At 73.9% G+C, this 90,374-nt stretch carries 83 protein-coding genes and 1 riboswitch (1 of these 84 cut by a window edge); of the genes, 47 read left to right on the top strand and 36 right to left on the bottom strand.

The window, feature by feature from the left end; all coding sequences use genetic code 11:
- The 6 genes from AB0O82_RS05725 to AB0O82_RS05750 all read right to left on the bottom strand — a co-directional run.
- Positions 1-268 carry the 5' portion of a multidrug efflux SMR transporter gene (locus tag AB0O82_RS05725; protein ID WP_363580527.1) on the bottom strand. 53 nt of this gene lie to the left of the window's left edge, so only the first 268 of its 321 coding nucleotides appear in the window; its start codon is at positions 266-268; the stop codon falls past the left edge of the window.
- A gap of 5 nt (positions 269-273) precedes the next feature.
- Positions 274-1,023: an HAD family phosphatase gene (locus AB0O82_RS05730; RefSeq protein WP_363580529.1), complete on the bottom strand. Its 750-nt coding sequence runs from the start codon at positions 1,021-1,023 to the stop codon at positions 274-276.
- Positions 1,024-1,078: 55 nt separating this feature from the next.
- On the bottom strand, positions 1,079-2,164 hold the full coding sequence (locus AB0O82_RS05735; RefSeq protein WP_363580531.1) for an ABC transporter ATP-binding protein: 1,086 nt from the start codon (positions 2,162-2,164) through the stop codon (positions 1,079-1,081).
- Between the two features lie 78 nt (positions 2,165-2,242).
- A complete protein-coding gene (locus AB0O82_RS05740; protein ID WP_363580533.1) occupies positions 2,243-3,064 on the bottom strand; it encodes an ABC transporter permease subunit in 822 nt (273 codons plus the stop codon).
- The gene (locus AB0O82_RS05745; RefSeq protein WP_350880479.1) at positions 3,052-3,876 is read right to left on the bottom strand and encodes an ABC transporter permease subunit; all 825 of its coding nucleotides are present in this window, start codon (positions 3,874-3,876) and stop codon (positions 3,052-3,054) included. The genes AB0O82_RS05740 and AB0O82_RS05745 overlap by 13 nt, the downstream gene beginning before the upstream one ends.
- Before the next feature lie 220 nt (positions 3,877-4,096).
- Positions 4,097-5,263, bottom strand: a complete 1,167-nt coding sequence (locus AB0O82_RS05750) for an ABC transporter substrate-binding protein (RefSeq protein ID WP_363580535.1) — start codon at positions 5,261-5,263, stop codon at positions 4,097-4,099.
- 369 nt (positions 5,264-5,632) lie between these two features.
- Here AB0O82_RS05750 and AB0O82_RS05755 point away from each other — a divergent pair, with 369 nt between their 5' ends.
- Positions 5,633-6,412 carry a GntR family transcriptional regulator gene (locus tag AB0O82_RS05755; RefSeq protein ID WP_363580537.1) on the top strand — a complete coding sequence of 260 codons (780 nt, stop codon included), beginning with the start codon at positions 5,633-5,635 and terminating at the stop codon, positions 6,410-6,412.
- A 48-nt stretch (positions 6,413-6,460) separates the two neighbouring features.
- Here AB0O82_RS05755 and AB0O82_RS05760 read toward each other — a convergent pair whose 3' ends face one another.
- Together AB0O82_RS05760 and AB0O82_RS05765 are read right to left on the bottom strand one after the other, a co-directional pair.
- On the bottom strand, positions 6,461-8,041 hold the full coding sequence (locus AB0O82_RS05760; RefSeq protein WP_363580539.1) for a phosphonate degradation HD-domain oxygenase: 1,581 nt from the start codon (positions 8,039-8,041) through the stop codon (positions 6,461-6,463).
- Between the two features lie 253 nt (positions 8,042-8,294).
- Entirely contained in the window at positions 8,295-9,380 is a 1,086-nt protein-coding gene (locus tag AB0O82_RS05765; RefSeq protein WP_363580541.1) for an aminotransferase class V-fold PLP-dependent enzyme, read from the bottom strand.
- A 97-nt stretch (positions 9,381-9,477) separates the two neighbouring features.
- On the opposite strand from AB0O82_RS05765, the gene AB0O82_RS05770 reads away from it, so the two are divergent.
- The 7 genes from AB0O82_RS05770 (at position 9,478) to AB0O82_RS05800 (ending at position 16,499) form a co-directional block, all read left to right on the top strand.
- Complete coding sequence (locus tag AB0O82_RS05770) at positions 9,478-10,569, top strand: amidohydrolase family protein (protein ID WP_363580543.1); 1,092 nt, start codon at positions 9,478-9,480, stop codon at positions 10,567-10,569.
- A gap of 104 nt (positions 10,570-10,673) precedes the next feature.
- Entirely contained in the window at positions 10,674-11,351 is a 678-nt protein-coding gene (locus AB0O82_RS05775) for a uracil-DNA glycosylase (protein ID WP_363580545.1), read from the top strand.
- Between the two features lie 184 nt (positions 11,352-11,535).
- Positions 11,536-12,573, top strand: coding sequence for an SCO1860 family LAETG-anchored protein (locus AB0O82_RS05780; protein WP_363580547.1), 1,038 nt, complete (start codon positions 11,536-11,538; stop codon positions 12,571-12,573).
- Between the two features lie 220 nt (positions 12,574-12,793).
- Positions 12,794-13,816 (top strand): glutamine synthetase, encoded by a 1,023-nt coding sequence (gene glnII, locus AB0O82_RS05785; protein ID WP_363580549.1) that lies wholly within the window; start codon positions 12,794-12,796, stop codon positions 13,814-13,816.
- A 217-nt stretch (positions 13,817-14,033) separates the two neighbouring features.
- Complete coding sequence (locus tag AB0O82_RS05790) at positions 14,034-15,131, top strand: LLM class flavin-dependent oxidoreductase (RefSeq protein ID WP_363580551.1); 1,098 nt, start codon at positions 14,034-14,036, stop codon at positions 15,129-15,131.
- A gap of 49 nt (positions 15,132-15,180) precedes the next feature.
- Positions 15,181-15,711: a hypothetical protein gene (locus AB0O82_RS05795; protein ID WP_363580553.1), complete on the top strand. Its 531-nt coding sequence runs from the start codon at positions 15,181-15,183 to the stop codon at positions 15,709-15,711.
- Positions 15,708-16,499, top strand: coding sequence for an MOSC N-terminal beta barrel domain-containing protein (locus AB0O82_RS05800; protein WP_363580555.1), 792 nt, complete (start codon positions 15,708-15,710; stop codon positions 16,497-16,499). Before AB0O82_RS05795 ends, AB0O82_RS05800 begins: the two co-directional genes overlap by 4 nt.
- Before the next feature lie 47 nt (positions 16,500-16,546).
- Here AB0O82_RS05800 and cobC read toward each other — a convergent pair whose 3' ends face one another.
- Positions 16,547-17,593, bottom strand: a complete 1,047-nt coding sequence (gene cobC / locus AB0O82_RS05805; RefSeq protein WP_363580557.1) for an Rv2231c family pyridoxal phosphate-dependent protein CobC — start codon at positions 17,591-17,593, stop codon at positions 16,547-16,549.
- Positions 17,590-18,966 carry a cobalamin biosynthesis protein gene (locus tag AB0O82_RS05810; protein WP_363580559.1) on the bottom strand — a complete coding sequence of 459 codons (1,377 nt, stop codon included), beginning with the start codon at positions 18,964-18,966 and terminating at the stop codon, positions 17,590-17,592. The genes cobC and AB0O82_RS05810 overlap by 4 nt, the downstream gene beginning before the upstream one ends.
- A gap of 243 nt (positions 18,967-19,209) precedes the next feature.
- Between AB0O82_RS05810 and AB0O82_RS05815 the strand changes: the two genes are divergently transcribed.
- The 5 genes from AB0O82_RS05815 to AB0O82_RS05835 all read left to right on the top strand — a co-directional run bounded on the left by AB0O82_RS05815 (position 19,210) and on the right by AB0O82_RS05835 (position 24,061).
- Entirely contained in the window at positions 19,210-20,145 is a 936-nt protein-coding gene (locus AB0O82_RS05815) for an alkaline phosphatase family protein (protein ID WP_363580561.1), read from the top strand.
- Positions 20,146-20,150: 5 nt separating this feature from the next.
- Positions 20,151-21,479, top strand: coding sequence for an MFS transporter (locus tag AB0O82_RS05820; RefSeq protein WP_363580563.1), 1,329 nt, complete (start codon positions 20,151-20,153; stop codon positions 21,477-21,479).
- Positions 21,476-22,510 carry a TolB-like translocation protein gene (locus AB0O82_RS05825; protein WP_363580565.1) on the top strand — a complete coding sequence of 345 codons (1,035 nt, stop codon included), beginning with the start codon at positions 21,476-21,478 and terminating at the stop codon, positions 22,508-22,510. Before AB0O82_RS05820 ends, AB0O82_RS05825 begins: the two co-directional genes overlap by 4 nt.
- 66 nt (positions 22,511-22,576) lie before the next feature.
- The gene (locus tag AB0O82_RS05830; protein ID WP_363580567.1) at positions 22,577-23,365 is read left to right on the top strand and encodes a hypothetical protein; all 789 of its coding nucleotides are present in this window, start codon (positions 22,577-22,579) and stop codon (positions 23,363-23,365) included.
- A gap of 204 nt (positions 23,366-23,569) precedes the next feature.
- The gene (locus AB0O82_RS05835) at positions 23,570-24,061 is read left to right on the top strand and encodes a hypothetical protein (protein ID WP_363580569.1); all 492 of its coding nucleotides are present in this window, start codon (positions 23,570-23,572) and stop codon (positions 24,059-24,061) included.
- A 22-nt stretch (positions 24,062-24,083) separates the two neighbouring features.
- Here AB0O82_RS05835 and AB0O82_RS05840 read toward each other — a convergent pair whose 3' ends face one another.
- From AB0O82_RS05840 to AB0O82_RS05860, 5 genes are read right to left on the bottom strand one after another with little or no spacing between them, the layout of a single operon-like run.
- On the bottom strand, positions 24,084-25,472 hold the full coding sequence (locus tag AB0O82_RS05840) for a cobyrinate a,c-diamide synthase (protein WP_363580681.1): 1,389 nt from the start codon (positions 25,470-25,472) through the stop codon (positions 24,084-24,086).
- Positions 25,473-25,497: 25 nt separating this feature from the next.
- Positions 25,498-26,103, bottom strand: a complete 606-nt coding sequence (gene cobO / locus AB0O82_RS05845; protein WP_363580571.1) for a cob(I)yrinic acid a,c-diamide adenosyltransferase — start codon at positions 26,101-26,103, stop codon at positions 25,498-25,500.
- A 6-nt stretch (positions 26,104-26,109) separates the two neighbouring features.
- Positions 26,110-28,278, bottom strand: a complete 2,169-nt coding sequence (locus AB0O82_RS05850) for a putative cobaltochelatase (RefSeq protein WP_363580573.1) — start codon at positions 28,276-28,278, stop codon at positions 26,110-26,112.
- A complete protein-coding gene (locus tag AB0O82_RS05855) occupies positions 28,275-29,813 on the bottom strand; it encodes a cobyric acid synthase (protein ID WP_363580575.1) in 1,539 nt (512 codons plus the stop codon). The genes AB0O82_RS05850 and AB0O82_RS05855 overlap by 4 nt, the downstream gene beginning before the upstream one ends.
- Positions 29,810-30,778: a cobalamin biosynthesis protein gene (locus AB0O82_RS05860; protein WP_363580577.1), complete on the bottom strand. Its 969-nt coding sequence runs from the start codon at positions 30,776-30,778 to the stop codon at positions 29,810-29,812. Before AB0O82_RS05860 ends, AB0O82_RS05855 begins: the two co-directional genes overlap by 4 nt.
- Positions 30,779-30,885: 107 nt before the next feature.
- Positions 30,886-31,018, bottom strand: a riboswitch (cobalamin riboswitch).
- Between the two features lie 263 nt (positions 31,019-31,281).
- Here AB0O82_RS05860 and AB0O82_RS05865 point away from each other — a divergent pair.
- Together AB0O82_RS05865 and AB0O82_RS05870 are read left to right on the top strand one after the other, a co-directional pair.
- The gene (locus tag AB0O82_RS05865) at positions 31,282-32,403 is read left to right on the top strand and encodes an alpha/beta hydrolase (RefSeq protein WP_363580579.1); all 1,122 of its coding nucleotides are present in this window, start codon (positions 31,282-31,284) and stop codon (positions 32,401-32,403) included.
- 345 nt (positions 32,404-32,748) lie between these two features.
- Complete coding sequence (locus AB0O82_RS05870) at positions 32,749-34,182, top strand: hypothetical protein (protein ID WP_363580581.1); 1,434 nt, start codon at positions 32,749-32,751, stop codon at positions 34,180-34,182.
- Between the two features lie 102 nt (positions 34,183-34,284).
- On the opposite strand, the gene AB0O82_RS05875 is transcribed toward AB0O82_RS05870, so the two are convergent.
- The 9 genes from AB0O82_RS05875 to AB0O82_RS05915 all read right to left on the bottom strand — a co-directional run bounded on the left by AB0O82_RS05875 (position 34,285) and on the right by AB0O82_RS05915 (position 45,883).
- Entirely contained in the window at positions 34,285-35,109 is an 825-nt protein-coding gene (locus tag AB0O82_RS05875; RefSeq protein WP_051710986.1) for a CDP-alcohol phosphatidyltransferase family protein, read from the bottom strand.
- A gap of 40 nt (positions 35,110-35,149) precedes the next feature.
- Entirely contained in the window at positions 35,150-35,842 is a 693-nt protein-coding gene (locus AB0O82_RS05880) for a phosphatidylserine decarboxylase (RefSeq protein WP_363580583.1), read from the bottom strand.
- Positions 35,843-36,375: 533 nt separating this feature from the next.
- The gene (locus AB0O82_RS05885) at positions 36,376-37,578 is read right to left on the bottom strand and encodes an acyl-CoA dehydrogenase family protein (protein ID WP_363580585.1); all 1,203 of its coding nucleotides are present in this window, start codon (positions 37,576-37,578) and stop codon (positions 36,376-36,378) included.
- 146 nt (positions 37,579-37,724) lie between these two features.
- Complete coding sequence (locus AB0O82_RS05890; protein ID WP_363580587.1) at positions 37,725-38,228, bottom strand: MaoC family dehydratase; 504 nt, start codon at positions 38,226-38,228, stop codon at positions 37,725-37,727.
- Between the two features lie 11 nt (positions 38,229-38,239).
- The gene (locus tag AB0O82_RS05895) at positions 38,240-39,223 is read right to left on the bottom strand and encodes a CoA ester lyase (protein ID WP_363580589.1); all 984 of its coding nucleotides are present in this window, start codon (positions 39,221-39,223) and stop codon (positions 38,240-38,242) included.
- Positions 39,224-39,250: 27 nt separating this feature from the next.
- Positions 39,251-41,278, bottom strand: coding sequence for a protein meaA (locus tag AB0O82_RS05900; protein WP_363580591.1), 2,028 nt, complete (start codon positions 41,276-41,278; stop codon positions 39,251-39,253).
- Between the two features lie 10 nt (positions 41,279-41,288).
- Positions 41,289-42,626 carry a crotonyl-CoA carboxylase/reductase gene (ccrA, locus tag AB0O82_RS05905; RefSeq protein WP_363580593.1) on the bottom strand — a complete coding sequence of 446 codons (1,338 nt, stop codon included), beginning with the start codon at positions 42,624-42,626 and terminating at the stop codon, positions 41,289-41,291.
- Between the two features lie 366 nt (positions 42,627-42,992).
- Entirely contained in the window at positions 42,993-43,913 is a 921-nt protein-coding gene (locus AB0O82_RS05910) for a TetR family transcriptional regulator (protein ID WP_363580595.1), read from the bottom strand.
- A gap of 194 nt (positions 43,914-44,107) precedes the next feature.
- Positions 44,108-45,883, bottom strand: a complete 1,776-nt coding sequence (locus tag AB0O82_RS05915; protein ID WP_363580597.1) for a 3-hydroxybutyryl-CoA dehydrogenase — start codon at positions 45,881-45,883, stop codon at positions 44,108-44,110.
- Positions 45,884-46,413: 530 nt separating this feature from the next.
- On the opposite strand from AB0O82_RS05915, the gene AB0O82_RS05920 reads away from it, so the two are divergent.
- The 3 genes from AB0O82_RS05920 (at position 46,414) to AB0O82_RS05930 (ending at position 50,704) form a co-directional block, all read left to right on the top strand.
- The gene (locus AB0O82_RS05920; RefSeq protein WP_363580599.1) at positions 46,414-47,868 is read left to right on the top strand and encodes a glutamine synthetase family protein; all 1,455 of its coding nucleotides are present in this window, start codon (positions 46,414-46,416) and stop codon (positions 47,866-47,868) included.
- Between the two features lie 3 nt (positions 47,869-47,871).
- Complete coding sequence (locus AB0O82_RS05925) at positions 47,872-49,008, top strand: amidohydrolase family protein (protein ID WP_363580601.1); 1,137 nt, start codon at positions 47,872-47,874, stop codon at positions 49,006-49,008.
- 208 nt (positions 49,009-49,216) lie between these two features.
- Positions 49,217-50,704, top strand: a complete 1,488-nt coding sequence (locus tag AB0O82_RS05930) for a S8 family serine peptidase (RefSeq protein WP_363580603.1) — start codon at positions 49,217-49,219, stop codon at positions 50,702-50,704.
- A 121-nt stretch (positions 50,705-50,825) separates the two neighbouring features.
- On the opposite strand, the gene AB0O82_RS05935 is transcribed toward AB0O82_RS05930, so the two are convergent.
- Positions 50,826-51,719: a HipA family kinase gene (locus tag AB0O82_RS05935; protein ID WP_363580605.1), complete on the bottom strand. Its 894-nt coding sequence runs from the start codon at positions 51,717-51,719 to the stop codon at positions 50,826-50,828.
- Between the two features lie 122 nt (positions 51,720-51,841).
- On the opposite strand from AB0O82_RS05935, the gene AB0O82_RS05940 reads away from it, so the two are divergent.
- The 9 genes from AB0O82_RS05940 to AB0O82_RS05980 all read left to right on the top strand — a co-directional run bounded on the left by AB0O82_RS05940 (position 51,842) and on the right by AB0O82_RS05980 (position 62,711).
- Entirely contained in the window at positions 51,842-52,282 is a 441-nt protein-coding gene (locus tag AB0O82_RS05940) for an SRPBCC family protein (RefSeq protein ID WP_363580607.1), read from the top strand.
- 219 nt (positions 52,283-52,501) lie between these two features.
- Positions 52,502-53,656: a glycosyltransferase gene (locus tag AB0O82_RS05945; protein WP_363580609.1), complete on the top strand. Its 1,155-nt coding sequence runs from the start codon at positions 52,502-52,504 to the stop codon at positions 53,654-53,656.
- A gap of 378 nt (positions 53,657-54,034) precedes the next feature.
- Positions 54,035-55,558: a sugar transferase gene (locus AB0O82_RS05950; RefSeq protein WP_363580611.1), complete on the top strand. Its 1,524-nt coding sequence runs from the start codon at positions 54,035-54,037 to the stop codon at positions 55,556-55,558.
- A gap of 5 nt (positions 55,559-55,563) precedes the next feature.
- Entirely contained in the window at positions 55,564-56,877 is a 1,314-nt protein-coding gene (locus AB0O82_RS05955; RefSeq protein WP_363580613.1) for an O-antigen ligase family protein, read from the top strand.
- On the top strand, positions 56,874-58,610 hold the full coding sequence (locus tag AB0O82_RS05960; RefSeq protein ID WP_363580615.1) for a lipid II flippase MurJ: 1,737 nt from the start codon (positions 56,874-56,876) through the stop codon (positions 58,608-58,610). Before AB0O82_RS05955 ends, AB0O82_RS05960 begins: the two co-directional genes overlap by 4 nt.
- A complete protein-coding gene (locus AB0O82_RS05965; protein ID WP_363580617.1) occupies positions 58,600-59,514 on the top strand; it encodes a polysaccharide deacetylase family protein in 915 nt (304 codons plus the stop codon). Before AB0O82_RS05960 ends, AB0O82_RS05965 begins: the two co-directional genes overlap by 11 nt.
- The gene (locus tag AB0O82_RS05970) at positions 59,511-60,626 is read left to right on the top strand and encodes a glycosyltransferase (RefSeq protein WP_363580619.1); all 1,116 of its coding nucleotides are present in this window, start codon (positions 59,511-59,513) and stop codon (positions 60,624-60,626) included. The genes AB0O82_RS05965 and AB0O82_RS05970 overlap by 4 nt, the downstream gene beginning before the upstream one ends.
- Positions 60,627-60,675: 49 nt before the next feature.
- Positions 60,676-61,554 carry a Wzz/FepE/Etk N-terminal domain-containing protein gene (locus AB0O82_RS05975; protein WP_363580621.1) on the top strand — a complete coding sequence of 293 codons (879 nt, stop codon included), beginning with the start codon at positions 60,676-60,678 and terminating at the stop codon, positions 61,552-61,554.
- Entirely contained in the window at positions 61,551-62,711 is a 1,161-nt protein-coding gene (locus tag AB0O82_RS05980; RefSeq protein WP_363580623.1) for a GNAT family N-acetyltransferase, read from the top strand. Before AB0O82_RS05975 ends, AB0O82_RS05980 begins: the two co-directional genes overlap by 4 nt.
- A 16-nt stretch (positions 62,712-62,727) precedes the next feature.
- Here AB0O82_RS05980 and AB0O82_RS05985 read toward each other — a convergent pair whose 3' ends face one another.
- On the bottom strand, positions 62,728-63,975 hold the full coding sequence (locus AB0O82_RS05985) for a glycosyl hydrolase (RefSeq protein ID WP_363580625.1): 1,248 nt from the start codon (positions 63,973-63,975) through the stop codon (positions 62,728-62,730).
- Between the two features lie 360 nt (positions 63,976-64,335).
- Here AB0O82_RS05985 and AB0O82_RS05990 point away from each other — a divergent pair, with 360 nt between their 5' ends.
- The 9 genes from AB0O82_RS05990 to AB0O82_RS06030 all read left to right on the top strand — a co-directional run bounded on the left by AB0O82_RS05990 (position 64,336) and on the right by AB0O82_RS06030 (position 71,292).
- The gene (locus tag AB0O82_RS05990) at positions 64,336-65,352 is read left to right on the top strand and encodes a hypothetical protein (protein ID WP_363580627.1); all 1,017 of its coding nucleotides are present in this window, start codon (positions 64,336-64,338) and stop codon (positions 65,350-65,352) included.
- 205 nt (positions 65,353-65,557) lie between these two features.
- Positions 65,558-67,156, top strand: a complete 1,599-nt coding sequence (abc-f, locus tag AB0O82_RS05995; protein WP_363580629.1) for a ribosomal protection-like ABC-F family protein — start codon at positions 65,558-65,560, stop codon at positions 67,154-67,156.
- Between the two features lie 327 nt (positions 67,157-67,483).
- The gene (locus tag AB0O82_RS06000) at positions 67,484-67,717 is read left to right on the top strand and encodes a helix-turn-helix domain-containing protein (RefSeq protein ID WP_030059940.1); all 234 of its coding nucleotides are present in this window, start codon (positions 67,484-67,486) and stop codon (positions 67,715-67,717) included.
- Positions 67,718-67,949: 232 nt separating this feature from the next.
- The gene (locus tag AB0O82_RS06005; protein WP_363580631.1) at positions 67,950-68,756 is read left to right on the top strand and encodes an enoyl-CoA hydratase/isomerase family protein; all 807 of its coding nucleotides are present in this window, start codon (positions 67,950-67,952) and stop codon (positions 68,754-68,756) included.
- A gap of 171 nt (positions 68,757-68,927) precedes the next feature.
- Positions 68,928-69,470: an Asp23/Gls24 family envelope stress response protein gene (locus tag AB0O82_RS06010; protein WP_363580633.1), complete on the top strand. Its 543-nt coding sequence runs from the start codon at positions 68,928-68,930 to the stop codon at positions 69,468-69,470.
- Positions 69,471-69,522: 52 nt separating this feature from the next.
- Positions 69,523-69,714, top strand: a complete 192-nt coding sequence (locus tag AB0O82_RS06015; RefSeq protein WP_063349611.1) for a hypothetical protein — start codon at positions 69,523-69,525, stop codon at positions 69,712-69,714.
- Positions 69,714-70,061 (top strand): Asp23/Gls24 family envelope stress response protein, encoded by a 348-nt coding sequence (locus AB0O82_RS06020; RefSeq protein WP_363580635.1) that lies wholly within the window; start codon positions 69,714-69,716, stop codon positions 70,059-70,061. The genes AB0O82_RS06015 and AB0O82_RS06020 overlap by 1 nt, the downstream gene beginning before the upstream one ends.
- On the top strand, positions 70,058-70,654 hold the full coding sequence (locus tag AB0O82_RS06025) for a DUF6286 domain-containing protein (protein ID WP_363580637.1): 597 nt from the start codon (positions 70,058-70,060) through the stop codon (positions 70,652-70,654). The genes AB0O82_RS06020 and AB0O82_RS06025 overlap by 4 nt, the downstream gene beginning before the upstream one ends.
- Positions 70,651-71,292: an alkaline shock response membrane anchor protein AmaP gene (locus AB0O82_RS06030; protein WP_363580639.1), complete on the top strand. Its 642-nt coding sequence runs from the start codon at positions 70,651-70,653 to the stop codon at positions 71,290-71,292. Before AB0O82_RS06025 ends, AB0O82_RS06030 begins: the two co-directional genes overlap by 4 nt.
- Positions 71,293-71,334: 42 nt before the next feature.
- Here the strand turns inward: AB0O82_RS06030 and AB0O82_RS06035 are convergent, their stop codons facing one another.
- On the bottom strand, positions 71,335-72,105 hold the full coding sequence (locus AB0O82_RS06035) for an SDR family oxidoreductase (RefSeq protein WP_363580641.1): 771 nt from the start codon (positions 72,103-72,105) through the stop codon (positions 71,335-71,337).
- Positions 72,106-72,296: 191 nt separating this feature from the next.
- Between AB0O82_RS06035 and AB0O82_RS06040 the strand changes: the two genes are divergently transcribed.
- Positions 72,297-72,722 (top strand): MerR family transcriptional regulator, encoded by a 426-nt coding sequence (locus tag AB0O82_RS06040; RefSeq protein WP_350880255.1) that lies wholly within the window; start codon positions 72,297-72,299, stop codon positions 72,720-72,722.
- Between the two features lie 3 nt (positions 72,723-72,725).
- Positions 72,726-73,058 carry a thioredoxin gene (gene trxA / locus AB0O82_RS06045; protein ID WP_063349617.1) on the top strand — a complete coding sequence of 111 codons (333 nt, stop codon included), beginning with the start codon at positions 72,726-72,728 and terminating at the stop codon, positions 73,056-73,058.
- 46 nt (positions 73,059-73,104) lie between these two features.
- Here the strand turns inward: trxA and AB0O82_RS06050 are convergent, their stop codons facing one another.
- Positions 73,105-73,911, bottom strand: a complete 807-nt coding sequence (locus AB0O82_RS06050) for an SURF1 family cytochrome oxidase biogenesis protein (protein WP_363580643.1) — start codon at positions 73,909-73,911, stop codon at positions 73,105-73,107.
- A 31-nt stretch (positions 73,912-73,942) separates the two neighbouring features.
- Positions 73,943-74,938, bottom strand: a complete 996-nt coding sequence (locus AB0O82_RS06055) for a DEDDh family exonuclease (protein WP_363580645.1) — start codon at positions 74,936-74,938, stop codon at positions 73,943-73,945.
- A 158-nt stretch (positions 74,939-75,096) separates the two neighbouring features.
- Here AB0O82_RS06055 and AB0O82_RS06060 point away from each other — a divergent pair, with 158 nt between their 5' ends.
- From AB0O82_RS06060 to moaA, 4 genes are all read left to right on the top strand, one after another.
- Entirely contained in the window at positions 75,097-76,140 is a 1,044-nt protein-coding gene (locus AB0O82_RS06060; RefSeq protein ID WP_363580647.1) for a zinc-dependent alcohol dehydrogenase family protein, read from the top strand.
- A 261-nt stretch (positions 76,141-76,401) separates the two neighbouring features.
- Positions 76,402-76,758: a DUF485 domain-containing protein gene (locus AB0O82_RS06065; RefSeq protein ID WP_063349620.1), complete on the top strand. Its 357-nt coding sequence runs from the start codon at positions 76,402-76,404 to the stop codon at positions 76,756-76,758.
- On the top strand, positions 76,755-78,365 hold the full coding sequence (locus AB0O82_RS06070; protein ID WP_350880245.1) for a cation acetate symporter: 1,611 nt from the start codon (positions 76,755-76,757) through the stop codon (positions 78,363-78,365). The genes AB0O82_RS06065 and AB0O82_RS06070 overlap by 4 nt, the downstream gene beginning before the upstream one ends.
- A gap of 92 nt (positions 78,366-78,457) precedes the next feature.
- Positions 78,458-79,447: a GTP 3',8-cyclase MoaA gene (gene moaA / locus AB0O82_RS06075; RefSeq protein WP_363580649.1), complete on the top strand. Its 990-nt coding sequence runs from the start codon at positions 78,458-78,460 to the stop codon at positions 79,445-79,447.
- Between the two features lie 50 nt (positions 79,448-79,497).
- Here moaA and AB0O82_RS06080 read toward each other — a convergent pair whose 3' ends face one another.
- From AB0O82_RS06080 to AB0O82_RS06105, 6 genes are all read right to left on the bottom strand, one after another.
- Positions 79,498-79,716, bottom strand: a complete 219-nt coding sequence (locus AB0O82_RS06080; RefSeq protein ID WP_363580651.1) for a hypothetical protein — start codon at positions 79,714-79,716, stop codon at positions 79,498-79,500.
- Positions 79,717-79,993: 277 nt separating this feature from the next.
- The gene (locus AB0O82_RS06085) at positions 79,994-80,386 is read right to left on the bottom strand and encodes a DUF3099 domain-containing protein (protein ID WP_363580653.1); all 393 of its coding nucleotides are present in this window, start codon (positions 80,384-80,386) and stop codon (positions 79,994-79,996) included.
- A 183-nt stretch (positions 80,387-80,569) separates the two neighbouring features.
- A complete protein-coding gene (locus AB0O82_RS06090; RefSeq protein ID WP_063351459.1) occupies positions 80,570-81,118 on the bottom strand; it encodes an RNA 2'-phosphotransferase in 549 nt (182 codons plus the stop codon).
- A 32-nt stretch (positions 81,119-81,150) separates the two neighbouring features.
- Positions 81,151-82,548 (bottom strand): metallopeptidase TldD-related protein, encoded by a 1,398-nt coding sequence (locus AB0O82_RS06095; protein ID WP_363580655.1) that lies wholly within the window; start codon positions 82,546-82,548, stop codon positions 81,151-81,153.
- Complete coding sequence (locus AB0O82_RS06100) at positions 82,548-84,149, bottom strand: TldD/PmbA family protein (protein WP_363580657.1); 1,602 nt, start codon at positions 84,147-84,149, stop codon at positions 82,548-82,550. Before AB0O82_RS06100 ends, AB0O82_RS06095 begins: the two co-directional genes overlap by 1 nt.
- A 127-nt stretch (positions 84,150-84,276) precedes the next feature.
- Positions 84,277-85,422, bottom strand: a complete 1,146-nt coding sequence (locus AB0O82_RS06105) for an MBL fold metallo-hydrolase (protein WP_363580659.1) — start codon at positions 85,420-85,422, stop codon at positions 84,277-84,279.
- Between the two features lie 314 nt (positions 85,423-85,736).
- Between AB0O82_RS06105 and fabG the strand changes: the two genes are divergently transcribed.
- Together fabG and fabI are read left to right on the top strand one after the other, a co-directional pair.
- Complete coding sequence (gene fabG / locus AB0O82_RS06110) at positions 85,737-86,456, top strand: 3-oxoacyl-[acyl-carrier-protein] reductase (protein WP_350887665.1); 720 nt, start codon at positions 85,737-85,739, stop codon at positions 86,454-86,456.
- Between the two features lie 2 nt (positions 86,457-86,458).
- Positions 86,459-87,226 (top strand): enoyl-ACP reductase FabI, encoded by a 768-nt coding sequence (gene fabI, locus AB0O82_RS06115; protein WP_063349628.1) that lies wholly within the window; start codon positions 86,459-86,461, stop codon positions 87,224-87,226.
- Positions 87,227-87,304: 78 nt separating this feature from the next.
- On the opposite strand, the gene AB0O82_RS06120 is transcribed toward fabI, so the two are convergent.
- Positions 87,305-87,979, bottom strand: coding sequence for a FadR/GntR family transcriptional regulator (locus AB0O82_RS06120; protein WP_350887659.1), 675 nt, complete (start codon positions 87,977-87,979; stop codon positions 87,305-87,307).
- Between the two features lie 135 nt (positions 87,980-88,114).
- Between AB0O82_RS06120 and AB0O82_RS06125 the strand changes: the two genes are divergently transcribed.
- The 3 genes from AB0O82_RS06125 (at position 88,115) to AB0O82_RS06135 (ending at position 90,279) form a co-directional block, all read left to right on the top strand.
- A complete protein-coding gene (locus tag AB0O82_RS06125; RefSeq protein ID WP_363580661.1) occupies positions 88,115-89,401 on the top strand; it encodes an MFS transporter in 1,287 nt (428 codons plus the stop codon).
- A gap of 67 nt (positions 89,402-89,468) precedes the next feature.
- Positions 89,469-89,591, top strand: a complete 123-nt coding sequence (locus tag AB0O82_RS06130) for an SGM_5486 family transporter-associated protein (RefSeq protein WP_279634939.1) — start codon at positions 89,469-89,471, stop codon at positions 89,589-89,591.
- Positions 89,592-89,751: 160 nt separating this feature from the next.
- Positions 89,752-90,279 carry a histidine phosphatase family protein gene (locus tag AB0O82_RS06135; RefSeq protein ID WP_063349631.1) on the top strand — a complete coding sequence of 176 codons (528 nt, stop codon included), beginning with the start codon at positions 89,752-89,754 and terminating at the stop codon, positions 90,277-90,279.
- Positions 90,280-90,374: the final 95 nt, after the last annotated feature.

Here is a 90,374-nt window from a genome sequence, read left to right on the forward strand (position 1 = left end):
TCCCCAGCCACTGGAGGCGTCCCAGCGATTCGCCGAAGGCGACCACGCCTATTCCGGCGACCGCCGCCGTCCCGGCCCCCGACCAGACGGCGTAGGCGACCGAGACCGGGATGTGCTTGAGCGCGCGCCCGAGCAGCACGAAGGACAGCACGTAGCCGACCGCCACCCCCACGCTCGGCCAGAGGCGGGTGAACCCCTCGGTGAGCTTGAGGCAACTGGTCGCGCAGACCTCGCTCAGGATGGCGAGGGAGAGCAGGAAATAGGGCATGCCGGTCAAACGGCCCGGGCGGCGCCGAGCTTCCCCAGCAGGGCGAGGTCGGCCTGTTCCAGGCTGGCGAGCAGGGTGATCCGGCCGCCGTCGGGCATCGGCGTCGCGGTGGACGGCACGGCGAGCACGGCGCAGCCGGCCGCGGCGGCGGAGGCGACTCCGGTCGGGGTGTCCTCGACGGCGACGCAGGTGGCCGGGTCCAGGCCGAGCCGTTCGGCGGCGGCGAGGTACGGGTCCGGTGCGGGCTTGGTGCGCGGGGTGTCCTCGGCGGCCAGGGTGACGGCGAACCAGTCCCGGCCGATGGCGGCGAGGACCAGGTCGACGACCTGGCGCGGGGAGGCGGAGACCAGCGCGGTGGGCACCCGCGCGTCCCGCAGGGAGGCCAGCAGGGCGAGCGCGCCGGGGCGCGGGACGGTCTCGGCGGCGACCTTGGCGGCGAAGGACTCGCCGAGCCGGGCGGCGAGTTCGGCCTCGGTGAGGGTGGTGCCGCTGACCCTGTGCAGGTGGGCGGCGGTGTGCTCGACGGCCTGGCCGAGCACTTCGGGGGCGTCCTGGTCGGTGAGCGCGTGGTGGAGCTCGTCGGCGAGTTCGGCGGCGGCCTGCCACCAGAGCTGCTCGGTGTCGACCAGGGTGCCGTCCATGTCGAACAGGACGGCGGCGGGGCGGGGAGCTTCGGTCGTCGAGGGGCCGGGCGTCGGGGCGCCGGGCGTCGGGGAGGATGGCGTCGGGGAGGAGGGCGTCAGGGCTTCAGGCATGGCGGTACCTTCGGTGGTTCATCAGATGGTGCTACGCAGATGGGGTTCGAGGCTCTCAGACGGTGCGGCGGTCCACCAGCACCGGACGCTCCGGCAGCAGGAGCTCGGCGCGCGAGCCGGCCGGCAGCGCGGCGGCGGCCTCGGTCGGCAGGTCGGCCTTGACCTCGGTGCCGTCGTCGAGGCGGACGGTGAGCCGGGTGACGGCGCCCAGGAAGGACGCGGTGATCACCAGGGCCGGGCCGGCCTCGGACGGGGTCAGGGTGACGTTCTCCGGGCGGACCAGCACCTGGAGTTCGCCGTCGGCGGGCAGGTCGCCGTCCACCGCGTGCCGGCGGCCGAGCACCTCGACGCCGTCGGACGTGCGGGTGCACGGGATGCGGCTCATGGTGCCGACGAACTCGGCGACGAACGCGGTGGCCGGGCGGCCGTACAGCTCGGACGGGGTGGCGCACTGCTCCAGCCGGCCCGCGCGCAGCACCGCGACCCGGTCGGCCATCGACAGCGCCTCCTCCTGGTCGTGGGTGACGAACAGGGTGGTGATCCCCAGTTCCTGCTGGAGCCGGCGGATCTCCTCGCGCAGCTGGAGGCGGACCTTGGCGTCCAGCGCGGACAGCGGCTCGTCGAGCAGCAGCACGCGCGGCTGCAGGGCGAGCGCCCGGGCGAGCGCGATGCGCTGTTGCTGGCCGCCGGACATCTGGTGCGGGTAGTGCTCGGCGCGGTGCGGCAGCCCGACCAGCTCCAGCAGCTCCTGGGCGCGCTTGCGGCGCTCGGCCTTGCCGGCGCCGCGCATCCGCAGCCCGAAGGCGACGTTGTCCAGCGCGGTCAGGTGCGGGAAGAGGCTGTACGACTGGAACACCATGCCCGCGTCGCGCTTGTGGGCGGGGATCGCGGTGATGTCCTGCCCGTCGACCAGGACCTCGCCGGAGTCGTGCTGCTCGAAGCCGGCCAGGATGCGCAGCGCGGTGGTCTTGCCGCAGCCGGACGGGCCGAGCAGGGCGAGCAGTTCGCCCGGGTGGACGGTCAGGTCCAGGCCGTCGAGGGCGGTGGTGGCGCCGAACGAGCGGCGCAGCGAGCGGAACTCGACGGTGGCGCCGCCGGGGGCGAGCGCGACACCGGTGACGGGGGCGGAAACCGTGGTCATGGCTGGTAACTCCTGGAAAGCGTGGGGTGGTTCAGGACCGTGCGGCCGGAGCGCGGGATGGCCGTGCGGCGGGGCGCCTCAGGCCCGCGCGCCCTTGCGGCCGCGGCCGGCGGCGGACATCAGCAGCAGGACGAGCCAGACGATCAGCAGGCTGAGCATCGAGACGGCGACGGACATCTGGCCGTCGCTCTTGCCGTTGGAGTTGATCCACACCGAGAAGGGGGCGAAGCCGAGGATGGAGGCGGTGGTGAACTCGCCGAGCACCAGGGCGACGGTGAGGACGGCCGCGTTCAGCAGCGCGCTGCGCAGGTTCGGCAGGACGACGGTGAACACCGCGCGCAGCCAGCCGGCCCCGCAGTTGCGGGCGGCCTCGACCAGGGTGGCGACGTCCACGCCGCGCAGCCCGGCGTCCAGCGCCCGGTAGGCGAACGGCAGCGCCATCAGCACGTAGGCGATGACCAGGACGATCGGGAACTTCGGGTCCTGGATGGCCACGATGGTCTGGAACAGCGGGGTGTCCTGGAGGTAGTCCGGGCCCCAGCGCAGCACGCCGATGATGCCGGTGGTGAGCGCGACCACGGGGACGACCAGCGGCATCGAGCACATCACCTCGATCACCGGGCGCAGCTTCGGCGCACCGAGCCGGGCGGCGAGCATCGCCGGGACCAGCAGGAGCAGCAGCACCGCCACCGTGACGCCGGCCAGCTCCAGGCTCAGCACCAGGCTGTCCAGGAAGCCGGGCGCGTTCAGCAGTTCGGTGTAGGCCCGGAAGGTGGTGCCGCCCTTGTTGTCGTCGACGCTGAAGATCACCGAGGAGGCCAGCGGTACGGCGAAGTAGACGCCGCAGAGCAGCAGGACGAGGCCGCGGCCGAAACGGATGCGATTGATCAGGCGAGCCACTTGGCACTCCGGCGCTGAAGGGGCAGGTACACGGCCATCACCAGGCAGGCGACCACGATCATGTCGAGGCCGAGGGCGAGGGCGAGGTTGCCCTGGCCGACCAGGACGTTGCCGGACAGCGCGTCGCCGATCTGCATCGAGATGAGCGGCACCGAACTGCCCACCATGGCCTCGGCGGTGGCGTACGCGGCGAAGGAGGCGCCGAACAGCAGCACGAAGCCGCCGAGCAGCGAGGGCACCAGGACCGGCAGGGCCACGTGCCGCCAGTACTGCACGACGGTGGCGCCGTTGTTGTACGCGGCCTCGCGCCACTGGGTGCGCAGGCCCTCCAGGGCCGGGGTGATGGTGATGACCATCAGCGGCACCAGGAAGTACAGGTAGACCACGGAGAGGCCGGTGAAGGTGTAGAGGTTCCAGCCGTGGCTGGTGAGGCCGAACTTCTTGGTGACCTCGCCGGCGTTGCCGAGGGTGGCGACGAACATGAAGGCGAGCGGCACGCCGCCGAAGTTGGCGAGCACGCCGGAGGCGGAGAGCACCGCCTCGCGGAACACCCGGAACCGTGAGGTGGCCACGGCCTGGGCCAGCGGCAGGCCGACCACGGCGGCGATCAGCGCGGTCAGCAGGGAGAGCTTGACGCTGCCCCACAGGGCGGTCCAGTAGGCGCCCTGCAGCGAGCCGGTGAGGTTGTCGGTGGTGAAGGTGCCGCCGCCGTCGGGGGCGTCGGGCGAGGTGGTGAACGCGCCGATGGCGATCGCGACGGCGGGCAGGCCGAAGCCGACCAGGAAGAACAGGAGCAGGGGGAGGGCGGCCATCCAGGCGCGGCCGCGGCCGGCCCGGGGCTTGCCGGGGCGGGGGGCCCTGGCGGTCTCGGTGCTCTTGGCCGCGGCGGTCTCGGCCGCGGTGTCGGTGGCCTCGGCCGTGGTGGCGTCGGCGGTGGCGGGGGTGGTTGCTGCGGGGCCGGGGGCGCCCCCGCCGCTCTGGGCGGCGGAGGCGGGGGCCGGCACCGGGGTGGGAGCCGTGGTCATCGTCAGGTCAGCCCGCGATCGCCTTGGCCCAGTTCTCGGTCACGGTCTTCTTGGCCGTGTCCGTCTGCTCCTGGGTCGGGAAGGTGGTGAAGGGCTTCTCGACCGGCGGGAGCTTCGCGGCGCCCGCGGCGTCCAGGGTGCCGGCCGTCTTCATGGCGTCGAACAGGGCCGGGGTGGCGTAGCCGCCCAGGAAGCCGTTCTGGCCCTCGGCGCTGTACAGGTACTCCTCCCACAGGCGGGCGGCGGCCGGGTGCGGCGCGTCCTTGTTGATCGCCTGGTTGTAGTACTGCGCGTAGGAGCCGTCCGAGGGGATGGCCACCTGCCAGTCGATGCCCTTGCTCCTGAACTTGTCGGCGTAGCCGGCGTTCAGGTACGACCAGTCGATGCTGATCGGGGTCTCGCCCTTCTCGATGGTCGCCGGGGTGACCTCGACCGGGTTGAAGTTGCCGGCCTGCTTGACCTTGGCGAAGAAGTCGATGCCGGGCTGGATGTTGTCCAGCGAGCCGCCGTTGGCGAGCGCGGCCGCGTAGACGGCGCCGAACGCGGCACCGGCCTTGGTCGGGTTGCCGTTCAGGGCGACCATGCCCTTGTACTCGGGCTTCAGCAGGTCGGCGAAGGTCTTCGGGCAGGCGGACACCTTCTTGGCGTCGCACGCGATCGACATGTAGCCGCCGTAGTCGTTGTAGTGCAGGCCGTCGGCGTTCTTCATGGTGGCCGGGATCTTGTCGAAGTCGGTGACCTTGTACGGGGCCAGCAGGCCCTGCTTGGCGGCGCTGAGCGCGAAGGCCGAGCCGAGGTCGACGACGTCGGGGGCGCGGTCCTGGCCCTTGCGGGAGGTGATCGCGTTGATCTCGTCCTGGCTGGCGCCGTCGGGGTTCTCGTCCTCGATCTCGATGCCGTACTTCGCCTTGAAGTCGTCCATCAGCTTGCCGTAGTTCGCCCAGTCGCGAGGCAGCGTGATGACGTGCAGCTTCCCCTCCTTCTTGGCGGCGGCGATCAGGCCGTCCATCCCGCCGAAGTCGGCGACCGAGGTGGCGGTCTTGGCGCTCTTGCCGCCCGCGGCGTCGCCGGACTTCGCGGTGGAGGAGTCGGCGGAGCCGCAGGCGGTGAGGGACAGCGCGGCGGCGGTCAGGACCGCTGCGAAGGCGGCGGAACGGGCGCGGTGCACGGACACGGGTCAGTCTCCTGATCGGGTGTACTGCAAGGGGGTGAGCTGCGGTGGGGTTGTCTGATCGGGGGATCGTGCGAGTGGCCGTTCGGAGCCGTTCTGAGGTGTCCGGTGCCGTTCGGAGCCGCCCGGAGCCGTTCGAGGCCGTCCGAGTTGACTAGCCAACTTCGCTGACGGAGGTAAGTACGCCGGAGTCCGATGACGGGAAGGTGAACGGACGGCCCAGAACCGGGGTCGGCTGCGGGAACGGTCGAATCCGGCCATCTGAGCGTGATCCGTTCGGTGCGATGCTTCAAAGGCGCAGCGGGATAAGGTCGGGCTGTCCGTGCCGGTACGGCTGCGCAGGACACCGCCCCAGGAGGGACATTGACTGACGTGGCACTTGAGCCCGGGCGCCCCGCCGAGCGCGCTCCCGGCGCCCTGTACCGGAAGGTCGCCGCCGACCTGCGCGAGGCCATCACCACCGGCGCGTACGGCGAGGCCGGCCGGCTGCCCGCCGAGGGCGCGCTCGCCGAGCAGTACGGCGTCTCCCGGGGCACCGTCCGCCAGGCGCTCGCCGTCCTCCGCTCCGACGGGCTGGTCACCTCCCGCCGCGGCACCCGGCGCGTCGTGCTCGGGGGCGCCCGGGTGCAGAGCTTCTCCGAACTGCTCAGCTTCACGCACTGGGCGTACTCGATGGGCGAGGAGCCCGGCGGCATCCTGGACTCGCTGGTCCGCCGCCCCGCCGACACCGCCGAACGCGAGCAACTGCGCCTGGAGCCGGGCGCCGAGGTGTACGTGACCGTCCGGCTGCGCACCCTCTCCGGCGCGCCCGTGATGGTCGAGCGGACCGTCTACCCGCCGCGGGTCGGCGAGATCGTCGCCGAGCTGCCGGCGGACGTCGTCTCGCACACCGAAGTCCTGCGCGAGCACGGCATCCTGTTCACCGACGCCGACCACACCATTGACATCGTGGCCGCCAACGCCGAGGACGCCCGGCTCCTCGGCTGCCGCCGCGGCGGCCCGCTGCTGCGCGAACGGCGGCGCACGACGGACCCGACCGGCACTCCGGTGGAGTGGTCCCAGGACCGCTACCTGCCCGGGACGGTGGCCTTCAGCATCCACAACTCGCTGGCCGCGTCGGCGCTTTCGCGGCACGCCCGGGAGGGCGACTGAGTCCGGGGCCGAGCCCGGCCATCCTCCCGGGCGTGCCGGCCGGTGCCGTCAGTGCATGAGCGCGGCGAGCAGCGGGCGGTAGTGCTCGAAGCCGGGTGTCGGCGCCCCGGCCGTCTTCGCCTGCTCGTCCCAGCGGCGGACGGCCACCGCGTCGGCGGCGCCCGGGAGTTCGGCGAACGCGGCGGCCTGCCGCTCGTCCATCGGGCCGCCCTGGACGGTGAGGGTGTACTCCGAGGCCTCGGACAGCCGCTGCCGGTAGTCCGGCTCCACCGCGCACAGGTAGCGCTTGGCGGCCACGTGCAGCCGGACCGGCTCGGTCACCTCCGGGCCGAACCACCGTGCCAGCCAGTCGGCGCCGGTGTCGCTGTGCCGGTTGTCCTGACCCTCCATCAAGTCCCTTCCGTGCAGCGCTCCCTGGAAGTGGCCGACGTCGTGCAGCAGCGCGGCGGCGACGAGGTGGTCCGGCGCCCCGGCCGCCTCGGCGGCAGCGGCGGCCTGGAGCATGTGCTCGGCCATGGTGACCTCCTCGCCCAGGTACTCCCCGGCGCCCTCGCCCGCGAACAGCCCGGCGATCGCGTCCAGCGCGGCGGCGCGCCGGTGCAGCACGGCGAGGGTGCTGCCCAGCGTGTCCAGGTCGGCGTAGCAGCCCTGGAGGTGGCGGTGGCCGTCCTGCTGGAAGGCCGTACGGGCGTGCAGCAGCCGGGTGTTGTCGAAGATCAGGCAGTCGCCGCGGTCGAGGCGGAAGGTGAGCTGGAGCTCGGGGCGCAGGGTGATCGCGGCGAAGCGGCGGTACGCGGCGTAGAAGGCCGTCAGTTCGGCGGAACTCCCGCGCAGGGTGCCGATCGAGCGGTTGTTGAACCGCACCTCGCGGATCCGGCCCAGGGCGTCCACCTCGATCAGCGGGCGGTCGGCGCGCAGTTCGGTGCGGCGGTCGCGGAAGACGAACGGGACGGGCGTGCGGGTGAGCGTCTCGAAGTCCGCCGGCGCCTCCTCCCGGAGGACCGCCGCCGCCCGGAACCCGTCCACCAGGCCGGAGTCGCCGCCGGTCGCGGAGTTCTCCAGGCAGTGCAGGAGCTGGAGCGTCGGCACCGGGTCCCGGTACGGGTTGTCGGTGTGCGGCGCGATCGCGACGCTGGTGAACGCCAGGTTGTTCGGATCCGGCTCGACCCGGACGTCGAACAGCTCCCCGTAGTTGGTGACCCGGACGTAGCCGAAGCTCTCGGCCACCGCGAGGACCTGCCGCTCCACCGCCGGCACCCCGCGCAGCACCGCGAAGCCGCTGCTGCGCACGGCGGTGAGGACGGCGGCCTGCTCGGCGGGGTCGGACAGGTACGCCTCCCACCGCGCCTCGGGGATCCCGCGCGCGAAGTCCGCCGCCACCCAGAGCCGCTTGCCCTCCTCCGTCCGCCCGTCGCCGTCCCGCTCGGCGTCCAGCCACTCCAGCGGGTACCGCGAGCGGTGCCCGTCCGACCAGAGCACCTCCAGGCCCCCGTCGGTCTCGGTGCTCGCGGCGACCGCCAGGTCCTGCGGCAGGTCGTCGATCTGGAACAGTTTCTGCCCGTTCCGGGGGTCCCGGCACTCGGCGCACGGGCAGTTGTCGCGCAGCCAGTACGGCGGCAGCTCGGTCACGGTGGTCTCCTCCTCGGCGGCGTCTCGGGTGAAGTTGTATAGCCAACTTCACCCCTGGCCGGAGCCTGCCGGTCCCCGGTGAGATCGGCGTGCCGCGCAGATGAACGCTGCGGGAACTGTGCCGGGAGCCCGTGGCCGAAACCCGCCGTGCCGTGCGCGGCCAGGCCCTGTCCGGGGGAGGGACGGAGCGGCCCCCGGGACCGAGTGTCCCGGGGGCCGCTCCGCGTGCTCGGGCCTTGACGGCGCCGTGGTGTCAGCCCTGGACGGCTGCCGTCCAGGCCGCCTCCGCGGCGGCCAGGGCCGGGGCCGGGTCCGCGTCCGTCGCGGTGGCGAGGGCGGTGAGGCAGGCGTGGACGGTGGGCAGGGCGGCGGCGGGGCCGTAGTGGTTGACGCGGAGCATCGAGGCGGCGAGGGGGCCGCCGCCGGGCTGGACGGGGAGGGCGGGGTCGAGGCGGGCGGCGAGCTCGGCCGCGTGCACGCCGGCCGGGGTGCGCAGGGTGGTGGCGACGGGGGCCGCGTGGGCGTCCTCGGTGACGAACGGGGCGAGGGTGCCGAGCGCGCGGGCGCCCGCGCGGGTGGCGGCGGAGGCGGCGCGGTGGCGGGCGATGACGGCGGGCAGGCCGTCGGCGGCGATCCGGTCGAGGCAGGCGCCGAGGGCCAGCATCTCCAACTGGGCGGGGGCGTGCGGGAGCACGGTGCGCCCGGCGTCCGTCCAGCGCTCCTTCCAGTCGAGCAGGGACAGGTAGGAGCGGCGCGGGGCGGCCGGGTTGGCGGCGATCCGTTCCCAGGCGCGCTGGGAGACGGAGACGGCGGAGACCCCGGCAGGGCCGCCCATGGCCTTCTGGCCCCCGATGACGCACAGGTCGACGCCCCACTCGTCGGTGAGCAGCGGCTCGGCGGCGACGGAGGCGACCGCGTCGAGCATCAGCAGGGCGCCGTGCTCGCGGACGGCGGCGGCGATCCCGGCGACGGGGTTGGTGTTGCCGGTGGCGGCCTCGGCGTGGACGAGGGAGACGAAGTCGACGGCCGGACGGGCGGCGAGGGCGTCGGCGACCTGCTGCGCGCTGACCGCGCTGTCGAAGGGGACGGCCAGGTCCACGACCTCGACCCCGCAGGAGCGCAGCCAGTTGCCGAAGGTCTGCCCGTACGGGCCGGTGACGATGTTGAGCGCGGTGGAGCCGGGGTGCGCGGCGCCGCGGATCGCGGCCTCCAGCGGCAGCAGCGCCTCACCCTGGGTGACGATGACGTCCGCGGTGGTGTGCAGCAGTGCGGCCACCTGGTCCTCGATCGCCGCGAACTCGGCGGCGCTGAGCGGGGGGAGGTCGAGGAAGGGGCTCACGGTAGCGGCCTTTCGGGCGTGGGGTGGTGGGTGCCGGAACGAGTCTGCCGCATCTTTGCTGCTTACAGGGAACACCCCCGTCGGTAGAGTGCGGGCCATGAGCGATGGCGCGGTGCTGCACGTCCGGGGTCGGGTGCTGGTCGGTCCGGAGGACGTCCGGGACGAACTCTGGGTCGTGGACGGCCGGGTGAGCTTCACCTGCCCGCCCGGCGCCGAGGACGTCCGGACGGTGACCGGCTGGGTGCTGCCCGGCCTGGTGGACGCGCACTGCCACGTCGGCCTGGACGCGCACGGCGCCGTCGACGCGGAGACCAGCGAGAAGCAGGCGCTCACCGACCGTGACGCCGGCACCCTGCTGATCCGCGACGCCGGCTCGGCCGCCGACACCCGGTGGATCGACGAGCGCGAGGACCTGCCCCGGATCATCCGCGCCGGGCGGCACATCGCCCGCACCCGCCGCTACATCCGCAACTACGCGCACGAGATCGAGCCCGGCGACCTCGCCGCGTACGTCCGCGCGGAGGCCCGGCGCGGCGACGGCTGGGTGAAGCTGGTCGGCGACTGGATCGACCGCGAGCGCGGCGACCTCGCCGCCTGCTGGCCCGGCGACGCGCTGGCCGAGGCGATCGCGGCGGCGCACGAGGAAGGCGCGCGGGTCACCGCGCACTGCTTCGCCGCCGAGTCGCTGCCGGACCTGCTGGCGGCCGGCATCGACTGCATCGAGCACGCCACCGGACTGACCGAGGAGCTGATCCCGGCCTTCGCCGAGCGCGGCGTGGCGATCGTCCCGACGCTGGTCAACATCGCCACCTTCCCGGGCCTGGCGGCCGGCGGCGAGGGCAGGTTCCCGGCCTGGGCGGCCCACATGCGGCGGTTGCACGAGCGCCGCTACGCCACCGTCGGCGCCGCGCACGACGCCGGCATCCCGGTGTTCGTCGGCACGGACGCGGGCGGCTCGCTGGCGCACGGGCTGGTCGCGGAGGAGGTGGCGGAACTGGTGAAGGCGGGGCTGAGCCCGGCGCAGGCACTGTCGGCGGCCAGTTGGGGTGCGCGGGAGTGGCTGGGGCGGCCGGGGCTGGAGGAGGGGGAGTCGGCCGACTTCGTGGTGTACGGGGAGGACCCGCGGGCGGACGTCCGGGTGCTCGCCGACCCCCGGCTGGTGGTGCTGCGCGGCCGGCCGGTGGGGTGAGCGGGTGGCCCGTCATGGCCGGCCGCCGGGCCGGACGGCTCCGGGCTCGTGTGCATGATCATCCGCTGAACGCGCTGTCGGTGTAGGCCGATAGGGTGGCCACCATGGCACCGCGTCCACTGAACGAGATCGTCGAGCCCGGTTGGGCCACCGCCCTGGAGCCCGTCGGCGGGCGGGTCGCCGCCATGGGCGACTTCCTGCGCGCCGAACTGGCCGCCGGCCGTACCTACCTGCCGTCCGGGCCGAACGTGCTGCGGGCCTTCCAACAGCCCTTCGCCGACGTGCGGGTGCTGATCGTCGGACAGGACCCGTACCCGACCCCGGGCCACGCCGTCGGGCTCAGCTTCTCGGTGGCGCCGGAGACCCGGCCGATCCCGGCCAGCCTGATCAACATCTTCCAGGAGTACGGCAGCGACCTCGGCCTGCCCCAGCCGTCCAACGGCGACCTCACCCCGTGGACGCGGCAGGGCGTCCTGCTGCTCAACCGCGCGCTGACCACCGCGCCGCGCAAGCCCGCCGCGCACCGGGGCAAGGGCTGGGAGGAGGTCACCGAGCAGGCGATCCGGGCTCTTGTGGCGCGCGGCGGCCCGCTGGTGGCGATCCTGTGGGGGCGCGACGCCCGCAACCTGCGGCCGCTGCTCGGAGACGTCCCGGCGATCGAGTCGGCGCACCCGAGCCCGTACTCGGCGAGCGGCGGCTTCTTCGGCTCGCGGCCGTTCAGCCGGGCGAACGAGCTGCTGGCGCGGCAGGGGGCGCAGCCGGTGGACTGGCGACTGCCGTAGCAGACCGGAGTCAGTAGCAGACGTCAATCTCACTCCAACGAGTGAAATGACGTTCTGTGTGGCTCCTGTGACGGACTGTTCGAGAAGACTGGCGGCTCACCGTTCGGAACGCCGGCCCCTCCCCGCCTGTCGCGGGTGACGTCTGGGCGCGCTCCGGATCAACAGCACCTGTGGGGGTACCGCCATGTCTTCTCGTTCCACCAGCTCCGCCCGTTCCGTCCGCCGAACCGCTTCCGCCGCCGCCGTGGTCGCGGCCTGCACGCTGCTCACCGTCCCGCCTGCGTGCGCCGCCCCGGCGGCCACTGCGTCGTCCTCTCCGTCGTCCGCCGCCTCGCCCGGCAAGGCGCGCGCCGTCACCGCCGAACTCGCCCTGGACGTCAGCCTGTTGAACAAGACGGTCGACGTCCCGGTGGACCTCGCGCTCAACAAGGTGGAGACGCCGGCCCAGCGCGAGGGCTCGCTCCTCACCGCCAAGGTCGACGGCGTCGACCAGCAGGGCCCGGTCACCCTGGTCAAGGCCGACATCGGCACGGCCGTGACCCGCATCGACGCCAAGGGCGCCGCCGCCTCCGTCAAGCTGGTCAACGCCGACGTGCACGCCCCCGGCCTGCCCGCCACCACGCTGATCGGCCTGGAGGCGATGAGCGCCGAGGCGACCTGCCCCGTCGACGGGCAGCCGACCGCCGACGTCGTCGCGCCCGCCAAGCTGACGGTGCTCGGCAAGCCCGTCACCATCGGCCTGTACGGGCCGACCAAGGTGGACGTGCCGCTGATCGGCAGCGTGTCGGTGGAGCTCTCCAAGAAGAGCACCACCTCGGCCACCGCCGCCGCCTCCGCCCTGGAGGTCCAGGTGGAGGTGAACCCGCTGAACCTGAACGTCGCCAAGGTCACCGGCAGGATCACCGTGGCCTCGGTGAGCTGCGAGAAGCCCTCCGCGCCGGCTGTCGGCGCGACCCCGACCCAGGCCCCGACGTCGCCCGCGCCGACCGGCACCGCCGCCACCGCCCAGCCGGTCGCCGACACCACCACCCGCGCCGTCGTCCCGCAGGCCGCCACCGAGAAGCCCGGCCCGTCGGAGAAGCCGGCCGCCGGCCTCGCCGCGACCGGCGGCAGCAGCGCCACCGGCCCGCTGGCCGCCGGGGCCGCCGCCCTCGTCGCCGGCGGGGCCGGCGCCCTGTGGGCCACCCGGCGCCGCCGGGCCGCGCACGCCCGCCGGCACTGAGCCCCGGCCCCTCGCGGTGCGGGAGCGCCACCCGGGGTGCCACCTCGGCACCCCGGGTGCCACCCCGCCACTCCGGATGTCGCCCTGGCACTCCCGCACCGTGACCGTGCCATCACGGAGGGTTGGTTCACATCCGCGTTACACGAGAGGAACAACCGGGAAACGGCGGCTTGCGACGCTACGCGGGCACCCACCACCCAGCAATGCGAGGTACACCGCCGTGGCAATCAAGGCCGAGTACATCTGGATCGACGGCACCAAGCCGACCGCGAAGCTCCGTTCCAAGACTCGGGTCCTGCCCAACGCGGACAAGATCCCGACCTGGGGTTTCGACGGCTCCTCGACCAACCAGGCGGAGGGCCACGCCTCGGACCGCGTGCTGGACCCGGTGAAGGTCGTGCCGGACCCGATCCGCGGCGGTGACAACATCCTCGTCCTGTGCGAGGTGCTGGAGACCGACGGCACCCCGCACAAGTCCAACACCCGCGCCCTGCTGCGCGAGGTCGACGAGAAGTACGCGGCCCAGGAGTCGATCTTCGGCATCGAGCAGGAGTACACCTTCTTCAAGGGCTCCCGCCCGCTCGGCTTCCCGGAGGGCGGCTTCCCGGCCCCGCAGGGCGGCTACTACTGCGGCATCGGCGCCGAGGAGGTCTTCGGCCGCGAGATCGTCGAGCTGCACCTGGACCGCTGCATCGACGCCGGCCTGGCGATCTGCGGCATCAACGCCGAGGTCATGCCCGGCCAGTGGGAGTTCCAGATCGGCCCGGTCTCCTCGCTGACCGTCTCGGACGACCTGTGGATCGCCCGCTACCTGCTGTACCGCACCGCCGAGGAGTTCGGCATCGACGCCACCCTGGACGCCAAGCCGGTCAGGGGCGACTGGAACGGCGCGGGTGCGCACACCAACTTCTCCACCAGGGCGATGCGCGAGGGCTACGACGCCATCATCACCGCCTGCGAGTCCCTCGGCGCCTCCCAGGACAAGGTGTTGGAGCACGTCAGCCAGTACGGCGACGACATCCAGTCCCGCCTGACCGGCAAGCACGAGACCGCCCCGTGGAACGTCTACAGCTACGGCGTCTCCAACCGCGGCGCCTCGGTCCGCATCCCGTGGCAGGTCGAGGTGGAGCAGAAGGGCTACATCGAGGACCGTCGCCCGAACGCCAACATCGACCCGTACGTCGTCACCCGCCTCATGATCAACACCTGCTGCGAGGCCCTGGAGAAGGCCGGCCAGGTCTGATCCGCCCCCGCTCCGCACCGGCCGCCGGTCCTCCCGTACGAGGGAGGGCCGGCGGCCGTCGTCGTCGGGCATAATCGCTCGCATGACCGCTTCCGCCCGCCGTGTCCTCGTGCGACGTCTGCACGTGGACCTGGTGCGGGTGTGCGCGGCCGCGTGTTGCCGGTGAGTGTCTCCGTCCTCATCCCGCAGGCAACCCGGCGTAGGAGTGTGTCCGTTCATGTCGCTCGTGTTCCACTGGTTCCTTCCCACCAACGGTGACAGTCGGCAGATCGTCGGGGGTGGTCACGGGTCCACGCCGGGGGTGGCGGGGGCGGACCGGCCGCCGAGCCTGGGGTACCTGGGGCAGGTCGCCCGCAGCGCGGAGCAGTTGGGGTTCGAGGGGGTGCTGACGCCGACCGGGGCGTGGTGCGAGGACGCCTGGCTGACGACGGCGATGCTGACGCAGGTGACGGAGCGGCTGAAGTACCTGGTGGCGTTCCGGCCCGGGCAGATCAGCCCGACGCTGGCCGCGCAGATGGCCGCGACGTACCAACGGCAGTCCGGCGGACGGCTGTTGCTGAACGTGGTGACCGGCGGGGAGTCCGCCGAGCAGCGCGCCTACGGGGACTTCCTGGACAAGGACGCCCGGTACGCGCGGACCGGGGAGTTCCTGGACATCGTCCGGCGGCTGTGGGCGGGCGGGACGGTCGACCACCACGGGCCCCATCTGCGGGTCGAGCGGGCCCGGCTGAACCGGCTGCCGGAGCCGGTGCCGACGGTGTACTTCGGCGGCTCGTCCCCGGCGGCCGGCGAGGTCGCGGCGCAGTCCGCGGACGTCTACCTGACCTGGGGCGAACCGCCCGCCCAGGTGCGGGAGAAGATCCGCTGGATCCGCGAACTCGCCGCCGCCCGCGGGCGGGTGGTGCGGTTCGGGATCCGGCTGCACGTGATCACCCGGGACACCGCCGCGCAGGCCTGGGCGGAGACCGAGCGGCTGCTCGCCGGAATGGATCCGGGGCGCGTGCGCCGGACCCAGCGGGCGCTCGCCGAGAGCGAGTCGGAGGGCCAGCGGCGGATGCTCGCGCTGCACGGCGGATCGGCCGAGCGGCTGGAGGTGTACCCGGGGCTGTGGGCCGGGATCGGCCTGCTGCGCGGCGGCGCCGGGACGGCCCTGGTGGGCAGCCACCGGGAGGTCGCGGACCTGATCACCGAGTACCACGAGCTGGGGATCGACGAGTTCGTGCTGTCGGGCATGCCGCACCTGGAGGAGGCGTACTGGTTCGGCGAGGGCGTGCTGCCGCTGCTGGCCGCCCGCAACCTGTGGCACCGGCCGTGAACCCGCAAACCGCTGGTCAATCCGCCGGGGCGGCCGGAGAATTCACGGCATGACGCTGCCCCTGCTCCTCCTCGACGTGGACGGACCGCTCAACCCCTACGCCGCGCCGACGACCCGGCGGCCGGAGGGGTACGACACCCACCGCCTGCTCCCGACCTGGTGGGCGGACCGGCAGGCGCACTACTCCCACGCGCGGGCGAAGCCGCTGCGGGTGTGGCTGAACCCGGCGCACGGGCCGGAACTGCTCGGCCTGCCGTACGAACTGGTGTGGGCCACCGGCTGGATGGGCGAGGCGAACACCCACATCGGCCCGAACCTCGGACTGCCCGAACTCCCCTACATCCAGTGGACGGACCTGTTCGGGGAGGACCCGGACGGCCTGCACTGGAAGACCCGGGACGTGGTCGCCTGGGCGGACGGCCGCCCGTTCGCCTGGGTAGACGACGAACTGGGCCCGCAGGACACCGCCTGGATAGCCGCCCACCACCCCGCCCCGGCACTCACGTTCCACGTCAACCCCCGAATCGGCCTGCTGGCCGCCGACTTCACGGCCCTGCGTGAATGGGCGGTCGCGGCATGAGGATCGGGACGGTCGAACGGCTGCGGCGCTACCCGGTGAAGTCGCTGCTGGGGGAGGAACTGGCGGCGGTCGGGGTGGACGGGCGCGGCCTGGAGCGGGACCGCGGCCGCGCCCTGCTCGACCTCGACACCGGGAAGGTCGCCAGCGCCAAGAACCCGCGGCTGTGGGCGGGCCTGCTCGGTTACACGGCGGCGACCACGGCGGGCGGCGTGGTGATCACCGGCCCGGACGGGCGGTGCGTGGACGAGGAGGAGCTGTCGGCGGCGCTCGGCCGCAAGGTCGCCCTGATCGCCGAGTGCCCGCCCGGGGCGACGATCGAGCGGGCCGTGCCGGAGGAGGTGCTGGCGCACGGCATCGAGGCCGAAGTCGACGTCACCGTCAACGAGTTGGGCCGGGCCGCGCCGGACGGCGGCTTCTTCGACTTCGCCCCGCTGCATCTGGTCACCACCTCGACGCTGGCCGCGACCGGCGCCGAGGCGGAGCGCTACCGGCCGAACCTGGTGATCCGCACCGAGGGCGAGGGGTACGTCGAGAACGCCTGGGTGGGGCGGGAGTTGGCGATCGGGCCGGTGCTGCGGCTGCGCGTCGTGGTGCCCACGCCGCGCTGCGCCGTCCCGACCCTGCGGCACGGCCCGCTGCCCCGGAGCACGTCCGCCCTGCGCGTCCCGGCCGAGCGGAACCGCCTGGTCCCGTTGGAGGGCATGCCCGCGCTGCCCTGCGCGGGGGTGTACGCGCAGGTGCTGGTGCCCGGCCGGGTCGCGGTGGGGGATGCGATCAGGCTGGACTGAGGAGGGGTCGGGGCGGCGGTCAGGCGGGGTCGGGGCGGTGGCGGGGGTCAGGCTGGGCCGAGGACGGCGGCGAGGGCGTCCAGGAAGCGGTCGGTGGTGGCCTCGTCCCGGACGGCGATCCGCAGCCACTCCTCGCCCAGCCCCGGGAAGGTGTCCCCGCGCCGGACGGCGAAGCCGCGCCCGCGCAGCCGCTCCCGGACGGCCGCCGCCTCCGGCAGCCGTACCAGGGCGAAGGATGCGGCCGGCTCGCCGTACACCCGAAGAGTCGGGAAGGCGGCCAAGCCCTTCAGCAAGTACGTCCGCCACAAGGCCAGTTCGGCGGCGGCTGCCTCCGCCTCGGCCAGCGCGGCCGGGCCGCTGCACGCCTCGGCGGCGGCCAGCGCGGGGGTGGAGACCGGCCAGAGCGGCTGGGCGGCGCCGAGTGCGGCGATCAGTGGCGCGGGCCCGAGGACGTAACCGATCCGCAGTCCGGCCAGGCCCCAGGTCTTGGTGAGGCTGCGCAGGACGACAACCTGGCCGGGCAGGTCCCGGACCGGGGCGAGGGACTCGCGTTCGCCGGGCACGGTGTCCATGAACGCCTCGTCGACCACCAGGGTGCGTCCGGGGCGGGCGAGTGCGGCGACGGCGTCGGCGGGGTGCAGGACGGAGGTCGGGTTGGTGGGGTTGCCGAGGACGACCAGGTCGGCCTCCTCCGGGACGGCCCCCAGCCGGAACCCGTCCTCGGGGGACAGCAGCACCCGGTGCACCTGATGTCCGGCGTCCCGCAGAGCCGCCTCTGGTTCGGTGAACTGCGGGTGCACGACGACGATGTGACGTGCCGTCAGGACACGGGCCAGCAGGACGAAGGCCTCCGCCGCCCCCGAGGTGAGCAGCACCTCGTCGGCCGGCCGCCGGTGCCGGGCGGCCACCGCGGCGCGGGCGGCGCCCTGGTCGGGGTAGGCGGCGAGGTCGCCGAGGGTGGCCGCGAGCCGGTCGCGCAGCCAGGCCGGGGGTGTGCCGGTGCGGACGTTGACGGCGAGGTCGACCAGGCCGGACCCGTCGGCGCGCACCTCGGCGTCGCCGTGGTGGCGCAGGTCGGGTTCGGGGGCGGTCACGCGGGGTCTCCTTGCGGGTGGGCGGGCACATCGGGGGCGAGCGGATGAAGGGGCAGCCCCGGGACGCGGTGGACGTCGTACGGGCCCGGCGGCACGCTCAGTGCCGCGCCGTCGCCGAGGGCGACCAGTGCGACGGCGTGCCCGTGCGCGGCCAGGTCAACAGCCAGGTCAACGGCCGCGTGGGCGGCCAGGTCGACGGCCGCCCCGACGGCCGCCCCGGCGCCGTCGTCCGTCGCGATCCGCCTGGTCCCGGGCCGCAGCAGCTCGGCGACCGCCTCGACCGCGCCCGGCGCGCCCACGACCGCCGACACGCGCCGCAGTTCCGCCAGCGCGCGCGGCACCAGCAGGTCGTGCGCGCCGGGCCCGAGCCCGACGACGGCGAGGCGTCCGCGGACCGCCGCCCGGGCGATCGCGACCGTCGCCGCGGCGGACTTCCGTTTGGTGGCGACGAGTTCGCCGCCCGGGGCGCTCGCCAGGGCGGCCGCCTCGGCGACGCTCGCGGTGCCGACGGCGGCGCCGACCAGGTCCGACGGGTTCGGCACCGCCACCGCGGCCAGGGCCGCCGCCGGGTGCTCGTCCACCGGCACCCCGCCGAGGCAGAACGCGGCCCAGCGCACCTCCGGGTGGTCCGCCTTGCCGGCCACCGTCGCCAGCCGGGCGATCGAGGCGCGGGCCAGGCCGTGTTCGGCCAGGGTGTCCGTGATCAGTCGCATCAGCTCGGAGTCGGTGGCGCCGCCGCCCGCGCCGACCCCGACGACCAGGGTGCGCGGGTGCACCAGGAGCACGTCCTCGTCGGGGTGGGTGCGGTCGGTGACCCGCAGGACGGGGGCGTCGGCGGGCGCGTCGGTCCGGGCCGAGGGCGGCAGGGCGGGCAGCGGGTACGCCAGGTCGCTCTCCAGCCGGACCGGTCGGCCCTCGGCGAGCGCCTGCGCGGCCGCCGAGCCGCGCGGCCCGCGGGTGGACGTCGACGCGTGCCCGGCCAGATGCGCGAAGGGCGGGGCGGTGACCGGGGGAGGGCCGCTGGCCAGGACGGCCCGGACACCGAGCAGGGCGGCGAGTTCCTCGGCCAGCTCGTCGGCGCCGCTGTCGCGCCCGGTCAGCGGGACGGCGTAGCGCAGGTTCAGGTCCAGGCTGACCAGGCCGGGCCCGCCGGGGCGCAGGTGCGAGCCGTCGATCAACAGCCGCACGGTGGCCGCGACCGGCGCGAGGCAGACCACCAGGTCGTCCCGGCCGAGGGCGTAGTCCAGGGCCTCGGTCGGACCGAAGCAGGCACTGACCACCGCGGTGTGGACGCGGGTGGTCTCGGGCCAGGCGGCGTGGATCTCGTCGGCCAGCAGGCGGCCCGTCCCGTTGAGGGCGACCAGTCCGATCACGTCCCGCTCCTTCACCCAAAGCCCCGCGATCCCCGCGCACGAGCATCCGCGATCCCGCCACAAGGGCCCCCGTGATCCCACCACGCCCGGTCGGAACGGGTCAATCGGGGCGGTTGTGACGTGGACCGCCGACGGGCGGCAGCTGTTCGTCTGTTCTTCACTTGTCTTGTGCGGTACACGACACGGCGCGATCCTACTGTTCTCGGCGCTCCAACCAGGCAGCCCCGACGCACGGAGGACCCGATGGCCTTCGCACGACTCCGCACCCCCGGAACCACGTCCCCCCGCCGCCCCTCCCGCCGCCCGCTCCGCCGGCCCCTCACCGCCCTCGCCGCCGGGCTCGGCCTCGTCGGCGGCTCGCTCGGCCTGTGGGCCGCCGGCGGCAGCGCGGCCGCCGACACCGCCGCCGGGCTGCCCTCGCCCGACCACGTGATCGTCGTGATGATGGAGAACCACGCCTACTCGCAGGTCATCGGCAGCAGCTCCAGCGCGCCGTACATCAACAACACGCTGGTCGCCGGCGGTGCCGCGCTCACCCAGTCCTTCGCGCTCACCCACCCCAGCCAGCCCAACTACTACATGCTGTTCTCCGGCAGCGCGCAGGGCGTCACCGACGACAGCTGCGTCGACGTCGGCGCCCTCCAGCAGCCCAACCTGGGCTCCGAACTGCTCGCCGCCGGCCGGACCTGGGCCAGCTACAACGAGGGCCTGCCCGCCCAGGGCGCCACCGACTGCCGCGTCGACAACTACGCGCAGAAGCACAACCCGTGGTTCGGCTTCGGCAACGTGCCCGCCTCCAGCGCCTACGGCATGGACGCCTTCCCGACCGACTACACCACCCTGCCCAAGGTCTCCTTCGTCATCCCGGACCTGTGCAACGACATGCACGACTGTTCCGTCGGCACCGGTGACACCTGGCTGCAGACCAACCTCGCCGCCTACGCGGACTGGGCCAAGAGCCACAACAGCCTGCTCGTGGTCACCTTCGACGAGGACAACCGCCTCGCCGGCAACCGCATCCCGACCGTCGTCTACGGTGCCCACGTCACCCCCGGCAGCAGCACCGGCACCACCTACAACCACTACAACGTGCTGCGCACCCTGGAGGACCTCGCCGGGCTGACCACCCACGCGGGCAACGCCGCCAACGCCACCGACATCACCGGCATCTGGAACTGACGCCCGTGTACGTCGCGGACTCCCGCAGCTCCAAGGCCCCCGCCGCCCCGGCCTCCGCAACGGAGCCGCCGGGGCGGCGGGGCGCCGCCCTGCGCGCCGTACCCGGGACGGTGCTCGCCCTCGGCGCCGTCAGCCTGGTCACCGACATCTCCTCCGAGATGGTCACCGCCGTCCTGCCGCTCTACCTGCTCACCGGCCTCGGCCTCTCCCCGCTCGGGTTCGGGCTGCTGGACGGCATCCAGAACGGGTTCAGCGCGCTCGTGCGCCTCGCCGGGGGCCACCTCGCCGACCGCCGCGGCCGTGACGGCGCCGCCCGCCACAAGGCCGTCGCGGCCGTCGGCTACGGCCTGTCCGCGCTCTGCAAACCGCTGCTGCTGCTCGTCCACACCGTGCCGCTGATCGGCGCCGTGATCGCCGTCGACCGCACCGGCAAGGGTCTGCGCACCGCGCCCCGGGACGCGATGATCTCGCTCTCCACCGAACCCGCCCACCGCGGACGGGCGTTCGGCGTGCACCGGGCGATGGACACCGCCGGGGCCCTGCTCGGCCCGCTCACCGCCTTCCTCGTGCTGCGCCTGGCGGGCGGGCCGATGCTCGCCGACGGGGGAGAACGGCACGGCTACAACGCGGTGTTCACGGTCAGCGCGTGCGTCGCCGCCCTCGGTGTGCTGGTCCTGCTGCTGTTCGTGCCGAACCGGCCGTCGACTGACGAGCCGTCAACTACTGCTCCCACGCTGCGCGACAGCCTCACCCTGCTGCGGCTGCCCGGGCTGCGACGGCTCACGCTCTGCGCCGTCCTGCTCGGACTCACCACCGTCAGCGACTCCTTCCTCTACCTCCTCGTCCAGCGCCGGCTCGGCCTCTCCGTCGACCTGTTCCCGCTGCTGCCGCTCGGCACCGCCGCCGCCTTCCTGCTGCTCGCCGTCCCGCTCGGCGCCCTCGCCGACCGGATCGGCCGCCGCCGGCTCTTCCTCGGCGGGCACGTGCTGCTGCTGCTCGCGTACGGGCTGCTGCTCTCGTCGGCCGGCGGCCCGGCGGTGGCCGTCTGCGTCCTCGTGCTGCACGGCGCCTTCTACGCGGCCACCGACGGCGTGCTCGCCGCCGCCGCGGCCGACGCCGTCCCGGCCGGGCAGCGCGGCGCCGGGCTGGCCCTGGTCGGCACCGGGCAGGCGCTCGCCCGGTTCGCCTGCTCGCTGCTGTTCGGCGCGCTGTGGAGCGCGGTCGGCGGCACCGGCGCGCTGGGCTGGTCGGCGGGGGCGCTCGCGCTCTGCGTGCTCGGCGCGGCCGCCGTCCTGCGTGAACCCGCCACCACCACCGTCGAGGAGAGCCCGTGAACCGACTCCAGAACCGGACCAGGGTGATCATCCTCCTGGTCGCCGTCCTGCTGCTCGGCGCCGTCGGTACCGGGGCCGTCCTCCACGCCGCCGACCGCACCGCCCGGCGCGACCAGGCCCAGCCCGGCGGCCCCGCCGTCACCGAGGGCGCCGTCACCCTGCAGAAGCCCTCCGAGGGGCGGAAGCTGGTCTTCCGCAACATGGCCTGGGGCCCGCACCGCGACGAACTCACCGCCGTCCCCGCCGACCGCCCGGACGGTCCGCGCACCGCCTCCGGCGTCCAGTGCCTGCGCTTCTACGCCGCCGCCGGCACCGGCATCTGCCTCCAGGCCCAGCACGGCGCCCTGGAGGACACCTACCGCGCCGTCGTCCTCGACGACCACCTGCGCGAACGGCGCTCCTACCCGGCGGCCGGCATCCCCACCCGCTCCCGGGTCTCCCCGTCCGGGCACCTCGCCGCCTGGACGGTCTTCGTCAGCGGCGACTCCTACGCGGGCACCGACTTCTCCACCCGCACCTCCATCGTCGACGTCCGCGACTGGAATCTCCGGGACAACCTGGAGACCTTCGACGTGATCAAGGACGGCCACCCCTACCAGGCCCACGACATCAACATCTGGGGCGTGACCTTCGCCGACGACAACACCTTCTACGCGACCCTCGCCACCGCCGGCCACACCCACCTCGTCCGCGGCGACCTCGCCGCCCACACCCTCACCACCCTGCACGAGAACGTCGAGTGCCCCTCGCTCTCCCCGGACGGCACCCGCATCGCGTACAAGAAGCGCGTCCCCGGCCTGTCCCCCGACGCCCCCTGGCGCCTGTACGTCCTCGACCTCGCCACCATGACCGAGACGGCCACCGCCGAACAGCGCAACATCGACGACCAGGCCGTCTGGTCGGACACCGGTACCCTCCTCTACGCTCTGCCCGGCGACTACGGCGCCGACCTGTGGACCGTCCCCGCCGACGGCGGCGGTGCCCCCCGGCGGGTCACCCAGGCCGCGGTCGCCCCCGCCTACCTGGGCTGAGGAACTCTCGGCTACGGTCCCTCGTCGAGCACAATGACGTCCTGATCGAACGGGGGAACGACAATCGTGGACGGCATCCCGCCCGAGCGCGCGGTCACCGACTCCTGGCCGGCCCTGCACGGCCGACCCGTCCTGCGGCGCACCGTCGCCGTCGGACTGGTCCTCTGCGTGTCCGTCGCGGCCGCCCTCGTGGTGCGCGGCGTCAACTCGCTCACCGCCGGCCGCGTCGGCCGCGAGACCGACCGCGACCGCGCCGAACTCCTCGCCGGCCTCCACCCCTCCCAGCACCCCGGTGTCGGCCGCTCCTACGTCCCCGTCGGCGCCGTCTACACCCACACCCCCGACGGCGCCCCCATCGCCTACCTGCACTACCGCGTCGCGGGCAAGGACGTCGGCCTCGGCGACTTCCTCCGCGCCTACGACCTCCCGGCCCCCGGCCCCACCGCACCCCTCCCGGCCGACCTCACCGCCGCCCTCGGCGGCGACGGCCCGGCCGAGGCCCCCGAACTCCTCCCGGACCCTGAGCCCACCCCCACCCCCGACGCCACCACCGCGGACCCGGCGCCCCCGGCGCCCGCGGCACCCCCTGGCCTCCAGGCCGCCGACCCCGACGCCGACGCCGAACCGGACGCCGACGCCGACCCCACCCCGGACCTCGACGACGAAACCCCCGAGCCCACCCCCTCCGTCACCCTCCCTCTGACCCCGACCCCAACGCTCACCCCGACGCCCACCCCCTCCCTCACCCCCACCCCGCCCCCCAGCCACCCCCAGACCACCCGCCGCATCTACGTCGCCACCATCCCCGGCGCCGCCCCCGGTGCCGCCGACATCTACATCCGCGCCACCGGCTGAGCGCGCCCCCGGCGTCTGCGCCTGAACCGCCGCGCGGTCCGGCGCTTCGGCGTACGTTGGGGGGCCGGGGCGGCCCCGTGGTGACGGTCGGTACGGACGTGCGCGGGCGGCAGCGGCAGGCGGCCGTAGTGGTCGGGCAGTTCGCGTGTCCGTGGCCTCCCCGGTGGCGTTAACCCGGCGGGAACCGCACCGGAGGAGGAGCCCATGAAGGACAAGACCCCCAGGGACATCGCCGTCGACGACCAGCTGCGGGCGGCAGGGGCGGAGGGCGCCCAGTGGCTCAGTGCCGCCGGGTGGGGGCCGCCGGTGACGGTCCCGGTGCAGAAGGCCGCCAGGTGGCAGCAGGAGACCAGGGCCCGGATGCTGGCGGCGCAGGCGGACGAGTCCTGCACGTGGTGCGTCCACCTGCTCAACGGCGGCCCCCAGCCCGTGGTCGTCCACGCCGAGCACCCGACCCACCTGGTCTGCCGCGCCTGCTCCATCGCCGCCCGCCCCCGCCGCGCCTGCCTGGACTGCGGCGGGCCGGCCGCCTCCGCCTCCCCGGCGGACGGCCGCGAGGACGTCTTCATGGGCCCGGTGGCGATCTACACCCGCCTCCGCTGCGCCACCTGCCACCGCGCCGACCGCCCCGACCGCCCCGACCGTCCCGACCGCCCCGACCCCCTGACCGGCACCTTCGGCAACGGCCCGTCCTGAGACGGGCAGGGCCCGAGGGGGGTCACGGTGACGCGGGGTTCCCGGGGGTCGCCTGGTAGGTGGCTGCGGCGGAGGTGAAGGAGGTGGCCAGGGACGGGGCTCCGGCCCAGTGCAGGTGCAGGTAGGAGGCGTGGACGTGGCTGCCCGCGAACCCCTCGGTGCGGGGGCCGGTGGGCAGGCGCCAGCCCCAGGCGGGGTGTTCGCCCGCGCCCGGTTCGCAGACCGTCCGGTGGAACTCGTGGCCGCGCACCCGGGTGCCGGTCCGGGCGAGCGGGGAGTCGTGCAGGGCGACGGCCTCCCGGTAGCCGAGGGTGAGCCGTTCGGTCATCCGGGCGCCGGTGTCCAGCACGCCGCACATCGGCAGGCCGTCCAACTCACGTCCCAGGTAGAGGAGTCCGGCGCATTCGGCGGCGATCGGGCCGCCGCCGGCGGCGAACTCCGCGATGGCCCCGCGCAGCGCCGTGTTGCCGCTCAGCTCCCGGACGTACAGTTCGGGGAAGCCACCGCCGATCACCAGGCCGGCCGTGCCATCGGGCAGTGCCGAGGCGTGCAGCGGGTCGAAGGGGACGACCTCGGCGCCCGCGGCGGTGAGGAGTTCGGCGTTCTCGGCGTACGAGAAGGAGAACGCGGCGCCGCCCGCCACCGCGATCCGCGGTGTGCCGGCCACCGGGTCGACCTCGGCCGACGGGTTCCACGGTTCGGCGGTCAACTCCGGGGCCGTCCGAGCGAGTTCGAGCAGGGCGTCCAAGTCGACCGAGGCGGCGACGAGTTCACCCATGTCGGCGACGGCGCGCAGGGCCTCCGCCGAGCGCTCCACGGCCGGGATCAGCCCGAGGTGGCGGGACGGCGTGGCGACCGCCGTGGAGCGGCGCAGCGCGCCCAGCACGGGTACGCCCGAGCCTTCCTCCAGGGCCTCGCGCAGGAGGTGCTCGTGCCGGTCGGAGGCGACCCGGTTGAGGATCACCCCGGCGAGGCGCACCTCCGGGTCCCAGGAGGCGAAGCCGTGCACCAGCGCGGCCACCGACCGGGACTGCGAGGAGCCGTCCACCACCAGGACCACGGGCGCCCGCAGCAGCTTGGCGACGTGCGCGGTGGAGGCCAGCTCCCCCCGCCCGGAGGCCCCGTCGAACAGGCCCATGACCCCCTCGACCACCGCGACGTCCGCCCCCGCCGCGCCGTGCAGGAAGAGCGGGGCGATCCGCTCCGGGCCGCACAGGAAGGCGTCCAGGTTGCGGCCCGGGCGCCCGGCGGCGAGCGCGTGGTAGCCCGGGTCGATGTAGTCGGGGCCGACCTTGTGCGGGGACACCGCCAGCCCGCGCGCGGTGAGCGCCGCGATCAGGCCGGTGGCGACGGTGGTCTTGCCGGCGCCCGAGGAGGGCGCGGCGATGACGAGGCGGGGGATGGCGGCCAACGGCCTGCCGGCAGTGCTCAACGGTCTACCACTCGATACCGCGCTGGCCCTTGCGGCCGGCGTCCATGGGGTGCTTGACCTTGGTCATCTCGGTGACCAGGTCGGCGAATTCGGTCAGCGGCTCGGGCGCGTACCGGCCGGTGACGACGACGTGCTGGCTGCCCGGGCGGTCCTTGAGCACCGACACGACCTCCTCCGGGTCGACCCAGCCCCAGTGCATCGGGTAGGTGAACTCGTCCAGCACGTAGAAGCGGTAGGTCTCGGCCGCCAGGTCGCGCTTGACCTGCTCCCAGCCCTCCTTGGCGGCCGCCTCGCTGTCCATCTCCATCTCGCTGGAGCGCTGGATCCACGACCAGCCGGAGCCCATCTTGTGCCAGTCGACCGTCCCGCCCTCGCCGGAGGCGCCGAGCACGCGCAGCGCGTTCTCCTCGCCGACCTTCCACTTGGCGGATTTCACGAACTGGAACACCCCGACGGGCCAGCCCTGGTTCCAGGCCCGCAGCGCCATGCCGAACGCGGCCGTGGACTTGCCCTTGCCGGGGCCGGTGTGCACGGCGGTGATCGGCTGCGTGCGTCGCTGACGGGTCGTCAGGCCGTCGTCGGGGACGCTCTCGGGGACACCCTTGGGCATGTCGGCTCAGGCCGCCTTTCGCATGGTGGTGGCACGGTTCTCACGATGGTTCTCGCGCCGGCTGTCCTGCCGGTTCTCGCGGACGAGCGAGGCGACGCCCTCGGGGCGCAGCTCGTCCAGGCTGACGGCGGTGCCGCCGAGCAGCCCGGCCAGGGTACGGGCGAGGCCGAGTCGGACGGGGCCGGACTCGCAGTCCAGCACCACGCTGGCGGTGCCCTGCGCGGCGAACAGCCCGGCCGCGCGCTGCGACCGGGCGAGCGCGTCCCGCCCGCCGGTGGCCCGGCCGTCGGTCACCACGACCAGCAGCGGGCGGCGGCTCGGGTCGCGCAGCCGCTCCACCCGCAGCACCTCGTGCGCGCGCAGCAGGCCGGCGGCCAGCGGGGTGCGACCGCCGGTGGGCAGCGACTCCAGCCGGGCCGCGCCGACCTCCACGGACGACGTCGGCGGCAGCGCCAGTTCGGCGTCCGCGCCCCGGAAGGTGATCATGCCGATCTTGTCGCGCCGCTGGTAGGCGTCCATCAGCAGGGACAGCACGGCGCCCTTGACGGCGGTCATCCGCTGCCGGGCGGCCATCGAGCCGGAGGCGTCGACGACGAACAGCACCAGGTTGGACTCCAGCCCCTGGCGGACCTGTTCGCGGAAGTCGTCCTTGCGCAGCACCAGCGCCCGGCCGGTCCGCCCGCGTGCCGCCTGGTGCGGTGCGGCGGCCTGAAGGGTGGCGGTCAGATGCAGCCGGCTGAGCGCACCCTGGGGGCGCCGGGCGCGCACGGTGTGCCCGCCGGTGGTCTCGGCGGGGGAGCGGCGGCCCTGGGCGCCGTGGCCGGTGCCCTGCACGGTGAACAGCTTGGTCCGGTACGGGTCGCCGGCCGCGACCGGCGCCGACTCCCGTGCGGGGGCGGGGTGTTGGGCCGGTACGGGCTGCTGGAGCGGCTCGTCCGGCTCGGCGGCCGATGCCTCCGGACCAGAGGCGGGCTCGGGGGCCCCGCCGCCGTCCGGGCCGCCGCCGGGGCCGCCGCCGGGGCCGCCGTCCGGGCCCGGACCGTCGTCCTCGGGGCCGTCGCCCTCGCCGTCGCCCTCAGCCTCTCCTGAGCCCCCGGGCTCCTCGGGCTCCGACGACTCCTCGGGCTCCGAGGGCTCCGACGACTCCGAGGGCTCCTGCGGCTGCGCGTGCTCCTCCAGCGTCCGGTCGAGCTGTTCCTCGTCCAGCCCCGGCGCGTCGAAGGGGTTGCGGCGGCGCCGGTGCGGCAGCGCCAGCTGGGCAGCCTTGCGGACGTCCTCCTCCAGCACCTCGGTCCGCCCGTCCCAGGCGGCGAGCGCGACGGCGGTGCGGGCCATCACGATGTCGGCGCGCAGCCCGTCCACCTCGAACGCGGCGCACACGGCGGTGATCTGACGCAGTGCCACATCCGTCAGCTCCACCTTGGGCAGCAACTCCCGCGCGGCGGTGATGCGTTCGGCGAGCGCCTGCTCGTCCGCGGCGAACCGCGCGGCGAAGCCGGCCGGGTCGGCGTCGTAGCCGAGCCGGCGGCGGACCACCTCGGCGCGCTCGGCCGGGTCCCGGGTGGCGGCGATCTCGACGGTCAGGCCGAACCGGTCGAGCAGCTGCGGCCGGAGCTCGCCCTCCTCCGGGTTCATCGTGCCGACCAGCAGGAAGCGGGCGGCGTGCCGCACCGACACGCCCTCGCGCTCGACGTACGAGCGGCCCATCGCGGCGGCGTCCAGCAGCAGGTCCACGACGTGGTCCTGGAGCAGGTTCACCTCGTCGATGTAGAGCACGCCGCGGTGCGCCTTGGCGAGCAGCCCCGGCTCGTACGCCTTGACGCCCTCGGCGAGCGCCCGTTCCAGGTCGAGCGAGCCGACGATCCGGTCCTCGGCCACGCCGACCGGCAACTCGACCAGCTGGGCGGGGCGTTCGGACGCCGAAGGGCGGTCGTGCGGCCCGTCCGGGCACTGCGGGTCCGGAGCGGCCGGGTCGCAGGCGAACCGGCAGCCGTCGACGGCCGCGAGGGTCGGCAACAGGCCGGCCAGCGCGCGCACCATGGTCGACTTCGCGGTGCCCTTCTCGCCGCGCACCAGCACGCCGCCCACGGCCGGCGAGACCGCGTTGAGCAGCAGTCCGAGCCGCAGGTCGGGCATGCCGACGATCGCGGTGAACGGATAGCGGACGTCACTCATGCATACTCCCCAGGTGCCCCGGGCGCCAGGAACGGCAGCGATCCGGCCGCCGGCACCCCGCCCTCGATCAGCTTCCACAGCGCGTCGGTGTCCGCGTGTTCCTCGATCAGGTCGCCCAGCCGGTCCAGCCGGGCCTCGCGCGCCTCGGCGAACGAGGTGTCCGGCGCCGGCACGAACGCCCGGCCCGCCAACGCGGCGACCTCGCGCAGGAGTTCACGGCGGAAGCCGTCGTTCTCCAGCGCGCCGTGCCAGGTGGTGCCCCACACCGGGCCGACCCGGCAGCCGTCCAGGCCGTGCCCGTCGTCATCGGAGAAGAACGGCTCGCCCCCCTCCACGGCCACCACTCCGTGGTGGATCTCGTACCCCTCGACCCGCTGCCCGTACGCCGTGCCGGCCGGCCGCGCCAGCACCTTCTCGGCGCCGAACCGCACGTGCGTCGGCAGCAGGCCCAGGCCCTCGACCGAGCCGGCCCCGGACTCCACCTCGTCCTCGATCCCGCGCGCCAGCATCTGGTAGCCGCCGCACACCCCGAGGACCGGCAGCCCGGCCGCCGCCCGCGCCTTCAGCGCCGGCTCCAGGCCGCGTTCGCGCAGCCAGGCCAGGTCGGCCACGGTGGCCCGGGTGCCGGGTAGCACCACCAGGTCGGCGTCGGCCAGTTCCTCCGGCCGGGTCACCCAGCGCACCAGCACTCCGGGCTCCTGCGCCAGCGCGTCCAGGTCGGTGAAGTTCGACAGCCGGGGGAAGCGCACCACGGCCACCCGCAGCACGTCCGCCCCGAGCGGGCCGCGGCCGTCCACCCGGTCCACCACCGTGGACAGGTCCAGCGAGTCCTCGGCGTCCAGCCACAGGCCCGGCAGCATCGGCAGGGTGCCCAGCACCGGACGGCCGGTCAGCCCGTGCAGCATCTCCAGGCCGGGCGCCAGCAGTCGCGCGTCGCCGCGGAACTTGTTGACGAACCAGCCCGCCACGTGCCGCTGGTCCTCCGCCGACAGCAGTGCCAGCGTCCCGTACATCGCCGCGAAGACGCCGCCGCGGTCGATGTCCCCGACCACCACCACCGGCAGCCCGGCGGCCGTCGCCAGGCCCATGTTGGCGATGTCCCGGTCCCGCAGGTTGATCTCGGCGGGCGAACCGGCGCCCTCGCAGACCACCACCTCGTAGCGGCGGCGCAGATCCGCCAGGCACTCCAGCGACCGTTCCAGCAGGACGGGCTTGCGTTCGCGGTAGTCCAGCGCGCCCACCTCGGCGACCGGCCGGCCCAGCAGCACCACCTGGCTGCGGCCGTCCGCCCCCGGCTTCAGCAGCACCGGGTTCATCGCCGCCTCCGGCTCCACCCTGGCCGCCTGCGCCTGCATCGCCTGCGCCCGGCCGATCTCGGCGCCGTCGGCGGTGACGAAGGAGTTCAGCGACATGTTCTGCGCCTTGAACGGCGCGACCCGCACCCCCTGCCGGGCCAGCCAGCGGCAGATGCCCGCGGTCACCACGCTCTTGCCCGCGTCCGAGGTCGTCCCCGCGACCAGCAGTGCGTTGCTCATGCCCTTCCCCTCCACCGTGTCGTCAGCAAGCGCAGCGCGACGTGCCCCGCGACCGTCGTACCCAGGGCCAGCGCGCCCACCCGCCGGGAGAGCACGCAGGCCCGCTCGATGTCGTCCGCCGTCACCGGCCGCAACTCCGCGCCCAGCACCGGCCGGTGCTCCACCCGCTCCCCGTACTGGAGGGTCCCGCCCAGCCGGACGCCCACCGCGCCCGCGAAGGCCGCCTCCGCCTGGCCCGCGTTCGGGCTCGGGTGCGCCGAACCGTCCCGCCGCCAGACCCGCCAGGCCGTTTTCGGCTGCGGCGCGGCGGCCACCGTGAGCAGAGCCGTCAGCCGGGCGCCCGGCCAGCCCGCCACGTCGTCCAGCCGGGCCGAGGCCCAGCCGAACCGGGCGTACCGCGGCGAGCGGTGGCCGACCATCGCGTCCAGCGTGTTCACCGCGCGGAACGCCAGCAGCCCCGGGGTGCCCGCCAGCGTGCCCCAGACCAGCGCGTTCACCACGGCGTCCGCCGTGTTCTCGGCCACCGACTCGACCACCGCGCGGGCGATCTGAGGCCCGTCCAGCGCGCTCGGGTCCCGCCCGCACAGGTGCGGCAGCCGCTCCCGCGCGGCCGCCAGGTCGCCCGTGGCCAGCGACCGGCCGATGGTGCGCGCCTCCCGGGTCAGCGAGGTGCCGCCCAGCACCGTCCAGGTCGCGGCGGCCGCCAGCGCGGCCCGGCCCAGCGGACGCCGGCCCACCGTACGGTCCAGGGCCACCGCGCCGGCCGCGACCGCGCCGACGCACAGCGCCGTGTACCCGGCGCCGGCCACCCGGTCGTCCTGCCACACCCGCCGCTCCAGCCGGGTCGCCGCACCGCCGAAGACGGCCACCGGGTGGCCGCGCCGGGGGTCGGCGAAGCGGGCGTCCGCGGCGAAGCCCGCGGCGGCGCCGAGCGCGAACGCGGCGGCGCGGGTCAGCGGGCGCACGGCGGGTTCGGCGGAAGGCCGCGTGGGGTCCGGCGGGGCGGGGCAGCCTGCATCGCGTGCGTGTCCTCACTCAGGGTCCGCGCCCTGGATCGACGTACCGGGGGCGAGAGTCTCCTGGCTTCCGGGTCGGACACACCCCCGGGCCTTCCAGCGGCTTCTGACGGTCCGCCGTGGCAATGTTCCGAGCGTGCTCCCCGGTGACAGTGGCGGGACCGCGCCGGACTCGCACCGGCTTCCTCTGCATGCCTCCGTTTGGCCCCAGGATCCCATCACGCGGCCGAACCGGGAGTCAACCGAGGTCACGGAGGGGTTGGTCACACCTCGGAGCCCCGTCGCCACCTCCGATCCGCCCGCCCCGCCCTGCCTGACGCCCGCCCAGCCCGAGGCCCCGCCGTGCCCCGGACGGCCCAGCCCGGTGGCCGCCCGCGCGGCCCCCCGGTGAACTGGTGCCCGGACACCGCCCGGACACCGTCCGGTCCAAGACCAGCAGAGCGGGGAGCGATATGCGTTGGGGAACCGCGGCCGTCGTGGCGGCCGCCGTCGTCGGCGCCGGGGCCGCCGGGGCCGCCGTCCTGGTGATCGGCCGCCGGGCCTCCGAACGGCTGGTCCACCCGGCGAGCGCCGCCCGGGAGTCCGGCCCCGTCCTGGTGCGGAGCCTCGCCGCGGGCCGGATCACCTTCAACCGCCGCCCCGAGAGCCTGCGCCCCGGCCGCTGGGCCGTGGAATGGGACGACCACGGCCACGCCGTCGTCGAGGAGGTCCTGCACAGCGACGAGAACGGCGTCACCCGCCGCCTCGTCCGCGCGGACCGGGGCACCCTCACCCCCGGCACCGAGGTCCGCTTCACCCCCCGCGTCCACCTCGGCGACCCCACCGAGGCGCTCGGCCTCCCCTTCACCGACACCGCCGCCGACGGCGAACTCGGCGCCCTCCCCGCCTGGCGCCTCGACGGCAAACGCGGCACCTGGGTGATCCTCGTCCACGGCCCCGGCGCCGACCGGCAGCAGACCCTCCCGGTCCTCCCCGTCCTCGACCGCCTCGCCCTGCCCGCCCTCGCCGTCACCTACCGCGGCGACCAGGGCGCCCCGGCCTCGCCGGACGGGCTCGGCCACTTCGGCGAGACCGAGTGGCGCGACGTCGAGTCGGCGGTACGGCTCGCCCTCGACAGCGGCGCCGGCCGGGTCATCCTGTACGGCTGGTCCCTCGGCGCCACCATGGCCCTCCAGACGGCCTCCCGCTCCGCCTGGGCCCATGCCATCAGCGGCCTCGTCCTGGACTCGCCGGTCCTCGACCTGCCCGCCACCGCCCGCCGCGGCGCCGCCCGGGCCGGCTACACCGGCGCCGCCGCCGAGCTCGGCGCCCTCGCCGCCGAGGGCCGCACCGGCGTCGACCTCGCCGACTTCAGCCGCATCGCCGAGGGCGCCGACCTGCGCGTCCCCACCCTCCTCCTGCACAGCCCCGACGACCAGGTCGCCCCCTTCCGCGCCGCCGAGCGCCTCGCCGCCGCCCGCCCCGGCGTGGTCAGCCTCCGGCCTTTCCCGGGCGCCGACCACGCCACCCTCTGGAACTCCGCCCCCACCCACTACACCGAACTCCTCCGCCGCTGGCTCACCCCCCTTCTCTGAACCCAGCCCCCCCGCGTGAGAAGTCACACCCGCGGGGCCTCCGTACGGAACCCGGACCTCACCTGTCGGCCACGGAGTGTGACCGGTCGGGCGGGTAGCGCGACCGTCGCCGCAAGGGTTGAGCCGTGATGGCATGACCCCGCCACCTGTTTCCGGCCAGGCGGTTTGCCTCTGTTGCCCGATTGTTGCCCGATCTTGGGGAGGTGCCGTCGACGGCCGCCCGTCCGTACAGCCAACCGGATGTGACAGAAGGCCGGTACAAGGGGAAGACTGCTCGACGTGACGTCTCGGAATCCGCGCGACCGTGATGCCCCGCTCCCTCCGACGATCGGTACTGGTGCGACGGTGACCCGTCTCCCCGGTACGGCCCACCGGCCCGCCGCCGGCAAGCCGGGCGGGGCCGGGGTACCCCGCCGACGAGGGCCCGCTGCGGCGCCCGGTCGGGGGAGGGTTCCCGTACCGGAGGGCTTCCCCGCGCCGGCCGAGCTGGCGCCGCTGGCCCGCCGGATGCTGGTGGACGCCGTCCGGATCGCCCGCTGGGCGGGGGACCTGGAAGAGGTCGACAAGCGGGGCGAGCTGCTGCCCGATGACGCCCGTGCGGCGGGTCGGGCGCTGGCCATGACGGTCGGCGCCGCCGCCAAGGCGTGGGGGCAGGCGCTGCTGGTCGGCCTGGTGGAGGCCAGGGACGGCGGTGCGGTCCCGGGTTGGCGCCTGCACGCCTGGGAGCACGACGACGAGGCGGTCGTCCGCGGCTGGTCGGCGCTGTTCGACGCCTGGACGCTGCTCGCCCCGGTGCCGCCCGCCGCCCTGCGGGGCGTGTTCGCGGTGCTGGCCGGCCAGGCGGTGGACCAGGCGCCGCAACTGCTGTCGTTCCTGCACCTGGTGGCCGGTCCGGTGTCGGACGGCGAACTGCTGGAGCTGCTGCGCCGGGGGCTGGACGAGCGGCGGGTGGGCGGCACGGACGGTTCGGGCCTGTCGCCCGTGCCGCACGCCGCCTCGGCGGTCTCGGCGGTCCGCGGCACGTGCCGGGAGCCGCAGATCGACACCCCGCCGTCGCCGGCGGACGTGGCCGCGGTCCTGGACTGGATGCTGGACGGCCTGGCGGCCGTTGGGGCCGTGGTCCGCAGGGACGAGGCCGCCGAGCTGTCGCCGCTGGGCCACTGGGCGGTGCGGGCGAAGCTGGAGGAGATCTGCACGGTCGCGCAGACCGCGGCCGGGCACATCGAGCAGAGCGCCTTCGAGCTGCTGAACGCCTGCGCGGACTACTCGCCGGGCCCGGCGCGGGCCGAGTTCCGCGCCTGGGTGGCGGCCCGTCCGGCCGATCGGGCGGTGGCGGAGCTGCTGGACGCGGCGCAGGGGGACGACGCGCTGGTGCGCGGGCTGGCCTTCGAGGCGCTGCGGGTGGCCGGCGGCCCGGCCGAGCAGGCGGTGCGGGCATCGGTGGACGAGCCGGTGCTGCGCCCGTACGCGCTGTTGTGGCTGGCGGAACGCTCGGACGAGGGCGTTTCGCCGGCGGACGTGCTGGGGGCGGAGGACGCGGCCTGGCTGTGGGTGGACACGGCTGCGGCGGTGCTGGACCACGGCGAGACGGAGCTGCTGGTGGGCCACGTCGAGGGCGCCGCGGCTGGCGATCCGGTGCGGTTGTTCGCCCGGGCCCGGCAGTCGGGGCACCCGCGGGCGGCCTCGGTGCTGACGGCGGTCTCGGGCGTGCACCCGGATCCGGGCGTGGCGCGGGCGGCCCGCCGCTCGGCGTTCAGCGTGCACACCGGCGGCGCGTAGCAGCGCCCGTCGAAGAACGAGCGCGACGAGGAGAAGAGCGGGCACGACGAAGAGGGGCCCGGATCCGACTGGATCCGGGCCCCTCTCGCGTACGGGAACGACTCAGCCGAGGCGGGACTCCGCCCGCCTGGCGCGGACGTCGCCGACCTTCTGTCCGACCTTGCGCCGGATGACCAGCAGCGGGGCCATCGCGGCGAGCGTGATCTGGGCGAAGGCACCGACGTGCATCAGGGCGTCGCCGCCGGGCAGGCCGGTCGCCCAGGCCGCGAGGCAGCCGATCGAGACGACGATCCAGCACAGCGTGGCGGTGGCCAGCAGCCCCTGGGGCTTGGGGTACTCGATCCGGCTGACCATGAGGTACGCGGCGCCGAAGATGGCGAGCAGACCGGGCAGGAACGGCGGGTCGAGCAGCACGATGGCGATGACCGTCATCGCGCCCATCGGGCAGGGCATGCCCTGGAACACCCCGGGCCGCATCTTGACGGCGGAGAAGCGGGCGAGCCGCAGGACGACCGCGAGCAGGACGGTGATCGCGATGAGCGCCGAGAGCTTGCTGTTGGAGCCCTGCGAGACCATGCCCCAGACGGCGACGAAGTAGGCCGGCGCGATGCCGAAGCTGATCAGGTCGGCCAGGTTGTCCAGTTCCGCTCCGAGGGCGGAGGAGCGGAGCTTGCGCGCCACCAGCCCGTCGAAGAGGTCGCACATGGAGCCGATGAGCAGCAGCGTGACCGCGGTGGCGGCGCTGTGCCGGTCGGGTGCGGCGTCCGGGTTGGTGATGTGCGGGACCAGGACCCCGGTGGTGATCGAGTAGATCGCCAGGAAGCCGCAGACGGCGTTCCCCAGGGTCAGGAAGTCGGCGGTGGACAGGTGCTGGGGAGAGCGCGGGGCGCGCAGCTCGCGGTCGCGGGCCCAGCGGCGACGGCGCAGGGCCGTCTCCTCGTCGTCCAGGCCGACGATTGTCTCAGGATCAGTCACGGTCAAGGCGCGTCACCCCGGCTGTGGTCTTCTGGCCGACCTCGACGCCGACCTCGACGCCGGCCGGCAGGTAGGTGTCGACCCGGGAGCCGAACCGGATCAGACCGATCCGGTCGCCCTGCTCGACCTTGGTACCGGCGGCGACGTACGGCACGATGCGACGGGCCACGGCCCCCGCGATCTGCACCATCTCGATGTCGCCGAGCTCGGTGTCGAAGTGCCAGACGACCCGCTCGTTCTGGTCGCTGTCCTTGTTGAACGCGGGGACGAAGCCGCCCGCGACGTGCTCGACCGACGTCACCGTGCCGGGCAGGGGCGCGCGGTTGACGTGGACGTTGAGCGGGCTCATGAAGATCGCGACCCGGGTGCGGCCGTCCGGCCAGGCGTCGATGCTCTGCACCACGCCGTCGGCGGGGGAGATCACTCTGCCCGCGCCGATCTCACGCTCGGGGTCGCGGAAGAACCACAGCATGCCCGCGCCGAGCGCACAGGCGGGTACCGCTGCCAGGGCCCACTTGCCGCTGCGCCGGGTGAGGGCGGTGGTCACGGCGGCCGTGGCGAGGGTGGGGACGAACCAGGGGGTGGCTCCGCGCGCGATGGTCACGCGGGGTCGCCGACCGGCCGTCGTGGCTGCGAGGGCATCGCGGTCCGTGACGGAGGTGTGAGGGGACGGGCTGATGGGCATCGAAGACCTTTGTCGCGGGGGATCATGGCCGCTGGACGGGGGCCACCGCGGGATCGGGTAATAGAGGGACGGCTTGCTGTCCCGGTGGATGCTATCGGGAGCACACGGTGGGTGGGCAACCCGCCTGCTCGTTCACGTGTCCGGTGGAAGCGCGTGTGCGCGTCCCACCTCTACGACCGTAGCTCGCCCCGGTCCGGTTCCCAAGGGACCGGACGGGGCTGGTGACACTTGTCTCAACAGGCCTGTCGGCGGAACCCGGTGGGCGGAACGGGCCGTTCGCGGTCGCCGGGGGTGCGGGACACGGCCCGTCGAGGGTGTGCGGAAGCGGCCGCGGGGCGTGTCGCCGCAGCTGTACGCCCTGCGGCCGCTTCCGGAGGGCCGTGCCGGACCCCGGCGGACCAGGCCGGGGCCGTGATGGCACGGCGGGTGGCCGGGACGGGCCCGCACGCCCGTCGACCGGCGGTTCGGAAGGGGTCGTCCAGCCGGCCCGGAGCGCCCCGGGGGCCGCTCGTCGAGCCGGGGTGACCCGGTGCTCACTCCGCGATCCGGTACTCCTCCAGGAGTCGGCGTCCGACGATCATCTTCTGGATCTCCGCAGTTCCTTCACCGATGAGCAGCATCGGGGCCTCGCGGTAGAGCCGCTCGATCTCGTACTCCTTGGAGAAGCCGTAGCCGCCGTGGATGCGGAACGCGTCCTCGACGACCTCCTTGCAGTACTCGGAGGCGAGGTACTTGGCCATGCCGGCCTCGAGGTCGTTGCGCTCGCCGCCGTCCTTCTTGCGGGCGGCCATGACCATCATCTGGTGGGCGGCCTCGACCTTGGTGGCCATCTCGGCGAGCTTGAACTGGATGGCCTGGTGCTCGGCGATCTTCTTGCCGAAGGTGGAGCGCTGCTGGGCGTAGGAGATGCCGAGTTCGAAGGCGCGGCGGGCGACGCCGCAGCCGCGGGCGGCGACGTTGACGCGGCCGACCTCGACGCCGTCCATCATCTGGTAGAAGCCGCGCCCGGGGACGCCGCCGAGGACGCGGTCGGCCGGGATCCGGACGTCCTGGAGGACCAGTTCGGTGGTGTCGACGCCCTTGTAGCCCATCTTCTCGATCTTCCCGGGCACGGTGAGGCCGGGGACGGTCGGGTTCGGGCCGAATCCGGGGGTCTTCTCGATCAGGAAGGTGGTCATGTTCTTGTACGGGGTGCTGCCGCCCTCGTCGGTCTTGCACAGGACCGCGACGAGGGTGGAGGTGCCGCCGTTGGTGAGCCACATCTTCTGGCCGTTGAGGACGTAGGACTCCCCGTCCTTGACGCCCTTGGTGGAGATGGCCGAAACGTCGGAGCCGAGGCCGGGCTCGGACATCGAGAACGCGCCGCGGATTTCCCCGGCGGCCATCCTCGGCAGGAAGTGGTCCTTCTGCTCCTGGGTGCCGTGGGCGTTGATCATGTGCGCCACGATGAAGTGGGTGTTGACGATGCCGGACACGCTCATCCAGCCGCGGGCGATCTCCTCGACCACCAGGGCGTAGGTGAGCAGCGACTCGCCGAGGCCGCCGTACTCCTCGGGGATGGTGAGGCCGAAGAGGCCGAGCTGCTTCATCCCCTCGACGATGGCGGTCGGGTACTCGTCCTGGTGTTCCAGCTCGGTCGCGACCGGAATGATCTCCTTGTCGACGAAATCCCGCACGGTGGCGAGGATGTCCCGCTGGATCTCGGTGAGGCCGTCGGTCTGTGCCAGGCGTCCCATCGTGCGGCTCCGAAAGGTTTAAGGGGGCGGGGGGGGGATTGCCGGGGGCCCTGCCGGCGTGGCTGCGGCGGCAGGGCCCCCGTTCCGGGTGGGGGCCGGCCGATGACGGCGGCCGGCCCCTCCGGGGTCTCAGGGGATTCGGGGCCCTAGGAGAGGGGAGTCGGGCGGCCGGGCTGCTCGCCGCCGCGCTCCTTGACGTACGTCTCGGTCGGCACCATCACCTTGCGGCGGAAGATGCAGACGACCGTGCCGTCCTGCTTGTACCCCTTGGTCTCGACGTACACGATGCCGCGGTCGTCCTTGGACTTGGACGGCCACTTGTCGAGGACGGTGGTCTCGCCGTAGAGGGTGTCGCCGTGGAAGGTCGGCGCGACGTGCCGCAGCGACTCGATCTCCAGGTTGGCGATGGCCTTGCCGGAGACGTCCGGGACGGACATGCCCAGCAGCAGCGAGTAGACGTAGTTGCCCACCACCACGTTCCTGCCGAAGTCCGTCGTCCGCTCGGCGTAGTTGGTGTCCAGGTGGAGCGGGTGGTGGTTCATGGTGAGCAGGCAGAAGAGGTGGTCGTCGTACTCGGTGACGGTCTTGCCGGGCCAGTGCTTGTAGACCGCGCCGACCTCGAACTCCTCGTAGGTGCGTCCGAACTGCATCGCGTCGGGCCTCAGCTTTCCGGGATCTCGAACTTGGTGGTGCGCTCCAGGCCGGCGGCCCGGCCCTTACCGGCGATGACCAGGGCCATCTTGCGGCTGGCCTCGTCGATCATCTCGTCGCCGAGCATCGCGGAGCCCTTGGCGCCGCCCGCCTCGGAGGTGCACCAGTCGTAGGCGTCGAGGATCAGCTCGGCGTGGTCGTAGTCCTCCTGGGAGGGCGAGAAGATCTCGTTCGCGGCGCCGACCTGGTCGGGGTGGAGCACCCACTTGCCGTCGAAGCCGAGGGCTGCGGCGCGCCGGGCGACCTCGCGGTAGCCCTCCTGGTTGCGGATCTGCAGGTACGGGCCGTCGATCGCCTGGAGGTCGTTGGCGCGGGCGGCCATCAGGATGCGCATCAGGATGTAGTGGTAGGCGTCGGCCGGGTAGCCGGCCGGCTGCTCGCCGACCACCAGGGACTTCATGTTGATGGAGGCCATGAAGTCGGCGGGGCCGAAGATGATGGTCTCCAGCCGGGGCGAGGCCTCGGCGATGGCGTCGACGTTGACCAGGCCCTTGGCGTTCTCGATCTGCGCCTCGATGCCGATCCGGCCGACCTCGAAGCCCATGGTCTTCTCGATCTGGGTGAGCAGCAGGTCGAGCGCCTTGACCTGTTCGGCGTCCTGGACCTTGGGCAGCATGATGCAGTCGAGGTTGGGGCCGGCGCCCTCGACGACGGTGATCACGTCGCGGTAGGTCCAGTGGGTGGTCCAGTCGTTGACCCGGACGACGCGGGTCTTGCCGCCCCAGTCGCCGTTGTTGAGCGCGTCGACGATGTGGTGGCGGGCGCTCTCCTTGGCCAGGGGGGCGCAGGCGTCCTCCAGGTCGAGGAAGACCTGGTCGGCGGGGAGGCCCTGGGCCTTCTCCAGGAAGCGCGGGTTGCTGCCGGGCACGGCGAGGCAGGAGCGGCGCGGGCGCAGTCGGTTGAAGGTGGCGGCGGGCGACGGGTGGGCAGACATGAGGGTGGGTCGGTTCCTTCCCAGTGGTCAGCTGGTGGGCGCGGGTGCGGGCGTCCAGGGCTGGAGCTTGTTGGCGAGCCGGATCTCGTCCACGATCCGGCCGATGATGGTGGTGATGCCGAAGTCCTTCGGGGTGAACACGGCGGCGACGCCGGCGGCCTTGAGGGCCTCGCCGTCCGCTGCCGGGATGATGCCACCCACGATCACCGGGACATCCTGCACCCCGGCCCGGCGCAGCCGGCGCAGGACGTCGGGCACCAGCTCGCAGTGGGCGCCGGAGAGGATCGACAGGCCCACGCAGTGCACGTCCTCCGCGACGGCGGCGGAGACGATCTGCTCGGGGGTCAGCCGGATGCCCTGGTAGACCACCTCGAACCCGGCGTCGCGGGCCCGGACGGCGATCTGCTCGGCGCCGTTGGAGTGCCCGTCCAGGCCGGGCTTGCCGACCAGCAGGCGCAGCTTGCCGGAGCCCAGCTCCTCGGCGGTGGCGGCGACGGCGGCGCGCACCGCGGCCAGTTCCCCGCCGGGTTCGGCGGACACCGCGACCGGGGCGCCGCCGACGCCGGTGGGCGCGCGGTACTCGCCGAAGACCTCGCGCAGGGCGAAGGCCCACTCGCCGGTGGTGACGCCGGCCCGGGCGCAGGCGAGCGTGGCCGGCACCAGGTTGGCGTCGGTGGCCGCGGTGGCCTTGAGCTCGGCCAGCGCGGTCTGGACGGCGGCCTCGTCGCGCTGTCCGCGCCAGGCCTCCAGGGCGGCGAGCACGGACTGCTCGGAGGCCGGGTCGACGACCATGATGGCGGTGTCGAGGTCGGCCGTGAGCGGGCTCTCCTCGGTGGTGTCGAAGCAGTTGACGCCGACGATCCTGTCCTCGCCGGACTCGATCCGGGCCCGCCGGGCGGCGTGCGAGGAGACCAGGTTGGACTTCAGGTAGCCGGACTCCACGGCCGGAATCACCCCGCCCATGGCCAGCACCTTGGCGATCTCCGCCTCGGCGCCGGCCAGCAGCTGGGCGGTCTTGGCCTCGACCACCTCGGAGCCGTTGAAGAGGTCGCCGTACTCCAGCAGGTCCGACTCGTAGGCCAGCACCTGCTGGATCCGCAGCGACCACTGCTGGTCCCAGGGCCGGGGCAGGCCCAGCGCCTCGTTCCAGGCGGGCAGTTGGACGGCGCGGGCGCGGGCGTCCTTGGAGAGGGTGACGGCCAGCATCTCCAGGACGATCCGCTGGACGTTGTTCTCCGGCTGGGCCTCGGTCAGGCCGAGCGAGTTGACCTGGACGCCGTAGCGGAAGCGGCGCTGCTTCGGGTCCTGGACGCCGTAGCGCTCCAGCGTGACCTTCTCCCACAGCTGGGCGAAGGCGCGCATCTTGCACATCTCCTCGACGAAGCGCACGCCGGCGTTGACGAAGAAGGAGATCCGGGCGACCACCTCGCCCATCCGCTCGGCCGGCACCTGGCCGGAGTCGCGGACGGCGTCGAGCACCGAGATGGCGGTGCACATCGCGTAGGCGATCTCCTGGACGGGCGTGGCCCCGGCCTCCTGCAGGTGGTAGCTGCAGATGTTGATCGGGTTCCACTTGGGGATGCGGCCGACGGTGTAGGCGATCATGTCGGTGATCAGGCGCACCGAGGGGCCGGGCGGGAAGACGTGCGTCCCGCGCGAGAGGTACTCCTTGACGATGTCGTTCTGGGTGGTGCCGGTGAGCTTGGCGATGTCGGCGCCCTGCTCCTCGGCGACCACCTGGTAGAGCGCCAGCAGCCACATCGCGGTGGCGTTGATCGTCATGGAGGTGTTGGTCTGTTCGAGCGGGATGCCGTCGAACAGGGTGCGCATGTCGCCGACGTGGCCGACCGGGACGCCGACCCGGCCCACCTCGCCGCGGGCGAGGAGGTGGTCGGAGTCGTAGCCGGTCTGGGTCGGCAGGTCGAAGGCGACGGAGAGGCCCGTCTGGCCCTTCGCCAGGTTCCGCCGGTAGAGCGCGTTGGAGTCGCTCGCGGTGGAGTGCCCGGCGTAGGTGCGCATCAGCCAGGGGCGGTCGCGCTTGTGCTGATCGGTCATCGGATCGGCCTCAGACGTTCCGGAAGCGGTTGATCGCCGGCAGGTGCTGCTCGCGCAGCGCGTGGTCGCGCACGCCCAGGCCCTCCTCCGGCGCCAGGCAGAGCACGCCGACCTTGCCCTGGTGCTTGTTGTGGTGCACGTCGAGGGCGGCCTGACCGGTCTCCTCCAGGGAGTAGACCTTGGACAGGGTCGGGTGGATCCGGCCCTTGGCGATCAGGCGGTTGGCCTCGAAGGCCTCGCGGTAGTTGGCGAAGTGCGAGCCGACGATGCGCTTGAGCGACATCCACAGGTAGCGGTTGTCGTACTGGTGCATGAAGCCGGAGGTGGAGGCGCAGGTGACGATGGTGCCGCCCTTGCGGGTGACGTACACCGAGGCGCCGAAGGTCTCCCGGCCCGGGTGCTCGAAGACGATGTCGACGTCCTCGCCGCCGGTGAACTCGCGGATCTTCGCGCCCAGGCGCTTCCACTCGCGCGGGTCCTGGGTGTGCTCGTCCTTCCAGAACCGGTAGCCCTCGGCGGAGCGGTCGATGATCGCCTCGGCGCCCATGGCGCGGCAGATCGCGGCCTTCTGGTCGTTGGAGACCACACAGATCGGGGTGGCGCCGCCGGCCAGCGCGTACTGGGTGGCGTACGAGCCGAGGCCGCCGCTGGCTCCCCAGATCAGCACGTTGTCGCCCTGCTTCATGCCGGCGCCGTTGCGCGAGACCAGCTGGCGGTACGCGGTGGAGTTGACCAGGCCGGGGGAGGCGGCCTCCTCCCAGGTGAGGTGCTTGGGCTTGGGCAGCAGCTGGTTGGTCTTCACCAGGGCGATCTGGGCCAGCCCGCCGAAGTTGGTCTCGAAGCCCCAGATGCGCTGCTCGGGGTCCATCATCGTGTCGTTGTGGCCGTCCGGGGACTCCAGCTCGACGGAGAGGCAGTGCGCGACGACCTCGTCGCCGGGCTTCCAGGCGTTGACGCCGGCGCCGGTGCGCAGCACCACGCCCGCGAGGTCGGAGCCGAGGACGTGGTACGGCAGGTCGTGGCGCTTGGTGAGCGGCGACAGCCGGCCGTAGCGCTCCAGGAAGGAGAAGGTGGAGACCGGCTCGAAGATCGAGCTCCAGACGGTGTTGTAGTTCACCGCGCTGGCCATGACGGCGACCAGCGCCTCGCCGGGGCCCAGCTCGGGCAGGGCGACCTCGTCGAGGTGAAGGGACTTGCGGGGGTCCTTGTCGCGGCTGTCGAGGCCCGCGAACAGCTGCTCCTCGTCCTTGTGGAGCGTCACCGCTCGGTAGGACTCGGGAAGCTTGACGGCGGCGAAGTCCTCCGACGTGGCGTCGTTGCTGAGGATCGCGTCGAGGATTTCCTGCATGGCTGCCTCCGAAGGCGTACCTGTGTGAGGGCACAGGGCGTCTGGGGTAGCCGGGAGCGGACACCGGCTTCGCTGAGGTGGGTGGTGGGTGGTCGGGCTGGGCGCCCGGGTGGACCGGGCCGAACGCGCACTGCTCCCGGGGTGTGGGAACGCCGGACGACGGCGCGCCGAGGTGGGGAGCCGCGGCGCCGCGACTGGTGAGTAACAAGGTAGTGGCACCCTGTGCCACTCGTAAAGACACCGGGTGTCACGAATTCCGGCGCGCTGGAGCGGCCCCTGAACGCGCTGCGGCGGATATCGAAAGGGCCCGCGTCGACTGCTCGACGCGGGCCCTCGATATCGCTCTGACCTGGCTAGATGATGGGCTCAGGACTCCCTGGCGCCACTCAGTGCGGCCCGGATGCTGTCCACCACCACGTCCAGCGGAGCGTCCGTCCGGGCGACTGTGATGAGTACCTCACCTCCAGGACTGGCACTCAGTGCGCTCTCGGCCAGCACGTCACCGGGAGCCCCATTGGCACCCGGTGCCACCAGGGAGCCGCGGCGTCTGGCACCCGGCGTGCTGGAGGCCCAGAAGGTCCGCCGGATCACCTCGAAGGAGTGGTCCAGCTGCGCCTCCACGTCCCCGCGCCCGCCGGCCCGCAGCCAGCGCCGCAGCACGTGGTTGTGCGCCGCGACGACCGCCGCCGCCGACACCTCGGCCAGCATCGAGTCGTCCTCGCCGCCGCGCTGCCAGCCCGACGGGATGGACTCCCCGGTGTCGAAGCGGCCCAGCAGGTACCGGGTGAACAGCCGCTCGTACCGGGCCACCACGGCGATCTCCCGCTCGCGCAGCGCCGGGACCTGACGGATCAGCTGGTACCGCGCGACCGACACCCCCGGCGTCGAGGCGTACATCCGCAGCACCTCCTTGATGCCGCGGCAGACCACGTCCAGCGGGTGCTCCTCCGGCTCGGCGCTGGCCAGCAGGTCGGCCACCCGGACGAGGGTGTCGTCGTGGTCCGGGAAGATCGCCTCCTCCTTCGACCGGAAGTACCGGAAGAAGGTCCGCCGGGCCACCCCGGCGGCGGCCGCGATCTGGTCGACCGTGGTCTCCTCGTAGCCCTGCGAGGAGAACAGCTCCATCGCGGCCGTGGCCAGGTCCTGACGCATCTGCTGGCGCTGCGCCGCCGCCCGGCGGCTGCCCGGCCCCCCTTCCGGCCCGGTGCCCCCGGTCGAGGAGCCCGTCCGGTCGGCGCCGCGCGGTCCGGCGGAGTGCTGCGGGGTGGCTGACTGAACCCGATCCATGTCCGGAACGCTACACGGCCCCGGCGGTTCGGCCGCGGCCCTTCCCCGACGGACCGGTGCGACCGGGCCGGTGACGGCCGGTCTGGGCCAGCGCGCGGACACCGTCCCCGGGCTCCAGCCCGGTCTGGCCGGGCCGGACCCGGTCCCGGGCGGCGCCGCCTCGCGCGCGGCGGCGCCCCCGGCAGCCGGCGTGGTCACCGGCGCGCGTGGTCGCGGAAGCCGCGGCCGGTCTTGCGGCCCAGGCAGCCGGCGGCGACCAGGTGCTCCAGCAGCGGCGCGGCGGCCAGGCCCGGTTCGCGGAACTCCTGGTGCAGCACCTGCTCGATGGTCAGCGAGACGTCCAGGCCGACCACGTCCAACAGCTCGAACGGGCCCATCGGGTAGCCGCAGCCCAGCTTCATCGCGGTGTCGATGTCGTCCACCGTCGCGTAGTGCTCCTGGAGCATCCGCACCGCGTCGTTCAGGTAGGGGAAGAGCAGCGCGTTGACGATGAAGCCGGCCCGGTCGCCGCACTCCACCGGGTGCTTGCGGACCTCGGCGGTCAGCTCCAGCACGGTCGCGGTGACGTCCGGCGCGGTCAGCACGGTGGAGACCACCTCGACCAGCTTCATGGCCGGCGCCGGGTTGAAGAAGTGCATGCCGATCACGTCCTGCGGCCGCGAGGTGGCCGTCGCGCAGCTGATCACCGGCAGCGAGGAGGTGGTGGTGGCGAGCACCGCTCCCGGCCTGACGATCTTGTCCAGGGTGGCGAACAGCTCGCGCTTGACCGCCAGGTCCTCGGCCACCGCCTCGATCACCAGGTCCACCTCGGCCAGCTCGGCGTACTGGCCGACCGGGGTGACCAGCGCCAGCGCGGCGTCCCGCGCCTGCGCGCTCAGCCGGCCCCGGTCGACCGCGCGCGCCAGCGACTTCGCCAGCTGCGCCTTGGCCCGGTCGGCCTTCTCCTGGCTGCGGGCGGCCAGCAGCACCGGGCGGCCGGCCTTGGCGAAGACCTCGGCGATGCCGGTCGCCATGGTGCCCGAGCCGCAGACGCCGACCGCGCGGACCTCCCGGCCCGCCACCGCGGCCCGCGCCGGGCCGGCCGCCGCGTCGACGGCCCTGGACGAGCCGGGCGCCTCGTAGGTGTAGAAGCCGCGGCCGGACTTGCGGCCCAGCAGCCCGGCCGCGACCAGCTGGCCGAGGATCGGGGCGGGCGCGTGCAGGCGGTCCCGGGACTGCTCGTACATCGCCTCCAGGACGGTCCGCGCGGTGTCCACGCCGATCAGGTCGAGCAGCGCCAGCGGGCCCATCGGCAGGCCGCAGCCGAGCCGCATCGCGGCGTCGATGTCCTCCCTGGAGGCGTACTTGGACTCGTACATCGCGGCGGCCTGGTTCAGGTACGCGAACAGCAGGCCGTTGACGACGAAGCCGGCCCGGTCGCCGGCCGCCACCGGCTCCTTGCCGAGGTCCCGGGCGAACGCGGCGGCGTCCTCGGCGACCTGCGGGGAGGTCAGCACCGTGCGGACCACCTCGACCAGCTTCATGCTGTGCACCGGGTTGAAGAAGTGCAGGCCCAGCACCCGCTCCGGGCGGGCGGTCGCGGCGGCGATCCGGGTCACCGAGAGCGCGGTGGTGCCGGTGGCCAGCACCGTCTCCGCCGGGCAGATCCGGTCCAGTTCGGCGAAGAGCTCCCGCTTCAGCTCCAGCTGCTCGGGCACCTCCTCGATCACCAGCTCGGCCCCGGCGGCGGCCGACAGCTCGTGGCCGACCGAGATCAGCGCCAGCAGCGCGGTGCGCTCCCCGGCGGTGATCCGCTCCCGGTCGACCGCGTGCGCGGTCGCCTCCTCGATCCGGGCCAGTGCCCGGGCGGCCGAGTCCTCGGTGGCCTCGATGCCGATCACCCGGCGGCCGCTCCTGGCGACGGCCACCGCGACACCGGCACCCATCGTGCCGAGGCCGACGACGGCGACCGTGGAAAAGGGACGCTCCATCTGTCCTGACTCCTAGTCCTGAAGGGCCCGCGCACGCCCCGGCGGCCGGGCCGCCGCGCCCGCGCGTGCGGCGGGGGCGGCCGCCGCCGGGGGAGGGTCCGCGCGCGGGGCTGGGGAGATGACGGGTTCCGGCACACCGCCGCGGCGGCCGGTCCGCTCCGGCCGAACTGAGGGGTGTGCCGTGGTGCTCAGGCGCTCAAGGGTGAAAGGAAGCGGCTCTGATACGAGGAAGGAGACCCGGCCCGCCGCGGTTCGCGGCGCCGGCCGGTGAATGACGCACCGCGCGCCCGCCGTGGACACGGCGACCGCAGGCCCCCGCCGGTGCGGCTCCCGTAGCCCGGCGGTGGTGCGTCCGGCCACTGTAGCGAAGCTACCCGCGAGTAGGAAGGGGTGCGGGCGTCACAAAAGGCATCGGGACGGCGGGGTGGGGCCTGGCGGCGGCCCGAACGGGTGAACGGGCGGACAGGCGTCCACGGGGACCACTCGATAGGGGAGTTACCCGGCCGCGACGGGCGGGGCAACATGGGGGCATGACCCTCGGAACCGCCGCCGGCCCCGCCGCGTCCGCCACCGGCTCCACCGGCCCGGCCGGAGGCCTCGGTGGGCACCTCGCCGCCGTCACGCTGCCCCCGTGCGCCGCGCGCGTCGAACAGGCCGAGGCCGCCGTCGACCGGCTGCGCACCGCCGCCGTCGACGCGGTGGCCGTCACCTGGGTGGACAACGCGGGCATCACCCGGGTCAAGGCCGTCCCGCTGGGCGCCCTGGTGCACGCCGCGCAGTGGGGCGTCGGCGCCGCACCCTGCTTCGACGTCTTCCTCGCCGACGACGGCATCACCACCAGCCCGAGCACCGGCGGCCCCACCGGGGACCTGCGGCTCTACCCCGACCTCGACCGGGTCGTCCCGCTGGCCGCCCAGCCCGGCTGGGCCTGGGCCCCGGGGGACCGGCACACCCAGGCCGGCACCCCGCACCCCGGCTGCCAGCGGCTGTTCGCCCGCCGGATGGAGGCCGCCGCCGCCGAGCGCGGGCTGACCCTGCGGGCCGGCATCGAGGTCGAGTGGGTGGTCGCCCTCGCCGGCGGCCCGCAGGACGAGCCGCAGTACCCGACACACGGCCCCGCGTACGGGATGCACCGGCTCACCGACCTCACCGACTACCTGCGGGACGTCCTGCGCGCCCTCGGCGAGCAGGGGCTGACCGTCCTGCAGATCCACCCCGAGTACGCCCCGGGCCAGTTCGAGGTCTCGGTGGCCCCCGAGGGCCCGGTCGGCGCCGCCGACACCTCCGTCCTGGTCCGGCACACCGTGCGGGCCGTCTCCGCCCGGCACGGCCTGCGGGTCTCCTTCGCCCCCGTGGTCGAGCCCGGCGCGGTCGGCAACGGCGGGCACCTGCACCTGAGCCTCTGGCGGGACGGCCACAACCTCGGCCACGGCGGCCCCGGCCCGCACGGCCTGACCGCCGAGGCCGAGGGCTTCCTCGCCGGGGTGCTCGGCGCGCTGCCCGAACTCCTGGTGCTGGGCTGCTCCAGCCCGGCCGGTTACCTGCGGCTGGTGCCCTCGCACTGGGCCGGCGCCTACCAGTGCTGGGGCCTGGAGAACCGCGAGGCCGCGCTGCGCCTGGTGACGGGCTCCACGGGGGAGCGGGCCGCCGCCGCCAACGCCGAGGTCAAGTGCTTCGACGCCAGCGCCAATCCGTACCTGGCGGTCGGCGCGGTGCTCGCCGCCGGTCTCGTCGGTCTCGACCGACACCTCTCGCTGCCACCGGAGTTCACCGGGGACCCGGCCGCCGCCGAGCCCGGCTCGGTGCCCCGGCTGCCGACCGGCCCGGCGGAGGCGCTGGCCGCGTTCGAGCGATCGGCGGTGCTGCGCGAGGCGCTCGGCGGGCCGCTGTACGAGGCGGTGCTGGCGGTGCGCCGGGCCGAGGGCGAGCAGTACGCCGTCGCCACCCCCGAGCAGCTGGTCGCCGCCACCCGCTGGCGGTACTGACCGGTGCCCGCCGGGGCCCTGGCGGTGCCCGCGCTGGTCGACCACCACTGCCACAGCGTGGTGGCGGCCGACCTCGCCGACGACGCCCTGGCCGGGCTGCTCACCGAGTCCGACCGACCGCCCGCGCCCGGCTGTTCGCCCTTCGACAGCGCGCTCGGCCTGGCCGTCCGGCGCTGGTGCCCGCCCGCCCTCGGCCTGCCCGCGCACGCCCCGGCCGCCGACTACCTGGCCCGGCGGCGCGAGCTGGGCGGCGCCGAGGCCACCCGCCGCCTGCTGGCCGCCGCCGGGCTGGACACCTGCCTGGTGGACACCGGGCTGACCACCGCCGCGGGCCTTCCGCTGCTGCCGCTCGGCGAACTGGCCGCGGCTGCCGGGGCGGTGGTGCACGAGGTGGTCCGGCTGGAGTCGGTGGCCGAGGCGGTGGCGGGCCCGGCCGAGTCCTGGCCGCAGGCCGCCGGGGAGGCGCTGGCGGCGGCGGCCGCGGGTGCGGTCGCGGTCAAGTCGGTGCTCGCCTACCGGCACGGCCTGGCCGCCCCCGCCGAACGGCCCGCGCGGGCGGCCGTGGTGGCCGCGGCCGGCGCCTGGCTGCGCGGCGGGCGGGGCCGGTTGGCCGACCCGGTGCTGCTGCACCACCTGCTCTGGACGGCCGTGGACGTCTGCGCCGGGCTGGGCCTGCCGCTCCAACTCCACACCGGCTTCGGCGATCCCGACCTCACCCTGCACCGGGCCGATCCGTCGCTGCTGACCGGTTTCGTGCGCGCGGCCGAGCCGAGCGGCGTCCCGCTGGTGCTGCTGCACTGCTACCCGTACCACCGCCAGGCCGGGTGGCTGGCCCAGGCCTTCCCGACGGTGTACACCGACCTCGGGCTGACCGCCTCCTACACCGGCCCGCGGGTGGCGGCGGTGCTGGGCGAGATGCTGGAACTGGCGCCGTTCGGCAAGCTGTTGTTCTCCACCGACGCGTACGGGCTGCCCGAGTTGTACCTGGTGGGCGCCGCCCAGTTCCGGTACGGACTGGGGGCGGTGCTGGCCGACTGGCAGGCGGGTGGCGCCTGTTCGGCGGCGGACGCGCGGCGGCTGGCCCGGCTGGTCGCCGCGGACAACGCCCGCGCGCTGTACTCACTGCCCGGCGCACCGTAGCACGTCGGCGAACCGTCACTTTTTAACACTCTTCAACTCTGTTGACGTGTTGGGCCTCCGGACTCCTCGGTTCCGATGTTGGCCAACATGTGACGATTAGATGACTACCTCTTGCGCTTATCAGCGAATATTCATTAGCGTCCCGATCATTCCAGGCGCACCTGCCACACCGCAGCTGCCGCATGACGACTCGGGAGGGCCAACCCCTATGAGAGTTCCTCGGATCAGCCGGACCCGGTTCGCGGCGGTGGGCCTCGTGCTCGCCACCGCCGGCGCCCTCGCGCTCCCGGCCGGCACCGCCGTCGCGGCCCCCTCGGCGGGCTCGACGACCGGTCCGCTGCTCAGCTACGTCGTCAACACCAAGGCCAACCACGGCCAGGTGCAGAAGGTCGAGAAGGCGATCACCGCCCTCGGCGGCTCGGTGGTGTACTCGTACGAGCAGATCGGCGTCGTCATCGCCCGCTCGGACGACACCGCGTTCGCGCAGAAGCTGCGTCAGGCCAAGGGCGTCGACTCCGTCGGCGCCAGCCGCACCAAGGGCATCACCGCCGCCGACCAGGCCAAGGCCGAGGTCGCCGCCGAGCCCGCCGGCGCGCCCGCCGCCGGTCAGGAGCCGTACGAGGCCAACCAGTGGGACATGCGTCAGATCGGTGTCGACAAGGCGCACAAGCTCTCGCTCGGCAACCGCAACGTCACCGTCGGTGTGCTGGACTCCGGCATCGACGCGACGCACGAGGACCTGGCCGCCAACGTGGACGCCTCGCAGTCGGTCTCCTGCATCGACGGCGGCAAGCCGAACACCGACTGGAAGTCCTGGCAGCCCACCACCAGCGACCACGGCACCCACGTGGCCGGCACGATCGGCGCCGCCAAGAACGGCAAGGGCGTCGTCGGCATCGCCCCGAACGTGAAGCTGGCCGCGGTCAAGGTCGTCGACGACGGCGGGTTCATCTACCCGGAGTACGCGATCTGCGGCTTCGTGTGGGCCGGTGAGCACCAGTTCAAGGTGACCAACAACAGCTACTACGTCGACCCGTGGATGTTCAACTGCCCGAACGACAAGGACCAGGCCGCGATCAGCGCCGCCGTCCGCAAGGCGGTCTCGTTCTCGCAGCGCAAGGGCGTCCTAAACGTCGCCGCGGCGGGCAACGAGAACATCGACCTGGCGCACAAGACCGTTGACGTCGCCAGCCCGGACGACACCACCAAGGTGACCCGCCCGGTCACCAACGACTGCCTGTCGCTGCCGACCGAGCTGCCCGGCGTCATCGCCGTCTCCTCGGTGGGCGTCAAGGGCGACAAGGCGTACTACTCCAGCTACGGCAAGGGCGTCGTGACCGTCGCCGCGCCGGGTGGCGACGCCCGCTACCAGATCCCGGACACCCCGGACAAGAACGGCCGGATCCTCTCCACCATCCCGGGCAACAAGTACGGCTACATGCAGGGCACCTCGATGGCCACCCCGCACGTCGTCGGCGTGGTCGCGCTGCTCGCCAGCACCTTCCCGTGGGCCAACCCGGACGAGCTGACCGAGCTGCTCACCAACCAGGCGGAGTCGCACCCCTGCCCGACCGGCGAGTACAACCCGGGCGGCACCGGCGCGTACAAGGCCACCTGCGAGGGCGGCGCGGACGACAACGGCTTCTACGGCGCGGGCATCATCAACGCCGAGAAGGCGGTCCAGTGGTGGCGCTGACGCGCTGACCACGGCGACACCTGAACACTGAGCCGGGGAGCGGGCCCATCCGGGTCCGCTCCCCGGTCGTTTCCTGCCCGGGCCCCGCCCGGCCGACCTCTCCGGGCGAGCCCCGGCCCGCTCACTCGACGTGCTGGTCCCAGCCGGTCTCCACCGACGGCTTGCCGTGCAGGTCCGGGACTTCCTGGAGCCAGGCGGGCCGGCCGGCCCGGGTCCGGGCCTCCCGGCGGCGTTCGGCCTCGCGCAGCTGCTCGGGGGTGGCGAAGCCCTCCGGGAGCCACTGCGCGGAGAGCACCACCCGGGCGGCCAGGTGGGACACGTAGGCGTGCCGGACGGCGGCCGCCGAGTCGAAGCCGGGCTCGTCGGCCAGCCACTCGTCCGGGACGAGCGCCAGCACTTCCTCCAGCAGGCCGACGGTGACCAGCGGGCCGAGCTCCTCGTCGGCCAGCCGGACGTCCGGGGCCGAGCCGCCCAGCGCGTGCGCGCTGAGGTCGTAGCGCCTGCCGACCGCCGCCTCGGCGGTGGTCCAGCGGTGGTGGAAGATCAGCGCGGCGCCGTTGTCGATCAGCCAGAGCCGTCCGTGCCAGACCACCAGGTTGGGGTTGTGGACGGTGCGGTCGACGTTGCCGGTGAGGGCGTCCAGCCAGACCACCCGCCCGGCCTCGGCGGAGTCCACCGGGATCATGCCCGGCCGGTAGTCCCGCGCGCCGGGCAGCAGGTCCATCCCGAGGTTGAGGCCGCCGCTGGCCTTGAGCATGTCCTGGATCTCGGTGTCGGGCTCGTCCGCGGCGACGGCCGGATCGAAGTCCACCAGCCGCAGCTCGGGGACGCGCAGGCCGAGCCGCCGGGCCAGCTCGCCGACGATCACCTCCGCGACCAGCGCCTTGCGGCCCTGCGCGGCGCCGGTGAACTTGACCACGTAGGTTCCCAGGTCGTCGGTCTCCACCACACCGGGGACGGAGCCGCCGGACCGCAGCGGGTCGACGTAGCGCACTGCTGTCACCAGATCGAGCACACCGGCCACCCTATCCCGCCGCCCCGCCACCGCAGCGGCCCGTCCGGTCGGCCTCCGCCCCCGGCGCTGTGATTGGCTTGCCGGTGAGAATCGGAAGACCACCGGACGAGGAGAGCAAGGCCATGGGACAGGTGCAGGCCACCACCGAGCGGGACTACGACGCCGCCCCCGAGCGGGTGTACGAGGCGCTGGCCGACTACCGGGTGACCCGTCCGAAGCTGCTGCCCCCGCAGTACAGCGAGTACGAGGTCCGGGTCGGCGGCACCGGCGCCGGCACCCAGGTGCACTGGAAGCTCCAGGCCACCGAGAAGCGCGTGCGGGACTGCCTGTTCACCGTCTCGGCGCCCTCGCCCGACCAGCTGGTGGAGAAGGACGCCAACTCCAGCATGGTGATCACCTGGACCGTCTCGGCGGCCGGTGAGGGCCGGTCGAAGGTCGTCGTCTCGGCCACCTGGCAGGGCGCGAGCGGCATCGGCGGCTTCTTCGAGCGCACCTTCGCGCCGAAGGGCCTGAACCGGATCCACGACCAGGTGCTGGCCAACCTGGCCGCCGAGGTCCGCTGAGTCCGCGAGCTCACTGAGTCCGCGAGCTCACTGAGTCCGCCGAGCTCACTGAGCTCGCCGAGTTCGTCGAGTTCGCCTTTCCCGCGGCAATTCGCCCGGGAATTCGAGCGGCCCGCCCACCCGTACGAGCGGAAAGCCGTACGGGTGGACGGCCCGCCACCTCCGGGTGACGAGGGCCGCCCGGCGCGGGGGAGCCACCCTAGGCTCGCCGCCGTGCATATGACGATCCTTCACATTTCACAGCCCGTGGACGGCGGAGTCGCCCGCGTCGTCGCCGATCTGGTCCGGGGGCAGCGCGAGGCCGGTCACCGGGTGCTGGTCGCCTGCCCGGGCGGCGGCCGGCTGGCCGAGGAGGCCGCCGCCGTGGGCGCGCTGGTCCATGACTGGCCCGCCGGGCGCTCGCCGGGCCCGGGCACCGCCGCCGAGGCGTGGCGGCTGCGCCGGATCGTCCGGGCGGCCGCGCCCGACGTGGTCCACCTGCACAGCGCCAAGGCCGGGCTGGCAGGCCGACTGGCGGTGCGCGGCGCGGTGCCGACCGTCTTCCAGCCGCACGCCTGGTCCTTCGCCGCCGTCGAGGGCCCGATGGCCACCGCCACCCTGCACTGGGAGCGCTTCGCCGGCCGCTGGGCGCACCGCCTGCTCTGCGTCAGCGTCCAGGAGCGGGCCGACGGCGTCGCCGCCGGGGTGAGCGCGGACTGGGCGGTGGTGCCCAACGGCGTGGACGTGCGCCACTACGCACCCGCCGACCGCCGGGCGGCCCGGATCGCGCTGGGCCTGGACCTGGACGCTCCGCTCGCGGTCTGCGTCGGCCGGCTGTGCCGCCAGAAGGGCCAGGACGTGCTGCTGGCGGCCTGGCCGGAGGTGCTGCGGGCGGTGCCGCAGGCCCGGCTGGCGCTGGTCGGCGGCGGCCCCGAGGAGAACCGGCTGGCGGACCTGGTCCGGGAGTCGGCCGAGCCGTCCCGGGTCCGGCTGGTCGGGGACGTGCCGGACCCGAGGCCGTGGCTGGCGGCGGCCGACCTGGTGGTGCTGCCCTCGCGCTGGGAGGGCATGGCGCTGGCCCCGCTGGAGGCGATGGCGGTGGCCCGTCCGGTGCTGCTGACCGACGTGCCGGGCGCCCGGGAGTGCCTGCCCCAGGCCGAGCGGGGGCGGGCGGTGGTGCCGCCCGAGGACGTGACCGCGCTCGCCACCCGAATGGCGGAAGCACTGTCCGATTCGATCGAGTGTGAGCGACGCGGGGCGAGGCTGCGCGATCACGTGGTCGCCCGGCACGACGTCCGCACGGTGGTCGAACAGGTGGACGCGCTGTACCGCCATCTGCTGGGTGCCGGTCCGGCGGCCGGGCGGCGCCGGGCCCGTGTCCCAGAGCGGATCTGATCGTTTCACATGCCGTGAATGCCCGCCGATCCGGCGCCGTCGTATTCGCACCCTCAACCGGATAGGGACGAGGCGTCAAATCCGAAATACCTATTAATGGGCGGCTGGAATGAAACGGCAAGTCAACTTCCAGCCTACGCAGCCAGGTTATGTATTGTCGGATTTCGCCTGCTTCGTTTCGATTTCACGCCGGGAATTCGCGACTGAGCCCTTCATGGTCGCGCCCCGCGCGGCCGGGCCCGGTGCGAGAGGACCGAAAGCCGCCAGCGGTAGCAGGTGCTGTCAGGACCGCGCCCACCGGGCCGGGACGGCCGCTCCGCGCCATCCGGTGCCGGGGCGCCGTCACCCCGGGCACACAGCAGGGGAGTTCGTGCGCTGATGACTATTGACCACGACAGCGTGCCGCGATCCGGTCGGTCCCTGTCCGGCCCGCGGCGGCCCGGCACCGGGCTGCTCGACCGCCCGGCCCGATCCGCCCAGACCCGGACGGTGCCGCCGCCCCGCCGGCACCGCGGGGCGGTCCGATCCCGGCTCGCCCTGCCGCTCGCGCTGGTCCAGGTCGACGCGATCGCGCTGTGCACCGCCACCGGCCTCGCCAACCGGGCCGTCGACCCGGCCGTCCCGCTCGCGCCGCTGCTCGGTGCCGCCGCCGTCCTGCCCCTGCTGCTCGTGCTCAACCTGGTCGGCGGCCTCTACCGCACCCGGCTCACCCTCTCCGTCCTGGACGAACTGCCCGCGCTGGCCGTCCGGGCCGTCGTCGCCACCGCCTTCGCCGTCACCCTGGCCGGTTGCCTGGACGGCCGCTGGCCCGACTGCGGCCCGGCCACCCCGGCCCGGCTCACCGTCCTGCTCGGCGTCCAACTGCTGATCGCCGCCGTCGGCCGCGCCGTGCTCTACCACCTGGTCCGGCGGATCCGCCGCAGCCGCCCCAACCCCGTCCTGGTGCTCGGCGCCGGCCGGCTCGGTCGCCGGGTCGCCGCCGCCCTCAGCGAGCGCGGCGAGTACGGGATGCGCCCGGTCGGCTTCCTCGACGCCGACCCGCCGCTGCTCGCCGGCGACACCGACCTGCCCGTCCTCGGCGGCCGCGAGGTACTGGAGCGCGAGGTCCGCCGGCACCGGATCCACCACGTGGTCGCCACCGCCGGCGCCGCCGACGAGGCCGAGACCGCCGCCGCCCTGCGCGACGCCGCCCGGCTCGGCTGCCAGGTCTGGCTGGTGCCCGCGCTGCGCGAGCACGGCTCGCTGCCCGCCGGCCCGCTGGCCGGAGCCGACCACCTGTGGGGCTTCCCCTGCCTGCGGGTCGGCAGCCCGGCGATGCGCCGCCCCGGCTGGGCCGCCAAGCGCGCCCTGGACGTCACCGCCGCCGGGCTCGGCCTGCTGCTGCTCGCCCCCGTCCTGGTGCTCTGCGCGCTGGCCGTCCGCTTCGACACCGGCCCCGGCGTGCTCTTCCGCCAGCAGCGCACCGGGCTCGACGGCAAGGTCTTCACCGTCCTCAAGTTCCGCACCCTGCGCCCGAGCAACGAACACGAGTCGGCGACCCGCTGGAACATCTCCCAGGACCACCGGATGGGCGCCGTCGGCCGACTGCTGCGCCGCAGCTCGCTGGACGAGCTGCCGCAGCTGTGGAACGTGCTGTGCGGAGACATGAGCCTGGTCGGCCCGCGCCCGGAACGCCCCTACTTCGTCATGCGGTTCGGCCAGGCCTACCCCGAGTACGCCGACCGCCACCGCGTCCCGGTCGGCCTGACCGGCCTCGCCCAGGTCAACGGCCTGCGCGGGGACACCTCGATCGAGGACCGGGCCCGGTTCGACAACCGCTACATCGAGAGCTGGAGCCTCTGGCAGGACGTCAAGATCCTGTGCCGCACCGCGGTCCTGATGCTCCACCCGGACGGGAGCTGACCCGCGTGGCCCTGACCCTTCCCGCCGTCCCGCGGCTCGCGTTACGCAAGGCGCTGCCCGCGCTCGCGGACCGGCCCAGCCCGCTCGCCGCGGCGACCGTCCTGCTGGTCTGCGTGCCCACCGGTGAGAAGGACGTCGCCGCCGCCGTCCACGTCACCGCCGCCGACGTGGCCTCGCTGGCCCTGGTCGCCCTCACCGCGCTCAACCTGCTGCGCGGGCGGCTGCCCGCCGTCAGCCGCGCCACCTGCGTGCTGTTCGGCGGCATCGTGGTCGCCGCCGCCGTCGCCACCGTCGGCTCGATCGACCCGGCCACCAGCCTCACCGGCTTCGTCCGGCTCACCCAGGTGTTCGTCCTGGTACCGGCCGGGGTGCTCTGCTCGCTGCGCGACCGCGTCGACCAGCGGCTGGTCCTCGGCTCCTTCGTGCTCGCCGCGCTGATCCAGGGCGTGGTCGGCGCGCACCAGTACCTCACCCGGACCGGCGCCTCCTACACCGGCCAGCCGATCCGGGCCGTCGGCACCTTCGGCGCCCTCGACATCATGGCGATGTCCACGGTCGTCAGCTACGGCCTGCTCGCCGCCCTGGCCCTGGCGCTCGCCGAGCGCCGTCCCGGCGGCGACGTCCGGCTGCGCCGCGCCATGTTCGCGGCCGCCGCCTTCCTGGCCTTCCCGCTCGCCGTCTCGTTCAGCCGCGGCAGCTGGATCGCCACCGCCGCCGCGGCCACCGTGCTGCTGCTGCGCGCCGACGCCCGGCTCGCCGTCCGCGGCGCCGTCCTCGGCCTGGCCGCCGCGGTCGTCCTGGTCGGCGGCCTCGGCCTCGGCGCCTCCGGCGTCACCGAGCGGCTCAGCTCGATCGGTTCCGTCTCCGCCGCCCCCGACCAGTCCGTCTCCGACCGCTACGACCTGTGGTCCACCGCCGGGCGGATCTGGCAGGACCACCCCGTCCACGGCGCCGGCCCCAAGGCCTTCCAGCAACTGCGCGACAGCCACGCCCCGCTGCGGCTCTCCTCCGGCAGCGACGCCGCCGACCCCACCATCGGCTTCCAGCGCGAACCGCTGCTCTCCCCGCACAACATGTACTTCCTGGTGCTCAGCGAGCAGGGTCTGATCGGCATCGTCGCCTACGCCGCGCTCTTCCTCGGTCTGCTGCTCGGCTGCCTGCGCCACTCCCGCGGCCCGGCCCTCGCCGCCCTGGCCCTGCTCACCTGGGTGCTGGTCGACTTCCTGTACGCGGACATCGGTGGCACCACCACCGTGCTGACCTCCGTCGTCCTCGGCCTCGCGGCCCGGGCCTGCGTCGCGGAGGCCGACCCGCGATGACCACCGACCAGCCGGCCCTCGCCTCCGCCGTGCCCGCCCCGCGCGGCGCCGCCGACGGCCCGCCGTCCGGGCCCGACCCGGCCCCCAGGCGCGGCTTCCTCGCCAAGGCCTTCGGCATCACCGCCGTCCTCAGCGCCGCCGGATCCGGCCTCGGCCTGCTGCGCGACCTCCTGCTGGCCCGCTACTTCGGCGCCAACCAGGGCACCGACGCCTTCCTGGTCGCCTGGACCGTCCCGGAGACGGCCGCGCCGCTGCTGATCGAGGACGCCATGTCCTTCCTCATGGTGCCCGCCTTCGCGCTCGCCCTGGTGCTGCGCGAGGAGGACCCGGACGCCCCCGACCCGGTCCGCCAACTGGTCCGCGCCACCCTGCCCTGGCTGCTGCTTGCGCTCAGCGGGCTCGCGCTGGCCGCCGCCCTCGGCGCCCCGCAGCTGGTCGAGCTGCTCGCCCCCGGCCTGGCCAACCCCGGCCTCGCCGTCACCTGCACCCGGATCACCGCGATCACCGTGCTGCCGTTCGGCGTGGCCGGCTACCTCGCCGCCGCGCTGCGCGCCCACCACCGCTTCACCGCGCCGGCCGGCATCTACGTCGCCTACAACGTCGGCATCCTCGCCGTGCTGCTCGGCTGCCAGTCCTTCCTGGGCGTGCGCTCCGCCGCCCTGGGCGTCGCGCTCGGCAGCCTGCTGATGGCCGGCCTGCTGGTCGCCCCGTTCCTGCGCCGGCTGCGCCAGGGTGCGGGCCCGGGATCGCACCCCGGCGCGGGCCGCGCCGGCCGCTCCCGCAAGGCGCTGGTGCTGATGCCGTTCGCCCTGCTGCCGGTGGCCGCGTTCACCCTGACCCGCCAGTCGCAGGTCTTCGTCGAGCGCTACCTCGGCTCGGCGCTGCCGCCCGGTACCATCTCGCACCTCAACTACGCCGCCAAGGTCTCCCAACTGGCCATGACGGCCGGCATCCTGATCTGCACCGTCACCTTCCCGCTGGTCGCCCGGGCGCTGGCGGCCGGGGACCTCGCCGCCGCCCGGGACCGGGTCGAGAAGGACCTCGGCCAGGCCGCGGCGGTCGTCCTGGGCGGCACCGCCTTCCTGATGGCCTGCGCCCCCTCGGTGGTCTCGCTGCTCTTCCAGCGCGGCGCCTTCGGCCCGCAGGACACCGCCGCCACCGCCGCCGTCATCCGGGTCTACAGTTTCGGCCTGCCCGCCCAGGCGCTGATCGGCGTGATGATCCGCCCGTACTTCTCGCTGCGCCCGGTGGTCCGCCGGGCCGACGATCCGGGCACCGAGGACGGCGGCCGTCGGCTGCTGGACTGGTTCCCGGTCGCCGCGATGCTGCTCGGCCTCGGCGTCACCGTCGTGGTCAGCCTGCTCGCCACCCCCCGCTTCGGCGCTCTCGGGCTCGCCGCCGGGAACGCGGCCGGCATCACCGCCACCGCCGCACTGCTGCTGCACGGCCTGGTGCTGCGCGGCATCCCGCTGCGGCTGCGCCGGGTGCTCGGCGGCCACGCCCGGCTGGTGGCCGCCGCCGGCGGCGCCACCGCCCTCGGCGCCGCCGTCGCCGGGCTGGCCGCCGGCCCCCTGCTCTCCACCCTCCTCGGGGGCCTCACCGTGGCGCTGGCCTTCGCCGTCCTCGGCACCGGCCTCGGCGCGCGTGAGGTGCGCGGTCCGGTCCTCGCCGTGGCCCGGGCCCTGAACCCGCCAACCGTCGCCGATGAAGGGAAGCTTCCCCATGGACAATGAACGGGGAACCGTCCGTTCGGCCCAGGCGGGCGTCCGCCGCCAGGCCGTACCGGCCGCAGCCGCACCACGTGGCGACCTCCCGTACACCGACCCCGCCGGGCCGAAGGCGCAGCTGCCCAGGAGCCGCCGCCCGCTCGGCGAACCGTCCGGCCCCGGTTCCTCCTCGCCGTGGATCCTGATGTACCACTCGGTGGCGGTCGAGAAGGAGGACCCGTACCAGCTGACCGTCAGCCCCGAGCGGTTCGCCGAGCAGGTCGCCTGGCTGCACCGGCGCGGGCGGCGCGGCGTCTCCGTGCGCGAGCTGATGCGGGCCCGGGCCGTCGGCCGGGACGGCGGACTGGTCGGGCTGAGCTTCGACGACGGCTACGCGGACTTCGCGCGCCACGCCGTGCCGATCCTCCAGGCGTACGGCTTCACCGCCACCGCGTACGTGGTCGCCGACCTGCTCGGCCAGGACAACGGCTGGGACGCGAAGGGGCCGCGCAAGCAGCTGCTCACCGTCCAGGAGGTCACCGAACTCGCCGCCGCCGGTTGGGAGATCGGCTCGCACGGCCTCGGCCACCAGGCGCTGCCCGGCCTGCCGGCCGATGTCCTGGCGGTGCAGACCCGGGAGAGCCGGCGCCTCCTGGAGGAGGTGGTCGGCGGCCCGGTCACCGGCTTCTGCTATCCGTACGGCGCCGTCGACCTGCCCGCCACCGAGGCCGTGCGCGACGCCGGCTACGACTACGCCTGCGCCATCGCGCACTCCCCGCTCACCGGCCGCTTCGCGCTGCCCCGCTGCTACGTCGGCGACCGCGACGGCGCCTGGCGGCTGCGCGCCAAACGTGGCCGGCAGCGGCTGCGCGACGCCGTCACCGAGCTGCGCCGAAGCCCCCTGGCCGCCCGGCGGGGGGCCCGGCCGTGAGGGTCCTGCACATCGTCACCGGCCTCGCCTCGGGCGGCGCCGAGCGCCAACTCCACCTGCTGCTGAGGCACTTGCCCGCACACCAGCAGTGCGAGGTGGTCGCACTGACCAACCCCGGCACGGTCGCCGCCGCGCTGCGCGCCGACGGGGTGACCGTCCACCACCTCGGCATGCGCGGCAACCGCGACCTGGGCGCGCTGCCCCGGCTGGTCCGGCTGGTCCGCTCCGGCCGCTACGACCTGGTGCACACCCACCTGTACCGGGCGCAGCTGTACGGCCGGCTGGCGGCCCGGCTCGCCGGGGTCCGCACGGTGGTCTCCACCGAGCACTCGCTGCACGCCGGGGTGATCGAGGGCCGCCCGGTCACCCGCGGCGTCAAGGGCCTCTACCTGGCGGCCGAGCGACTCGGCAGCACCACCGTCGCGGTCTCCCGGCAGGTCGCCCAGACGCTGCACTCCTGGGGCGTCCCACCGGCCCGGGTCGAGCTGATCCCCAACGGCATCGACTCCGCCCGCTACCGCCGCCCGGCCGCAGACCGGGCCGCCACCCGCCGCCGGCTGCGGGCCGAACTCGGCCTGCCGGAGGGGAGCTGGGTGGTCGGCGGAGTCGGCCGGCTGGTCCCCGGCAAGCGCTTCGAGGTGCTGCTGGAGGCCCTCGCCGCTCTCGACCCGGCCGCCCGGCTGGTGCTGGTCGGCGCGGGCCCGGAGCGCGCCGCGCTGGAGCACCGGGCCGCCGAACTCGGCGTCCGGGGAAGGCTGGTGCTCACCGGCGAGCGCGACGACGTGCCCGACCTGCTGACCGCCCTGGACGTGCTGGCCGCCCCCTCCACCGCGGAGACCTTCGGCCTCGGCATCCTGGAGGGCCTCGCGGCCGGCCTGCCGGTGCGGCACAGCGCCTGCCCGGCGCTCGACGAACTGCCGCCCAGCGCCGCCCCGCAGGCCCGCCGGATCCCGTCCGAGGGCGCCGCGTACGCCGCCGCGCTGCGCGACCTGCGGCACCTGAACGACCACAACTCCGATCCGCTGCCGCACCCCCCGGCGGTCGGCCACTACGACATCGCCCGGGTCGCCGCAGACCTGGGCGCCCTCTACGACCGGCTGGCCCGCGCTTGACCGCCCGCCGCCGCCGGAACCGCCGTCACATACCCAAGGAGTCACACCCATGACCACACCGCGCCGAAGGGCCCGCCACCTGGTCCGCCGCTGGTGGCCGGTGGCGCTCGCGGTGCCGCTGGGCGCCGCGGCCGGCGCCGGGTACGCCGTCGTCTCGCACCCCTCGTACGCCGCCAGCGCCTACGTCCTCGTGGTGCCGCAGAACCCGGGGGAGGCCGCCACCGCGACCAACTTCGCCCAGGCGTACGGGCGGTTGGCGGGCCAGCCGCAGGTGCTCGCGGTGGCGGCCGCCGAGACCGGCCACACCCGTGCCGAGCTGGAGTCCCTGGTGCACGGGACCACCTCCCCGGACGCCCCGATGATCGAGATCACCGGCACCGGGACGCGCCCCCAGGAGGCGGCCCAGACCGCCGACGCGGTGGCCCGCTCGTTGGTCTCCTTCGCGAACACCAGCAGCAGGGACACCAGCGTCCGGCTGGTGACGCTGGCCCCGGCCGCCGAGCCGGACAAGCCGACCACCCCGTCCGCCACGCTGGACGTCGCGGTCGGTGGCGCGGCCGGGCTGCTGGTGGGGGCCCTGGTGATGATGACCCGCCGCCGGGGCGAGGCCGCCCTGCCGGAGGCCGCCGAGCCCGCCGAGGCCGCCGGGGCCCCGGTGGAGCCGACGACGCCGGCCACCCCCCGCCCGCGCGGCGAGGAGCCGCCCGCCGCCGACCAGGCCGGCAAGACCGGCCAGGCGGAGGAGACCGAGAAGGCCGGGAAGGCCGAGAAGGCGGAAGAGAAGCCCGGGAAGGCGGAAGAGAAGCCCGGGAAGGCGGAAGAGAAGCCCGGGAAGGCGGAAGGGAAGCCCGGGAAGGCCGCTGCCGCGAAGAAGAGCGCCGAGGAGCCCCCGGCCAAGGAGAAGGCCGCGGCCGGGAGCGGGCGATGAGCACTGAGACCCGGCACGCCGGCCTCCCCGCCCAGCCGGCTGCGCCGGGCTGGACCACCGAGCTGCGCCGTGAGGACGACGCTCTGGACACCCTCGCCGAGGAGTGGGACGACCTGGCCGCCCGCTGCCGGACCGCCACCTTCTTCCAGGCCGCCGACTGGCAGCGCTCCTGGTGGCGCCACTACGGCAGCCCGGGCAGTCTGCTGGTGGTGCTCGTCCGCCGGGACGGCCTGCTGGTCGGCGCGGGTGCCTTCAGGCGCCGCGGCGGCCCGCTCGGTGGGCTGACCGCCCTGGGCGCCGGGCTGGTCGACTACTCCGACGTGCTGCTCGACGACGACTGCGCCGACCGGGCCGCCGCCGAGTTCGCCGCCGCCCTCCCGCTCACCCGCCCGTGGCACTCCCTGGAGCTGCGCGAGGTGCACCCCGAGGCGGCGGTGCAGCGGGTGTACGAGCACTGGCACGGCCGACGCCGCCGCTACCAGGACTCGCTCTGCCAGTACCTGCCGGCCGTCCCGATGGACCGGCTGCTGAAGCGGGTGCCCGGCAAGACCGCGCAGCGCAGCCGGGTGAAGCTGCGCAAGATCGCCGAGGCCGGGGTGCAGGTCAGCTCGACGCCGGCGGCCGAGGTGCCGGCGGCGCTGGAGGGCCTGCTGCGGCTGCACTTCCTGCAGTGGCAGGAGCGCGGCGTCACCCCGGAGCACCGCACCGAGCGCTTCGCCCGCCACCTGACCGAGTCCACCGTCGGCCTGGTCGCCACCGGCAGGGCGGCCGTCCACCAGTTCCGGCTGAACGGCGAACTGGTCGCGGTGAACCTGCTGCTGCTCTGCCCCTCCTTCGGCGGCCTGTACATGTACGGCGCGCACCCGGTGCTGCGCGAGCGGCTGGACATCGCCGGGCTGCTGTTCAGCGCCGCCCTGGACGAGACGGTCGGCGCGGGCGTCCCGCTGCTCGGCCTGCTGCGCGGCCAGGAGCCGTACAAGCAGCGCTGGCGGCCGGACCAGCTGTCCAACCAGCGCCTGCTGTTCGGTCCGCCCGGGCCGGCGCCGGCGGCCGTCGCCCGGTCCGGCGCGGTGCGCGTCCGCCAGCAGGCGGCGCACGTGCTGCGGACCCGCTTCCCGCGGCTCAAGGAGGCCCTGCTGGCCCGCCGCCGCGGCTGACCGCCCCCGCCCGGGCTCAGCGGCGGGCGGGCGTCCGGGCCGTCGACGGGCTCGCGGACGGGCTCGCCGAGGGGCTTGCCGACGTGGTGGCCGAGGGGCCCGGCGACGGGCTCGCGGACGGGCCGGGCACCATGCTCGGGGCCCCGGGCACGGCCGAGGGCGCGGGCGGGCGCGGCGGGACGATCGGCGGGACGGGGGCCTGGGGCGCCGTCGGCACCACCGCCGGCGCCCCCTTCGACCCGGACATCAGCTGCTTGAACCGGGCGGCGGAGCGCGGGTTGCGGTCGCACTCGAAGAAGCCGTGCGGGCAGTAGTCGGTGACGGTCTGGTAGGCGGTGTCGTGGGTGCGCATCCACTCGACCATCCGCTGCACGAACTCCGGGTTGTCGCCGTTGCGGAACAGCCCCCACTCCGGGTAGGAGACCGGCTTGCCGCGCTTGGCGGCGAACTCCACCTGGTCCTGAAGCCCGTACGGCTCGCGCACGTAGTCGTCGAAGGTGCCCCCGGCGGGCTGGTCGTAGTTGTCCATGCCGATGATGTCGACCACGTCGTCGCCGGGGTAGCACTTGGTCCACGGGATGGCGTCCAGGCCCCGGTTCGGGGTGAAGTCGAAGCGGAACCGCTGCCCCGGCACCGAGCGCATCACGCCGACGATCCGTCGCCAGTACGCCTTCCACGCGGACGGGTCGGGCTTGCAGCGGTGCGTGTAGGTGACGCCGTTCATCTCCCAGCCGAGCGTGAGCACGGTGTCCGCGCCGCCGAGGGACACCAGCCGGTGGGCGAGCCGCAGGAAGTGCCGGTCGAAGTCCCCGCGCGCGCCCTGGGCGAGCAGCTTGGCGACCTCGCCGTCCGGCACGTTCGCCTCGTTGGGCACCAGCATCGGCACGCCGAGGACGAGCGTCCGGGACGGGTCGGCCAGCCGCCACTGCGACCACATGCCGAGCACCATCAGCTCGCCCTCGACGTCGGCCCAGCTGTTGCCCGCCAGGTAGGTGTGGCCGACTTGCAGGTTGGCGTCGCCCAGCCACTGCGCGTACCGGCCGATCTGCGGGATGTAGTCGTCCCAGGAACCGACGAAGGCGCCGAACGGCGGCTCGTGCTTGGGCCGCTGGACGGGCGGGCGGGGGGCGGCGCCGCGCGGCTCGAAGGCGTCCGAGGAGAGGGTGTGCCGTTCGGTCTGGCTGAGCGGCGACCCGGCCGGGACGCTGGCCGTGGCCATCAGCAGCAGGGCGGCGGCGGCCAGCGTCAGGCGGCCGATTCGCATGGTCTCTCCTCCGGGCGTCGCGGGGCGGGGGCGCGCTGGACGGACCGTGGCGCTCCGCTCGCCGACAGTAGGCCCGGCGGGCGTCGGAAAAGCCGAATGTCACCCTAAAGTGGGCGGTATTCGAACGCCGTCTGCCGCAACGCCCGGCCGGGCCTCGCCGCGTGTATCAGCTCTGTAACGGTCCGGCCGGGCCCCGGCGCCGGGCCCCGGAGCGGGCGGCGGCCCGGCCTCGGCACCGACGGTGCAGGTGGGCGGGCGGGTGCGCGGGGAGGGCGCGCGCGGCCGGACGCGCGGTCCGAGGGGTGGGGCGGGGGCGATTCCAGGCTGACTCGCGTGCCCGGTGAAAGGTACGCTCCGGCCGTGTCCTGGAAGCCGCTGCGTGTACTGACCCCCCGCTCGATCCTGCCTGCCCTGGCGGTGATGCTGGTCCTTGCGGCCGGTGCGGCGGCGCACGCCAACAAGCCGGTGCCGTTCGGCGACCGGGTGGCGGGGCCGGGCGAGGCGGAGGCCACGCCGGTCAGCACGCAGTCGCTGAGCACGGCCGACCTGGATCTGAAGGTCGGCCCCGGACTGGAGGCCTTCCACCGGCAGAGCGGCGAGCAGGCCTGGTCCTACCGCCGCGAGGGCGCCACCGCGCTGTACCTGTCGATGGCGGGGGACAACGCCATCGTGGTCTGGGACGACGGCCTGGTCACCTCGGTGCGCCCGGGCGACCACGAGGTGCGCTGGCACCGGGCGGTGCCCGGCCTGGCGGACTGGCTGCGCGGCGACGGCGAGCCCGGCGCCGACAAGCGCACCGACGCGCAGCGCAAGGAGCTGGCCCAGGAGCGGGCCGCGGCGGCCCTGCACACCGTCCCGCAGGGCGGCTCTGCCTGGGTGGCCGTGGTGACCCCGAACCTGACCATGGGCCTGCGCGACGCCGACGGTGACCTGCGCTACAACTCCAAGCCGCCCGGCAGCTGCGTCTACGACCCGCTGCGCACGGTCGGCACCGAGTACGCCGTGCTCGTCCCGCGCAGCTGCACCAACAGCGCCGGGCAGGCCGTCTCCGGCGGCATCAACGGGTACCGGCTGGACAGCACCGGCTGGCAGCTGAACACCGGCCCGAGCGCCTCGGTCAAGGCGCTGGACGGCAGCCGGGTGCTGATCACCGACGGCCCGATCGTTCCGGCCCGGGTGTTCGACACCAAGGCGGCCGCCCCCGAGGCGGCCTGCGGCAGCCCGTCCGCGCCGTTCGCGGCGGTCCGTCCGCAGGGCGGCTGCACCGACCCGGCGGCGAGCCCGGCCCAGGACGCCCCGGTGGGTCAGGACGCCCCGGTGGGCGACCAGGTGCCCATGCAGCTCCAGGCGCAGCAGCCTCAGCAGTCCCAGCAGTAACGCCGCCCGCCGGTACCCCTGGGCGGTAGCCCCGGGGGTTTCCGCGCGGCCCGGTAGACTTGCCGTCATGGCTGACTTCTCCGGGCAATAGCGGGCGCGCGGCACCGCCTCGTGCGCTGTGCCGACCACCGACGACGCCCCTTCCCGCTGCCCGGCCCCGGGCCCCGTCCGGCCGCCCGCCCACGTCCCAGGAGTAGTTTCCGCCATGATTTCCGCCAACGCCCTTGAGCTGCGCGCCGGTGCCCGAATCCTGATCGAGTCCGCGAACTTCAAGGTCGCCGCCGGCGACCGGATCGGCCTGGTCGGGCGCAACGGCGCCGGCAAGACCACGCTGACCAAGGTGCTGGCCGGCGAGGGCATGCCGGCCTCGGGCACGGTGACCCGCTCCGGTGAGGTCGGCTACCTCCCGCAGGACCCGCGCACCGGCGACCTGGACGTCCTCGCCAAGGACCGCATCCTCTCCGCCCGCGGCCTCGACACCGTGCTCAAGAAGATGCGCGAGAACGAGGACCGGATGGCCAACGGCCAGGGCGCCACCCGGGACAACGCGATGAAGAAGTACGCGCGCCTGGAGACCGAGTTCCTCACCAAGGGCGGGTACGCCGCTGAGGCCGAGGCCGCCACCATCGCGGCCGCCCTGGGCCTGCCGGACCGCATCCTGAACCAGGAGCTGCACACTCTCTCCGGTGGTCAGCGCCGCCGCGTCGAGCTGGCCCGGATCCTGTTCTCGGACTCCGACGTGCTGCTGCTCGACGAGCCCACCAACCACCTCGACGCCGACTCGATCGTCTGGCTGCGGGACTTCCTGAAGACCTACAAGGGTGGCTTCATCGTCATCTCGCACGACGTCGAGCTGGTCGAGACGGTCGTCAACAAGGTCTTCTACCTGGACGCCAACCGCTCCGCCATCGACGTCTACAACATGGGCTGGAAGCAGTACCAGCAGCAGCGTGAGGACGACGAGAAGCGCCGCAAGCGCGAGCGGGCCAACGCCGAGAAGAAGGCCGCGACCCTCAACTCCCAGGCCGACAAGATGCGGGCCAAGGCGACCAAGACGGTGGCCGCGCAGAACATGGCCCGCCGTGCCGAGAAGCTGCTCTCCGGCCTGGAGCAGGTGCGCCAGAACGACAAGGTCGCCAAGCTGCGCTTCCCGGACCCGGCGCCCTGCGGCAAGACCCCGCTGACGGCCAGCGGGCTCTCCAAGTCCTACGGTTCGCTGGAGATCTTCACCGACGTCGGCCTGGCCATCGACCGCGGTTCGCGGGTCGTCATCCTCGGCTTCAACGGCGCGGGCAAGACCACCCTGCTGCGGATGCTCGCCGGGGTGGAGCAGCCGGACACCGGCGAGGTGATCCCGGGCCACGGCCTGAAGATCGGCTACTACGCCCAGGAGCACGAGACCCTGGACCCGGACCGCACGGTGCTGGAGAACATGCGTTCCTCCGCGCCGGACACCGACCTGGTGCAGATCCGCAAGATCCTCGGTTCCTTCCTGTTCTCCGGCGACGACGTCGACAAGCCGGCCGGGGTGCTCTCCGGCGGTGAGAAGACCCGGCTCGCGCTGGCCTCGCTGGTGGTCTCCAGCGCCAACGTGCTGCTGCTCGACGAGCCCACCAACAACCTCGACCCGGCCAGCCGCGAGGAGATCCTCGGCGCGCTGCGGGAGTTCTCCGGCGCGGTCGTGCTGGTCACCCACGACGAGGGCGCCGTGGAGGCGCTCCAGCCGGAGCGGATCATCCTGCTGCCGGACGGGGTCGAGGACCTCTGGAGCCCGGCGTACGCCGATCTGGTCTCGCTGGCCTGACCGGGTGTAGACGCGATCTCCGCTTTCAGGACCAGAAAAACTAGTACTTACGGCGTGTCCGGGAATGAAGAAAGCCTGGATTCCGTTTAAGGACTTCCTGTCGGCCCGCCACTCGATCGTGGTCGGGCCGACACTGCTGATCAGCCCTTTCTCGGCGGATGGCGGAATCCGCCCGGGGGCGCGCACTCTACGTGAGCGCCCTGATGCGCTCGGATCACCACCGCAGGACCACGCATTCCCGACATCGACCTTGCCGAATGGGTGGCCAGGACGCGGTGGATGGGTGATCATGGGAATCTGACCGAGCAACGCTACGAGGAGGCACGGGTGGCCGAGACTCTGAAAAAGGGCAGCCGGGTGACCGGTGCCGCGCGTGAGAAGCTCGCGGCCGATCTCAAGAAGAAGTACGACTCCGGGGCGAGCATTCGCGCTCTCGCGGAGGAGACCGGTCGTTCGTACGGCTTTGTGCACCGGATGCTGAGCGAGTCCGGAGTCATTCTCCGGGGCCGCGGTGGTGCCACGCGTGGCAAGAACAAGGCGACCGCCGGGGCCGGTTCCTGACGGTCCGTCAGCTCATGGCTGAATGGCGCGGCGGCAGGGCGCCGACCGGGGGGACGAGAACCGATCGTCCGCCCTCGGGTCGAGTGGACCGGCCGCCGATCGTCATGTCCGGGGTGTCGTCCGCCCCCGGGCGCGCTCCTTCCGTCGATCTTTCCGGGCCGGCGCCCTGCCGGCGTGCGCCCAGGTTTGTTACTCTCCGGTAGCCAAGCCCCTCGCCACCGGAGGTCCCCGCATGACCGCCCCCGTCACCGACCCGCAGGCCCCGAGCTGGGAGCAGGACGGCGTCCGCCTGGAGATCGACGGCGAACTCGCCGTCGTCACCCTGTGTCAGCCCAAGCGGCGCAACGCCCAGTCGCCCGCCCTGTGGCGCGCCCTCGCCGCCGCGGGCCGTGACCTGCCCGGCGGCGTCCGGGTGGTCCTGCTGCGTGCGGAGGGCGTCTCCTTCTCGGCGGGCCTGGACCGGGCCATGTTCACCCCCGAGGGCATCCCCGGCGAGCCCACCTTCCTCCAGCTCGCCGGCGCCCCCGACCAGGAGCTCGACGACACCATCGCCTCCTACCAGCAGGCCTTCACCTGGTGGCGCCGCCCCGACCTGGTCTCCATCGCCGCCGTCCAGGGCCATGCCGTCGGCGCCGGCTTCCAGCTCGCCCTCGGCTGTGACCTGCGCGTCGTCGCCGACGACGTCCAGTTCGCCATGAAGGAGACCTCGCTCGGCCTCGTCCCCGACCTGGCCGGCACCAAGCCGCTCACCGAACTCGTCGGCTACGCCCGGGCGCTGGAGATCTGCGCCACCGGCCGCTGGGTCGGCGCCGAGGAGGCAGCCGCCATCGGGCTGGCCAACCTGGCCGTCCCCGGTGCGGAACTGGACGCCGCCGCCCGCGACCTCGCCGCCGCCCTGCTGGCCGCGCCGCGCAACGCCGTCATCGAGACCAAGGCCCTGCTCCAGGGCGCCGCCGGCCGCTCCTTCGACGAGCAGCGCTCGGCCGAACGGGCGGCGCAGGCCCGCCGCCTGCGGGACCTCGCCGGGATCGGCGACTAGCCAGGCTGCGTCGTGTGAACGGGCCCGGCCCGGGGAGTGCTCCCCGGGCCGGGCCCTCGGCGTTCCGGAGGCATCCCGGTGGCCCTCCCGGCGGGCGCGGAACGTGGCGAAATGTCAGAGTTATGGGGATTTGCGATATAGCTGGAGCCGTACGACGGGAGATGCGCCCCCATGCCTGACACTCCGACCCCCGCCACCATGCACAAGAACCCCGGCCACGCCGCGGCCGCCGGCTCCGCCGCCCACGCGCCGTCCTCGCCGTCCTCGGCCTCCGCCGCGACCGACGCCGGCAAGCCGACCGGCGAGCGCGGCCGCACGGCGCTGGCCGTCGGCGTGGTCGAGAAGATCGCCGGGATGGCCGCCCGCGAGGTCAACGGCATCCACGCCCTCGGCTCTGGCCTCGCCCGCACCTTCGGCGCGATGCGCGACCGGGTGCCGGGCGGCAAGTCCGGCGTCGGGCGCGGCATCAAGGCCGAGGTCGGCGAGAAGCAGACCGCCATCGACATCGCCCTGGTCGTCGAGTACGGCGTGGTCATCCCCGAACTCGCCCGGCAGGTACGGGAGAACATCATCGACGCGGTCGAGCGGATGACCGGCCTGGAAGTCGTCGAGGTCAACATCGCGGTCAACGACGTCCATCTCCCCGACGAGCCGGACGTCGAGGAGGAGGAAGAGGAGACGGTCGTCGCGGGGCAGCGGCCCAAACTCAAGTAGCGAGCCCACGAAGCGCCCGGCGGCGGGCGGCAGCGAGGACGAGGAGTAGCGGATGAACCTGGCCATCGTCGGCCTGGTGGTGGGCATGGCCCTCGGCTTCGCCGGGTACTTCGGCGGTTTCGCGGCGTTCCTGCTGGTCGCCGCGCTCGGGCTGGTCGGCTTCGTGGCCGGCCGCCTGCTGGAGGGCGACATCGAGCTGGGCGACCTCGGCGACCTGCTCCGCGGCCGCGACCGGCGCCGTTGATGGCGGCTCCCACCACCAGTGCCCGCCGCGAACCCGCGGCCCGGGGCCGACTCCGGATCGCCGACCGCGTCTACGCCCGCATCGCCGCCCGGGCCGCCCGCGAGGCCCTCGCCGACGCCTGGACCGGCCGCACCGCCAAGGGCGCACCGCCCACTGTCTCGGTGGCCGTGCCCGGCAGCACCGTGACCGTCCGGGTCGCCGTCGCACTGCCCTTCCCCGCCGACCTCGCGGCGCTCGCCCGGGCCGTCCGCGAACGCGTCGCCGCGCAGGTCGCCGGGTTCACCGGGACCAGGGTGTCCGAGGTGGTCGTCGTCGTGGAGCGGCTGGTGACCGGGGGAGTGTCATGAGTACGGGGGTCGAACCGGTGCCCGGCGAGGAGGCGACGGCGGTCGGGGACGGGCCCCCGCCGGAGAAGGTGCGGCGGCCGCGGGCGCCGCGGGCCGTCGTCGCGGCGCTCGTCGCCACCGTGCTGCTGGTGCTCGCGGGCGCGCTGCTGTACGACGTGGTCGCCGTCCGCGCCGGGTACCCGACCCGCCGGTGGCGCGCCCGGATCGCCGACGAACTGGCCACCCGTCACCTCGACGACCTGTGGGTGCTGGTGGGTGCCGGCACCGCCGTCCTCCTCGGCGGGGTGCTGCTCTGGCTGGCCCTCGCCCCCGGTCTCGGCCGCTGGCTCCCGCTGCGCCCGCACGGCGACACCGGCGCCGCCATCGACCGGGCCGGCATCGGGCACCTGCTCGCCGACCGCGCCGCCGGACTCCAGGGCATCGACGAGCTGCGGATCCGGATCAGCCGCCGGCGCGTCCGGGTCACCCTCATTGGGGCGGCGGACCCGGTGTCGGTCCAGTGCCAACTGCGGGACGAGCTGGCGCGGGTGACGCTGGCCCGGCCGCTGCGCCTCGACGTGCGGGCGGGGCCCGGGGTGGGGGCGGCGGGATGAGGCGGACGGGTGTCAACCGGCTGCTGCTGGGGGTGGTCGGGGCGGTGCTGCTGGCCGTCGGCGTGCTGGTGCTGGCCGGCGGGCTCGACCTGTACCGCCGGCTCGGCGCCGACCCGCCGGGCTGGTGGCCGCTCACCTCCCCGGACCAGCCGGTGCTCAGTGCCCGCTCGCGCACCCGCTGGGCGGATTCGACCTGGTGGTGGCCCACCGTCATCGGCGGGCTGGCCGTGGTGATCGCGGGCACCGCCTGGTGGCTGGTGGCGCAGTTGCGGCGCAGCGGCCCGGCCGGCCTCGTCGTGCCGACGCCAGGTGCCACCGGACTCCGGCTGCGGGTCCGCACCCGGGCGCTGGAAGAGGCGCTGGAGAACGGGACGGCCACGCTCCCCGAAGTCGAGCGCGCGGGCGTACGCCTGGTGCGCGCACCTGGGCACCCGCGGTTGCGGGGCGCTGTCCGGCTCACCCCCGGTGGCGATCCGGCGGCCCTGGTGGAGCACTTCGACACCGGCCCGCGAACCGACGCCCGGACCAGCCTGGGCCTCCCGGAACTCCCCGCCGACCTGCGGATCCGGGTCCTCCAGGCCGCCCGGCCCGAGTCGCGACGGCGCCGAGGGCGGCGCAGGCCCCCGCGGGTGGAGTGAACCGGGGGCGGGCGGAGTCGGACGCCCGCCCCCGTGTGCGTTCTAGAGGGGGCGCAGGGCGCCGCCGTCGACGGGGATCATCACACCGGTCAGGTAGGAGGCGGCGGGGGAGAGCAGGAAGGCCGCGACCTTGCCGAACTCCTCGGGGGTGCCGTAGCGGCCGAGCGGGATGGTCGCGGCGGCCTGGGCGCGGGCGCCGTCCGGGTCGCCGCCCAGGGAGTCCAGCTCGCGCACCCGGTCGGTGTCGATCCGGGCCGGGAGCAGGCCCACCACCCGGATGCCGCGCGGGCCGAGTTCGTCGGCGAGGGACTTGGCGGCCATCGCCAGCCCCGGGCGCAGGCCGTTGGAGATGCCCAGGCCGGGGATCGGCTGGCGCACCGAGCCGGAGAGCACGAAGCCGATCACGCCGCCCTCGCCGAGGGCTGCGGCGGCGGCGCGGGCGAGCCGCAGCGCGCCGAGGAAGACCGACTCGAACGCGTCGCGCCAGGCCTCCTCGGGGGCGGTGGCCACCGGGCCGGCCTGGGGGCCGCCGACGCTGATCAGCACGCCGTCGAGCCGGCCGAAGCGCCCGGTCGCCTCGGCGATCAGCCGTTCGGCGGTCGCCGGGTCGGCGTTGTCGGCGGCCAGGCCGTGGGCCGTCCCGGCGCCGCCGATGGCGTCCAGCTCGGCGACGGCGGCGGCCACGGACTCCTTGCCGCGCCCGCTGACCAGCACCCGGGCTCCGTCGGCGGCCAGCTCCCGGGCGGCGGCGAAGCCGAGGCCCCGGGTGGCGCCGGTGGCCACGTACACCTTGTCCTTCAGTCCAAGATCCATGGGGCCATCCTGCCGGGTGGCGGGCGCGAGGGGGAGGGCTGGGGGCGGGTGGCGGGGTGGCGTGGCGCCGGGGGCGGTGGAGGGAGCAGGGGTGAGGTGGGGCCGGGGGCGGGCTGGCGTTGACGTCCGGGTCAAGGTCTACCGTCGGTCCCGGCGGCGTGCGGAGGCGGGCCGGGAGAGCGGGTGCGGGGATGCGGATCGGGGAGCTGGCGGAGCGGGCGGGGACGACCACCCGGGCGCTGCGGTACTACGAGCAGCTCGGCCTGCTGCCGGCCCGCCGGGCGGGCAACGGCTACCGGGCGTACGACGAGGAGGACCTGCGGCTGCTGCGGCAGATCCGGACGCTGCAGGACTTCGGGTTCGGCCTGGAGGAGACCCGCCCGTTCGTGGAGTGCCTCCAGGCGGGCCACCCCGAGGGCGACTCCTGCCCGGCCTCGCTGGAGGTGTACCGGCGCAAGCTCGCCGAACTGGACGAGTGCATCGCCCGGCTCCAGGACGTCCGGGCCCGGGTGGCCGGGCAGTTCGACCGGGCGGTACGGGCCCGGGACGGGCTGGCGGCCGAGCCCTCCGGACAGCCGCCGCGCTGTGAACTGGCGAACGAATGGGCGAAGGAGTAGACGATGGTGCAGATCCCAGGGGTGCCCGCGGTGACGGACGACACGTTCGCCGCGGAGGTGCTGGCGGCCGAAGGTCCGGTGCTGGTGGACTTCACGGCGGACTGGTGCCCGCCGTGCCGGATGATGGCGCCGGTGCTGGCGGACGTCGCCCGCGAGGAGGCGCACCGGCTGCGGGTGGTCAGCGTGGACGTGGACCGCAATCCGCGCACCCAGGCCGCGTACGGGGTGCTGTCGATGCCGACGCTGATGGTGTTCCGCGGCGGCGAGCCGGTGCGCTCGGTGGTCGGAGCCCGGGCCAAGGCGCGGCTGCTGCGCGAGCTGGAGGACGTGCTGTAGGCGGTTCTCCGGGGCGTTTGCGGGGCCGTCCTTCCGGGCCGGGGCCTCAGGCCGCCGGTACGGCCTCGACCGGCACCTCGGCCTCGGCGGCCTGCTTGGCCCGGTCCTTGGCCTCGCGGCGGGCCAGCACCCCGACCCCGACCGGGATCATCGCGGTGAACAGCCACCACTGGATCGCGTACGCCATGTGCGGGCCGATGTCGGAGTGGTTGGGTTCGGGGATCAGCTCGGGCTGGTCGGCGGGGGCCGGGTTGGTGGCGGTGAGCTCCAGGTAGCCGCCGAGCACGGTGGTGACGCCGGTCTCCTTGGCCTGCTGCTCGGTGTTGATCAGGTTGAACTGCCGGTCGGGCAGGCCGGCGCGGTCCTTGATACCGCTGCTGCCCGTGGTCTCGTCGGCGCGCATCCGACCGGTGAGGGAGACCTCGCCGGTCGGGGCGGCCGGGACCGTCGGGTAGGCGGTGGCGCCGCCGTCGCCGGCCACCCAGCCGCGGTTGACCAGGATGCTGCCCCTGCCGTCGGAGAGCTTGAGCGGGGTGATGACGAAGTAGCCGATCGTGTCCCCGCTGGAGTCGGTCCGCTTGCGGACGACGAACTCGTGCGCCGTGTCGTACTGCCCGGTGGCCGTCACCGGATGCCAGATGAGGTCCTTGGGCACCGTGAAGCCGGGGGTCGACGACACCGTGTCGAACGGCACCGGGGCGACGGTGAGGGCCTTGCCGATCAGGTCGTTCCGGGCCACCCGCGCCTCGTGGCGGTGCAGCTGCCAGAAGCCCAGCTCGATCGTCGCGGGGATCAGCAGCAGCGCGATCAGCATGGTGATCAGCCACTGGCGGGTCAGCAGAAAACGGTACACATGGGCACGGTACGCCGACCTCACATCCGGCTCACGCACCGGGGTGCGGCGCGACTTCGCGGAGCAGTTGGAGGAAGGCGTCCTCGCCGACCACCGGCGTGCCGACCTCGCGGGCCCGGCGGGCCTTGCCGCTCCAGCTGTTCGGCTCGTTGGTGACCAGCAGGCTGGTGAGCCGGCTCACCGAGGTGGCGATGTGCAGGCCGGCCTCGGCGGCGCGGTCCTCCAGCAGCTCCCGGTCGGTGGCGGTGTCGCCGGTGAAGGCCACCCGCATGCCCTGCACCAGCGGCTTGCCGTCCTCCCAGCGTCCGGGGTTGGGGTACGGGCAGGGCGGGCGCTTCTTGGCCTGGCGGTAGGCGGCGCCGGTCCAGGAGGCGCGGCCGGGCGTGGCGGGCTCGTCCTCGCCGAGGTCGGTGACCGCCACGCAGGCCTGCACCGGCAGCGGGACGCCGCCCTGGCGCGCCAGGTGCAGGCTGGGGCGGAACGCCTCGGCGAGCACCCGGGCGTCGTCCAGGGCGTTGTGCGCGTGCTGCTGGCGGACGCCGAAGTGGGCGGCGAGCGAGGACAGCTTGCCGTTGGGCAGCGGCAGCCGTAGGTCGCGGGAGAGCACCATGGTGCAGATCCGCTGCTCGACCGGGGCGCGCAGGCCGGCCCGGGAGAACTCGCGCGAGATCATGTTCCAGTCGAAGAGCGCGTTGTGGGCGACCAGGACCCGGCCGTTCAGCCGGTCGGCGAACTCGTCGGCGATCTGCGGGAAGGTCGGGGCGCCCGAGAGCAGCTCCGCCGTGAGGCCGTGGATCCAGACCGGCCCCGGGTCCCGCTGGGGGTTGACCAGGGTGTACCAGTGGTCGGTGACCTCGCCGTCCGGGTCCAGCTGGTAGACGCCCGCCGAGATGACGCGGTCCGAGCGGCCGAGGCCGGTGGTCTCGACGTCGACCACCGCGAAGCCCTCGGCGGGGGCGGCGGTGCGCTGGGCGGGGACCGGGACGGTCCGCGGCGCGCCGTACGTCTCGGGCTGGATCGGTTGCATGGTCCAACAGGATAAGCGCCGCCGGGCCCGTGTCCGGTCGAAATGTTCCGGCCGAGCGACCGGAATAGAGTATTCCGCATAGGCGTCGCCTATCCGGTCGACGCCATCCACCGGCTGTCGACACCCCCCGACGGCCGACTCCGTAAGGACGAACTCCCATGCGCGCCACCGTGATCCACGGCCCCAATGACATCCGGATCGAAGAGGTCCCGGACCCGGTGATCCAGCACCCGACGGACGTCGTGGTGCGGGTGGTGAACGCCTGCATCTGCGGCAGCGACCTGTGGGCGTACCGCGGGGTGGCCCAGCGGGTGGCCGGGCAGCGGATCGGGCACGAGTTCCTGGGCGTGGTCGAGGAGGCGGGCGCCGAGGTGCGCGGCTTCGCGCCGGGCGACCTGGTGGTGGCGCCGTTCGTCTGGTCGGACGGCAGCTGCGACTTCTGCCGGGAGGGCCTGCAGACCTCCTGCCCGCACGGCGGGTTCTGGGGCCAGGTCGGCTCCGACGGCGGCCAGGGCGAGGCGGTGCGGGTGCCGTTCGCGGACGGCACGCTGGTGAAGCTGCCGAAGGAGGCCGCGGGCGACGAGAAGCTGCTGCCGGGGCTGCTGGCGCTGTCCGACGTGATGGCCACCGGGCACCATGCCGCCGTGTCGGCCCGGGTGCGCCCGGGCGTGACGGTCGCCGTGGTCGGCGACGGCGCGGTGGGCCTGTGCGGCGTGCTGGCGGCGCACCGGCTGGGCGCGGACCGCATCATCGCGCTGGGCCGGCACACCGCCCGCACCGACCTGGCCCGGCGCTTCGGCGCGACCGACGTGGTGGCCGAGCGCGGCGAGGCCGCGATCGAGGCGGTCAAGGAGCTGACCGGCGGCCAGGGCGCGCACGCTGTCCTGGAGGCCGTCGGGACCGAGGAGTCGATGCGCACGGCCGTCTCGATCGCCCGGGACGGCGGCGCGGTGGGCTACGTCGGCGTTCCGCACGGCGGCAGTGCGGGCGTCGACATCGGTCAGATGTTCGGCCGAAACGTTTCGCTCAATGGCGGCGTCGCCCCGGCCCGTGCCTACATCCCCGACCTGCTGCCGGACGTCCTCTCCGGGGCCATCGAGCCCGGTCTGGTGTTCGACCGCACGGTGGGCCTGGACGGTGTCCCGGACGGCTACCGGGCAATGGACGACCGCTCGGCGCTGAAGGTCCGGATCGCCTTCTGACGATGCGTCAGAAGGGGCGGTACTGCTGGACGGTGCCGCCCCTTCGGCATGTGGCGGCGGTGTTGTGAAGTGGCGTGAGTGGTGGTTTTCGGCCAATTGGATAGTGCGAGAGGGTGAACGACTGGCTGATCGCGGTCAACCCCTTTCGGGGCGGGCGCGACGCTCCTAGCATTGCGCGGCGCGCACACGGATTGTGACGCCCCTCACGTCCGATCGTTCCCCGTGTGCGACCGCTACGCCGAAGGAGTGAGGAGAGACAGAGTGGATTCGCCGCCGATCACCACTACCCCTACGGAAGTCCAACTCATCGATGAGAGCGAGGAGTTCCGTACCCTGAGGCGCTCGTTCCGGAGCTTCGCCTTCCCGGTCACCATCGGCTTCGTGCTCTGGTACCTGCTCTACGTGCTGCTCTCCTGCTACGCGCCCGGCCTGATGGGTGCCAAGGTCGTCGGGCACATCAACGTGGCCCTGGTGCTGGGGCTGCTGCAGTTCGTCACCACCTTCGCCATCGCCGCCTGGTACGCCCGCTACGCCGACCGGCGGATCGACCCGACCGCCGCCGCGATCCGCGAGGCCCACGGCGCCGTCGTCCACGCTCCCCGGGAGTCCGCCGAATGAGCCTGCTCGCCAGCTCCGCCACGGAGCACCGCGGCATCACGATGACCCTCTTCGGGCTGTTCGTGCTGGCCACCCTCGCGATCACCGTCTGGGCCGGGCGGCAGACCAAGGACGCGGCCGACTTCTACGCCGGTGGCCGCGGCTTCACCGGATTCCAGAACGGCCTGGCCATCTCCGGCGACTACATGTCCGCCGCGTCCTTCCTCGGCATCGCCGGCGCCATCGCGCTCTCCGGCTACGACGGCTTCCTCTACTCGATCGGCTTCCTGGTCGCCTGGCTGGTCGCGCTGCTGCTGATCGCCGAACCGCTGCGCAACTCCGGCCGCTTCACCATGGCGGACGTCCTCGCGTTCCGGATGCGCCAGCGCCCGGTGCGCACCGCGGCGGGCGTCTCCACCATCGTGGTGTCGATCTTCTACCTGCTCGCCCAGATGGTCGGCGCCGGGACGCTGGTCGCCCTGCTACTGGGGGTCAACGGGGACGCCGCCAAGCGCTGGACCATCGTCGCGGTCGGCGCGCTGATGGTCGTCTACGTGGTGATAGGGGGCATGAAGGGCACCACCTGGGTGCAGATCGTCAAGGCCGTGCTGCTGATCGCCGGCACCGCGCTGATGACCGTCCTGGTGCTCGCCAAGTACCACTTCAACCCCTCGGAACTGCTCGGCGCCGCCGCCAGTGCGAGCGGCAAGGGCGCGGCCTTCCTCGAACCGGGGCTGAAGTACGGGGCCAGCGACACCAGCAAACTCGACTTCATCAGCCTCGGGATCGCGCTGGTGCTCGGCACCGCCGGCCTGCCGCACATCCTGGTCCGCTTCTACACCGTGCCCACCGCCAAGGCGGCCCGGAAGTCGGTGCTCTGGGCGATCGGCATCATCGGCGTCTTCTACCTGATGACCCTGGCGCTCGGCTTCGGCGCGGCGGCGCTGGTCGGCCCCAAGGCGATCAAGGCGGCCAACGCCTCCGGCAACACGGCGGCCCCGCAGCTGGCCGAGGTGCTCGGCGGAGGCTCCGGCACCACCGGCGGCGCGATCCTGCTCGCGGTGATCTCCGCCGTCGCCTTCGCCACCATCCTGGCCGTGGTCGCCGGACTCACCCTGGCGTCCTCCGCCTCCTTCGCACACGACCTGTACGCCAACGTGATCCGGCGCGGCAAGGCCACCGAGAAGCAGGAGGTGCTCTCGGCGAAGTGGGCCGCCGTCGCGATCGGCGCGGTGGCCATCGTGCTCAGCCTCTTCGCGGGCAAGCTCAACACCGCCGCCCTGGTCGCCCTGGCCTTCGCGGTGGCCGCCTCGGCGAACCTGCCCACCCTGCTCTACTCGCTGTTCTGGAAGCGCTTCACCACCTCCGGCGCGGTCAGCTCGGTCTACGCCGGCCTGATCAGCTCGGTCGTGCTGGTGGTCTTCTCCCCGGTGGTCTCCGGCGCGAAGACCTCGCTGTTCCCGGACACCGACTTCCATTGGTTCCCGCTGGAGAACCCGGGCCTGGTCTCCATCCCGATCGGCTTCCTGGCCGGGTGGATCGCCACCCTGCTCTCCAAGGACCGACCCGACCCGGCGAAGTACGCTGAACTGGAGGTCCGGGCGCTGACCGGGCTGGGCGCCCACTGACCGGGCGCCCACTCACCGACCGGCGATGACTATGCTGGCCCGGCCCGCCTTGACGGTGGCCGGGCCGGCCGCATTCTCGGGAAGGGACGCACGTGCTGCTCGACACCTTCGGACGCCAGGCCGTCGACCTGCGGGTATCTCTGACCGACCGGTGCAACCTCCGTTGCACCTACTGCATGCCGGAAGAGGGCCTGCGCTGGCTGGCCAAGCCCGAGCTGCTGACCGACGAGGAGATCGTTCGGCTGGTCACCCTCGCGGTGCGCGACCTGGGCGTCCGGGAGGTCCGCTTCACCGGCGGCGAGCCGCTGCTGCGCCCCGGCCTGGTCGCCATCGTCGCCGCCTGCTCGGAGCTGGAGCCGCGCCCCGAGCTGTCCCTCACCACCAACGGCATCGGGCTGGCCCGTACCGCGACGGCGCTGCGCGAGGCCGGGCTCGACCGGGTCAACGTCTCGCTGGACACCCTCGACCCCGAGGTGTTCCACACCCTCACCCGCCGCCACCGCCACCAGGACGTGCTGGCCGGGCTGGCCGCCGCCGAGGCCGCCGGACTGACGCCGGTCAAGCTGAACGCGGTGCTGATGCGCGGGGTCAACGGCCACGAGGCTCCCGACCTGCTGGCCTGGTGCCTGGAGCACGGCTACGAGCTGCGCTTCATCGAGCAGATGCCGCTGGACGCCCAGCACGGCTGGGACCGCTCCGCGATGGTCACCGCCGAGGAGATCCTCGACCTGCTCGGTGCGCGGTTCACGCTCACCCCGGAGCCGTCCGCCCGCCGGGGCGCGGCGCCCGCCGAACGCTGGCTGGTGGACGGCGGCCCGGCCCGGGTCGGCGTGATCGCCTCCGTCACCCGCCCGTTCTGCCGGGCCTGCGACCGGACCCGGCTGACCGCCGACGGGCAGGTGCGCAACTGCCTGTTCGCGACCGGGGAGACCGACCTGCGCACCGCCCTGCGCTCGGGCGCGGACGACGCCGAGCTGGGCGCGCTGTGGCGGGCGGCGATGTGGGGCAAGAAGGCCGGGGCCGGGATCGACGACCCGGAGTTCCACCAGCCCGAGCGGCCGATGTCGGCGATCGGCGGCTAGCGGGTCCCGCGAGGTCAGGGCGACTCGGCCGACTCGGACGACCCGGACGGCTAGGACGTCTCCGGGGTCCAGTCGGCGAAGGCGACGACCTCCTTGAGGAAGCCGCGCACGCCGAGGAACTGGGACAGGTGCTCGCGGTGCTCGTCGCAGGCGAGCCAGGTCTTGCGGCGGTCCGGGGTGTGCAGCTTGGGGTTGTTCCACACCAGCACCCAACGGGCGTCCGCCCGGCAGCCCTTGGCGGAGCAGATCGGCGTCTGCGGGGTGTCCATCGGGCCGTCCTCAGCGCTAGGCGGGTGGTCTGCACCGCCAGTGTTTCACGCGCTCCGCGCGGCCCGGAGGGAGCCCGCCCGGATCCGGGCATGGCGACGCCGGGCAGCCACGGGGGGAGCCGCCCGGCGTCGGTCCGTCGCTCCGACGGGGGATGCGGAGCGCGTACGCAGTATGTCACGCCAGGGGCCTCGGATGGGGAGGTCTTGCATGATTAATCTGAGCTTCTTCTGAGCTTTCTTCGAGCCGGATTTTCTCGAAACGTCTCGAAACGGACGGTCAGTTCGGGCCCTGTGAAGGATCGGTGGCAGCGGGCTTTGCCCCTCCTGTACCGGGGGGCCCGTCCGCCCCACCCCTCCCACCCGTCCCACCGGGACCGAGCATCAGCGGGGTGTCCAGCGGGATGTCGAAGGTGCTCGGCAGCCCCGGCGCCCGCTCCCGGCCCGCGTTGGCGATCAGGACGGCGAAGTACGGCAGCAGTACGGCGCCGGCCAGCGCCGCGAACGCCAGCCACCGCTGGACGTCCCACAGCACCACGGCGAGCAGCACGCAGACCGTCCGGAGCAGCATCGAGACCACGTAGCGGCGCTGCCGCCCGCGGACGTCCTCGGTGAGGCTGCTCCGCGCTCCCGTGATCCGGTGGACCTGCCCACCGTCGGCGCTCTTGCCCATGTCCTACCGCCCTCGTCCACGCTCCCGCGCGACTCGCCGCGCGGCCTCCTCACGGTACGCCTGGGCAGCGGGGACGACGAGACCGGGTGGGGCGGACCCACCCGGTCGGGTGTGCGAGGGGACTGTCCGGCCGATCGGGACGGCCGATCGGAACGGGTAGTCGGAACGGCGGGGCGAGGGGCCTCACGACCGCCGGGAGAGGAACTGCGGCGGGACGGCGTCGGTGAGCCAGACGCCGTTGTCGCTGATCCGGAACTCGTGGCCGGCCGCCGCCATCGCGGCCGCGTTCACGGTGAGCACCACCGGGCGGCCGTGCCGGGCGCCGACCCGCACCGCGGTCTCGGTGTCCGCGGACAGGTGGACGTCCTGCCTGGCCATCGGGCGCAGGCCCTCCCGGAAGATCGACGCCAGGTGGCGGTCGGCGGTGCCGTGGTAGAGCACCGGTGGCGGCACGGTGGCGGCCAGGCCGAGGTCGACCGCCACCGTGTGGCCCTGGTTGGCGCGGATCGAGAGACCGTCCGCGGAGTAGCCGAAGCGGCGCTTGTTGTTGGTCGCCACCACGTGGTCCAGATCGGCCCTGGTCAGCCGGTTGCCCTTGGCCGCGAGGGCGGTGAGGAGCACGTCGATCCGGATCCAGCCGGACTCGTCCAGCGTGACGCCCACCCGCTCCGGCTCGTGCCGCAGGATGCGCGACAGCATCTTGCTCGTCTTGACCAGCCGCTTCTCGTCCATCATGTCTCTCGTATCCCCCCGTTGGTCAGTGGCTATGAGGCCTGGCTGACCGAACTCATGTTGAAGTCCGCGACACGCACGGGTGGCATCGCGGTGCGGGTGAAGTAGTCGCTCCACTCGCGGGGCAGGCAGCGCTCGGTGCGGCCCGCCTCGGTGATCCGGTCCAGCAGGTCCACCGGGGACTCGTTGAACCGGAAGTTGTTGACCGCGCCGACGACTTCGCCGTTCTCGACCAGGTAGACGCCGTCCCGGGTCAGGCCGGTGAGCAGCATCGTCGCCGGGTCCACCTCGCGGATGTACCAGAGGCAGGTGAGCAGCAGGCCGCGCTCGGTGCGGGCGATCATCTCGTCCAAGGTCGGCGCGCTGTCCTGGTCGGCCGTCTCCAGCACCAGGTTGTCGCCGAACGGGCGCAGCGGCAGGCCGGTGAGCCCGGCGGAGTGGCGGCTGGTGACCAGGTCGGTCAGCACGCCCTCGCGGATCCACTCGGTGGCGTCGATCGGCAGGCCGTTGTCGAAGACCGAGATGTCCCCGCCGGTCGAGTGCGCGAGGACGAACGGCGCCGACTCCAGGCCGGGTTCGGCCGGGTCCGTGCGCAGCGTGAGCGGCAGCCCGGCGAGCTTGTCGCCGATCCGGGTGCCGCCGCCGGGCTTGGAGAAGACGGTGCGGCCCTCGTGGGCGTCGCGGCCGACGGCGGACCAGGCGAGGCAGAGCATCAGGTCGGCGACGGCCGAGGGCGGCAGCAGCGTCTCGTACCGGCCGGCGGGCAGGTCCACCTTGCGGGCGCCCCAGCCGAGGCGCTTGGTCAGCTCGGTGTGCAGGGCGGTGACGTCCACGTCGGAGAAGTCCCGGGTGGCGGCGCCGGCCCAGGCGGAGCCGGACAGGTCGGCGGTCTTGGCGTTGATCTCGACCATGCCGGTCGGCTGGTCGTGGCGCAGCCGCAGGCCGGTGGAGGTGCCCAGGTAGCTGCTGACCACCTCGTGCCGGGCGAAGCCGTACAGCAGTTCGCCCTGCGCGGCGGCCCGGGCGAAGGCCTCGCCGAGGGCCGGGCCGAAGGCGTCGAACACCGCGATCGAGGTCTCGGCGGGCGGCCGGGTGAAGTCCGGGGAGGACGGCCGGTCGGCCACCAGCGGCTGGGCGTCCTCGGCCGGGCCGGCCGCGCGGGCGGCCTCCTCGGCGGCGCGGACCAGGCCCTCCACCTCGTCCGGGGTGACGGCCTCGCGGGAGACCACGCCGGAGGCGGTGCCGTCGGCCCCGGCCACGGTGGCGATCACGGTGAGGCGGCGGCCGCGGGTGACGCCGTTGGTGGTCAGCGAGTTGCCGGCCCAGCGCAGGTTGGCGGTGGACTCCTCGTCGGCGATCACCACGCAGCCGTCGGCGCGGGCGAGGCCGAGTGCCAGCTCGACCAGTTCGTGGGGCTGCATCGCGGTCATCAGTGACCCGCCTCCTGCTGGGTGTTGAGCACGTTGACGTTGCGGAACAGCGCCGACGGGCAGCCGTGGCTGACCGCCGCGATCTGGCCGGGCTGCGCCTTGCCGCAGTTGAAGGCGCCGCCGAGGACGTAGGTCTGCGGGCCGCCGACCGCCGTCATCGAGCCCCAGAAGTCGGTGGTGGTCGCCTGGTAGGCGAAGTCCTTGACCTGGCCGGCGAGTTCGCCGTTCCTGATGGCGTAGGCGCGCTGGCCGGTGAACTGGAAGTTGTAGCGCTGCATGTCGATCGACCAGGAGCGGTCGCCGACGATGTACAGGCCGTTCTCCACCCCGGCGAACAGGCCCTCGGTGTCCGGGCCGTCGGCGGCGGGCTGGAGCGAGACGTTGGCCATCCGCTGCACCGGCACGTGCGCCGGGGAGTCCGCGAAGGCACAGCCGTTGGAACGCTCGAAGCCCTTCAGCTCGGCCATGCCGCGGTCGAGTTGGTACCCGACCAGGGTGCCGTCCTTGACCAGGTCCCAGGACTGGGTGGCGACGCCCTCGTCGTCGTAGCCGATCGTGGACAGGCCGTGCTCGGCGGTGCGGTCGCCGGTGACGTGCATCAGCTCGGAGCCGTACCTGAGCGAGCCGAGCTGGTCGAAGGTGGCGAAGGAGGTGCCGGCGTAGGCGGCCTCGTAGCCGAGGGCGCGGTCCAGCTCGGTGGCGTGGCCGATCGACTCGTGGATGGTCAGCCAGAGGTTGGACGGGTCGATGACCAGGTCGTAGCGGCCGGCCCGGACGCTCGGCGCCTTCATCTTCTCGGCCAGCAGGGTGGGCAGTTCGGCGAGTTCGGCGTCCCAGTCCCAGCCCGTTGCGGGCAGGCCCCGGCCGTCGGGGGACGGCCCCCGGACCCCCGTGAGGTACTCGAAGCCGCGCCCGACCGGCGGGGCCAGCGTGCGCATCGAGTCGAAGGCCCCGGTGCGCTCGTCCACCGAGGTGGCCTCCAGCGTGGGGTGCAGCCGGATCCGCTGCTGGGTGGTGACGGTGCCCGCGGTGTCCGCGTAGAACTTGTTCTCCTGGACGGTCAGCAGGCTCGCCTGGACGTGCGAGACGCCCTCGGCGGCCAGCAGCCGCGAACTCCACTCGGCGAGCAGCGCGGTCTTCTCCGCGTCCGGCACCTCGAAGGGGTTCACCTCGTACGAGGAGACCCAGGTGACGTCCCGGTACACCGGCTCGTCGGCCAGCTCGACCCGCTCGGCGGAGCCGGCGGCCCGGCTGATCCCGCCGGACAGGCGGGCCACCGCGACGGCCTGCTCGGCGACCCGCGCCGCCGCGTCGGTGGTGAGGTCCACCCCGGCGGCGAAGCCCCAGGCGCCGTCCAGCAGCACCCGGACGGCGAAGCCGAGTTGCACGCTGTCGGAGGTGCCGGCCGGGCGGGCGTCGCGCAGCCGCCAGGAGGCGCTGCGGACCCGCTCCAGACGGAAGTCGGCGTGGGCGGCGCCGAGTTCGCGCGCCCGGGTGAGGGCGGCGTCGGCGAGGGTGCGCAGCGGGAAGGCGAGGAACAGCGGGTCGACGGCGCGCCCGTGCGGGGCGCCGACGCTGTCGGCCGGAGGGATCGGAGGCAATCGTGCTCCCTGGTCGCGGAGGGTGGCGGTGCGGCGCCGCACAGGGGCGCCCGCACCGCATCATGGCCGGTCCAGGGGGTTTCGGCCAGCGCATTTCGGCCGGTGCGCCGCCGTGGTGGCCGGTCGGTCAGCCGACGATCTCCCACCAGCCGTCCAGCTCCGGCGGGTTGTCCACGTCGACCCGCTCGCCGGGGCGCGGCACGGCCAGCGGGACGGCCTGCGCCTTGGCCTCGACCAGCAGTCGCTCGATCGGCTCGGCCCACGGGTGCAGGCCCAGGTTGAAGGTGCACCAGTGCACCGGCACCAGCAGGCCCGCCTGGAGGTCGCGGTGGGCGCGCACGGCGTCCTCGGGGGTCATGTGGATGTCGGCCCAGGCGGCGTCGTAGGCGCCGATCTGCACCAGCGCGGCGTCGAAGGGGCCGTGGCGGTCGCCGATCCGGGCGTAGCCCTCGAAGTAGCCGGAGTCACCGGTGTAGAAGACCTTGCGGTCGGGGCCGGCGATCACCCAGGAGCCCCACAGGGTGGTGTTGCGGGTCAGGCCGCGGCCGGAGAAGTGGTGCGCCGAGGTGAGGGTGAGCACCAGGTCGCCGAGGGTGCAGGTCTCGTCCCAGTCCAGTTCGATGATGCGGTGCTCCGGGACGCCCCAGCGGCGCAGGTGGCCGCCGATGCCCAGCGGCACCGCGAACGGCGCGGACTGGCTGCGCACCAGGCGCTTGACCGTCGCCATGTCCAGGTGGTCGTAGTGGTCGTGCGAGATCAGCACGGCGTCGACCTGCGGCAGCTCCTCCAGTTCCACCGGCACCGGGTGCAGCCGCTTGGGGCCGACGTGCGCGGCGGGGGAGCAGCGCTCGCTCCAGATCGGGTCGAGCAGCACCCGGGAGCCCTCGATCTCCACCAGCGCGGAGGCGTGCCCGTACCAGGTGATCGCCACGCCCTCGGCGGCCGGGCCGGGGCCGCCGGCGGGGCGGACGGTCGGCACGGGGTGGGCGGGGACGCGGCCCTCGCGGTCGAACAGCATCCGGCGGATGGTGCCGCGGTCGATGTCCGGGGCGGTGGTGGCCCGGGCCAGGGTGGAGGGGGCGTTGTGGAAGACGCCGTCGCGGTACTGCGGCGAGTCGCGCACCCGCTCCTCGTGCTCGCCGTCCGGCCGTCGGCCGAACGCCGCCGGCAGGTCGCGCAGCGACCAGGCGGCCGCTCCCAGGCCGGCCGCGAGGGCGGTCAGGGCCAGCAGCCGTCCGTTTCGGTGGGTGCTCCTGGGCCGTGCCTTGGTCATGCGCCCTGCCTTCGTTCCTCGCGGGACCCTTCGGGGATCGGTACGGCCGGTCCCGGGTCGGCCCGCACCACGGGGGCAACGGGTGCGCGGGGCCGTGTTGTTCCCGTACGGCGGCGTCGGCTCGGCTCCGGCGGTGGTTCGGCCAGGGCGGCTGAGCAGGTGCGGGGCGCTGCGGGTACGGATTGTCGGATTGCGACAGTTCCTCCGGTGCGGCGCTGTGGGAGCCCGATGCGCCGACACCGCCGACCGCCCGATAGCGTCACACTGCGTACGCGTTCCGACGTACGTCCGCACACACGGAGAGAGGTGGATCGTTGAGCCGCTCGGTTCTCGTCACCGGAGGAAACCGGGGCATCGGCCTCGCGATCGCCCAGGCCTTCGCCGAGGCGGGTGACAAGGTCGCCATCACCAGCCGCTCGGGCGAGGTGCCCGAGGCCCTGGAGAAGTACGACGTCCTCGCGGTGCGCTGCGACATCACGGACGCCGCGCAGGTCGACGCCGCCTTCACCGAGATCGAGGAGAAGCACGGCGCGGTCCAGGTGCTGGTCGCCAACGCGGGCATCACCAACGACACCCTGCTGCTGCGCATGTCCGAGGAGGACTTCACCTCCGTCCTGGACACCAACCTGACCGGCGCCTTCCGGGTGGTCAAGCGCGCCTCGAAGCTGATGATGCGGGCCCGCAAGGGCCGCGTCGTGCTGATCTCGTCCGTGGTGGGCCTGTCCGGTTCGCCGGGCCAGTCGAACTACGCCGCGTCCAAGGCGGGCCTGGTCGGCTTCGCCCGGTCGCTGGCGCGTGAGCTGGGCCCGCGCAACATCACCGTCAACGTGGTCGCCCCCGGCTTCGTCGACACCGACATGACCGCTGTGCTCAGCGACGAGCGCCGCGCGGAGATCGTCTCGGGCGTGCCGCTGGGCCGCTACGCGTCGCCCGCCGAGGTCGCGTCCACCGTGCGGTTCCTCGGTTCGGACGAGGCCGCGTACATCACCGGAGCCGTCATTCCCGTCGACGGCGGATTGGGCATGGGTCACTGAGCATGACTGGAATCCTTGAGGGCAAGCGCATCCTGATCACGGGTGTGCTGATGGAGTCCTCCATCGCCTTCCACGCCGCCAAGCTGGCCCAGGAGCAGGGTGCGGAGATCATCCTCACCGCGTTCCCGCGCCCGAGCCTGACCGAGCGGATCGCCAAGAAGCTGCCGAAGCCGGTCACCGTGCTGCCGCTGGACGTCTCCAGCGAGGAGGAGCTGGCGGGCATCGCCGACACGGTCCGCGAGCACCTGCCGACCCTGGACGGCATCGTCCACTCGATCGGCTTCGCCCCGCAGGACGCCCTGGGCGGCAACTTCCTGGACACCCCGTGGGAGTCCGTGGCCACCGCGATGAACGTCTCGGCCTTCTCGCTGAAGTCGCTGACCATGGCGCTGCTGCCGCTGATGCAGGACGGCGGCTCGGTCGTCGGCCTCACCTTCGACGCGCAGTTCGCCTGGCCGCAGTACGACTGGATGGGCCCGGCCAAGGCCGCCCTGGAGTCGACCAACCGCTACCTGGCGCGCTACCTGGGCGAGCGGGACATCCGCTGCAACCTGATCTCGGCCGGCCCGCTCGGCTCGATGGCCGCCAAGTCCATCCCGGGCTTCGGCGACCTCGCGGACACCTGGAACCACCGTTCCCCGCTGAAGTGGGACCTGACCGACCCGGAGCCGGCCGGCCGCGGCATCGTCGCGCTGCTCTCGGACTGGTTCCCGAAGACCACCGGCGAGATCATCCACGTCGACGGCGGGCTGCACGCCATCGGCGCCTGACCGCTTCGCCGCACACCGCTGCCCGGCACCCTCGTGGGGGGTGCCGGGCAGCGGCGTTCCAGGGCGTTCGGGGGCGCCTCAGGCGTCGGCGGGGGTGCACGCGCCGATGGCGCGGCCGGCCTCGACGGAGGCGCGCTGGGCGTCGCCGGCCCGGATGGCGTCGAGGATGGTGGCGTGGCCGATGTAGCGCTCGGCGATCAGCTCGGGGCCGACGTCGTGCCGCAGGTGGGCGCGGGTGACCTCGCCGAGGTCGGCGTAGACGGCGGCCAGCACGTCGTTGTGGGCGGCGGCGACGACGGCCTGGTGGAACGCGGCGTCGGCCTGGATGAAGTCCTCGGCGTCGCCGGAGTGCCAGGCGCTCTCGCGGCGGCCCAGCGCGGCGTCCAGCAGGCCGAGGTCGCGGTCGGTGCGGCGGGCCGCGGCGAGGCCGGCCGCAGAGGTCTCCAGGGCGGCCCGCAGCTCGGCGACCTGCGCCTGGTCGGCGTCGGCGAAGCGGCGGTGCATGACCCCGGCCAGCTCGCTGGTGGCGAGCACGTAGGTGCCGGAGCCCTGGCGGATGTCGAGCAGCCCGTTGTGGGCGAGGGCGCGGACGGCCTCGCGGACGGTGTTGCGGGCGACGCCGAGCTGTTCGACGAGTGCGGCCTCGGTGGGGATGCGTGAGCCGACGGGCCACTCTCCGGAGGTGATCTGGGCGCGCAGCTGCGCGATCACCTGGTCGGACAGCGGGGTGCGCCTCGGCGAGGACAGCGCCACGGGTACTCCTTGCGGCTACGGTTCGATGGACGGGGCCGGCGGGTGGGAGGGCCGGCGTCCGGTGGGGGAGCGGGTCGGCACATCATGCCAATTCGAAGGTGCGCCAATTCATCCCATCATTCTATGATGGTGCCCATGCCTCCCGCAGCAGACACCACCGCCTCCCCACGAACCGAGGCCCGGCCGCAGACCGAGCGGCCCTCCACGCCCTCCTCCGGCAAGTACCTGGGCTGGCTGTTCGCCATCGCGATCGCCGCCGCCGCCTTCAACCTGCGCCCCGTGGTCACCAGCCTCGGGCCGCTGCTCGACCAGGTCCGCGCCGACCTCGGGATGAACCCGACGCTCGCCGGGCTGCTCACCGCCGTCCCGTCGCTCTGCTTCGGCCTGTTCGGCTTCGCCGCGCCCTCGATGGCCCGGCGGATCGGCCCGATCGCCGTGATCACCGCCGGCATGGGCGCGATCACCCTGGGCGTGCTCTCCCGCTCCTTCGCCGGCGGCACCGCGGTGTTCCTGCTGCTGACGGCGCTCGCGCTGGCCGGTGTGGCGGTCTCCAACGTGCTGATCCCGGTGGTGATCAAGCGCTACTTCCCGGACAAGGTCGGTCCGATGATCGGCCTGTACTCGATGGCGCTGTCGGCCGGCACCGCGCTGGCCGCCGCCGTCACCGTGCCGATGACCAGCGCGCTCGGCGGCGACTGGCGCTACGGCCTGGGCGTCTGGGCCGGTCTCGCCGCGCTGGCCCTGCTGCTCTGGCTCCCGGTGCTGCTGACCAAGCGCGAGCGCGGCGAGCGCGCGGGCGGGGCGGCCGCCGCCAGGCTGCCGATCACCCGCAGCCGGACGGCCTGGGCGATGGCCTGCTTCTTCGGCCTCCAGGCCACCGGCGCCTACGTGGTGATGGGCTGGCTGCCGAAGATCTTCCAGGACGCCGGCGTCGACAAGGGCACCTCCGGGGTGCTGCTCGCGGTGACCATGGTGATCGGCGTGCCGGTCTCCTTCGTGCTGCCCAACCTGGCCGCCCGCCGCGGCGACCAGCGGCTGTTCGTCGTCGTGCTGGCCGCCTGCGGCATCGCCGGGTACGCCGGGCTGGCGCTGGCCCCGGCCGGCGCGTCGTGGCTCTGGGCGGTCCTGGTGGGCCTGTCCAACTGCGCCTTCCCGCTGGTGCTGACGATGATCGGGCTGCGCGCCCGCACCGCCGGCGGGGTCGCCCAGCTCTCCGCCTTCGCCCAGGGTGTCGGCTACCTGATCTCCATCCCCGGCCCGATCCTGATCGGCCGGATCTACCAGATGACCGGCGAGTGGTACGGCCCGCTGGGCTTCCTGGCGCTGCTGCTGGTGCCGCAGATGCTGTTCGGCCTGCGGGCCGCGATGGCCCGGCACATCGAGGACGAGGCGGTCCACCCCGTGGCGCAGGTCAAGGCCTGACCAAGGGACGGCCAACCCCGAGGGGTCGGTGACCGACGGGCGTGTTCGGGGTGGAAGAATCCCGGACATGCCCGTTCTCGATCCCAACCCGACCGACGGCCGCAAGCAGCTCGGCCAGATCGCCCTGGCGATCGCCGGCATCGTGGTGCTGGTGGCGATCATCGCCTCCGTCGCCGCCGCCATAGGCTGATCCGGTCCATCCCCCCCCCGCGTAGCACCGCCGTTCACCGGCCACCCCCGTTTATCGGAAGGCCGGACGAACGGCGGATGATGACACCCGCCACCCCTGCGAGTGGCGGCATCCGGGAGCACCGCGCCCCGGAGCGGCTTTTCTGCCAAGCTTGCTGGGTATGAGCGCCGACACGTCCCGCAGGATCATCGTTCTCCGCCATGCCAAGGCCGACTGGCCCAACGGCGTGGACGACCACGAGCGGCCGCTGGCCGACCGGGGCCGTCACCAGGCCCCGGACGCCGGCCGCTGGCTGGTCGACTCCGGCATCAACCCCGAGTACGTGCTCTGCTCCACCGCGCTGCGCACCCGCGAGACGTGGAAGCTGGCGGCGCACGAGCTGCCGAAGCGGGCCCGCAAGACCGTGTACGAGGACCGCATCTACGAGGCCAGCCCCGGCGAGATCATCGCCGTCCTCCAGGAGACCCCGGAGGAGTACGCGGACGTGGTGCTGGTCGGGCACAACCCCGGCGTGCTGGGCCTGACCCAGGTGCTGGCCGGGGACGCGGGCGACCGGGACGCGCTGGAGCGGCTGCGGCTCGGCGGCTTCCCGACGGCGGCGATCGCGGTGCTCAGCTTCAGCGGCTCGTGGAAGGGCGTCGAGCCGGGCGCGGCCGCGCTGGTCTCGTACTACACGCCGCAGGACTGACCCGGTACGGAGCTCCGAGTTCCGTACGGGCTCCGGGGTTCCGGGCTTCGATGACGACGAGGGGCGCGGGGGCCACGGGCCCGCGGGAGAGGTAG

Source organism: Kitasatospora sp. NPDC088264, from assembly GCF_040685715.1.
GTDB lineage: Bacteria > Actinomycetota > Actinomycetes > Streptomycetales > Streptomycetaceae > Kitasatospora.

What these genes read in the sequence shown, in the direction of transcription:
- AB0O82_RS06135 (WP_063349631.1), top strand. Translation starts at nt 89,752, where the DNA reads ATGAGCGCCGACACGTCCCGCAGGATCATCGTTCTCCGCCATGCCAAG.
- AB0O82_RS05965 (WP_363580617.1), top strand. Translation starts at nt 58,600, where the DNA reads ATGGACAATGAACGGGGAACCGTCCGTTCGGCCCAGGCGGGCGTCCGC.
- AB0O82_RS05790 (WP_363580551.1), top strand. Translation starts at nt 14,034, where the DNA reads ATGTCGCTCGTGTTCCACTGGTTCCTTCCCACCAACGGTGACAGTCGG.
- ccrA (WP_363580593.1), bottom strand. Translation starts at nt 42,626, where the DNA reads ATGCAGGAAATCCTCGACGCGATCCTCAGCAACGACGCCACGTCGGAG.
- AB0O82_RS06055 (WP_363580645.1), bottom strand. Translation starts at nt 74,938, where the DNA reads ATGCAACCGATCCAGCCCGAGACGTACGGCGCGCCGCGGACCGTCCCG.
- AB0O82_RS05885 (WP_363580585.1), bottom strand. Translation starts at nt 37,578, where the DNA reads ATGGGACGCCTGGCACAGACCGACGGCCTCACCGAGATCCAGCGGGAC.
- AB0O82_RS06125 (WP_363580661.1), top strand. Translation starts at nt 88,115, where the DNA reads ATGCCTCCCGCAGCAGACACCACCGCCTCCCCACGAACCGAGGCCCGG.
- AB0O82_RS06090 (WP_063351459.1), bottom strand. Translation starts at nt 81,118, where the DNA reads ATGGACGAGAAGCGGCTGGTCAAGACGAGCAAGATGCTGTCGCGCATC.
- AB0O82_RS06130 (WP_279634939.1), top strand. Translation starts at nt 89,469, where the DNA reads ATGCCCGTTCTCGATCCCAACCCGACCGACGGCCGCAAGCAGCTCGGC.
- AB0O82_RS06085 (WP_363580653.1), bottom strand. Translation starts at nt 80,386, where the DNA reads ATGGGCAAGAGCGCCGACGGTGGGCAGGTCCACCGGATCACGGGAGCG.
- AB0O82_RS06070 (WP_350880245.1), top strand. Translation starts at nt 76,755, where the DNA reads ATGAGCCTGCTCGCCAGCTCCGCCACGGAGCACCGCGGCATCACGATG.
- AB0O82_RS05950 (WP_363580611.1), top strand. Translation starts at nt 54,035, where the DNA reads ATGACTATTGACCACGACAGCGTGCCGCGATCCGGTCGGTCCCTGTCC.
- AB0O82_RS05960 (WP_363580615.1), top strand. Translation starts at nt 56,874, where the DNA reads ATGACCACCGACCAGCCGGCCCTCGCCTCCGCCGTGCCCGCCCCGCGC.
- AB0O82_RS06040 (WP_350880255.1), top strand. Translation starts at nt 72,297, where the DNA reads ATGCGGATCGGGGAGCTGGCGGAGCGGGCGGGGACGACCACCCGGGCG.
- AB0O82_RS05770 (WP_363580543.1), top strand. Translation starts at nt 9,478, where the DNA reads ATGAGCGATGGCGCGGTGCTGCACGTCCGGGGTCGGGTGCTGGTCGGT.
- AB0O82_RS05735 (WP_363580531.1), bottom strand. Translation starts at nt 2,164, where the DNA reads ATGACCACGGTTTCCGCCCCCGTCACCGGTGTCGCGCTCGCCCCCGGC.
- AB0O82_RS05895 (WP_363580589.1), bottom strand. Translation starts at nt 39,223, where the DNA reads ATGTCTGCCCACCCGTCGCCCGCCGCCACCTTCAACCGACTGCGCCCG.
- AB0O82_RS06020 (WP_363580635.1), top strand. Translation starts at nt 69,714, where the DNA reads ATGGCGGCTCCCACCACCAGTGCCCGCCGCGAACCCGCGGCCCGGGGC.
- AB0O82_RS05800 (WP_363580555.1), top strand. Translation starts at nt 15,708, where the DNA reads ATGAGGATCGGGACGGTCGAACGGCTGCGGCGCTACCCGGTGAAGTCG.
- AB0O82_RS05980 (WP_363580623.1), top strand. Translation starts at nt 61,551, where the DNA reads ATGAGCACTGAGACCCGGCACGCCGGCCTCCCCGCCCAGCCGGCTGCG.
- AB0O82_RS05930 (WP_363580603.1), top strand. Translation starts at nt 49,217, where the DNA reads ATGAGAGTTCCTCGGATCAGCCGGACCCGGTTCGCGGCGGTGGGCCTC.
- AB0O82_RS05780 (WP_363580547.1), top strand. Translation starts at nt 11,536, where the DNA reads ATGTCTTCTCGTTCCACCAGCTCCGCCCGTTCCGTCCGCCGAACCGCT.
- AB0O82_RS06025 (WP_363580637.1), top strand. Translation starts at nt 70,058, where the DNA reads ATGAGTACGGGGGTCGAACCGGTGCCCGGCGAGGAGGCGACGGCGGTC.
- AB0O82_RS05795 (WP_363580553.1), top strand. Translation starts at nt 15,181, where the DNA reads ATGACGCTGCCCCTGCTCCTCCTCGACGTGGACGGACCGCTCAACCCC.
- trxA (WP_063349617.1), top strand. Translation starts at nt 72,726, where the DNA reads ATGGTGCAGATCCCAGGGGTGCCCGCGGTGACGGACGACACGTTCGCC.
- abc-f (WP_363580629.1), top strand. Translation starts at nt 65,558, where the DNA reads ATGATTTCCGCCAACGCCCTTGAGCTGCGCGCCGGTGCCCGAATCCTG.
- AB0O82_RS05775 (WP_363580545.1), top strand. Translation starts at nt 10,674, where the DNA reads ATGGCACCGCGTCCACTGAACGAGATCGTCGAGCCCGGTTGGGCCACC.
- AB0O82_RS06035 (WP_363580641.1), bottom strand. Translation starts at nt 72,105, where the DNA reads ATGGATCTTGGACTGAAGGACAAGGTGTACGTGGCCACCGGCGCCACC.
- AB0O82_RS05745 (WP_350880479.1), bottom strand. Translation starts at nt 3,876, where the DNA reads ATGGCCGCCCTCCCCCTGCTCCTGTTCTTCCTGGTCGGCTTCGGCCTG.
- AB0O82_RS05920 (WP_363580599.1), top strand. Translation starts at nt 46,414, where the DNA reads ATGACCCTCGGAACCGCCGCCGGCCCCGCCGCGTCCGCCACCGGCTCC.
- cobO (WP_363580571.1), bottom strand. Translation starts at nt 26,103, where the DNA reads ATGCCCAAGGGTGTCCCCGAGAGCGTCCCCGACGACGGCCTGACGACC.
- AB0O82_RS05900 (WP_363580591.1), bottom strand. Translation starts at nt 41,278, where the DNA reads ATGACCGATCAGCACAAGCGCGACCGCCCCTGGCTGATGCGCACCTAC.
- AB0O82_RS05880 (WP_363580583.1), bottom strand. Translation starts at nt 35,842, where the DNA reads ATGCCCATCAGCCCGTCCCCTCACACCTCCGTCACGGACCGCGATGCC.
- AB0O82_RS05730 (WP_363580529.1), bottom strand. Translation starts at nt 1,023, where the DNA reads ATGCCTGAAGCCCTGACGCCCTCCTCCCCGACGCCATCCTCCCCGACG.
- AB0O82_RS05865 (WP_363580579.1), top strand. Translation starts at nt 31,282, where the DNA reads ATGCGTTGGGGAACCGCGGCCGTCGTGGCGGCCGCCGTCGTCGGCGCC.
- AB0O82_RS06015 (WP_063349611.1), top strand. Translation starts at nt 69,523, where the DNA reads ATGAACCTGGCCATCGTCGGCCTGGTGGTGGGCATGGCCCTCGGCTTC.
- fabI (WP_063349628.1), top strand. Translation starts at nt 86,459, where the DNA reads ATGACTGGAATCCTTGAGGGCAAGCGCATCCTGATCACGGGTGTGCTG.
- AB0O82_RS06095 (WP_363580655.1), bottom strand. Translation starts at nt 82,548, where the DNA reads ATGACCGCGATGCAGCCCCACGAACTGGTCGAGCTGGCACTCGGCCTC.
- AB0O82_RS05975 (WP_363580621.1), top strand. Translation starts at nt 60,676, where the DNA reads ATGACCACACCGCGCCGAAGGGCCCGCCACCTGGTCCGCCGCTGGTGG.
- AB0O82_RS05815 (WP_363580561.1), top strand. Translation starts at nt 19,210, where the DNA reads ATGGCCTTCGCACGACTCCGCACCCCCGGAACCACGTCCCCCCGCCGC.
- AB0O82_RS05940 (WP_363580607.1), top strand. Translation starts at nt 51,842, where the DNA reads ATGGGACAGGTGCAGGCCACCACCGAGCGGGACTACGACGCCGCCCCC.
- AB0O82_RS05915 (WP_363580597.1), bottom strand. Translation starts at nt 45,883, where the DNA reads ATGGAGCGTCCCTTTTCCACGGTCGCCGTCGTCGGCCTCGGCACGATG.
- AB0O82_RS06080 (WP_363580651.1), bottom strand. Translation starts at nt 79,716, where the DNA reads ATGGACACCCCGCAGACGCCGATCTGCTCCGCCAAGGGCTGCCGGGCG.
- AB0O82_RS05945 (WP_363580609.1), top strand. Translation starts at nt 52,502, where the DNA reads ATGACGATCCTTCACATTTCACAGCCCGTGGACGGCGGAGTCGCCCGC.
- AB0O82_RS05890 (WP_363580587.1), bottom strand. Translation starts at nt 38,228, where the DNA reads ATGCAGTTCGGACGCACCTACGAGGAGTTCGAGGTCGGCGCGGTCTAC.
- AB0O82_RS05855 (WP_363580575.1), bottom strand. Translation starts at nt 29,813, where the DNA reads ATGAGCAACGCACTGCTGGTCGCGGGGACGACCTCGGACGCGGGCAAG.
- AB0O82_RS06010 (WP_363580633.1), top strand. Translation starts at nt 68,928, where the DNA reads ATGCCTGACACTCCGACCCCCGCCACCATGCACAAGAACCCCGGCCAC.
- AB0O82_RS05985 (WP_363580625.1), bottom strand. Translation starts at nt 63,975, where the DNA reads ATGCGAATCGGCCGCCTGACGCTGGCCGCCGCCGCCCTGCTGCTGATG.
- AB0O82_RS05910 (WP_363580595.1), bottom strand. Translation starts at nt 43,913, where the DNA reads ATGGATCGGGTTCAGTCAGCCACCCCGCAGCACTCCGCCGGACCGCGC.
- AB0O82_RS05835 (WP_363580569.1), top strand. Translation starts at nt 23,570, where the DNA reads ATGAAGGACAAGACCCCCAGGGACATCGCCGTCGACGACCAGCTGCGG.
- AB0O82_RS05850 (WP_363580573.1), bottom strand. Translation starts at nt 28,278, where the DNA reads ATGAGTGACGTCCGCTATCCGTTCACCGCGATCGTCGGCATGCCCGAC.
- AB0O82_RS06005 (WP_363580631.1), top strand. Translation starts at nt 67,950, where the DNA reads ATGACCGCCCCCGTCACCGACCCGCAGGCCCCGAGCTGGGAGCAGGAC.
- AB0O82_RS06105 (WP_363580659.1), bottom strand. Translation starts at nt 85,422, where the DNA reads ATGACCAAGGCACGGCCCAGGAGCACCCACCGAAACGGACGGCTGCTG.
- AB0O82_RS06030 (WP_363580639.1), top strand. Translation starts at nt 70,651, where the DNA reads ATGAGGCGGACGGGTGTCAACCGGCTGCTGCTGGGGGTGGTCGGGGCG.
- AB0O82_RS06060 (WP_363580647.1), top strand. Translation starts at nt 75,097, where the DNA reads ATGCGCGCCACCGTGATCCACGGCCCCAATGACATCCGGATCGAAGAG.